Source organism: Bradyrhizobium sp. USDA 3262 (genome assembly GCF_054060035.1).
The window spans coordinates 5,299,411-5,400,811 of record NZ_JBSSCT010000001.1 but is presented as its reverse complement, the minus strand read 5'-3'; the positions used below and the strand labels follow the sequence as shown (position 1 = coordinate 5,400,811).

Below are 101,401 nucleotides of genomic sequence, written 5' to 3'. Positions count from 1 at the left end.
CTTGTATATGCGACCGAGCCGACAATCGGAAGCTCTCCTTCTATGACATGTGTTAGGATTCGGCGCCGAACGGCTAACGACTCTCCGTTATTGCCCACGTGATAACCAAGGGCGGCAAGCATTCCCTCGCTTGGACGAGCATCACCGCTCCAGGCCTGCGCGCGACGCAGCCACTCCTTCTCGATGGCGGCGACAACCAATTGCGCATTTTCGTTCTCGCCTTTCGCGAGGACGCGGACGCAATTACTGAAGATGGTAAGCAGGTCGGCGTCACTCCGGCTATCGAGATTTTGAAGCACGGCGGGCCGAGCGGTCATAGTTGGAGGTGATTTCTCCTGCATCGCGCTCCCCTTCAGAACAAGGCTAGATTGTAGTCCAGGAAACGGTATCTCTCCACGATGCACCGGTCATAACCGCTCATACATCCATCGACAGCCCAGAAGAGGAGTCGCCGCGGGTTGATTGCCGGCCACACTTCGGCCCGCAGCTTGCCGCCGGTATCTTCTACGTAGCTATTTTTGCTTAAGTTTTTGCCCTCCCCCGCGACCGATACGATCGCCGATACTAACCGTCTGTGAATAGCGAGCAATTCGTCTTTTGCACCCGCAACACCAAGTGTCGCATGCCATCATCGACGCATCGGCCGAATCGCATGTCCGCGTCGTGGCTCCGCACTTCGTTGCCAGCTTCGAGAGCGATGGCGTGGTGCGGCGCGCTGCGCCAATCATCAAATACCTGGTCGGCAAGAGTGACGACCAGGCGCGGCAATACATCAAATCAAAGGGCTGGAAGGCGAGCATTATTCCTTGCAGCAGTCAAAGCGCCATTTCGCGCGACGATTCGGCTGCCTAGCTCAGGCCGAGCCGCCAACTGTCAAGCGACAACTTGATCTTATACAACCTTGAAGTAGGATGTTGGCTATCCACACTTGAATATTTCGTCGATCCCCGCACCTAACTGTACTTCGGACTGCACGATTCATCTGTCGAGCCGGCGTCGGCTCATACGAGGGCTATGTGGCAAAGACTTCACCGCACGCATTGGAGCTTTCTTTCCAGCTGATCGAAGCTGTGAAGAGTAGGAGAGCAATTCCGTTTCTGGGAGCGGGCGCATCCAAGGAAGCTACCAACGCTGCCAAGGCCAGGCCACCGGACGCGAATCAGCTTCGAGACATTCTTGCTACGCGCTTCTTCAACAGAGACATGAGCCACCGTGACGTCATGGCAGTCGCAGAAATGGCCGTGGCCACTAGCGGAGGGCAAGCTCGAGTCTTCGAAGTCGTTCGGGAGGCCTTCGATAAGTTTGAACCTGGCGAGGCGCATCGGCTGCTTACCCATTTCAATTGGAACATGATTGCCACGACGAATTACGATCTCCTTCTAGAGCGCGCATATGAAGAACCGCAGCGGCGTCAAAACCTTGTCCGGTTCGTGAAGGATGACGAGCCGATCGAGGAGCGCCTGCAAGCGGTTTCAAATCCTGTCCAATATCTGAAGCTACACGGTTGCTTGGACCACCTCCACGATTCTGATGTGCCACTGGTTCTCTCGCGAGAACAGTACGCAGCGTACTCCGAGCATCGCACTCGACTGTTCAATCGACTGAAAGATCACGCTCGAGAGAACACGCTCATCTTTATCGGATACCGTCTCGACGATGCTCACGTCCGCGAGCTGATCTATAACTTACAGTCCAATCGGCGACCACGATGGTTCATCGTTACTCCCGACGCAGAGGACTACGACATTGACTTCTGGGCGACGAAAAATGTCGGAGTTCTGAAGTGTCGCTTCCTTGATTTGATGAAGGCACTCGACGCTTCGATTCCTCCACTGTTCAGAGCTTTTGCGCCGTCCGATGCTGTGGGCGAGTTTCCGGTCAGAAAGTTTTACGTCGTTCGATCTGAGGAAACGCAACAAGTTCGCGATGCTTTGGGTACGGATCTGACTTTCGTGCATGCTGGCATGCCCGTGGCGGAACAAAAACCGAAGCAGTTCTACGAAGGATATGATACCGGCTGGGGGGCGATAGCGGACCGGCTTGATGTTCGAAGAAAAGTTGAGGAGGACCTGCTTTTCAAAGCGCTGCTAGAAAATGAATCTCCGAAAGGTCCTTTGCTGCTGATGCTGCGAGGCTCTGCGGGGGCCGGAAAGACCATCGCACTTAAGCGCACGGCGTTCGAGGCTGCCACGGCCTCCAATGCACTGGTGCTTTGGCTGGAAGAGAGCGGGGCACTCAAGCCTGACGTATTCGTTGAGTTGCATAGCCTCACCCAAAGGCCCATCTACGTGTTCGTGGATCAGGTCGCGCTCCAAATGAACAAAGTATACGCGCTGCTCAAAGCGGCGAAGGCTCGGTCGGTGCCGATCGTAGTTGTCGGGGCAGAGAGAGATTCGGACTGGAATACCTATTGTGTGGCGCTTGAGGATGAGTTTACGCCGCACTTCCTACGCGTTGGCAATCTATCGCGCGATGAGGTCGAGGGCCTACTCGATCTGCTTGAGAGGCACGACTGTCTCGGCTTGCTTAAAGATCGAAGTCGAGAAGAGCAGGTTGATGCGTTCATGGAAAAGGAACGAGCTGATCGCCAGCTGCTGGTCGCTTTACATGAGCTGACCCAAGGGAAGCCGTTCGAAGAGATCATCATGAACGAGCACTCCCGGATTCACCCAGAGCGTGCTCGACAGCTCTATCTGGACATCGCAACGATGCACCAGTTCGGCGTGAAAGTACGGGCGGGTACGATCTCCAGAATCTCTGGGATTGAGCTTGAAGACTATAAGACAGAGTTTTTCGGGCCGCTCCAGGATATTGTGAAGGTCGAGCAAGACCGTTACACCGGCGATTACGCCTACAAGACGCGCCACGCGCGAGTGGCGACGATCATGTTTCGTCAGGTCTGTCCAGACGACGCTTCACGATCTAAGCAGTTCAGACGGCTAATCGATGGGCTAGATTTGGGTTACTCTTCGGACAGAAGAGCGCTCGAAGAAATCACGAAGGGGCGCACCTTGGCCGAGGCCTTTGCGGGGGCTACAGAGGTCCGCGAGATCTACGAGGCCGCGACATCAATTGCTCCGGACCAACCCTTTCTTTACCAGCAGTGGGCCATCTTCGAGTCAAACCACAAAGACGGCTCGCTTTTAGAAGCAGAGCGGCTAGCAGAGATCGCTCGCCAAGCGGATTCAAAGAACAAGCGACCAAATCGAAGCATTGCGCATACGCAAGCTGAAGTCGATCGGAAACGCGCAAATGCGGAAGACTCTCCTCTGATGAGAGAGTCTCTCCGCCGCAGAGCGCGATCGCGATTGGAAGGCCTTCCCACTAACGATCGCTTCGTTCTGTCCACGCGCTGTAAGATCCTTGTCGATGAATTGGTTGAGCTAAATGCCGAGCTGAGCGACGAGTCAAAGTCCCATGAATTATTGCATTTCGCAGAGAAGGTACGAGACGTCGAAGCGGCAATTTCACGAGCGCAACAGCTTCATCCTGATGATCCTGATCTGTTTCAGACCGAGTCTCGCTTTAGGCGAGAGATTGATCAAGAAGATAAGGCGCTGAGAGCTCTAGAGCATGCCTGGAAGGCTGGCCCTAGGGGATCAGGGGCAGCCCTGAGGCTGGCTCACATGTATGCAGCTCGGAAGCGACCCGACGACGCACTGAAAGTTCTACGCGAGGCTTTGGGTCGAAACGAAGACGACAAAGCCGTGCATCAGTCTCTCGCAATCCACTATCTGCGTCAGCCTGCATACGAGCGGTCTGTCGTGGAGGAGCATTTGCGGCGAAGCTTCGCACCAGAAGACCATAACTTCGAAGCGCGCTTCAACCTGGCGCAATTCCTGTTCTTCGCAGGTGACCTGCCAGGAGCGATATCTCTCTTCGAGGAGATCAATCGGCGCGCTCCCGAGGGATTTCGTCAACTAGCTCCGTCGAAGGAGAATGTCTTTACTGAAGAGGCCGGCCGTTACGTCGGTCGTATTGAGAGGAGGCGTGAACGTTTCCTTTTTGTGAAGAGCCCTCATTACCCACACGACATTTTCGGTCACCGTTCCGCTTCGGAAGCCGATGTCTTTGACGAATTGGAAATTGGTCAGGAAGTTAACTTTAGGATCCGCTTCAATAGGGAAGGGCCGACGGCAGTGGACATAAGGTTAGGCCGTCCTACTAACTGATTGGCGTAATCGGCTACACTACCTTGAAGTTGTCGTACAAATCTTGGCACCAGACGGCGAAGCGCTTGAGGTGGACGGCGAAGAACCGGCGGATCAGGTAGCTGCGGATGATCGAGATCACCATGAGGATCAGGGTGATTGCGCAGCTCTCAGCGAGCTTCACCTTGAACCCGAACAGCGGCAGCACGGCGTAATTGGCCCAGATAGAAACGACGAACCCGATCAGGCTCGACGTCACCACCTCAACCAGTGACATGACGCGGGACTGCTCCATTACAGCCCCGATGCGCTCGCGAGCGCGAGGCCCACAGCGGCGCCGGCGGCAGCCTTGGAGCCAGCGAACGAGGTTCGCTGCACCTTCTTGAAGTGCAGCGCCATGGCCTCATCCAGGTCCGCGTAGAGCTGCTCGACGCTGGCGTCGTTGTGGATGACGAAATCCGGCTTGATCCGGTCGATGCGCTCGCTGTCGTGAACGCCCCAGAGCAGGCCGAGCTTGTCGTAGAGGAACTCGCCAAGCTTGCCCCACTTGAGCTTGGCCGGCTTGGTGCCCGGACGCTTGATCATGATGACCACGCCACCGCGGCGACGGATCGCATCAGCCTCATTCGGGAAGCGGACGGAGTCGTTCATCACGGAATCGCCCTCGGCGATGCCGCGCTCCCAGGTGTTGGCCCAGAGATCCTGACCGATCAACTCCCGGCCCCACTCAGTGCCGATCGTGATCTGCGCGTAGCGCGAGGTGACGCCCAGGCACGGGATGACCTGCTCCTTGAGATCGCCCTCCAGGTAGCGCGTGATCTCGTCGGCCTTCATGCCGTTCGCCTGCAACAGCACGGCGAGCATCGCCCGCAGCGGCTCGGCGATGTGTTTGCGGCGGATGCCGTACTTCTTCTCCAGGTACAGCGCAGCCGTCGTCTTGCCCGACTGAGCGAAACCCGCGAGTCCAACTACCGTCATTTGTCTTCTCTCTCCTCGTTACAATTCAAGCAAATCAGCAGGCAAGCAGCTGCCGGGTCACATCGCAGGCTTCCCAGAGCGTCGGGACGCGGAAGCCGATGCAGTGCATGAGCATCGCGTGCTCGTGCGGATTGGCGTCGGGCTCGACCGCGGCGACGATCGGGATGCCCTTGGAGTCGGACCAGGCGATCTCCATCACGGTGCCGATCGACACGGTCTTGGCACCGTGCAGATTCACCAGCAGCACGTTGCAGCGCATCGCGTCCCAGCGGTCGCGGATCGTCAGCCCCTTGGGCATCGACATCGGCGACTCCAGCCTGGCGGTTTCGGCGGCTGCGTTCGTGAAGACGCCCACCTTCCGCAGGTGCTCCTGGCTGCGCAGCGGCGAGAGCGTCTTGATCCCGAACGGATGGAGCAGCTCCTTGGCGGTGTGACGCCAGTCGGTGGCTCCATCGAAGTCGAGCCCGGAGATCGGGCCCGCCAGGTACACGAGCGGCTTCATAGCTCCTACCTTTTGCATTCGCGCAAACACTCAGGCGGCGAAAGACGGCGCCGGCACGCGCACGACGCGCTTCCCAGGCCGCCATTTGCCCTTCTGCAAGGTCAGCAGCGAGCGCTTCCCGTCCGGATACTGGATGATCACCGTAACCGCCCAGCCCGACAGGCCCTTGTTGTAGCCGTGGCGCAGGTTCATCGCGCCAGCCACGTACACGCCCTCCATGATCTCGGGGCTGTGCTTGTCGCCGATCGACATCTTGCGCCCTGCCCGCGCGAAGCCGGCCACGGTGCCCTTGGCGCCGTTCGCGCCACGGAAGCCGTGGTTGCCGACCTCGATGCCGTCGATCAGATGGCTGTAGCCGTCATGGCACCAGACCACCTTGTCGCCGAGCTGCGGATATTTCATCCGGATGGCGTGTTCGAGCAGCGAGAAGCGAGGCACAGGCTGGTTGTTGTCGATGGCGATCGAGCGCCGTTCGACATAGTCCAGGTATGCGTCTTCGAGCTGCAGGCCGAAGCGGACGTTCTGGCCGTCGTTTCGGTACCGGCCTTCTCGGGCGTACTTCTCCAGCGCGATGTCGTGGTTGCCTTCCGCGACGATGAAGGTCCGGTCGCCGACCGTGACCATCGGCAGAGCGACCAGGCCGATCGCCGTCAGCAAGAACTGACCGCACTGCTCGACCTCCTCCTCCACGCTGTCGCGGCCCCGGAAGGCCATCTCGTAGCTATAGGCGTTGTCGTGGACGTGGTGGTGATTCCGCGCCTCGTTGTCGAAGATGTCATGACCGATGACGTTCTCGGGATCGAGGACGTCGACCATGCTCTCCCGGTACTGCGCCCGGCCACCACGCATGTCCCATCCGAAGATGGCCATGCAGTTGGCCTGGTCCATCTTGCGGACGTGGAGGTCCGGCATGGTGATCGCGCGAGCCCGATGGCCCGTGGTCACCTCAGCGTTCGCCACGTAGGCGTCGAGGTCGTAGAACGCCCCGGTATGGTCGTCCGCCGTGATCTGCCGGCAGAAGACGTCGCCGTCCTCGTCGAACTGCACCACGGTGGCGCCCACCACCTGGTGGAACAGCGACTTCACGCCCGCCTTGCGCGGGATGATCTTTGGCCGCGTGCAGGCGCCCGACGTCATGACCTGGTGGGCCTGGACGTTGGGGTCGTTGGACGGAACGCTCTTCAGCTGGCGCTTGGCGTGCGGGAACACTGCCCAGCGGCCCCGGCTGTACGTGACCAGATCGGAGATCGGCTGCGACGCGGTCGGCAGCGTGTTCATCTCGCCGCAGAACACGAAGTTGTCGCCGATCTTCATCTGGCCGAAGCACAGGTGCTCAGCCAGCTCGGGCGCGTACTCGCGCGCCTGCGGGTCGTTCTCCGCCCACCACTGGGTCTCGTAGGTCCATGGACCGACGATGATCTCAGCGTCGATGTAGGCGGCATAGGCCTTCAGGTTGACCCAGAACTCCTCGTGCAGGAGCGCATCGTTCTGCGCGCCGGTGAAGATGAAGTTCTTGCCGCGCGGGTCGCGGTACGGCGCGACGCGCAGGGTCTCGACCATCCAGGTCCGAGGCTTGCCTTCCTTCTCGACGTAGCGACGGTGCTTGGCGGACCAGCTCCGCAGCATCGGCGTGTCGACGATGACGGCTTCCGGGTTGATGACCGGGTATTTCGATTGGGTGATGAGTTGTGTAACCTCGGCCGAGAGCGTCTTCGCCCGGATCAACGGGTCGACTTCTTCGGCGGACAGTTCTTCGCCACCTGAGGTGACGGTAGCCTTGGGTGCAGACGGAACGTAGAGCGACCAGTCGATCGCATAGTTCTCTTTGCGCTTGCGCTTCAGCGCCTCTTCGGCGCGGACCCAGTTCGGATAGTTGATGTTCTCACGGCGCTCGGCCGTCTTCGTCGCGGATGCGATCCCGCCGCGCTGTCCCTGGGGGTGGTACCCCTGTCTCAGGAGGTCTTCGATGACCTGTTTCCTGCGGGCGCGTTCAGCGGATGGCGTTTGCGGCGGAGCCATGGTTTCCTTCGGAAGGCTGTGGAGATCTTCCTGAGGCACTACCATAGAATTTGCTTGAATGCAAATGCACGGAGGTGTAATGCAAACGGCTCCCTTTCGCCAGTTGCGAGACCAATGCATGATGACCAAGACCATTGCCGGCGTGATCGCCGTGCTGCTTTCCACCTCAGCAGCGGTGTCGGCCGAGGAATGCAACGTTCCTACCGTCCGAGAAATTGCCGAAATGCAGACTGACGTCCTTCGGGCGTTCTACAAGCTGGCGAAGCAGAGCGAGGCCGCCGTGATCGACATCGAGGTCAGGAAGGCTCGGTTCGGAAACAACAAGGTTGCCGACGCCTCCCCTTGCCTCAAGGCGTTTGGCGACTTGGTAGGCGCGTTCGAGCAGGAGCTGCGGAGCCGTTAGACTGCCGGGCTCTCACCGGCTGCCCCTGAGCGCTCAGGGTCTGCGTGTGCGGTTTGGTGTCGGTAGATGGCCGGGGCGTCCCGGCCCGCACAGGGCTTATGCTGATTTCAGATTGAGGAACTTTGTGATGCGGTCGACCACCGCGTCCGGCATGGCCATGACCTGGTTCGAGAGGCCGTCCATCCGTTCGGTCAGACGGGTCTCAATCGCGCGGACGGTATCCCAGGAGGCGTACTCCTCGACCACCTTCATCTTGAAGTTCGACAGTTCCTTCTCGACCGAGTGGATGGAGTCGGCGGCGTCCTTACGAACGCTCTCCACCTTCGTCTCCATGCGGTACCAGACGCCGGAGATGGCGCCGGCAACCGCGATCAGGGGACCGGCAAGGCTCAACACGTCGGCGAGAGTTACGTCGGCGAGAGCCATCAGAATTTACCGTCCTGTTCTGCCCGGTCGAGCAGGGCCAAGCAGGCCTTGGTGTCGTTGATGTTGGCGTTTGCCGCCACCAGGGCGGCCCGGTATCGCGCGATCACGACGCGGGCATCCATACCCGCCTTGATCGGGGGAAGCTCCACGGCGCTCGCCAGGCGCATGCAGGACTGGATGTCCATCCGCTCCTGCGGCGAGGCGTCACCGAATGTTTTGCAGGCTGCGAGCGTCAGCGGGAGACAGAGCAAAACCCCCAGCCTTCGCAGGCCGGCGAGCCAGCTGCTTTTCATAGTCCTTGACCTTCTTTTCGAGAGCGGCTTTCGCCGTTTCAGCCTGCTTGAGACGTTCGGCCGTGCCGGCGTCGGGCTCCTGTTCCGGGCAGACGGGCTGCTGGACGGCTGGAGCCGGCGTTGCTGATGCGTCGGCGAGCTGCTGCTTCAGCTGCTCCAGCTGCGCGGTGAACTTGGCGGCGGTCGATACGACTCCGCGGTGATGGGCGTAGGCGATGATCGCAGCCAGGATCAGCAAGGCCGCGAGGGCCTTGCCAAACTTGGTCGCGAAGATCGCCTTGGCCGCCTTGATGGCCTTATCCAAGGTGAACTCCTGCTTGATGGTCTGCGAGGCGGCGCTTGATCACGTCGCCGTAGAGCTGCCAGGTGATGAAGCCGACAGCGATCACGCCGACCCACCAGTACGGTGCGAGGCCGGCAGCGAGATCGTGGATCGAGTCGAGGACGGCCTTGGCGGTCTGGGCCTTGCTGACCATGTCCTGAGCCTGATCGAGGACGCCGGTCTGCTGCGCACCGCCCAAGGCGCCCGCTCCCACCAGGATCTTCGACACCAGCGAGCCCTTGTCGGCAGCTGCGATCGTCTGCGAGCCGGCGGTCCGGAGATCGTCGACGGTTGCGGTCTGGCGTTCCGGCGAAGGCTCGGCGGACTGATCGGGGCCGACGCTATCGAGGTGCGCGGTGGTCTCGTCGTTGGGATGGCCGGTGATCTTCAGGCCTTCCTTCCGCTGGAAGGCGGAGGTCGCGCCCGTCGTCAGATTGCCCCAGTCGCCGTCGACCTTGCCGACCGCGTAGCCCAGCTCCTTCAGCTTGCTCTGATAGACCAGCGTGACGGACTTGCTCGGCTTGGCCTCGAAGCCGTTGGCCAGGCGTCGAGCCCAGACAGCGTCCGCGTTGCGCATGCGCGTGTCGTAGTTGTTCTGCTTGTAGCCGGCGCCGTTGTAGCCCTTGGCGAACTTGGCGAAGTCCTTGGCGATGAGATGCTTGTCGAGCTTGCTCGACTTGATCTCACGGACCATGGCTTCGATCTGCTCGGCGACGCCCTTCGACAGCTCCTCGACCATGGCGGTCGCGTTGTCGTAGTGCAGGCGCTCGGCGTTGAAGCCCATGGTTTGGCCAAGGCCCCAGGACGCCGCTCTGTTGGCGACTTCCTCGTCGATCTGCCTCGCTTTTGCGATGACATTCAATCGACCGGCCGAGGTGCCCTGGTCCTTGTACTGGGTATTCCGGCTCCACTTCGGGATGGCGAGGCCCGCCTTGATGGCGTCCTTCAGCTTCATCGGCTTGTGGGACTGCAGCTCGGAATAAAACTTGTGCCGCTCGAAGAGTAGCGCGGGGGTGTGGTTGTCCTGCTCGAACGGCTTCCCCGAGGTCTCGCATTCGACAACGGCTAGCAGCGCGGACGCAGGCCAGCCGTTCGCGTTCGCTGCCGCCACGATGGCGTCAACGATTTCCTTACTGAACATGTTGGAGTCTTTCGTTAGAGGTCTTCGGGGAAGTTCCACTTCTCGGGCAGCACGGTGCCCATGACTTCGCCCGGGAGTGGACTCAGCATCAGGTCGTCGGCACGGTCGCTGAAGTCGGCGCCATTGCCGGGCCCACGACATTCGAGCGTTGAGCGGATGCCGGTGCTCTTGATGTACGTGTGGATCGCTCGCTGAACGACGTAAGAGCCGTTCACGCGGTCACGCATGCCCTGCACCGAGATGGTCTGGGTGTCCCGGATCCACGGGTCACCCTTCGCCAGATCGAACGTGGCCTCGACCTGAGCGCGGTTGAACGCTTCCATCTTGGAGTTGGCGGCGGCGGTCGCTTCCGCGGCCGATTTGAACCATTCGCCGAGAGGATATTCGCCGCCCGTGGCCTGCCCGATCGGAGCAGTCGACGACTTGACCCATTTACGGACCTTGTCGTGCTCGTCCCACCAGAACGCCTTGACGCCGCTGAACGCAGAGCGTTGCATGTAGCGGACCTGCCAGTCGCCGAAGTGCTCAGGCTTGAGCACCAACGTCGGCACGGGCTCGCCGCTGGCGTTCGTGACGGAGTCGCGCGGGACAAACATCAGCTTGCCGTCGACCACCTTTGCCACAGCACCGTAGCGGCGCTCCAGCTCGTTGATGACGTGAAAGTTGCTGGTGATTTGGTTCTTGGTCTCGACCTGCTGATCAGTCAGGCCAGTGGCGCCCGCGACGGCCATGCCGGTCTCGCCGGCAATGTCGCTGAGGATCTCGCCGACCGTCTTGCCGATGTATTCCTTGGTCGTCGGCGCCTTGTTCAGATCGCCGAATTTGGTGGACGTGCCGACCAGCTGCACACTGCGCGGCTTACCCTTGTAGACGACGTCGGTGAGATTGAAGGTTCCGAGGTAGGCAAGGCCCACCTCCTTGTAGCCGAGATAGACGCCGATCTGATCACCCGGATCGACTGCGGCGAGAGCCCAGTCTCGGTCATCGAGAGTGATGGTGCAGTTGTCGCCCTCGCCGCCGCCAGCGATCAGCTCGACTTTGATCTGCGTGGTTCGATCGTTGAAGTTCCCCGTGATATCGATACCGCCCTTCATGACGCGGTAGATCGGGGTGTAGCCGGTGGCCATTTACACTCCGCGCAAAAAGAAAGGCCGCCCCGAAGGACGGCCTCATACGCTCTCGCGTATATTTCGCGGTTATACGCGATCGCGTATGCCGCTGATCAGTTCCAGAGGAAGACCTGCTTGAGCACCGGGGGTGCATCCAGCTTCTTCGGTGCGTCTGGAAGGTTGATGGTGATGCCCAACGGGAGCACGATGCCGTAAAGCTCGATGCCGGGGTTCTGCTCGATCACCCACTCGACGATGCCGTTGGACGAGTTGCCGTACCTGGCGAAACAGACGCGATCGAGCCTGTCGAATATTTTGGTGACGTAAGTCGACATCAGATCCCCAGCTTCGAATTGTCTTCGGTTGCCGCCGGGATCACGACGCCGCCTGTGTAGACGTCATCTCCGTACTTGGTCAGCTCCACGGTGAAGTCGATTTTCTGAGCGATTCCGACAGCGCCGATCTTCTGCTCGACAGTGCGGACTCGCTTGATCGCGTAGGTCCCGACGAACTCGGCCGCGTATCCAGCCGGGTCCTTCAGCGGGTAGAACCGCATCATGTCCATCGGCCTACCCCGCCTGCCCGCTGCCTTCAGGCGCGAGATCGTGTCGAGGCCACCGAAGTGGTACGGGTAGAGCTTACCGTCGATCGAGATGTTCTCTTCGCCGGGGCCGACAAACTGCATCGCCGGATCACGAGAGAGTCGATCGTTCGACACCCAGGTGAACTGGTGGTCGCGCTGGATCGTCTCGAAGTTCGGCGTCTCATGGTTCGGCAGCGGAACGTAGAAGAGGATCGTGTCGCTGCCATCCTTGGGGGCCGTCTCTCCCTTCTCCAGGACGGGAGCCATGCCCAACAGCATGAATGCCATAGATACCTCTCGGATTGTTGGAGGAGAGCCCGGCCCCGTAGGGCCGAGCTATTCGCGTTAGGTGTATTCGGAGTCCGTATCGTGGGTCCGCCAGTTCATCTGCTCGTCGACGCGGCGCTGGACCAGCGTTGCGAGAGCTTCCGGATCGTGACTGTTGCCGTTGATGTGGATCGCGACGCTACCCCGACCGTTGCCGCCGAAGTCGCCCCTCATCGGGACGCCAGACTGCGGAGCAGCTGCAGGAACGTTCTTGATCGCATCAGCAGGCGACGGCACATCGTTGATGTGCTGCTCGATGAACCTGCGATAGTTGATCGCGCCTTGACGACCTTTACCGTAGGCTGAGCCAGGACCGACCCAGTCGGTGAACTCGTTGCCGTCCTTCTTGCCGGTGCGAGGATCTCGGAGAACGAGCCCCGGGATACCCGTGCGCTTCGATCCGTTTGGATCGGTCGGCAAGCCTTGGTCGGTGTAGCCACCGATGATGTGGCTGCCGCCGAGCGCGCGGTTCGTGAGCGCGTCGTACTGGGCGAACTCCTTCGGATTGCGCTTCAGCCGTGCGATCGTCGGCCCAAGCTCGCCTCGACGGATGGGTCCGTAGAAGCTCCTCGGGTTGATCTGACCATCGGCGCTGTAGCCGAGCATCTGACGCATGGTCTTACCCTGCATGTCAGCACGGTTCATGAGGCTCTCGATCGTTCCGCCTCTGCTCGCGCCCTCGGTTGCCTGCATTGCAGCTAGGTGCATCCTCAGAGTCGGATCGTCCTTCAGCTCCTGCGCGAAGCGGGCGCGTCGTGCCGCCAGGAAGGCGGAGCCGCCCAAGCCTGCGCCAACGCCGTCAGCAGGCCCGCTCACAGCTGCCGAAGCCGCCTCCTGCGAACCGCTGGTCGCCGCTCTTGCAGCGCTGTAGCCCATGTCGACCTTGCCGCCACGGCCGATGATGCCGCCCGTCCCGACACCGAAGTTCGGGAGCGAGCCGCCCGGCGTGACGTTCTTGATCAGGGCGTCGGGAGTGCCGACACCACTGAGCAAGCGCATGCCGCTGCCGCCTCCGCCACCAGCCAAAGAGGAGCCGGCACCTTCGTAGGCGTAGCCGAGACCGCCGCCTCGCCGCATTGCGCTGAAGTCGGTGCTCATGAGCGAAGCTCGTTCGATCTTACCGCCGAACTTGTCGAGCTTCTCACCCAGATAGTTCATCGGGTGGACGTCGGCCGGGTTGAAGCCCGAGCCGGACTGCTTCTGGACGCGAGCCGCTTTGTCTTCGGCGATCCGGTTTTGCCAGTGCTCGTAGGACTCGCCCTTTTCCCTGATCCTCGACTTCTTGACACCGGAGTTCTGGAGCGCCGTTGCAACGCCGGCAGCCAGTGCCGGAGTGCCGAAGATGGCCGCCAGCGCGCCAACCAGGGTCACGAACGAGGCCATGATCGAGATGACCGGGCCCAGGACGACGAGCGCGCCGACCAGCGCGATGATCTGGGCAGTGAACTTGCCCATCGACTCGGTATCGCCGCTGCCACCGAAGTAGGTGGCCAGCTTCGACATGACGCTGGAGATCATCTCACCGACTTCTCGCAGACCAGCTGCGAAGCCGCGGGCGAACTTGAACCAGGCGTCCGTCTTCCCGAGACTTCCGTCGCCGGGCTTGCCGAACATCGACTCGAGCAGGTCGCGGAACGTTCCGGGCTTGCCGAGGAAGCCCTCAGTCAGTCCGTTCAGCACGGCGGTGAGCTTCTCCTTCAGGCCGCCGGTCTTGACTGCGTTGTACCAGTCGGTGACGTATTGGCTGAGCTGATCGACGAGCGGCTTGAACGTGCCGCCCAGCTCGGTCTTGAGAACCTTCCAGGTGGCGCTGATGCGATCCATCAAGAACTCAAGGCTCTTGCTGTACTCGCTCCACGCTTCGCTGATGAAGTCGTTGCCTTCCTTCTGGCCAGCGGCCTCTTCGGCCAGCTGCTTGGTACGCTTGAGCATCTCGGGCGACGCGATCATGTTCGCCAGGAACCGACCGAAGTCAGCGCCGAACATTGCCGACATCGCCTTCTGACGATCGAGAGGCTGCTTGATCTTCTGGAACGAGCTGATCAGGTCGAAGACCCCCTTGTTGGGGTCCTTCTTGAGCTTCTGCTCGATCTCGCCGTACGAGCCGTAACCCAGCTGACCGGGAAGACTCATGAACAGCCGATCCTTTTCGGACCGGTGGTGCTTTTTGGTGATCGCGTTCGCTTCCATCGTCAGTTCAGCGAGCGTCTCGCCGAGGCTGCCGAGGAATCGAGCGGCTTGCTGACCCTGGGCACCAGCCTGGATGGCCGAAGCGCCGAACGCCAGCGTCGACTGCTGGTTCATGCCCAACAGCGCGCCGGAACCCATACCGGTGCGGAGGAACGAGAACATCTGGTCGGGGCGAGCGGCGGTCTTTGCCGACAGGAACGCGGCGATGTTGCCGAGACGACGGACACCACTCATGTCCTTCAATCGACCGGCACCAAATTCCTGCGCGATCGCGTAGCCCATGCCGTCCATGGCCTGGTCCACCTCGACGCCGAACGTCTTGGCGAGCATGGTGACCATCTCGCCGGTCTGCTCAGACATGTTTTCCGGGACGCCGGCCTTGGCCGCTTCGACCACGGTCTGCATGTACCGGGCCGGGTCCTGACCCAGCTGAACGGACTTCGGCAGGATGCGCTCACGCAGACCGGCAAAACCGCCGGGGATCTGTTTCTCATCCATGTTGATGCGGGCGTTGGCTTCCGCACGATCCATGTCGGTGGCCGACCGGATAGACGAGCTGACTGCACGGCCGGCGCCGTACGCCAATGCGCCGCCGATGAGTCCAGCCTGGAAGCCGCCGCTACGGACTGATCCCGCGACGGTGCGCATGGATGCGGCGAACGCGGCGCGAGATCGAAGCGCGGCTGCCCGCTGCTGTCGATCGATCCGTTCCTTCTGTCGCCACTTGGCGAGGTGCAGATCGGTCTCAGCTCGGTTCAGAGCCGCCGACATGCCCAGGTAGCGCTGGTTTTCCTTGTTGTAGATCGACCTGTAGGCCTGGTGATACTTGATCTTCTCCTTCAGCGACCTGGCGAGGCCTTCCTTCTCGTCGCCCGTCGCCTTCCTCCAAGCCCGCGCGTGCGCCTGGATGTCTCGCTGCATGCCCTTGTAGACACGCGCGTTCATCTGGCCCAGCTCGCGAGCTTCCTTGGCCATGTCGATGTATTTCTTGGTCAGGCCGTTGATGGCCTTGCCGGTCCCCTGCAGATCCTTCATCAGCTGGGGCGACACGATCGGCGTCGTTATGGCGTTCTTCGCGAAGCTCTTGTCGAGCTGCGCCTTGAGAGCCTTGATCTTCGCTTGGAGGGCTGCGATGGTCGCCGAGCCGCTGGAGCGAAACTCCAGCTCGGCAATCATCTTCATGTGTTCGTCGGCCATTGCAGCTCCCCTGGCTATGCACAAAAGAAAAAACCCAGGGCTCTATTTGCCCTGGGCAGCTTTGATTGCTTCGGCGTCTCGTTGATTGAGTGCTTGGACGCCGTCAGCGACGAGGATGAAATCGTCGAAGTCCATTCGATCCACGGTTTCGAGCGTCCAGTGGAAGCGCTCGAAGACCGGGAATGCGTCGGCGATGATGCGGCTTATTCGCTCGCCATGGGCTTCAAAAAATCTTCGAACCACTTCTTCATGGGAGCGAAGTCTTCGACGTCGATCTCGGCGATCACCTTCTCGTCGACCTCGCAGAGATCCGCGAGCACCTTCTCCATGGCAGCGATCGCGTCCTTCTCCATGTTCTTGATGAAGTTGCGGAGGTCGCGCACCTTCGGGCGGCGAGCCTTCATCTCGATGTACGTCGCGCCGCGGTACTCGAAGGGATGAGAGAGGCTGAAGGTTTCCTGCTTGATTTCGTTTGCCATTGGTTTGCACACCTATTGCTGGGGGAAAAAGAAAAAGGCCCCGCCGGGTGGCAGGGCCTTGAGTTGGGAGCCTGGCTGAACCTTAGGAGGTGAAGCCGAGGATCCGGCGCGCGTTCGCGCTCTTGTCGACGCCACCGATCATGGTGACCTTGTTGAAGACGTCGATTTCAGCGACGACATTGCCGTCGATGTTGTGCTGGTAGTAGTTGGCGCAGACGTTGATGGTCATTTCGACCTTCTTGCCGGCTTCCGCCTTGCCCGTCTTGATCGCCTTCACCAGGCACAGCGTGGTGATCACCACGCCCTTGTCGCCACCGCCCGGGGTGAGCAGGTAGCCGCGGAACGTGATCGGCACATCGAGCGAACCCGGGCCGTAGCCCAGCTTCGTCCAGATCTGCTCGTCCCACGTATGCAGCGTGAAATCGAACTCGATCTTTTCGATGCCGAACGGAATTTCGACGGTGCCGTCCATGCCGCCGCCGCGGAACTCTTCCACGGCGATGTTGATCTCGGGCGGCTGGAAGTTCGGCGCTTCGCCGATCTTGCCGACGCCGTCGATCCAGACGGTGAAGTCCTGGAGAATGTTGGAGTCGCGAAGATTGCTCGTGGTCATTTATCTCTCCGGCCACGCCGAAGCGCGCCCGATCCACGAGGGATCGAGCGGCTCGGTTGGCTCTTTTGGGTTGTTGGTGGAGTGCTACGGCTTAGCCGTTGGCGGCGATCGACCGATTGAACTCTTCGATGAAGTCGACGTAGTACTGCGGGTTGCGGCGAGCGCGGAACTGCAGGTGCTCCAGGAGCGCCGGCGGTTCGAGATCGAAGTCGACAGACAGCTCGCCCGCAGCGAAGGTCGCAGGGGTGTTGATGTTCGGGTCGATCCAGCACTTGCCGCCGATCAGCGCGCCGCGGGAGCGGAGCAGTCGGAGGTAGGAGTTGACGTCGAGCTGGATGTCGGCGAGCAGCTGCAGGCTGAACGGCTTATCCATTCGGCTGCGCTCGGCGCGCTCCAGGCTCTCGTACACCATGTCCGCGGTGCGGCGGACCGAGAGGTGCGCCCAGAGCGGGTCGGTGCCGGTGCCGCGAACGCCCCAGAAGCGGAAGCCATCGTCGTGGATGACGGTGGTGATCTGCTGGCTGTTCAGCATGTTCGCTTCGCAGTCGCGGTCGTTCGGCATGAAGTCGACCGGACGGGCCGGGCCGCCGATGTTCTGGATCAGCTCGTTCGAGAACGAGTACCAGAAGCCACGCTCCTCATCGACGCGGGCCTGGATGCCGGCCGCGTAGGCCGAAGCAGGCTTCTGCACGTAGACGGAGTTCTCGGTATCCCAGCTCAGCACGCCCGGATCGATGATCGAGATGCGCTGGCTGCCGTAGTCGCCGCGATACTCGACCGCGTCTTCATACGAGGTGCCGGGGCCGTCCAGGAACGCCACCGCACGGAGGCGGTCGACGATCGAGGCGAAGGAGACGCCGACCGGATTGGCGACGTGACCGAGGGTGGCGGTGATCGTTGCGCCCGCGCCTGCGCCCGTGACGGTCACGGTCGGGGGATCGGTGTAGCCGTAGCCCGGGTCGGTGATGATCGCGCCGGTCAGCTTGCCGCCGACCACCTGGGCCACCGCCGTCGCCTGACGACCGCCGGCCGGGGGAGCCTGCACGACGATGTTCGTGGTGGCGAGGATGTAGCCGGTGCCCTGATCGCCGATCACGAGGTTGCGGAGACCGTTGGTCGGGCGACCGCCGGTCAGACCCGGCGCGACGAGCAGCTTCGGCACGACCTGGAGCATCGGACGCGCCTTCAGCAGCGACCAGACGCCGGTCTTGCCAGTCGGCGAACCGACGGCATTCGACCAGCTCTCTTCCTGGCTCTCGCCCTCGGCGACACGGGTCACGACGATCACAGCCGACTTCTGGCTGTAGATGGCGTCGACCGCATCGAGCAGCGTGCCGGTGGACTTCAGCTGACCCGCCTTCAGTGCGTCGGCGAAGACAGCCACTGGAGTGTTGAGCGGGAAGATATCCGGGTCAGCGTCCGGCGCCGTGCCGACCAAGCCGATCACGTTCGACTTGACGGTCTCAACCGGACCGGAAGGGCTGTCGAGTTCGATCGTCTCGAGGCCGTGGAGGTATTGAACAGTCATGGGTTCTCCAAAAGAAAAGGCCGCCCTGTTCGGAGCGGCCTGAAGAGTGTTGGTGATGGTTGGTCGGCTTAGAGCGTCAGCGCCAAATCGAAGAGCGCCGTCTTGTCAGCTTCCGTCTTTCCAACGGCGGCGACGCAGGCGACGAGCAGCGGATTGTCCTCGACAAATTCAGTCGCGTAGCTCCAGTTGTCTTGGGTGTCCTGATCCTGGCTCTTGACCCAGTCCTCGACCTGCTGACGCAAGCCGATCTGGTTGAGCGCCAACCTGATCTGACGCGGAGTCACAGAGCGCGGGGGCTTCTGGAACTCCGAGATCGTGTTGGTCGCCGCGTCGTACCTCTTCTGACCGAAGTCGGCCTGCGGATTTGTGCCGGCGTAGCCGATGATCTCGATCAGTAGCTGACTATGCGGAAAGACGCGGGTCGCATCGACGCTCGCTGCCTGCAGGCGCCAAGAGCCATCAGCCTCTTTCGTCGCGGTGACCTTGACGCTGTCGGCTGCGCAGAGCGGCGTCTCACTATAGAGCGCGGCGTACCAATCCCGCCCGCTCAAGTCGTTCTTGGCGAACGATATGTTGGGCGGAAGGTTAGCCGGGTAAGGGTCTGGCACATAGCCAGACCACGTCCCGTGATTGATGATCTCCATGCCGGATGCCTTATGTCACTTCCGTGAAGTTGAACCAACCGCCACTGGCAAGCTGATACTGGTGATAGCGGTATCGCGAGGCACCCATGATCGCACAGGTGCAGACAGCAGAACCGCCGAACGGCTCGGTGATGGACGATCCGGTGTAATCTCCCGCGTACACCGCTCTCATGCTGATGACCGGGTTGATGTTTCCGGTGTGCCAGATGACGCCACCGCTGCCAAGGTAATAGCTGCCGCCGCCCTGGGCTTGGATGTATGCCGTTCCGCCCGAGTTGAGATAGCAGACGCCACCGTAGGACCAGACATAGCCGGTCGCGATGAGGCTGCCGGACGTTGAGACGTTGCCGGTGAAGGCGTCACCAGCCTTGTTAGCCGGCGTGTAGCCCAGGGTCGCCTGCGCGCCGATGTTCGCCCGTGCTTGCGCGGCGTTGTCGACGTCGGAGAGGTTGTTGACCCCCATCATGACCCGGCGCCACGGCGTCCATACGTCGGACGCGAAGACGCGGACGTACATGATGACCGCGGTATTCGTGTCGAGCTGGATCGCCCGTTGAACCGCATAGTGGGTCGGGCTGCTCCCGTAGGACTCGACGCTCAAATACCAATACCCCGACCCCGGCGCACCCGGGTTGTTCGGGAGGATGGTGTAGTACGTGCCTGGAGCGAGGATGGTGTTGAAGTTCGTCGCACCAGCGATCGGCTCCGTCTGATTGATGCCGATATTCCGACGCGCGAGCCCTTGCTGACCTGCGCTGAGTCCCTGAGCAACGCCGAAAGCAACGAAGGTCGCATCGACCGTCACCTTCGAATAGTAGAGCGAAGGATCCCAGGTCTGGGCCGCGGCTGCATACGACTGAGCAAGGTCTCGGGCCGCCAGCGTGTCGCCCTTCATCAGACCGACAGCCGTCCGATCCGCCGCGGTGGAAGTCGCGTCGGCAGCCGTGTCAGCCTTGTACTGGAGGGCCAGGTCTCGGGCCGCCTCGCACTGTGCGAGGGTATCGATGACTGCCTGCTGGATGGCGGTGCCGACGTAGATTTCCCAGTCGATGAACGGGCCGGGATTGCCGAAGATCGCCCTCGGAAGCAGCGTCAGCTGTCCGGCGTCCCGGTCCCACTCCACTAGCTCAGCAAAGGCATAGTCGGTCTGACTGCCCTTGCGAACGATGGTGACGAACGGCGACGGAGCGAACAGCTCGCGCTCCGCCAGGTCGGGGATCGCGAACACCTGGGTGGTGTTCACGTCCAGCGTCACCTCGGAATTGGAGTGAGCGAGCAAGAAGCCCTGCTCCGACACCAGAGCGATCTTGTCGAGTGCCGGCGCCAGAACCAGGTCCAGCCGATTGAGAGCCAGACCCTCGATGTAGGCGGTCAGGCCATCGATGGCATCGAGTTCGTCTTCGTTCGAAGAAACGCGGCGATCGATGTCATCGAAACGCCGGTTCCAATATTCGGGGTCGCCGAGGTTGTCCCTCGGCTTTACCCGGTAAATCTGATCAAACCGGCGAGCCACGTCTTAGACCTCTTCGTAGCTGGTGACCGCATCGCCGTAGTCGGCGATCAGCGAACCCTTGACGACCACGTCGCTTCCGGGGCGCGCCCAGATCTTGGGAGCGATTTCGACCGCCCGGCCGAGCGTCAGGCGATAGCTCTTGTCCGGGTCGATGCTCGGAGCCACCGGAGCGGCCCCGTTTTCGTTGTCTGCCATGAAGTGGATTCCTTACTTGGTGTAGAACGTCCGCTCGGCGACGTGGTACGTGACCTGCGGAGAGTTGGTCGTTCCGTTCTGGACGATGGTGAACTGCGTCGTGCCGGCCGGGAGACTGAACGTGTAAGTCTTCTGGTAGCGCTTCGCGGTCGCATCCTTCAGCTCGGTGACGGTCGCGTTCGGCGTGTAGTCCGTCGATCCAACCCGAACCGTCATGTTGTAGGTGTGCGGCGTCGGGTCGAACATTTCGAGCAGGTTCACGAACGTCAGGTTGTTCGCGCTGGCCGACATCGCTGGCACCGTCATCTTCGTCGAGACGTGCTTGAAGACCGTCTTCGGCCGAGAGACCGTGACGCGAGATCCGGTCAGATGCAGGATCGGCTGCATGTCCTGCGTGCCGATGAAGCGAGCCCGGAACTGAGCCAGCGGCGGAGCGACAGCGAGGATGCCGGCATTGTCGGCGATCAGCGGCTGCCACTGACCAGTACCGTTCGGCCGCATCTCGAAGACCAGCTGACACGAACCCGGAACCCACATTTCAGCCAGGATGTCGATATCCCGGAAACCGCCGTCGAGGTTGATCGGAGCGAACTCGATCGCGACCTGAGAGGACGGGAACGCGGCGCCGTAGACCTGGATCATCATGTCCTTGGTCAGGTCGCCCATGTAGTAGATGCCGTCCGTCGAGTAGAAGAACGTGCCATCCAAATAGGACTGACCCGAGGTCATGCCGACCTGGTGGTTCGCATTCGAGATGAACACGAGGGCGTAGCGCTTGCCCTTCCCGAGGAAGGTCGGCTGGATCGGGCAGACGTTCCAACCCGTTCCGATGCTGGAGTGCGGGTAGGTCGTCTTGAGACAGACCTTGGTGAGGTCAGGCATACCAGCCGTCACTTCGCAGAGCGCGAGGTGGATGTCTTCGTTCGCAGCCTTGGCCGTGATGTAGAAGCCGAGCTGGGTGGCGATGATGTCGTTCGAGACAAGGAAGGTCTGAGCAACCTGAGCGCCCGTGATCGCGAGATCAGTCGTGATCTCGTACATGAACGGCTCTTGCCAGGTGTCGAGCCAGTAGTAGTCCGTTCGCGTCCAGGCGTAGGGATGATCCCAGGACGCCGGGTTGCTCTGGACGGTCGTGAACTCGGCGGTGTTGAAGTCGTACAGGTTGGTGGTGTCGACCGCTTCACCGGGGGTGCTGAAGTTGTTGCCGTTGGTGCAGACCGTATAGCTGCCGCCGTAGCGGACGCGCGAGCGGGCCATGTAGCCAACCTGCATCGAATGCACCTGATAGCCGTACTGCGCGATGCCGAGCGACGAGGTGTAGGCACCCGTCTGGATCTTCAGCACGTTGACGTACTTTGGCATCAGGTAGCCGCCGGCCAGCGAGGCGTTCGGGTCGTTCGCCGAGAACAGCGAGATCTCGAACTGGTTCTTGTTGGCGTCGTTGAAGCGGATGCCCTCCTCGACCTTTGCGTCGTAGCCGAGCAACAGCGTGTTGTTGTAGTCCGACTTGTTCGGCATCAGGAAGAAGTCGGCGTCGAAGCCGGAAGCGTCGTCCGGATAACGCAGGCTTTCCTTCACGCGGGCCAGGTCCAGGTAGACCCGGGAGAGGTCGGACTGGTCAGCCAGGCCCTTCACGCGGTTCGCGAGGTCGGCCAAGTCGGACGCCAGCGAGGTGACTCGCGGCTCGATCATCGACCGGAAGGTTTCGAGCATGTCGGTTCTGATGTCCAGAGCGTCGGTCGAGACGACCTGGTTCTGGTCCTGCATGTCGATCGAGATGATCTGCGTGGTGTCCAACATGATGTTGGCGATCACGACGTGGGTCGCGGGCACCGCCGGAGGCACAGGGTCCGCAGCTTCAGCGCCGGCCGTGAAGACCAGCTGCGCGTCGCGGGACTCGGTCATGGACACGGCGCGGGGCTCGACCGTGCCGGTGTCGACGTCGGTCAGATAGTCGCGGGTCTCGATGTCCGTTTCCGTTTCCTGGCCATAGGCCGACACGGTGACGATGCGGCGGGCTGCGGCGGCCACGTAGGTGGCAACCGACTGCGTCAGGACCGCCCGGCGACCGAAGACGGCGCCCATGTCGTAAACGCGACCCTGGCCGACCGTGACTTCGACCTGGCCGGTCTTGGTGACCATCAGGCCCGAATACTTCCGGGTTGCGCTGACGGCGTCCGACACGATGTTGTCCATCGCCTGCTGCACATAGTCCTGCAGGTTGTTGTGGTCGGTCGCGACCTGTTCCTGATAGTCGCGGAATTTAACTTTGCGGTCCATTGCGGGCCTCTTGTTGACGCACGAAAAAGCCCACTGTCCTCGGGGACAATGGGCTCAGTGCATTGGTTGATTTGATCAGATGACGATCTCGTCGCCGGCCCAACGCGGCAGGCCGGCGATGAACCCCGGCTTGGTGTTGGTGTCGAGCAGGATCTGGTCAGACAGCCTCTTGGCGGCGATCACCGCATGCCGGTTCTGCGCCATTCTTGAGCCGTCATGCGGCGTCCAAAAGCGAGTGCGAGGCACGAAAGGCTCGTTGATGCGCGCCTTGAACCTGCTCCACTTCGTCGGCATGGAGATCTTCAGCTCGGCCGTCTTCGGCTTGACGCCATAGCGTCCCACGCCCATGAACTGGATCGAGCGGCGCTTCGCCGGATATTCGACCGAGGCGTCGTAGACCGGATAGCGCATGTAGAGACGATATCCGGCCCGAGACGGGACGTAGAACTTGTGAAAGTTCACCCGGTTCGAGAAGACGGCGTTTCCATTTTCATGACCGGCCTGAGTGACCAGGTCGGGTTGCGCTTGTACCGGCTCCAGCTGAGGACTGATTGAGCTGCGCCAAGGCGCTTTCATGATCGGCTCGATCGAGACGATCCGCTTGTAGGCGGTCGAGGGGATCGAAAATTTGCCCTTCCGAACGATCGTGTTGGAGAACAGCGAATAAGGCAGATGAGCCTTGATGAAGAGACGGAAGTAGCTTCCGTAGTTCTCGACCTTTGTGTCGGTCTCGGCTCCGTTGACGACCCACCGCGCGCGGCGAGCGGTTCGCTCTGCGGCACCGTTGGGGTACGGAAACTTGCCGTTGAGGAAGCAATGCGCCCGCGAACCACCCATGAACATGCGGTAGTCAGCGGTGGCGTTCTCCCATTCCTTCCAGGTTCGGACCTGCGGCAGCTTCTGCAGCCAGGACTCGCGCTGCTCCTTGGTCAGCGATGGACCGGAGAACAGCGTGCCCGGAGGCGTCTGCGCCTGCAGGAGCTTGCTGTCGATGAGATCGAGATAGGTCTCGATGCCCTTCAGCGTGCCCTTCAGACGGTGGTGCTTGATGGCGTTGGCGACGACGCTGCGGCGCTTGGTGATCGGCCAGCTCGAGTCCCAGAGGTCTACCGAGAGAGCCCACGCCAGGTAAGGCAGCAGGTTCTCCGGACACTCCCACGGGTTCCAGAGCAGCCGGATCGGGATGTCCAGATCAAGGAGGCGATCGACCTGGGAAGCCAGCGTCCGCTCGTACTCCGTCGCATTCGGCGCCAGGATGTGATCCATCAGGCGCGTCGGATACTTCGCCATGTTACTCCACCCTGAGCTGCTGCGGCGTGATCGCGGCGCTTTCGATGATGACGCACTGATCGGTGCCGGCGACGACGTTCTCGGCCGGCGAGATCAGATCTACCGACTGCACGCCTTCCTGGTTGAGGGCGGAAATGATCGCGGACCTGGTCAGGTCCCGGCCGATCAGCGAAACGTTGTCCCGGACCTTCTGCAGCGCCTTGCCGATATCGGCCATGACCAGCGATGCGTCGGGGCCCGGATAGAGCCAGATGTTCGCGACGATCTGGGTCGTGATCGGCCTGACGGGCACGACGCTGACCACGTCGGTGAGCGGCCGAATGCCCTTCGAATTGATGCGATCGCGGACCAGCAGGATGGTCGCTGTGGTCGGCATCGGATTGGATCCGCGCGCCATGACGGTGATCTTCACCCTGCCCCTGTCGTCCATCTTGACCGCGGTGGCGTCCCGGACATTGGTCGGGTCGGCGGAGAGCGCCTGGAAGATGTAGGCGCCTTCGGAGCCAGCGGTCGTGAACGCCTCGGGCGCGAGCTGGGCTCGGCGGCGCAGGCTGTCGTCGGTCTCGCCGGCAGCGCGCTCGACTCCGAAGAAGGCGGCCAGGTTGTCGAGGTCGCCTCCCCTGGAAAAGGCCAGCATGACGGCGCGAGCCGCCGAGTTGATGCGGGCTCGCACCAGCATCTCGCCATAGGCCTGCGGTTCCAGAATGACGTTGGTCGGCGACTGTTCGAGCTTGACGGCAGCGGCGAGAGCCGGGTTCTTGGCGACGACCTCGTCCTGGTACCGCTTGAGCAGCACCTCGAAGTCGATGGTCTCAACGACGTCGGGCGGCGGCAGCCGCGCGAAGTCGATGTAAAGCGCGGGTGACTCGTAGTTCGGCATCAGGCCCTCGCCTTAGATTGTTGTTTTTGTTCTCTTGAGCTGCGCGTCGATCAGGTCGACGCCCTCAACGGTGATGGTGATCTCGCCGGACGAGTCGAATGCGTCGATCGACACACGGGACACCTTGAACTCCGGTTCGTAGGTGTTGATGGCGGAGATCGCCGCCATCATGCCGGTCATGAGGGTTTCCTCGTTGCCCGGCTTGTCCTGCATGTCGGTGAATTTCGATCCCCACCACAGACGCATCAGCCGAACGCCGATGCGCGTGGAGAGGATGGTCTCGATGGACTGCTTAATGCGTGGCCAGCCCTGAACGTATTCGCCCGTCTTCCGGTCGATATCGATCAGATGCTCAGTTGCCAGCGCCATTCGCAGGAGCCTCCGTCACGACAGCGCCAGCGGCCTGAGCCGCGGCGGCCTTTGCCTTCTTGGCGATGGGAGCCGGCTTGTCCTCAACCTTCGTCAGGGCGTGGCCCAGATACTTGGCCTGGCCTTCCGTGAGGGTCACGACCTTGCCCACGGGCTGCTTGAGCCCACCGAGCCAGATTTCCTTGTCGACCGTGTATTGCGGCATCGTTCTTGTTCCTTGTTACGAGATCTTGGCCCAGACGACCTGCGACGGGCCGGCATCGGTCATGACGCGGTTCGTTGCCGCTTCCTTGGGGCCGGAGACGCCGAGGTTGACTCGGCCGTTGTTGATGTAGACCCAGCGCCCATCCACGCCGCAGGAGCACTCGGAGGCGCCCTTCACTTCGACGTAGCTTTCCTGGATGGTGACCTTGGTCTTGTCCTTGCCCTGGCTGAGCGCGATGGCTGAGCCGTCAAGCTTGATGTTCGCCTTGTCCTCTCCGAACGAGACGTTCAGGTCGTTCTCGGTCCACTTGATGACCGCCGTCTTGTCCTTGAACTGGATCTTGACCTGATCCTTGTCCATGACGACGTCGGCCTTGGAGCCATCTTCACCGTAGCGGAGATGGACCTTGTCCTCGTCCTGGCGATAGTACGACTTCTTGTCGCCGACCGTCTTGACGATCTTTTCCTGGTCCGTCAGTACCTGCGTGGTGTCGGAGTGACCTTGCTCCTCGATCTGCGGGATCTTGCGAGAGGCCTGCTGCTTCTGGCCGGCGCCCTGCCCGTCAGCGCCAGCGGCCCCTCCCGGAGCCTGAAGGTTGCCGCCGTTGAGCACTGTCTGGACGGTCTGGACGATGTTGCCAACCGAGGTCAGGTTCGTCAGGCCCTGCAGCTGCGCGAGCTGGCCGAGGTTGGCGAAGCCCGACATGTTGCTGATGTTGATCAGGCTGCTGATCTGGCTGAAGTCGCCGATGTTGGCGAGGTTCAGGTTGGCGAGGCCGCCCGTGTTGCCGAGGTTGCCGATCGCGCTGGTGAAGTTGGACATGTCCAGCCCGTTCAGGCCAGCCATTCCAGCGAGACCGCCGAGATCACCCATGGCGTCCATGTTGGCGCCCTTCTTCTGGATGATCAGGTGGTGCAGGTTCTTCGCGACCCGCTGCCAGGTGCTGTACTTGTCGTTGCCGCCCTGCTGGCCGCCGCCCTCGGTGGACGCGCCGCTGGCACCTCCGGATGAGCCGCCCTGCTGGTTGCTGTTCTTCTGGTCCTCTTCGTCCTCGACCAGATGGACGACTTCGTCAGGCTTGTCGTGGGGCGACGGGGTCTCGGGCCCGTAGTGATAGGGCTCAGCGGTCGCCAGCTCCATCATGCCGTTGACGCCGCGGAGCAGCGCGTACTGGCCCTTCTTCGGCGGGACCGACGACTTGATGGTGCCGTGGGAGAAGCTCTTCCACGGCTGCCAGTCGCTCTTCACGGTGTCGCCGCGCTTTCCGCCCGAGCCGCTTGGGGTGTCGTCCTGCCCGTCGTTGAGCTTGACGTACCAGCGCTGCTTCTCGAACTTGACGTCGACGATTTTACCGAGCCGCTCCTTGCCTTGGATCTTGCGTTCAAGATCCTGCATGCGCCGCTCCATCGCGTGTAGAGCGCGCATGGCGGGTTAGTCCTCTGGGGTGATGTCCAGCGTTTCTTCGGCGTGGGCGCCGCTTGCCAGGTTGATCTGGCCGAGCGCCGTGACGTGGCTGCGGGGCACCTTGTTGATCCGTTCACCGTTGAGGAAGAAGTACGAGCGCTCGACTGACCGGTTCCGTCCGATCATCAAGTCGCTGGTCCACTCAACGATGCCGACGGCGATGCCTTCTCGTCGCAGCTCTGGCTGGCTGATGCGTTTGAAAATGACCTTCGTGGCGGGTGCCGCGTTGGGGTCGCCGAAGGTATTCAGGTTCGCCATGATGGCGATCTTCTCGACCAAGTCCCAGGCGTTCGCGTCCCCGTCCAGCTGGACGTAGCGGTTCTCGTCGATGATGACGACAACCACGCGAAGGCAGGCGTTCAGTTCGCCCGTCGAGTGGTGCTCGGTCGGGACATTCATGACTGCGACGCGAGCGCAAGGCGTCTTCAGCGTCCAGTCTGCAATGTCTTTCTCATCAAAGAGGCCATCGTACCAGTCGACGTTCTGCATCTCAGGCGCCGCGGCCTTGATGGCCTCGATGATGTTATTTCGGAAGTTGACGATCGCGCTCATTAGGTTGCCTTCAGGTGATCGCGGATCATCTTGCTGATGCGCCGCGCGTTCTCAGCGGAGAAGCCCATGAACGGGCGAGCTGGTGAGTGCGGCGTCGTCTTCTTCTTGTACTTGCCGCGGCTGTTCTTCACGCCGTCCTGCACGTACGAGCTATAGGGAGCGTCGGAGACGACCTGGAAGCCGTGGTTATCGATCTCGCCAGTGTGGATGCCGCCGACGAGCTTGCCGGTCGCATACAGTGGCCAGTCAGTGCCCTTCAGCTTGATCGTGAGCGCCGCGAGGCCCGCCCACCTCTCTCCGGACGGGCTGGTCTGGGTCTTGTTGATGCGGTTCTGCGTCGAGCGGACCATGTACTCGGCAGCTTGCTGCCAGACCGGCTCCATGTGCTCCGCGTCCTGGAGGAGCTTGGTGATTCGCTTGTTCAGCTGAGCTAGAGACTCAGCATTCATCCTGACGCTGAAGGAAGGCATTACGCCCTACCGCAGTCGAACGACCCTCCGGAACGCTTGACGTTCGGGTTCGTCGTGGTGCTGGTGCCGTCGCCATTGTCGACGGTTTCCGGCGGCAGCCCGAGGCCGACCTTGCCGGTCGAGATCTTCTCAAGCAGCGCCAGCGCGTCCTCGTAGCGGACCCGCATTTCGTCCGTACGCCCGCCGCGCCCGAGCGCGATCTTGTAGACCGCGATGTCGATCGCGCAGTTCTTCACCACGCCGGGCGTGGGAACTACCGGGATCGTGTACTGGGCGGACAGGTAGGCGTCGCAAATCTCGTCGGCAGCCAGAAGCCCCTTGTCAACAACGAGAGGGTCTGGCGTGCCGTCACGGTCGTAGTCAGCGATCTTGACGAGGAGATCGGTGCCGTAAAGCTCGTCGATGTCTTCCTTCGTCGCGTATCCCATGACCACTCCTGCCGATTACTCGGACTTCTTCTTGGCGGTCTTGCCGCCCTTCTTCTTCGGCGTTGCGGGCTTACCCTCCGTGTCGGGGGTCTCTTCGCTGTCGCCCTCGCCTTCGTCGCCGGCTTCATCGCCGGTTCCGTCGCCGGTTTCGTCAGCGGAATTGTCTTCGGTATTCGTCTCCGCGCCCTGCTCCTCGACGGCCTCGGGGGCGGTCTCGGTCGCAGCCGGCTCGACGGGCTCGACAGGAGCGACCGGCTCCCGGGATGCCTCGGCATTGCCGTGCAGGTTGGCGAAGCGTGCGGCACGGACCTCGTCCGTCACGAGCTTACGGATGCGACGCTTGTAGTTCGCGGTCGCTTCACGGGTTCGAAAGCCTTTTGCTCCGAGCATTCTTGATCTCCAGACTCACAAAGAACCCTCCCCAGCTGCGAGAGCCAGGGAGGGTTTTGTGTTTCAGCTGTTAACCGTCAGAGGGCTGACGATTAGGCGGCCAGCTTGTGCTTGAACGCCACGATGCGGACGATCTTCGCGTCGTAGACGCGCTTCCAGTTCGCGACGTCGGCCAGCTCGGTGTTCGACGGGGTCACGCCGACCTGGTTCGCGCCGAGCCACTTGACGCCACGCGGATGCATGACCCACTGGCGGCGGTTCACGATGTACTCCTGGCCCATGCCCTTCAGAGCCTGGCGCTCGACTTCCACCGGCACCTTCGGCGACTTCTCGCCGAAACCGATCGCGCCGGGGCCGAAGATGTAGGTGGTGAACACGCGGTTCGCACCAGCGCCGGTCACCGGCATGCCATCGTCGACGATGACGGTCTTGCCGAGGTAGGTCGGGACCGTCAGCTTGCCCTGGGAGTCGGGCACGAAGTCGATCAGGTCGGCCTTCACCATCGCCTTCAGGGTCAGCGAGTGGACGGCCACGGCGTTCAGACCGCCCTGCTCGTCGCCGAGCAAGAAGGCCGCGTCGATGAACGAGTCGGCGTCGAAGTTCTCGGCACCGCCGGTCAGCGCGGAGATGTCGTTGACGTTGGCCGCCATGTCGGTCGAGCCCATGGCGCCGGCCAGGGTCGCGAGCAGAGCGGTCTGCATGCGCTTGTTCCACCAGTCGGCGAAACGGTTGGCGATCGCGTCGATCGGGTCCGCGCCGGACAGGTCGGCCGCGAGGTCGGTCGAGCCGAACGCCTTACCGCGCAGCAGCTTCACGGCCACGTCTTGGCCGGTCGTCATCTTGCTGACGGTCAGGTCGGTCGTGTCGTCGAGGATCTGCTCGGCGTCCGACGCATCGAGGTCGTTGAAGTACGGCATGTTGACCGTCTTGCCTTCGATCTCGGAGTCGATGACGCTCGACAGGTCGGTGATGATGCCCGACTGGAACAGCTCGGACTTCTGCGTCGACAGAACCTGGACGTACTTGTTGAACTTGGTCGGGACGATCATGTCCGCGAGACGGGTCTCAGTCATTTCTCACTCTTGAGTTTGACTGGCCTTTGCCCTCTTTGGGTGCAGCTTTTTGCATTCATGCAAACGCCGGGGCGCGAACGTCCCGGCGGTTGCGAAGAATGAGCGTGTTGGGGTGTTAGTCCGTGACGCCGGCTGCAGCCTTGAGCTGCTTGGCCAGTTCGGGTTTGGTGTTTTCCAGCACCATCTGCTGGGTGATGTTGCGCGTTTCCTTGGCCCAGGGGTTCACGACCCCGCCGGCCGGCGGATTGCTGGGGGTGTTGGGGTTGGTCCCCAGGCCTCGCTTCTCGTCAGGCTTGAAGAGAGCGGCGCGGCTCTCGCGGATCTCAGCGACGAGATCAGCGACGGTGAACGCGGTGCCCGCGTGGTCCTTGATGCGCGGGTTGCCGTTGGCGTCGATGACATCGACGACGACATTCCCGTCCTTCATGGACGTGCGGACGAACTTGCTCACCAGGAGTTCGACGGCATCCCGCGCGTCGTCCAGTGGGTTGGCTTTTGCTACCTCGGACTTGATCTGGCTGTCGCCCATCAAAGTCTTCAGTTGCCCCGTCAGGCTTTCGTTCGCCGACTTCAGGCCCTTGACCTCGGTGGTCAGCTCGGTCTCACGCACAGTCCACTGTGCCTGGAGCTGACCCTTCAGGGTCTCGACCTTGGTGTTGGCGATCTGCTCAGCCTCTTTCGTGGGATCGAGTGCAGACAGTCGTGCCGCCGTTTCGACCGCGGTCTTCGCGGCTTCCGGCGTGATGTCTCCGAAGGCGGTGACACGCTCGATCGCGGTGCGAGCCGCGGCGGCGTCGAGGCCTTCGTAGGGCTTCAGCTGCGCCTGGAGCACGGAAACGTTGTTGCGTTCCGCACCGAGCGCCGTCTTCAGGCCCTGGGTGTTGTCGAGTTGGAAACCGTCGATCGGCGTGACGTTCAGGAAGAACTTCCCGTCCTTCTGCACGTAGTAGCCGCGGAGGCCCTCGTCGAGTTCATTGAGATCAGTAACGACTGCTTTGAGCATATCCATCCCGGAAATGCGGGGCATCCCGCCCCTCGTGATAAAAGGACCCCATGGCATCCCGCCGTGTGGTCCGGTGAATCCCCCAGGAGCGGGGGAATCGGAGTTGCCAGCAGCGATCGGTCGAGGTCCCATCCCGGGAGGCTCGGTTGATCGGTGCTGGCGAATTGGGTGAGCCGCTGAGCGGCCCAAGAGTTCTGTCCGCCCTTGGCGGATGAACGAAGACTGGCTGGCACGGCAGGTCTCGAACCTGCGACACCCTCGTTAACAGCGAGGTGCTCTACCGGCTGAGCTACATGCCAAGAAGTTGTTCAGCGGCGGCGCGGGCGTGCGGCGCGCTCTTTGGTATCTCTGCCCGTCTTGTGCAGGATGCGAGCTGAGACCGCTGAAATCGCGCTCTACCGGAGGAACCCAGGAGCGCGCGAACCCACGACGCAAAAAGACCCGCCAGGCGATTGATCCTGGCGGGCTAGAAGTCGGAGTGAGATTGGTGTTGAGCGGGCACCCATACGGTGTGCCTATGATCTCGCAGGCAGAGCCTAATCGAGCGCTCAGGCAGCCAGAGAAATTTCCTCCACGGGAGTGAAGTCCCGCTCGAAGGCCTCGGGCTTCTCGAACCCGATCGAATTGTCAGCGTAGAAGACGACGATGTCGCCTGCGGCGCAGGACTGCACGCCGAACGGTGTGCTGTAGGTCAGACCGCCCAGGCTGTTCATCTCCAGCTCACCCGATTGGATCCGGGTCACCAGCCATTGCGGCGGCGTCTCGTCAGCGGCTTGGCCCCAGAGTGGCAGGCGGAAGGCTTGGACGAGGTTTTTGCTGAGGAAGAGCTGCACGGTCACTCCATTTGCATTCAAGCAAATCTATACGCATGATATGGGGTTTCTGTCAAGCCCCACCCCCAAGAAAAATGCAAATCAGTGCTTGCCGAAGAAAAGCCAGATCAGCCACAGCGCAAACAGGGCTGGAACCGCCTTCCCGAACAGGAAGGCCAGCCCGACGTTGCGAGCCATCCTGACATCTCCTGCTATCTGCTGGACGTGTTTGTCGCCGGTAGGAGCACCCAATACCTCCGGCCGCGGAAGGCTGCCGGAGGGCATCGGAGGATCGTCGTCAGGTGACAAGTACGGGGCCGGTAGGCCTTTCGCCCGCGCTTCCAGGTTCAGAATGTGCTGCCACTTTGGGATCTTTCGCGCCATGCTTGACCTTCTTCTTGCCCTTGACCGTGAACTTGGGCTCGAAGCAGATCGGGCAGCAGTAGTACTCGTCCCCGACCAGCTTATCGAACAGAACCACGGACTTCGGGATCATCCGCACAAGCTCGCGCACCAGCGTGCCCTGCTTCAATGAGCAGGGCTCGCAGAAATATTGCTCGGCTTTCAGTTCCAGTACGATCTCAGCCATGGGACGCGCCACCTACCATGTGCATTTGCACCCGTCAATCAGATTTGCTTTTTGGGCCGATCCTGATTGTTGGGGAAATCAAACGTCTTCGGGGTACCCCCGGTTCCGTTTGCAGGCGTGTTGCTGTTGGCCGCGGCCGGGTCCGTCGTCTTCGACGGGTCGGCGGCTGGGTCGGTGGCGCTGGCGTTCGGATCGGTGCCGGCCGTGAGGGCTTGGTCGATCGCTGCCAGGGCGGTCAGCTCGTTCTGGATGTTGAAATCGTCGCCGAGCAGGTTCCGCTTGTAGACTTCGCGCAACAGGGTCTCTCGCGAGATGCCGCGCTTCTCGTACATGGCGACGAGCTGCTTCACCTCCTCGATCCGATCCTTGGTGTTCGAGAACTCGGTGTTCAGGATCACCTGGACCTGGCTGTAGTCCTTGCCGGTCCACTGCCCCATGAACTTGATCGCCTTCTCCAGCGCGTCCTGGCAATTGATCGCCATGTCGTGGACGACGGAGTGGACTCGCGTCTCCTGGATGTCGCGCTCGTTCTGCGGAACGTACTGACGGTGCGTGCCCGTGACCGGGTTCAGCGCCATCATGTCCATCTGCATTTCGAGCTTGTCGAGATCCTTGGCGCCGCTCTCGATCGCCGTGCCGCGGGGCTCGACGTAGTACCAGCGGCCATTGGCCTCCGGAGCGTAGAGCACCTTGTAGGGACCGATCGCGAACTGCTTCTCGTCTTCCGGGTCGATCTGGACGCCGGAGCACGCCAGCATCGGGAAGCGCGCTGCCGACAGGATCGACCGCTGGTCCGAGCTGGAGATCCAGTGCTCGATCTGCTTGTAGGCGAGATCGATGAAGATCGGCCGGGCCAGGTAGTCGGCTTCCTTTTCGCCGGCATACATGGTCACGAACGGAACTTCGGCCATGTTCTGCAGCGGGGTCTCTTCGACGAACTCCCAGTTCGATCCGCCCGAGGCCGCTTTCTGCTCCCAAAGCTGGACGATGCCCGAGGTCTTGGTCGGGTCGATCTCGATGACACGGATCTGGTTGTAGAGCACCTCCTTGAAGCCGTCGCGCTCGGCGCGCTGGCTGCGGATGCGGACGTGGACGGTCTTGGTGTCGCCGCCGACATACATGTCGTAGGCGGCTGCCACGTCGTCGACCTTATACATCTTCATGAAGGGGCGAGCGCCCGAGGCCTTCTGGTCGGCGAGGCTCTTCATGTTGTAGGTGTCGGGATGATCCACCATCAGGTGGCACATGCCGTCGAGCATCGAGTTGTTGAAATATTGGTGCCCGAAGATGTGCAGGTGGTTGCCCTGCAAATCGATGTCCTGGGTCCACAGATCGAGGTCAGGATCGCCGTTCTGGACCTTGAGCAGCGTCCGGAAGGGTTTGGCGGAAGCCGCATCCACGGCCTCCCTGAGCTTGTTGAGAGCGAACGTGGATGCCAGTCGCGCCTGGTACCGGGTGTCGGACTCCTTCTCGTATTGCGGGAGGAACTCGGCACCCTTGGCACGCATGGTTTCCGTGCCGCCATAGACGGCGCGGAGCATCGCGGTGCGGGTCTGCATCGTGTCCGCGGCAGACGAGAGCTGCCCGGGGTTACCCGTCTTGGGGGACGGGGTGTATTTGATCTGAGTGTCGGCCATTTCTGGGGACGTCCTGACTTTACCAGTCAAGGATCGCGGCCTTGCGGGGCCCGAGGAGTTCGTTGAAGGCGTCGGACGCTGCGTCCACCTGGTCGTCATGGGTGCCAAGCGGGAACATTTCCAACTCATCGGTGAAGCACTCATTCCAGTGAGCCTTCACCATCTTCACGTTGCGACCTTCGCACTGCGCAGCGAACGCTGCGGCGCGGGTCTCCTTCGAGCCTGTGGGGCGGATTGCCTTGATGCGATAGCCGGCGAGCCGGCGGATGAAGTTCTGGGCCTGGCTCTTGCCGGCCTGGCCCGGGTCTTGCGGGATGACGATCTGGACCGAGTGTCCGTCACTGCGCGCGGTGTCGAAGATCTTCTTCTCGACTTCGAGCGACGACCCGCGGAAGCGGATGACGTTCTCGATGTAGAAGACGCCGCTCATGTCCTTCGACATCAGGACGCCGACCGTGTAGTCGCCGTCAGCTGTCGCGGCCAAGTCCCACGCGCGCACGCGGACGCGGCGGGCCGGCATCTCGCCGGGAGCCTCGAACCAGGCGGCGCTGAACATGCCGCCATCGTCGGCCATCGGCTGCTGCTGGTAGAGCGCAGCGAAGGACCGTTCGCCGAGAACGTCCATGCGGTCGGTTAGGGCCGCGTAGGAGAACCGGTTCGGCGCCAGCGGTTCGTTCGGCTTGCGCCCGAGAGCGTCGCCGGGGACCGTGCCGTCGTCGTTGAGGATCAGCTCCTCGGTGCCGTCCTCGCGCTTGACCTTCTTGGTGTAGGGCAGCGCCGGCAGGTACAGGATGTCCCACGGCAGACCCTTTCCTGACTGCGCCAGGTCGACGAGCCGGCCGGCGATGTCGTCATAGTGCCACCGCGTCAGCGTGAGGACGATTGCGGCGTCCTCTTCGAGACGGGTGTAGACGACGTCGCGGTACCAGTCCCACTGGTCCTGACGGAATGATGCGGAGTTGGCGTCCTTGCGGTCCTTGATCGGATCGTCGATCAGAAACAGGTTGGCGCCCTTACCGGTGGTGCCGGTGCCGACGCCGACCGCGAAGTATTTGCCGCCCTTCTCCAGCTCCCATTCGTCGGCAGCTCGGTTATCGGTGCGGATCTTGGCGTCCGGGAAGAGGGTCTTGAACTCCTTGCCCTGGACGATGTTGCGGACGTCGCGGCCGAAGGTCGTTGCGAAGTCGCCGTTGTACGATGCCGAGATGACGTTCTTCTCGGGGTTCCTCGCCATGTACCAGGCGGGAAAGCGGCGCGTGGACAGCTCCGACTTGCCGTGTCGCGGCGGAGCGAACAGCATCAGTCGCTTGATCTCGCCGCGCTCGACCGCTTCCAGCTTCTGGGCAACCAGGTGGTGGAACGGGTCGGCGTAGTATTTGTGGAGCGTGTACTCAGTGAAGTCGATGAGGTGCTCGCGGCCCCTCCGACGACGCAGGAGTTCGGCCGCCGCCTCCTCCGGGGAGACGTCGATCAGGTTGTTCATTTTGTTCTTGTTGTTGAGATGGAGCGGCGCGGCGGAATCGAACCGCCGTCTTGGCGAGCGGCGCAGGAAGGTTGATCAGACCCACCGCTGCCGCCGTTGCGAACCGGTCACCGCGAAAGGAGGACCCCACGCCCTCTGGCCAAGAGGATCGTCCTGTTGATTCAGGACTTCGTATTGCGGCCGACCGTCACCGGGTAACTTGCGTTTCCGGCTGCCACGATCGGTCCCGTCAGGGGTCTTGTTTGCTGGATTAGAACTTGAAGCCCGGCGCCTGGATCTCCAGGTCGGCCTTGTTGGCGGAGCGGACGGCGACTTCCACGAAGGCGGTCGGAGCGCCGTTCACGGTCGGGTCGCCGTAGAACTTGACGATGCGGAGCCACTTCCCGTCCGTGTCCTGCACGAGGTCGGACACGGTGACGAGACGGGCATCTTCCACCTGCAGTTTCTGGTGGACGATCGAGATCGAAGACATGAGCTGCTCCTTAGACGATGTGCAGCTTGGCTGCGTCGTATTGGGCGAACACGCCCTTCTCCCAGAACCCGACCTTACCGCGCATGGTGAAGGAATCGCCGGTCTTGGCGTAGTTGGCGAACGACGTCGCGGCTGCCTCGACATACTCGGTGGCGCGCTCGTCGAGCTTCGGGATGTCGATCAGCGCGGTGCCGATCTTCAGGGCGTCGGTCGACACGTTGAGGCCGGCGAAGAACGCGGCGTCGTTGGTGTGGTTCTTGACGATGAAGTGGCGGGAGCCGGTGATGATCTTGGCGGCGCCTTCGATCTCGCTCAGCGACTGGACGGTGCTGCCGACGACATGCATGACGGTCACGTTCATCTTGCCGTCTTCGACCATGGCGAGCAGGCCGATCTCGCTGAGCAGGGTCAGCGTGGGGGTCAGCAAGCCAGCCTGGATGTCGATCACGGTGACCGGGCTGCTGGGCAGTGCGTCGAACACCTTGATCTGGCCGTCCGAGCTGGACAGGTCGATCACTTCCGTCACATCGGGATGGAAGCGCTTGAGATTGCCCTCGGGCATCTGCGTGTCGATCGCTCGGGCTTCGACGCCCTGAGCCTTGAAGTAGTCGAGCACGGTTCGTGCCACGACGGTCTTGCCGACACCGCCTTTATCGGCGCCGACGATTACCAGGTGGGGGAGTCCCATCTTGAGTTCCTCTTTGGGAGTTTGGATTTGGATCGGCGGAGGGTCCGGCTGGATCTCTCGCTTCACTTCGGAGAAGTTTCGCGCCTGCTGCTGGCTCATCTCCAAAAGTTCACGCCGTTGCTGGCGGATGCTTTCGGAGACCCCCATGGCGCCTCGCCTGTCGACAGCCATCGGTCACTCGCTAGTTCGGGGTGCCGTAGGTGTCGTACAGCTCCGGCAGCAGCCCCATGTTCGAGAGCACCTGAAGGACGGTCTTGGCCGCGGTCTCGTCGCCCCGGATCGGGATCAAGGACTCGCGGGCAAACACGTCGTCGAACAGGCGCTGGTCGATCGCCCTCGCCTCCTCCTCGGTCTGCTTGCGACCGTACGGCTGGTACGGCTTCACGCGCTCGATGATGAAGTTGAGGTTGTTGTAGCTGTTGAACAGGCTGCGAGCTGACTGCTCCACTGCGTGGCGCTCGCGCTCGTCGGAAACATAGGCGACGCCGAGCAGCAGCGGAGAGTCGGTCACGATGAAGTCGACCTTGCCGACCAGGCGCCGCTGCCGGCGTTCCTGCTCAGCCGTGACGTAGAGCTGGCGCTTCAGATCGCTCCAGTTCTCGTCATAGGTCAGCTCCTTGGCGAACTCCGTCACCAGCTCGCAGCGGACGTTGAGGAGCTTCAGGAGGAAGAACACACCTGCAGCTGTGGTGCTCTTGCCGGCTCCGGGGCCGCCGATGAGATTGATGACGAAGCTCATGTTGCCTCAGTGAACGGTGTCTGACTTCTTGGCCGGCGGCTGCCGCGGCGATGCGGCCTGCCCCGCGATCTCGAGGAGCTGGTCCTCGGTCATCTCGTTGGCCGGCTTGGTGACGTTGAGGTTGGTGGTGTTCTCGTCCTTCTGGCCGAGGTAGTTCTTGCCGAGGAAGATCGCGGCGGGCGCGTTCTTGTCGGCGAGTGCCAGCTGCTTGCGGCGGAGCGAAACCTTCGCGTGCATCAGGCCGTCGTCCCAGACCTCGCGGGCTTCGGGATATTCGCCGAGGAACGTCGAGAAGGTCTTCTTGCAGACGCCCAGCACGGCGGCGGCTTCTTCCTGGGTGCAGAACAGCTTGCCCAGTTCGCCGAGCGTTCGGAGGGTCACCTCATCCGGCTGGAGCTTTGTGTTGCGGCGCTTGATCGGTTCCCCGAGCACCTCGTCGAGGAAAGCAGTCTCCTCGCCTTCCTTCTTGGCGGCAGCCTCTGCAGCGGCCTTGCGCGCAGCAGCCTCCTCCTTCGTCGGGCGACCCCGACGACGTGGCGTGTCAGTCATGTGCTTTTCTTCTTGCTATTGGAGCGTCGTGACGATGTCGTCCTCATCAAGGTCACGAAGGTCGAGGGTGACGTACATCCCGTCCGGGGGCAGGACCATGCCGATGACAACGGCCTCCTCCGGATCGTCGGTGTACTCGCCGAACTTGTCGTAGAAGTCCGTGATCGGGATGATGAAGCCGTGGTCGTGAACGGCGACCCGGTTTTCCAGATCGAACCGGTAGCCCATCAGTCTCGCAGGCCGGGGAAAGCCAGGTCGACCCACTTCAGGATCTCCTGCTTCGGCGCAGCTCCCGTCTTCATGGAAGTGACGATGCCATCCTTGACGGCTACGAGCGCTGGCACCTGGCCGACTTTGAAGCGCTGGGTGGCGGCGACGCAGTGCTCGACATCGGCCTTGACGAAGGTGACCTTGCCGGCCAGCTCCTTCTCGATCGCTTCCAGCGTCGGCGTCATCGCCTTGCACGGCTGGCACCAGCGTGCCTCGAACTTGATGACGACCGGCCCCTGGGCCTGGAGAACATCGGCGGGGAATGAGCTGTCGGTAACGGATTTCATCGGGAGAAGATCTTCTTGAGTGAGGAGATGCCCGCCACACCGCAGATCGTCAGGACGATTTGTTCCTGCATGGTGTTGTAGGGCGCTGGGAGCGCGGCAATCCTCCAGCTGCCGACCTCATGGCCGAGCAGCGGGATCGAGTCGAAGACGACTGCCGCGACGTGAAAGAACAGGACGGCGAAGGCGACCGGCACCATCCAGGCGGTGAACCAGTGCTCGCGATCGTCCTTGCGCATGTCGGCCGCCATGCGGGCGATCTCGACCTTGTAGCGCAGCTCGGCGACATTCAGCTGGACGTCGCCGCCGACCGCGGTCTTGAATTTCTCAAGGTCTGCGTCGGTCTTCTTGTTCAGCCAGTCCAGGAACGAGGTCCCGAACTTTGGCAAGAGGCCCATGATGATTGAGAACAGCATTGCGGTCCTTGAAACGAAAAAGGCCGCCCCGAAGGACGGCCTGGTTGGTGTGCGTTGTGCGGTCTCAGACGATGGACGCGGCCAGGATGAAGAGCTGGTCCAGCTCCTCATCGGTTTTTCCGAGAGCGGACTTGCAGGCCAGGATGAGCGGATTGGTCCGCTCGATCTGGGTGGCATAGTTCCAACTGTCCTGAACGGTGATGTCCTGGCTGTTGACGTAGTCTTCGACCTGTTGGCGCAATCCGAATTGGTAGAGCGCCAGCCGGATCTGCCGAGGCGTCACCAACTGCGGCACGACTGGGGACGCGAGGTAGGCGTCCACCTCCGCCTGCGTCGGCACGTCCTGCTCTGTGTCGAGCCAATCAAGGTCGCCGAGGGTATCGCCGCGGAGCACCCATTGGGCTCCGGGGCGAAGCTCAGACAAAGCTGTTGCAAGGGACGTCATCGGCGCACCGTCATGATGGAGTTAGATTTGTAGGCGTAGGAGCCCGTACCGGACCCAACCTGACCCCACATCGAGAAGATCACCGCCTGATCGGTGGCGTTCTGAATCGTCGCGGAGTTGCTGATGGACCTCGCATACGTCGCCGTGTCCTGGTGCATGTACTGCTGCAGACCATAGTAGCTGCCAAAGCTGTTGCCCCAGCCAGGGATCAAATATGTCAGCGCCCCGGCCGTGTTGTTGAAGCACGAGCACGAGATGGTCTGATGGAACTGCTCGTTGGCCCACAGCAGCGCAAAGCATCGGACTGCTGAGTCAAGCTCGATCGGCGTACCTGATGTCGTCGCCACCGTCGTCGACGAGACCCTTGTCAAAATGACGCCGGTCTCGTTGAACCAGGACCTGACCCATCTCGTGTCGGGCTGGTCGAAGAACTGGCTCGATGCGCCAGTGAAAACCATGCCGACGAGCGTGTACACTTCGCCGCCAGCGGTATTCATCACCTCGACGCCGACGCTGCCGGCCGAAGAACTGGTGATGTGACCAGTCAGGCTCTGCTGCAGCGTCAGGGTGCTGCCCACGATCTTGATGTAGATGTAGTACAGCGTGTTCGCCGCAAATCCCGCGTTGGTCAGTGTGACGCCGGCCGCAGGGATCTGGTACAGCTGACCATTGATCTTGATCTGGTTGCCGTTGAACGGGATCAGCTTGAGCGTGGTCGAGCTGACCATGGTCAGCTTGCACTGTCCGATGGCGCCAGGCAGCAGAAAGTCGACCCACACGGCGCCGTTCCAGTACCGCATGGTCAGCGACGTGGTGTTGAAATAGAAATCACCAGATCCCTTCGCCGCGCCAAGAGGATCGGTCGCAGGATCGGTCGCCTGAGCGCCGTAGTAGGTGCCCCTGAGGTTGTTGTAGGCGTTCAGCGCATTCGTGTAGCTTGCCTGCGCGTTGTCTGCAGAGGTGGATGCATTCGAAGCGGACGTAGCCGCCGCCGTCTTGCTGGTCGCTGCATTGGTTTCTGACAGCGCTGCAGCCGTGGCAGAATTGGATGCGGCGGTCGCACTGTTTGCGGCATTGGTCTCCGACGTGCCGGCATTGGCGGCATGAGTGGCAGCGGACTGCTCGCTCGTTGCCGCGGCAGCCGCTTTGTTGGTCGCGGTCGTCGCGCTGGCAGCAGCATTGGTCTCGCTGGTCGCCGCGTTCGTCTTGGACGTCGCCGCCGCAGCAGCCGAATCCGATGCGCTTGCCACCACGGTGGTGGCGGTCGACGCCGCCTGCTCGGCCGCGATCTTGCTCGTGAGCGCGGATGCTTCGCTTGCGGCAGCAGAGGTGGCGCTATCGCTGGCGCCCTGCTCGTGAGCAGCAGCCGCATTCTCCGATGCGAGCGCCCGGTCTGCGGCATCGGAAGCCGTGGCCGCAGAGGCCGTCGAGCTTGCCGCGTTGGCTGCGGTCAGCTGAGCGAGCGAAGGGTCGCCGGGGTCTCCGGGAGGCCCCTGCTCGCCTGCCGGCCCCTGCGGACCAGCCTCACCCTTCGGGCCTGCCGGACCTGCCTTGCCTTCCGGACCTCGGAACGGGCCGATGTCAATCCAGGCACCATTCGTCCAGGCCCAGCCGTGCCCGGTGTCCTGGGCGAGGTAGACGTCATTGCCTTCGGCGGCGGCCGGCGGAAGGTCGAACACGGTAGCGACGATGCCTGCCAGCCTGATGCCGCGGCCGACGTCGCCCTGCGGTCCTCGCGCGCCCTGCGCTCCAGCAGGCCCACGAAGGCCCTGCTCGCCAGGATCACCCTTGAAGCTCGGGAACATGTCCCGCAGCTGGGTGAGCGAAACCGTCTTGCCGATATTGTTGATGTAGATCTCGATCTTGACGTCGTCTTCGCTCGGACCGCCCGGAACGCCGACCGGCGGCTGGCTGTCGGCCAGCGCGATCTGCTTGTTCAGGAGGAAGTACTTCGCGCCTCCGGGCGTGAGCGTGACGATCGAGTTCACATCGTAGAAGTCCGTGCCGATGGTGATCCCGCTGAGGGAGATAACGCGATAGCGCGACGTGCTCATCGTTTCTTCTTTTTGTTGATTGGCACCGGTGGCTGGAGTCGAACCAGCGGACTTCGGTTTTGGAGACCGTGCCACCACCACTGGCTCACCGATGCAGAATGGAGCCCCAGCCCGATTTCTTCTCGCGACGGATTACCCAGTCGTCGGGACGCCTATGTTGGGGATGGCGTGCGCCTTGCGGCTTGATGGAGCTGCCAGGGGGCTTCGAACCCTCTCGTTTGCGCAGTGAAAGTGCGTTGTCCTGGTCCACTAGACGATGGCAGCGATTGGTCCGGTCGGCGGGTTGCCCATGTGCCCGCATCTCTTCCGATTGCTCGTACTTTGCCGCCTTCCCTACGTGCTTCTCAGGATCAGCGGCGTGGCGGGAGGCCGTTCCGCCCTCGACCGAATTGACGGGGCTGTGGGGGACGTGGAGTGTATCCCTCACCTTCTGCTGCAGCAGAACGTCGGCGGGTCTTTCGACGAACCCGCAGCCCGATTAAAGAGGATGACCTTCGCCAGGCCTTGCCTGCTGCTCCTCGACAGCGCCCACCCTCCCGCGAAATCACGAGACCATCTGTGATCCGGGTGGCCCAGGGGAGCGTCACACGCGCGCATGGTCAGTGCGGGCGCTTGGCGTGAGCAACGATCCTGGGGCTCCATTGGTGCCCGCCACAACAGACGGTGGCGGGCTGTGCTCGCAACAGCGAGCGCTCGGCTTGGCACATGGCCCCATTTAACCAGCCACCCCTATGTCGTTTTATTTGACGTTTCGGCTGGCACCGAGAAATTTAGGCCGTGAACCCATAAATCTGCCGGGCGAACGGTTTGCTAGAGTCCGCTATGCCCCCATAGCGAAGAATCCGCTACGCAGCGAAATGACGCGATGGGCCACAAGCGGATATAGATCGATTAAGGAGAAAAGCGCCGTTGCTCTATTGGGCGATGCCCTCAACAGCAAAGATCCGCAACTTGCCGTATTGGTCACCGATCTTACGCGCCTCCAGATAGGCCGGTGAACTATAGGCCGCTCTGGCTTTTTCTAAGTTTTCAAACATTGATACGACGATGCGGGATGCTGGCGACGCGCCAGAAAGTGAAATCGTCTTGCCGCCTGACACGAGGCGCTTTTGACCACTATCCGCGAGCGCCTTGTTCGCAAGCGGCACGTACTCCTTTGCGTAGGCGTCCGGATTGGTCACTTCAATCTCTGAAATAACGTAAGCGGGCGGCGATGCCTGAGCATGTAACCCTTCTACAATTCCCGCACCAAGTCCAAAACTCGCAAGCATTCCAAGACCAACCTTGTAAGCTTTCATAGTGCCTCTCCCAGTACAGCTCCAATTTGCGCGCTTCAAATTGGAAGCGCAGAAGGCTCAGGGAGTCAATCAAGACAAGCCTCCGGCTGATAGGTGTGGTCTTATTGTCGAACTTAGCAGTCGGGCCGGTGCTGACCGAATGCCCCTTCAGGGCCACGAGCGTCGCCCTCTGCGATAGATGGCGGCTCGTCGACTTCCGCTGTGCCCGCGGCAGCGTAATGCGACGCGAAGGACCCCAATTGCGCACCGCGCGGGACGCGCGTCAATTGAAATGAAAGAGGCCGCCAACAGGGCGGCCTAGGGATGGTCGCAGTCGCTATTGTTTCACTCCATCGACGGCAACGACATTGTACTTGGCGAAGCCTTCGCCGACCTTCCTGATGGCCTCATACTCGGGTGAATGACGCCACCCATTCAGCGCTTCTATGCTTTCCCAACGCAAGATAACAACGCGCCCCTTTGGGAAAGAGCCATCAATTTGCGTTCCTGGTCCAGCTGCGACGTATACGCCGCCATGGTCCTTGATCGTTTTCTGCGCCGTGGGTAGGTACTGCTTCGTATATCCTTCCTGATTCGTGATCTCGTTGATCGCAACCATATAGACGGGCGGCTTGGCTTGCGCGTGGAGAGCCTGGATCGCAGACGCGCCAATTACGGCGCCTGCCAGTATCGACAACGCTACGGCATAACGGATTTTCATCATCGTCCTCCCTGGTCGTCGCCCCCTTAATAAGGGTTGAGAGGGTTGTAGCTGACCTGGTCCGCCACAGAAAGGCGCCAGCGCACACCAAATGTCGCAGTTGGGTCATTCGCGACCGGGTCGAGCCAGCAGCAAGTCCGGCCATGCCCGCTATTCCGCCGAAAGCGGAAGCCAATTCAGTGCATTAGCGGTCCCACTATGGGCCGTGCGCCACGAACTCAGCGGGCAGCGAGCGCCTCGTCTACCGTCCACTTGTAGACGTAGAGCCGGCGCTTCACTCTGGCTTCTGGAAGTCCCGACAATTCGATCGCCTCAGCGAGCGACATCGTCCTGCCCATGAACTCGACCCAGCGCGTGGACCGCCTATTGCGGTTCTGCTCTTTGACGGTCGACCATTTGCAGTTATCGGGATCGTAGTTCAGTTCGTTCTCAATCCTGTCGATCGAATGCTCCAGCGACGGACGCTCTCCTACATCGGCCAGGAAGCATTCGAAGCCGGACTTTCCATCGGTGCCAAAGCGCCAGCGGTCGCACACAGTGACACCACGAGCGCCGTATCGATCGTATGAAGTGGCATCTTCATCGTAGCACCTCTGGATCATTGCGACCCACGACCTGTACGTTGGGCTTTCGCCGCTGTCTCGTGAATGTCCGTGTTTCAGCATACTGGCAACCTTGGTCCGAGAAAAGATAGCAAGAGCGGCGCACCTCGTGTCGGATTACAGAGCTCGTGGGGCACCATCGCCATCGCGCAGTTCCTGCGCTGGACGCATGTCGCGTCACCGCTCTTGGGGGTATGATAGCTGGCTCGTGACCGTCGTTCCCCCGCAGGGCAACGACTCGGATCCTTTCGACCTCGACCTGCATCACGCTGGCCTCAAACGGTCGTCGGCGACTTACCATGGACCTCTTCGCCGATAGGCTGTGCGTATAACGCCGCCGCGTGTCATCACGAGCCAAACAGGTGGGGCGCGTCCAATCCAGAAGTCGACGAGCCTATGCCTCAACTGCATCGCGTTGACGGGGATCAGCCGTTCCTCCTCAGAGGCCGCTTTGAAGAATTACGAGGACTACGGGGCTACTGGCTTACCCGTTAGAGCCGACACCGTTGCCGGTGCGGTACGCCACCTGTTCGTGGAACGTCTCATGTCCGGAAAAGTGTTTCCAAAAACGGGCAACTTTTTTCCGCAAGAGAACGTAAAGAGAAAGTGCCCGATGTTTTGCAGCTGAGCTGATTTGTCATCGGGCGCGGCGGGGTAAAGGAGGAGAACCCCCCGCCGCAGGCCGGGCCGAGCAGTCGGTCAGGGCTCATTGTCCCTGCTCCCTGTTCTGTGCTCCGGGGATGGTGATTACAGCGTCGGAACGTAGGCGTTGGCGTTGACGCCGGTCTCGACCTGGATGTCGGTCAGCAGCCGCGTGTTCGCGACAGCGCCGAGGTAGCTCTGCGCGCGAGCCGAGTTGCCGGCCGTGCAACCGTAGATGCCGACAGCAGCCGCAGCGGTCGCCGTTGCCGGCGCCGTGATGATCAGCCGATACCAGCCGTTGCCGGCGGGGACGGCCCTGGCAGTGACACCTGCGCCAACGGTCTGTACGGTTCCGTTCTGGAGGTCGAAGTTTGCGTACGCGGTGCTGCCGAATGCCGTGCTGCCGAACAGCAGCTGAACGAACTGCGCCGTCTCGTACTTTCCGTAGACCGAGAACGTGTAGGTCGTTCCCGAGACGAAGCTGATGTTCGCCGACGCCACGCTGTGGATGTTGGTCGAGGCCTGCTCGACGATCCGATCGGCCGTCATCGTGTTGTTGACGGGATCGAGCGTGACGTTCGGCGACTGCGTCGTCGCATTCAGCGTCCAGCTACCCAGCGCGTCAGACTTCGAAACCAGGTTGGTCGGCAGGACCGATGCCGGCGTCGACAGGACCGGGGTCGATCCTTGAGCGTTCGTCGCGGTTACCCGACAGACGATGTCGGTTCGTCCGACATCAGCGGCCTGGATCGTATATCCAACCGAGTTCGCCCCCGGGATATCGACCCCGCCCCTCACCCACTGAACGGGGTATTTCATCGGAAGGTCGCCGACCCACGATCCGAGCGCGACCTGAAGGGTGTTGCCCACCGTCCCCGTCGATCCGGAGATCGTCGGCACCGAGATGTTAGACGGCTTCACGCTGGCGACCGAGTAGGCTCGCGACGCGGCATTGACGCGCGTCGTGTAGCCGATGTTGGTCGTCGCGGGGTTCGTGTTGAAGTCGTACATGTGGTAGTCGCCCTTCAACCACAGTACGGAGTACTTGCTGCCGCGTCCGACAGGCACAACCGGGCGCACGTTTTCCTGCGTGAGATCGCTTACCCGCTGGCGGGTCCACGAGGCGCCGCCATTGATGGTGCGATACCTGAAGAGCTGCGAGTTGGCGGAGTTGCCGACCGAGATGTAAAGAACCCCTTCCTCGACGGTGTCGAAGAAAGAACCCGGACTGTAGTAGCCTTCAGTGAGGCCCTGGCCGTCCGTTATTTGCCCGCCGCGGGAGTCCGGAACTCCCATTCCTTGGCCGGCATCCACTTCCACCTTCGACCAGGCGGTGCCATTCCAGCGTGCGTAGTAACAACGGTGGTCGCTCGTCGAGACGAACCTCCAGAAGACGGCTTCGATGATGCCGTTCTGCCGACGCTGAATGTGGGAGCACCACATATCGCCGAGATTGTCCGGAGCGCCTGACGTTGCGACAGGCGTGAAGTTCGTGAAGCCGATCATGGTCGAACCGTCGCCGAGCGCCGTTCCGCTCGAAGAGCGCCACTGGCCACCCTGATAGTAGGCATGGCGGACATCGGTCTTCGTGCCTGCTTGCGGGCCGACCGCGTCGGTCATCAGGAGATCGATGCGATCGACGTTGTTCGAGGTGACCTTGTGGTAGATGCCCTGGGTGCCGGTACTCTGCGCCAGGCGCCTTTCAGCGGCCCACGTCGGCGCAGCTCCAATCGGACCTCCATCCACGGTCGGAGGCGCGACTGTAGCAATGTCGGATGAGGTCACCAGCGACAACGGACCAGAACTCGCGCCGTTGCGGTAGAACAGATAGAGCTTGTTGCTCTCGCCAGACAGGATCACCGGCGACGGATACGTCGCTTGCGCGGACGTATTGCCGAGATTGTATTCCTGCGACCAGCCCTGCGCCATCGTGCCGACGCCAACCGAGATGCGGAAATAAATCGGCGCGGCCACGCGGTGCGGGACATAGAACACGATCAGTCGTCCGTCGGGACGCACAACGATCGTCGGATAGTCGTGGTCGTCGGCCCACCAGGCCGCGATCGTACTGGTCTGCATGACCTTGCTGATGACGGAGCCGCTCGCTTCGTCGACCTCGTAAAGCGTGGTGCGACCGGTGAGGACCGAGTTGTCGTCCGAACCGTTCGTGCCGAAGAACGTCTTTCCGTTCACGGACAGAGCACGAGGCTCGTGGAACCAGCACCAGGCGTCGGCGGCGCCGGCCGCTGCCTTTGAGAGGGCAACAAGCCCCATGAAGGGAAGAGGACTGACGCCACCGAGAAGCTCGGCACGTCGCTTTTGATTGTGCTCATGGAGCCGCATCGCGGCCCAGAGCGGGCGCGATATCCGTCGCGTCATTTTTTTCTTTCTTGTTTTTAGCTGACGTGTTCCTGCGGGATGCGCCAGTTCAGCGGCACCGTCGTGCAGGTCATGCAGATGTATGGAACGAGCTTCTCCAGCACCCAGTCGGTGTGAGCCTGTTCGACGCCTTCGCTCGGGCGCACGAGGCGCACGTTGGCGAACATCTTGTGGATCGGATCGCCATAGGCGATCGGCTCCCACTCCTCAGGCTTGAGGCCGAGCCAACGGATCATGGCTGCGGCATGCGTCTTCGATGACGCGACCATGGCGTTGAGCATGGCTATTCTTTCTGGGCGATCGCCCGGTCGATCCAGGCGTAGATTTCTGGATTGTCCCGGCGAGCCATGATTATGATCGGCGTCAGCCGATTCACGACCGTCTCTTCTGCGGCTCGGCTCTTCAGCGAAGCAGCGTGCCAGCAGGCGTGATTGATCTCGTGCTCCAGCACTTCGGCGAAGCTCGAGTCCGGAAGGTCGTCACGCACGTAGATGATGAAGTTCAGTCGATTGCAGAGGCCCAGGCATTCCTGCTCCTCAGCCTCGGCCGCGTCCCAATGCACCAGCGTGTAAACGAAGATGCCGATCATGATCTTGGACGGCAGTTTGCGCCGATCGGGTAGCCGGCGCCGCGTCATGACAGGTCCGCCGCGGTGCAAGGCCGGATCATCTTCCGGAGCTGCCTTCCCTTCACCCAGATGATGTCCGGGTGCGCGTTCGCGCCGCTCCAGCCGCGAGCGGCAAGGAACGCCCGCACCTTCGCGGGATAGGTGTTGAACACCAGCAGCGACATTTCGGAGCCGTGCTCGACGATGTCGGGCTTGCCCTCTTCCCTCGTGATGACGGACGCCGAGTGGAAGCCGAGGACGGCATCCGGCGTTGCGCACACCAGCTCCGGCCGCAGCAGGCCGAGCATCAGGGTGCAGGCCGAGACGCACTCACCGGACAGGATGACCTTGGTCCTGGCGTCGCGCATGTCGGAGTATTTCTTGACGAACTCGACGATGACCCCGCCGGGATCATCCGTGATGAACGTGACGTTGTGGCCCGACTCGAACTGGACCGGCACGTCCTTGGCCGACGCTGGCGACAAGGCGCACAGCATCAGCACGCCCGCGAGGGCGAGTTGCAGCAGTTTCATTGGCGTGGCTTTTGGTGCGCGCCGGCTCAGCCGATGGCGAAGCGCGTGGCGAAATAAACGAGCCAGATCACCAGCGTGGCGATGATGCCGACAACGGCGTGGAGCAGATAGTCGAAGGCCTGGCTGAAGCCGAAGCCGCCGTTGTTCTCGGAGACCGGCCAGAGCTGGACGGCGAGCCAGAGCAGCGCGGTCAAGAAGACCGGGATGGCCCAGGAATTGAGGGTGATCGTCACGGGCGCAGCTCGACCGGGTTGAACGTGAAGGCGCGCTCGATCGAGGCCTGCCAGATCACGTAGCTGAACAGGAAGATGGACAGCGGGAACGGCATCACTTGCCCTCCTCGTCGTCTTCGTCGTCCTGGAAGAACGCCATCTGGTTGAGCGAGGCCTGCTCGATGCCGACCGCGACATTGTCGATGGCGTCGCCGATCGAGGAGAGGCCGGCGTAGAGAGCGACGCCGAGGATGATGGCTTCGATGATCATGTGCTTTCCGTGAAAATGATCTTGGTGCCGAAGCCGCCGCTTGCCGGCCGCCAGCCCAGGTAAAACTCGAGAGAGCCGTTCCAGTAGTTGACGAACGGCAAGAGACCGGCCGCCTTGAACAGCGAGATTGGGAGGACCACGGCGAACGCCGGATGGATGAACCATGCGAGCGCGGCGGCGATCAGCGTGACCGCGATGGCGCCGAACGAGACGCCCGGGTCGAGCACCGCCCAGCGGAAGCCGAAGGCCTGCGGGGTGCAGTCGCGGCCGGTGGTGCGCAGCACCTGGTCCGAGCCGTAGACCCAGTAGTTCTTGTCCTCGACGCCGAGCACGTAGCCGACGAAGTTCATCAGCGGGTTGCGGCAGATGAACCAGTAGAAGCGCCGCAGCCAGATGTTGGTCACCTCCGGCAGGTACGGCGCGCCGTTGTTGACGTCCGGCACGTTCCAGCCGTCATCGCCGACGAGCCACCATAGCGGGTTGAGTTTGTTCCAGATCGAAACTGGCTTGTGGTCGGTGACTTCGGCGGCGTCCATGATGTCCTCAGATGACTTTCAGTTTGCCGTTCGGCGACAGGCGGGTCAGCCACATCGGCAGGACGTTCCTTTCGAAGTGGGCGACCTCGGCGGGCGCCATGCGCCAGTGCGGCCGGATCAGCACGATGTGCTCGTACTGGGCGCCGAGCGCCGTGTCGTGCTGGCGCGCATCCCAGATCTCGGACGAGAGCTTGAAGGCGTCCATGTACTGCCTAGCGATCGTCTCGCTCGCCGCAACTACGGCGCACCACGGGGTGATCGTCTGCAAGCTCATCTTGTGCCTCGCGCCACTCGATTTGATGGTTGATGGTTTCGCGACAGTCGATGCTGTCGCAGCAGCCGCAAGCGAGCGGTCGATACCGCTTCGCCGGCTTCCGGGTTTTGGTCTTCATCACAACGGCGTCTGGAAGACGCCCTTCTCTGCTGCGACCGCGCGCACGGCGCGCTTGACGTCGTCGAGCCGGCCTTGCTTGATCGCGGTCACCGGGGTGATGCCGCCGAGCATTTCGTTGCTGCGGTTCATGAAGAAGGTCGCCTCGGCCACACCGACGAGCGGATCCAGAACCTTGATCAGCTCGTAGGCTTGCAACGCGAACGGGCTGGTCGAGATCGGATCAGGCCTTGGCTCGGCCGGAGACTTCGGCACCGATTTCTTTTCCGGTGATGGAGCCGGCGCATCCTCCGCAGAGGTTTCCGGGATCAGGCTTATCTTTTTTAAGCCGTACCTTTCGAAAGGCTGCTGCGAACCAGGCGACGCCTTCTTCCGTTTTGCCGCAGGCATCGCAGGTATCGCTGGCCATCAGCGATAGAGGTAGCGCGCGGTGAAGCGCTTCGAGAACGCCTTGCCCTCGAACTCCAGGAAGTCGGCCTGCTTGCGCATCCACTCGGCGACCTGGCGCCGGCCGCGCTTGGTCATCTCGGGCGCGTCCTTGACCGTGATGACGGCTGCGGACTTCTCGGCGGTCTTCTTCTTGGCGGGCATGGTTCTCTCTGAAGGGTGGACCCGTGCTGCTCGGAGCAGATCACGGGCTCTTGGAAACTGGTTTGCGGAGCTGCCTCGCCTTGCGGCGCTGCTCGACGCGCTCCTGCAACTCGCGACCGCGGCGATCGGAGATGTCCTGCTTGCGGTTCATCTTGTGCTGGTGAGCGCGAAGCGCCTTGCCCTGGCCGACGCTCACGCGACGGGCTCGATCAGCTGGCAGCCGTAGTTCTGGCCGCGCTTGACGAAGATGAATGTGCCGGTGACGGCGCCCCCGCTCAGGTGCGGGACGAGCTTGTCGAAGTCCTTCATGAAGAAGGTGACCGACTTGCCGTTCTCGTCGGTGAAGTCGAGGTAGGCCGCCGACCGGCCGCGGTTGAAGCCGGTGTAGGTCAGCTTGGCCTGGAACGGCACGTTGTCGCGCCAGACGACGTCGCCGCGCTTGCCGTTCACGAAGGTCCAGACCTCCGGGTAATGGAGCTGGTTACCGGCCTCGTCGAACGGGATCTGGTAATTGCCAGTCCGCGCCATCAGTGGATGTTCCGGGCGATGACGTCGATCGCGGCGATCACCAGGAAGGCGATCAGCATGGTCTGCGTCAGGCCGTCCCGCATCTCGGCGTGGATCTGATCGCGGATGATCTGCAGCTGGCGACGACGGCTCATGACGGCTTCCTCAGGATGATCGAAACGGCGAGCGGCGTGTACCGCCGCCACATGAACTCGGGGGCGCCTGCCCGGACGGCGAGCTGCCGGGCCAGGCGCTCGTGCGCCGGCATCGTCAGCAGCTCGGCGTCGGCTTCGCTCCAGCCATGGACGCGAGGCTTCGACCGCCGCCAGTTGTTGGCGATCAGGGCCGCGATCGTGAGGCCGAGCCCGAGGCCCAGCAGGATGTCACCGAGCTGCTTCATGCTTCCAGCTCGCGGATCTTCTTGATCGCCGCCTCCATGCCGCGATAGCGGAGGAAGAACGGAACCTCGTTTTTCTGAAGATCGATGTGCTCGATGGTCTGCATCGCCTGAGCGTCGACCTCGGCAGGACCGATTGGTCCAGCAATGCGGCTGAGCGGCCAGCGCGTCAGCGTGACCATGTCGCCGGAATACGGCCTCTCCCGCTGCTGCCAGCATCGGATCTCATCCTCCAACGCCTCGACGGCGGCATGAACGAGATCTTCTTCCTGGCGTCGGCGTCTGCGAGGCATGGTCGCTCCGGAAAGGGTGCCCCGGTCTGCCGTGGGCGAGACCGGGCTCTGGGTAACTTGGTGTCAGCGTTTGCAGACGGCGGTGATCACAAACGCCATCGAGGTGATGGCGAGCGCCCCGAAGGTCAGGACGAGCAATTTCATGGTGAGCACGCCGAGTGCCGCCACGAATTGCAGGTCCGTGAGGGTCATTGGGTTCCTCTGCCCGCGCCGGCCAGTCCGGCGGGAACCGGCTGGCTGGGTTGGGGGCTTGATGATGGCCGTTTGCACGAATGCTAACGTAGCGCAGTAGATACCCCCATACGCAGTTTCCGTCAAGCCCTCTGCAAATGGAATGCAAACGCTGGAACCCGCCGAGCGCGAAGGTCGGCAAACCCTCTTTGGGTTCAATGTTGGTTCAGTGTTGTTTCTTGATAGGTTAGTAGGCACCTGGTGCCGGTGGTACCGGCAGGAGATTCCGGTGGTACCGGCACCAGATGCCGGTGGTACCGGCACGAGATGCCGCGGCACCAGATGCCGGTGGTCCCTTACAAATCCCGGTAAGGCCAGCCGCCCTGTTACGGTATGGACTGAGCGCGAAGCGCTCCACCCCGCACCGAGTGTCAGAAACCACAGGTTCGTCCCAATTGACCCAGCTTACCCGACGCCGGGACAACGACGAGCACCGACCAGGTGAATGGTTCGTCTATTGGGGTGACGTGGGTGTCATTCTGCAATTCTGCCCCCCTAAGCCGGGGGATCGGCGTCCAAAATTTGCAAGCCGATTCAGCAATAGGCGTCTTAAGATCAATACTGAATTGTAAGGCACCAAAAGTGGTTGCGTTTCGATTTTTGCCTCGCGCGTGCGGACGGCTTTGCTCTACCGAGCTACACCATCAGTTGGGACACGACCGCGCATCCTGTCAAGATGTTGGCTGGAGCCGCGAAAGCTGGCCGTACGCCTCACCGATGAGAAGCAGTATTTTGTCTCTGAATCTTCGGTATCTTCGGTCTCTCGGCTGTTGACGGCGAAGCGCGCAGGCACATGCACCATGCTGTCTTGGCGCGGCAATTGTCGTCATCAGGTTCTCGACAGCTTCCCCATTTAACAAAACATACAGGGCTGGTCGCCTTGCAAAAACATCGGCTGCCGATGCTCACGGTGCGCGCCTGTCGAGGGCCGTAAAGGGTGGTTTGTTGCTGATTCCCAGCATGTCAGATCGAAGCCCATGTTCATATTTTGAAGGTGAGAACGGATGGATTTCCCCTCGACCAAGTCGGTGCATGAACAATCGGACAGCACGGGCCCGCAAGAGAGCTCACCCGCGGCTCCGTCCGCAGCCGCGGCGACCTTTGAGCGGCAATTGAGCGAGATCGCCAACTCAGATGGAGGTGGTGGAGCAATGCCGGCCGCCTCGGCGCTGCAGTCGGCTCAGTCAACTTGGGTTTTGATAGGACGGCAGGGCAAGCATCTCCTTTATTCCGAGGACGCTCGCCTTATTTCGGGGCTTGAGAAGGCCCTTATCGGCAACCCCACCCACCGCAACGCTGGGGACTATCTAACTTCACTTCGCAGCTTTGGCGGCTGGCTCTTCGCAAATAACAAAACGAGCATTGTTGCTCGGCTCAACGACCCGTCGCTGACCCATGATGCACGCGAGTTCGAAAAGAGGCGTCCCTCGAATATCCTTGCGGCATTGAACCATCTCCGGACCTTCCAGTCGACGGGCGGAGTGACGGTCACAGCCCGCACTGAGCTAAATCCTCACCCTCAGGACGCGGATCTCATCAACGAGTACAAAAAAGAAACAGCGACAAGTACCGGCAGGATGTATGCAACTGCTCTTCGCAGTTTCGGTCACTACCTGCGTGAAAACAACAAGAAGGGCATTGCTACTCGGCTTTCCGGCGGGGCGTTGGATGAAGATGTCAATAGCTATAAGAAGGGCGCCGGTGCTGATTCGAGGATCGGTGCCGCTCTGGCTCAACTCCGAAAATCGCAGGCCGGCGCTAAGGCGATGGAGCCCGAGCGCCATATTGATCCCAAAGACGCGGCCCTGATGGATTCGATGCAGGTCGGCGACGCCGCTGCGCAGCACAGTGCGTCGCAGCAAGCTGGCAGTTGGTCAGAGGAATTGAACCATCTCCGGACCTTCCAGTCGACGGGCGGAGTGACGGTCACAGCCCGCACTGAGCTAAATCCTCACCCTCAGGACGCGGATCTCATCAACGAGTACAAAAAAGAAACAGCGACAAGTACCGGCCGGATGTATGCAACTGCTCTTCGCAGTTTCGGTCACTACCTGCGTGAAAATAACAAGAAGGGCATTGCTACTCGGCTTTCCGGCGGGGCGTTGGATGAAGATATCAATAGCTATAAGAAGGGCGCCGGTGCTGATTCGAGGATCGGTGCCGCTCTGGCTCAACTCCGAAAATCGCAGGCCGGCGCTAACGCGATGGAGCTCGAGCGGCATATTGATCCCAAAGACGCGGCCCTGATGGAGTCGATGCAGGTCGGCGACGCCGCTGCGCAGCACAGTGCGTCGCAGCAAGCTGGCAGTTGGCCAGAGGAATTTCTTCCTGCGGAAGGCCACGATCAGGATTTGGGCCGGATGGACGAACCCGGCCCGTCGTCGTCGGCGCCGCAGCCGGCTCAGTCAACTGGGATTTTGAGAGGGCGGAGGAAGCCTCTTTATTCCGAGGATGCTCCCCTTATTTCGGGGCTTGAGGAGGCCCTCCGCAGTGGCAACGCCGCCGAACGCACCGCCAAAGACCTTGTAGGCCCGCTTCGCGCCTTTGGCCGCTGGCTCTTGGCAAATAACAAAACGAGCATTGTTGATCGGCTCGAAAAAGAGTCGCTGACCGATGATGCGCGTGAGTTCATCGAAAAGGGTAAGGGCAGTCGCCTCCTTATTAGGTCAATAGGTCTTCTCCGGACCTTTCAGTCGACGGGCGGAGTGACGGTCACAGCCACCACTGAGCTAAATCCTTACCTCCAGGACGCGGCTCTCATCATAGAGTACCAAAACGAAGCAGCGACAAGTACCGGCGGTGTGTATGCGACTGCTCTTCGCAGTTTCGGTCACCACCTGCGTGAAAATAACAAGAAGGGCATTGCTACTCGGCTTTCCGGCGGGGCGTTGGATGAAGATGTCGAGGCCTATAAAAAGGACTTCGGTGGCATCCGGACGATCGATGCCGCATTAGGTCAACTCCGAAAATCACAGGCGGGCGCTAAAGCGATGGAGCGCGAGCGCTATATTTCCCCCGGTCCTGATCCCGAAGGCGCGGCACTGATGGAGCCGAGGCGGGCCGGCGACGCCGCAGCGCAGCACAGCTCGCAGGAAGTTGGCAGTTGGCCAGAGAAACTGCTTCCTGCGGAACGCCACGAGCAGGATTTGGTTTTGGGGCTGATGGACGAACCCGGCCCGTCGTCATCTCTCGAGCCAGTCGCGCGGCACGACCAGGCATCGGATCCCGGAGATTCCATTCGTCCCCTGAACTGGCGCCGGGACGGCCAGCAGTTCTCGGAAGAGCCGATGGCTGCACTTGCCAGGAGCAACCTCCCGCCAAGCGAGGAGATCCTCATCAACGATGAACAGGATGCAGCTGAGTTAAGGCCAGCGAAGAGGCCGAGGACCCTAGACAATCCGCAAGGCCTTGCTATTGAGCGGCTGCTGAGCGAGATCGCCGCGACCCCGGCCCCCACCCATCAACAGGGTGCATCGCCATGGCATGCGCAGCCGATGATGCAGGCGAGCGTGCACGAAGATGCAACGGCGCCGCATGCGGCCGCGACGTACGTCGCGGGCGCCGCCGCGCAGCACAGCGCGCCGCAGGGAGCTGTCAGTCGGCCATTGGTCCTCCCGGAAGGTTACGATCGGGATCTGCGTTTGATGGGGAAAGACGGCCCATCGTGGCCCGAGGTTCCCCCTGGGCAGGCGCAGGACATAGTCCAAGCTGGACGGCAGCAACCTGCGTGGTCCGCCTCAACCTGGTCGCCGCAGATGCCGCTCGACTTTGATTGGAGTATGTGGCCGACGCTGGAAGCAGCGCCGGCGCCGGCTGCCAGGGCTCGCTCAGGCACCTACGGCGGTCTTGAGTCATTGGTGCATCTGGATGCGCCCACGCCGTCCGAATTACGCGACGATGCTCACTTTGCGCCGGCGCCCGCTGCCAGGGCTCGCTCAGACACCTACGGCGGTCTTGAGTCATTGGTGCATCTGGATGCGCCCACGCCGTCCGAATTGCGCGACGATGCTCACTTTGCGCCGGCGCCCGCTGCCAGGGCTCGCTCAGACACCTACGGCGGTCTTGAGTCATTGGTGCATCTGGATGCGCCCACGCCGTCCGAATTACGCGACGATGCTCACTTTGCGCCGGCGCCCGCTGCCAGGGCTCGCTCAGACACCTACGGCGGTCTTGAGTCATTGGTGCATCTGGATGCGCCCACGCCGTCCGAGTTGCGCGACGATGCTCACTTTGCGGCGGCGCCTTTTGCCAGGGCTCGCTCAGACGCCTACCGCGGTTTTCCATTGGTCGATCTGACTGCGCCCACGCCGTCCGAATCACGTGACGATGCTAATTCTGTACGCCCGTTTCCGAGCACCTCCGCTAATGCTCAGATCGGGGCTTTAGATCCGACAGTCTCGTCTCACGGCCACGGGCTGGTGCTCGATGACACAGAATGGCTGGGCGACCAGCATATCGACAGGGATTACGGGCTCCAGGAGCAGGATTTGCAGAGGAACGATCCGGATCTCGCCGCCCGGACGCGGTTCGTGAATCCCCTCATCGCCCTAAATTATCTGCGCTCTAACGACGATGGCGTCGTGCTAACCGAGTTCCAGCGCATCGTCTATGACGATAATGGTAATGATACAGCCGACTTCCTGTTCCTGCCCGTGATTAATGGCAATCCTGAAGATCCTAATAGCCGCGGCAACCATTGGTCGCTGCTGTTCGTAGATCGCAGCGACCGGTGGCGGCCGGTCGCCTATCACTACGATTCCTACGGCGGACTCAACAACAGAGATGCAGCACATCTCGCAAGAAGGCTGAACCTCCCCCTGGAGCTAGCCGACATGGCCCAGCAGCAGAACACTTATGATTGCGGCGTCTTTGTCGTGGACGGCACGCGGGAGCTGGTTAGGCAATTGGCGCAAGGATGGGAGCCAGACCAGCTGAACCTTAGCAACGTCGTTGCCAATCGGCAGGCGCTGCAGAACCGACTCAGGGGTTGATGTCGCCGTGGGCGGATAGCTCAGGCTGGAGCGGCTCACGCCGACGGCCTGGGCCTCGGGCACGAAGGACCGGAATCAGGCCGCAGCCCAGCAACACAGCCCGGCGCAGCCATCCGACGAGCGCTGTCTGGGGAAGCGCGGCGACTACAACGAAGAACGCTCCCATGGGGCAATCGGACTCCTTCCATACTTCACTTGATCTGCTTTCCGGTTTCCTCGGCCACTTTGAGCGACAGGTCGGCGATCCGACGACTACCCTCCAGAGCAATTTCCACAGACTCCCGCACAATATCACTTTGTGCGGCTACAAATTCCTGAGGGGTCCGCGAGGTCCACAGCTCGCTGATGTAGTCCATGTTCTTCCCGACTTGATGCCGAACCATCTGGCTGTACTCTTCAGAAATTCCATTCATCACTTTGGCAGCAGCATTACTGGTGGAAAGGATCTTTTGCGCATTGCGCGCCGACCGTTCCGTTGCCTTTTTTGCCTGTTGCACCCCTTCTCCTGAGACGCCGAGCGTGCGTCCAAGTTGCTCGGTAGAGCGTCCCACGGCTAAGGTCGTCGCTTCCAGGCCGATCCGCCATGCGTTCTGCACCGTCTCGAGGTTCTGCTTAAGAAAGTCGGAAGTTGATCGGGCCGTTTCTTCTCCGGCTTGAGCGGCACCTTGTCCAACATGCGCGGTCTGATCAGCTGCAGCTTGTCCGGTACGGCTGGTCTGCTCGGCAGCCCGCTCGCCGGCACGGCGAGCTGCATCATCTGCTCCTGGTGTAGACTTGTCGTCCTGGCGTAAGTTTGCCATGCTTGTTCTCCATTTTCTGCGAGTTCCTGACTTGCTTAGCACCGTCAATTGCACTTTTCAGGTCCTTCTGGCCTTATGTTCAGGACAGGTTTCTTCCAAAACGGCTCTACTTGCTTAGCTGGGAACTGAGAACAGCGAACCTACTAGTTCTAGCAGTACAGTGATTATGGCTTTGGAAGTGGTCGGTTAGACGCGGCCCTAACCCGGTCGCGGCCACCACCACAAGATCGTCGCCGGGATGCACCCCGTCGATTTCGACCACCAGAAGGTCGAGCGCGGACAGATCCGCAGCCATGAAGTCGGCCAGCCGCGCCGATGCGCGTTGGCAATGTCGTCCATCTGTTCGGCAGCCAGCCGAGATTTCGGTAGCGCGAAGTGCTCGCCGGCCGCGGTCCGCCGCGCCCAGGCTTCGTGGCCCAGGTGAGGAGAGCCCACCGCACGAAGGGGGGCCGCTCAAGCCAACGGATCGTGAAGAGCATCTTCACGTGTAATAGGCCGCCGCTTTGTCGTGGTCGATCAGCGTGGCGATCGTCGTGGTCATTCCCACCCGTAGGCCGCGGCTCAAGAATGACCCCATGCTCATTGACGAGCGGCCTGAATGAGCGTTCGATGAAGACCTCAGCTCCTCCAAGGCTGAGAACCCCAACCACCCCACGACGGCGAGATCTCACCCCATGGCCCCCAGCCCGAGGTCTCGCTGCCGCGCGCCGGCCGCGGCGGTGACTGGTCTGTTATTCCAGGGCGAAGCCCTCGCTACCCATGCGGCAATTCAGGTCGGCTGCCCCACGTCCCAGGACACGGGACAAATCCCCTTTTGCCAGTGCGGCGGTGGCCGTGGGGCCCCAAAACAGGGGGGTCTTTTGGAAGGGCATACCGCTTTTCGCGGCCTCGGATTTGTGGCAATGCAAACGCCCCCCCCCAAAACCCAGGGAAGGCCCAGGAAGGGCCGCCCGTTTCACCCCTCGGAACCTACATAGGCGGGCCGCAGAGCCTCCCACGGCCCTGGATTTCAAAGCTCAGGCCCAAGTTTCATATCATCGCCCAGTCGATTGGGGGAAATGGCCTTTTAGCGGTGCGGAGTTGATGGGTATTGGCCAACCCAGTCCCCATGTCCAATAAAAAATTAGACTTTGGTAGGGGTATCGATTCGAGTGCTGGGAAACCCTTGTCAATCATACCATAGCTGAACGTTTGTTCTCGTTTCGATCTCAATCTTTCCATTGTCTAGATCTATCATTTTTCTGAATTGGAATCATCGTTTGCATACATGCTAACGAATTGATTTGCTTACATTTTCTTTGCTCGATTTTGTTTCGGGGGAATACAAAACCCCGATTTTTGCCTTGCAAACAATTGATTTTACTACTGTTTTTTCGTGCTTCTAAACTCAAGTCTCGTTTCGTATGGTGATTTTGTGCCCGCATATAGCGGGAGAGGCAAGCGGGCTTTCCCGCGCGTTTTTCCACCTCGCGAATGACCTTCGCAGAGAACGGGAGAGCCATGCCAAAACCTCGGATTTTTCCGGATGGTCTGGAAAAGACGGGGGCGAAACGAGAAAGGCGAAACGAAAATGGCTACCGCTACCGATACCCGCGCCGCTACCGCGCAAGAGATGGCAGAAACCAACGTGTTGCAGTCCGCAACGGAAAAGTATGCCGATACGATCCAGACTCGTGCGGCGGACCTTGCGATTAAGTCGCTTGGCGCGGCCGAGTCGTCGACCTACAACGCCGTGACCATGCTGGCGCTGAACCTTTGCGGCGAACAAATCCGCGCCGTTCTGACGGATAACAACTATGATCCGCAGAAAGACGCGTGGATTTTTACCCGCGACATTTTGGTTCCGGTCGCCAAGGCTGGCAAGATGATTTGGCGCGGTACCGAGTCCCATGCGGCGGCGATCATGTCCGCTACCGCCAGCTTTGACCGGCTTTCGGGCGATGCACTCAAGGCGGCCGAAAGCGAGCGGAACAAGCTCGCAAGCGAATACGTGAAACTGAAGCATACCGGCGCAACTGGCGCGAACGGTAAGCCGGTCAACGTCAAGCTTATCGACTCCCTGCAAACGCTCCGGACCTACGGAACGCGCCTTGCCTCTTTCATGCGCCTGAACCACACGCCGGTCATTCTGGAATGTGCCCGCGCCGCTTCCGTCGAGTCGGCGGAAACGATGTGGAACGCCAAGGTCGGCGAGTTGCTTTCCGGGCAGTGGGGTATCATGCAATCCCGCTTGGCCGAATGGCACGAAATGGCCAAGGCGGACAAGGCGGACAAGGGCGGCGCGGAAGGCGCGGAAGCCAAGGCGGAAGCGAAAGCCCCCGAGTCGGCGGAAGCGGAAGCCCCCGCGCCTTTGACCGAAAGCGAGAAACTGGCGGCGATCATGGCTGCAGTGGATACGCTTTCGATCGATGCACTGATGACGCTGCAGGCGCACATCAATGCCAAGGTCGGCGCGTCGGTTTCGGCGGAAGCCCCCACGGCGGAAAACGTCATCCTGCTTTTGCCCCCGCCCGCTCCGGCGGAAGAGGGCAAGGCGGAAGAGACGGCGGAAGCCCCCTTGGCGGAAGCCCCCGCAAAGAAGTCCCGGAAGCGCAAGGCGGCCTAAGCCCCCGCCACTCGCCCCCGCAAATCGCAAGGTTCCCGGCCTCACCGCCGGGGGCCTTTTTTTGTGCCCTCCACGGAGTGTGAGCATGCCCCGGAAAAATCGTGCATTCGCCAATGCGAAAACGACCCCCCGCCCCCAGTCTGACGCGGACTGGCTGGCTTCAAATTTTCCGGGTGGTCGGGAAATGCTCATCACGCCCAAGAGCGGCGAAGAGAGCCGGACCACACTGGCTGAGACCCGCCTCATGATCCCGGAAGCGGAAGTCAGCCCCGAGACGCTCGCAGGCCAGCACAGGATCGAGCTCGCCCGCCGTACATGGGCCGATACCCACTTCGAGGCCAAAGAGCCCCACCTGCGTTACACGCCATTCACTGGCCCCCGCTTCCAGCCTCCGACGCCCGGCTATGCCCGTCGCAAGGCCCGCTTCGCTCAGCGCTGAACGCGCTTCCACCCGCCACTCACCGGAGACCACGCCATGCTGACCGCTCGTCAGACCGGATACCTGCGCTCGCTCGTGACTGCGACCATCCAGAAAGCGGACGCGACCGCTCCTCGAGTTTTTCCTGACCCTCGGGAAAAACCCGCGGCCCGCCCCACGGTCACACAGGCCAAGCCCCGTACCGAGGTGCCCCGCTTCATCGTTCAAACGTTCCGGTCAGGCCGGTCCGAGTGCGAACCCTTCGGCGATCTGCACTTCGCCCAACGCCACGCCTCGCTGAACGCCCCCGCAACCGTCTGGTCCGCCGATCGCGTGACCATCAAGGACGGCACCGTCCACCACCCCGTGAGCGAGAAGCCCCTCGCCAGGTACGCCTGAAGGATCCGCCATGATGAAGCTGCTCAACACCCGCGTGGATCTCGCAACCGGCGCCCTGATCCTGATGGCGTTCGCCTTCGCTGGCATCCTGATGGGGTCGCTGCACCCCTGAATATTCAACATCTAGTGGGTGGACCCCTGAAAATGGGCTCTCCACCCCTGATTTGCGGACTGAGGTACCGATTTTGGCATGTACGGCACTAGATTTAGTGTCCGATAGGGCTGGAAATCGCGAAAATGCAAATGTGCTTTTATGTGCAGGGTAAGGTCGACGCGGCCGATCTCTGCGGTTTGCAGGCCGTTTGCATCCGAAAGTCGAGAATCTGCGTCTGACCGGTGAGGTCGATGAGGCCAGGTACAGTGCCTCTCCCTCCCTCTCTGTCCCCTGCATCTCTCCCTGCCTGTAGGTCACTGGCTTGGGATTGAGTTGCGCCGGCGGCCCTCGATGGGCGGCCCCGATTTCGTTCGTCGTCGTCTTGGGAAGTGCCTGTCTCGCAGGGCTTTCCGCCCCGTCTCACATCACCGGAGGAACCGATGCGTGCTCGTCTCGATGCGCTGTACCGTGCCTACTCGGGCAGGTCCGGCATCACCCCCGTCCAGTCGGCAATACTGGCTGAGGCGGCCTGTGTCCTCTCTCAAAGAGGAGCCTCTGTCCCCGTGCTCATGGGCACGATCGAGGAGCTGGAGGCGGCCTTCGAAAATACCCCGGGCCGTCCGGTTATTGTCGCTCGGCCCATTTTCTCGGGAATTATTCTCGAATTTCCGGGGCGGTGAATCTGCCCTCGGAACCCCCTCCTTATCTCATACGAATTTGCTCGAATTAGGGCGCATTTGCACTTGCATTTGCGTTTGCATTCGTGCATTGACCGCGCACCAACGGAGCCACCCCATGCGCATGTTCTCCTGCAAGCTTCTCGGTTTCACTGACTGCATCGGCGCGCCGATCGAGCGGATACCACTGTCCGGCGTCATCAAGGCCCGCGTCGAGATGGGCGAGGACCACGACGAGCGCGGCGGCGCCAAGGGGGAAGTGACCATCACCTCCGCCCTCCGCTCGATCGACTTCGAGCGCCGGCTGATCGTCACCCAGAACAACGTCTACCAGTTCTGAGGACGGGCGATGCGCGGTCAATCCTACGCCCGATACAACGCTCTCAGCTGGGCCACCGGCAAGAGCGCGGCCGAGATCGGCGCCGAGATCGAGGCGGCCGAGCACAAGGCCCTGACCCACACGTTCCAATGGAACGAGGTCGGCAATGCGTCGGACTGCTGGACCCGCGCCGACGCCCTCCGCGAGCTGCTGTCGTCCCCCACGAGCACCTGACAGGACATCCCATGCCCCACGTTTTCACCAACACACCCACTGCTCAGGAAGTGTTCGACACTGCCTGTGCGTTCTTCGCCACGTCCCCCGGCCCGTCGACCGGCCTTGACGACATGTGCATGTACCGCGACCCGACCGGTCGCTGCTGCATCGCCGGCAACTTCATCCCGGACGACAGGTACGATCCGCGGATGGACGACATGTCCGAGATGCCGTTCTACAAGCCCAACTCCGGCGGCAACGCGGTCAACAATCTGATCGAGCATTTCGGTCAGGTCGTGCCACCGTGGTTCAAGGAGCATCAGCGGCTGCTCACCCGCCTCCAGAGCGTTCACGACGAGCGCGACAACTGGTTTCACCGTGGCTGGGATTACGACCGGCTCGCCGATCACCTGAAGGGCGTCGCCAGCCTCTTCAAGCTGGACGTGTCGGCTGTCGATCAGGTCGCGGCGCGCGGCCGGATACCGGCTGGCTGGCAATCGGTGGAGGCGTGAATGTCAGCGCCAGCACCGGGCGACCGCGTCGCCTACGCCGCAGCCTTCCTGAAGAACACCGGCCAGTTCACCGGGTCCGGCCCGCAGCGGCGCGGCACGTTCGTGAAGGTCTGGGAGAGCAACCCGGACTTCGGCCGCGTCAAATGGGATGACTTCGAGGCGAACGCCCCGGCCCTCGCCCTGCATTGGGGCGAGGACTACGTCGCCGACGCCCGCGAGCACGGCCAGCTCGTCCACATCAAGAACATCGCGAAGGTCGGGTCCGCCCGCTTCGCTCTGACCTGTGCGGGAGCGTGACATGCAGACCCGGTTCTTCGAAGCGACCGTCCGCGCGACCACCGCCGGTCACGGCAAATCCACGGTCGACCTCAACTTCAGGACGGCCCCGACCATCACCCGGGACGATCTGCACGTCCTGATCTCCGATCTCCTGCTGCTGGCTCACAACATGGCCAGGGATGAGGTGCGCCAATGTCAGTGATCCGCCGCGTCCCTCGTCCCGTCCCCACGCTGTTCGTCATCCGCCGCGATGGCGTCATCGAGTCGGTCGGCATGCGGTCCATGCGGATCGCCCGCGCCGCCGCTCGCAGTTTCAACGATGCCCGCGCCTGCCGTGCGGCATTTGCCAAATGGGTCTGAGATGAAGTGCCTGAAACACATCCTTTCGGATGAGGTGGTCCGCGTCACGGACAAGGAGGCGCAAGCCCTGCGTGACGCGGACCCGCTGGAGCCGAAGTGCTGGCAGTACTGCCCGAAGCACGAGTGGAAAGCCACGGGAGCAAGCGGATGAAGTTCCCCGAAGGCTTCCGGCCGGCGTCCCAGGCAACGATCGACCGCGTCAACAATCCCGACACGTTCGTCGTCGTGTGGTGGAACGGCATCCCGGCCGACAACAGCGGCAAGCGCGAGGTGCTGTACCTGACCGATCGGTTCAACCCGATGGGCACGGCCAACACCTGGGACATCTGGCGCAGCAACGCCAAGCAGTACGCCACCGAGCGCGAGGCCGAGCTGGCCCGCGTCGAGATCATCATCCCGCACATTCGGGATCAGGCCCGAGTGTACCCCAACTGCGAAGCGCACGTCCGAACGGGCGGCATTCCCGGCAAGGAGCTGACATGAAGCGCACCAAGAAGCAGCAGGCGCTCGACGACGCCCGCATCCAACGTGCCGTCACCGGCATGGTCATCCCGATGATGTCGATCCCGGCGCTCCACAGGCACGCCGAAGGTCTGATCGCCAAGGGCGTCGACGACGCCGCGCTGGCGGCCGGCGTCCGCAAGTTCATGGGAGCGAGCTGTGACTGACACCGCGAACGGCGCCGTCCGCAAATCGGCCAAGGTCACGCACGTCTCGATGACCGAGGCCTACACCGACACTTACGCATTCGAGGCGGACGCCCGTAAGGCGTTCGAGGAGTGCAGGAAGTCTGACGTCATCGTCTTCGCCTCCCTGCACATCAGGGACGGCCGGGTCTATCGGCTGATCGCCACATACGAGAACACCGACAGCCTCGATCTGGAAATGGGAAGGTTCGGCGGAGCATGAAGTTCGAGAAGGATGATTGGGTACGCTCTGCCCGCGTCGGCGCGAAAGGGTCGTTCGTCGGGCAGGTCAAGGAAGTCCTCGACGGCGACGAGTACGTGGTCCGCGATGACGACCGCAAGCGCTGGCTGCGCAAGGGCAGTGAGCTGACCCGGGCCAATCCGAAGGCCGACAACGACAATGAGCGTGCGGACCAGCGTGCCCGCATGCAGCACTGGAGGCTGTGATGCGGCTGATCTGCGAACCGACCGGCCAGGAACTGAAGCCCGGTGACAAGGTCCCGACCTTCCGCAAGGAGATGGTCACCGTCCAGTCGTTCAACGAGCGCCGCGTCTACTGCAAAGACGATCGGGGCAACGTGACCGAGTGGTTTCACAGCGTCATCCATAGCCGTGTGGTGGACCCATGACCGAGAAGCAACGCAAGCGCCGCCGCATGGCGCTGATCCGCATCCTGTCGGACATGTCCCGCAACGGCTGGGCCAATGCCCGCTTCGAGGACTACCACCCGCTCGAAACCGAGCTGGCGCAGCTGGAGGCAAGCCATGGACGATCGTGAAGAGCTGAAGTTCAGAGATTTTCAGGCTCGCATCCGTGCAGCCGAGCGCCGTCACTGCGAAGCCGATCTCTACTGGCGGACCAACCGCTGGGCGATCGACGGACGCGGCATCAATCCTCGCTGGGCGAACACCAGCGAGTCCTGAGGTCCCTGTGTGTGGTTGAAGTGGGTCTGCACACAAAGGCAAGGGAAAATCCCGCAGGACGAGGCGAGTAGCGGTTTCATCCCGTCTCGCATTTTCAAACGGCCTAGCTTCGGTGTTTCGTCCGCGCCTGGCGATGATGGCCACCCATGACCATGATGAGAAGTTTGCGGCCCGGAGAAATGGGTACCCGCTCATAGGTTGCTGCGACCCAAACGCAGTGGCGAGGCCGGCGCAATCCGGCCATTCAATTTCACCGGAGTTCGAGACATGAAGAAGCGAAAGACGCAGAGCCGACGCTCGCCGATCGCTCGTGATCTGCGGACGCCGAAGTACAAGGCCCGCGTTGTGCCCAACAAGAAGCGCAAGGCGAAGGTCCCGAGTTACAGCAACGACGACGGAGCACGGCCATGAAGTAAGCGACCCCCACTGTGACCCCGAACGACTGAGCTTTTTGGACCGGTGAAGCCGCGAGCGACCGGACGCACAGCCCGACCAGCGGCGGGCAAACCAATCCGCTGGTGCAATTCGATGCCCTCGCAGTGTAGCGCCTGCCTTGCGTGATACGGCACGCCGCACATGCGGACACTGTGAGGCCTGCTGCTCCCCGAAGGATGCAGCGTGGTTGGAGGGAAACCTGCTCCGTCGATGCCGTGTCCCCCCGCGGCTATAGGGCGGAGTGGTGGAGAGAGCACTCGCGAACCACACCAATTCGAAGCCGAGTTTTTCCTGACACTCAGGAAAAGCGGAGCCGTGTCCGACCGATTGTTTGAATGCAAAGGAGACGAAATGGCGACGACAAGACAACAGACGAACACCGCGTTCGTCCGATCGCTGATGGAGCACAGCAAGTACGGCGCCCTCGCCCACCTGTTCGTGCTCGATGCGCTCGACAAGTGGTCGGAGCTGGTCGCGAAGGCCGAGCCGGCTGCGGTCAATACGCCGCTGATCAACGGCCACGCATGGGTCGGCGTCGCGACGGAGATCCATGAAAAGCTGAAAGCGAGGATGGGCTGATGGCTGACCTCGAAGGCGACACCTACTCCGCCGAGATCGCGTTCATGGGCCCACCCGACCAGCTGGTCTGCTGTTGCAGCAGCTGTGACTGGTCCGGCACCGCGATCGAGTGCGCCGAGATCGACGACTGCAGCCTGACACCGGGCGATGCATCGCCGTGCGGACGCTGCCCCGAATGCGACTCGCTGGCCTACCTCGACGGTCCGCTCGATCGAGCGAAGGACCGGGTCGATCGGCTGCTCAAGATCGTTCGCGCTTTCGTCAATCCCGTCGAGGTGATGCACGGCATCCCCGTGCGCCTCGACCTCAATGCCCTCAAGGGCGACGCAGTCAAGCTGCTGGAGGAGATCGACAATGGCTAGGAAGAAGAAAGAGCCCGAGACCTACACCGCCTTGCAGGTGGAGGCGGCCCTCTGCGTGTGGGAATGCCTCAACGAGTGGACGCTCGGCACCGAGGCGCAGGTCGCGAAGCTCGAAAAGGCAGCCAAGAAGGACCCGCATTCCATGGCCGCGATCCGCGTGGAATGGATCGAGATGCGGGAGCAGTGCGGCTCGGCCGAGATGCGCTCGCAGTCGATCGTTCTCGGCCTGTGGTGTCTCGAGATTTACGACATCCTCACCGCGAACGACGAGGAGTTCTTCAGCTACTGGTCATACGACTGGGAGGTGATCCCGGCGATGCTGAAGCACGCTGTCTGCAAGGACGGCAAGGCTTCGATGTATCGCGGCGACTACATCTACACCGGCGGCGGGCTGATCGACGCTCACAGCGCGGCCCAGCTGGTGGCGCAGGAGTTCGCCTGGCTGCGGTACGAGGATGACTGCAAGAGCCAGGCCCGCCAGCAGTGGGCTTACGAGGAGCTGGTCACCGACGACCGCAAGAGCCGCGACGATCCCAGCGATAGCCGGATGCTCTCCGCCTTCGAGCAAGGCGAGGCGCCGCCGGCATTCGTGAAGTGGCTCGGCGAGAAGTACGACCTGACTCCAGCTGGTCCGGGCTTCCGATGAGCCCGTTCGATTACTACGACGCCGGACTCCAAGCCGGCCTCGAAGGGAACGATGCATGCCCGCATCTTCCCTTCACCTTTCAGTGGCTGTGGTGGCAGACCGGACAATTCGTCGGCCATCACACGCTCTGCACGCAGCTTGAGGCGATCGTCGCCCACTTCCCGCAGGACTGATCATGCAACCGCTGTTCACCCATGACATCCGACATGTGATCCAGTCGATGCACGGCATCCGTCGCAGTCAGGTCGTCGCCGCACTCAAGTGCCTCGACCTGATCGAGAAAGCCCACCGCATCCATCAAGTGGCGATCGATGCCGGCTGGTCGCTCGACGATGACGAGTGGTGGTGGCGACCGCTGCGGAAGGGCGACAAGCACTTCGACGAATGCCACTTCGGCTTCACCACCGAGCACGACGAAAGCGACTCGGACGACGAACCATCGAACTGCGTGTTCGTCCGCTGTCCGACCTACGCCCTCGCCTACGACCGTGGCGAGATCACCCCCTATGCGAAGAGCCATCTCGCTTTCCGCAAGATCAAATTCGAGGACTGAGATGACCCAGTATGAGCGCTGCGAATGCCCCAAGTCGTCGCCGTGGGGCGCCATCCAGGACAAGCGCGAGCTGGCGCCTGGCATCTGGTCCGTCTCGACCGCAGGTCACGGCGGCATCAAGCTGTCCCGCGAGCGCAATGCGGCGGTCCCGAAGTACATGCGAGCCGAGGCCGGCTGGTACGAGGAGGACTGTCAGTGGTCGATCGCCGCAATGATCCACCCGATCGCCTTCCAGCGCATCATCAAGATCGAGGGCAAGCCTGACCGGAGCGAGTACGACATCGCTGTCGAGACGTTCCGCCACTGGCACCCCGACCAGTACGAGCAGTTCTTCGGCGTCAAGCTGGAGAAAGGCCAGTCCCTCATCCGCGACGAGAAGCTGTTCTGGATCGAGAACCGCGACAAGTTCGTCCTCAACGCGGCGTGGGGCGATTGGGCGCACTGGGTGCCGAAGGGCAAGGTCGGCGTCGTCGCCAAATGCCAGCACGTCGAGAAATGGTTCCTCGTCGATCACGACAGGTACCAGAAGCGCGGGCGCCACGGACACGTCATCGACGCCACCATCGACACCGAAATCGCCAAACCCGAGAGGCCATAATGAACGATCATCAGGCAATGCTTGCCATCCAGGAGCAGATGGATGGCGTGGAGTGGGACAGCGACACACTGTCCGCCATCGGCGACATCATGATCAACGCCGGCTATCGCATCCGCGATATGAACGACGTCGATCTCGAAGCCCGCACCATCCTCGAGTCGCTGCCGAAGGCGCAGCTCGACAGGGCGTGGATGCTGGCGATCGGCAGTGCGGACGAGCTGGGTGATCTGATCACCTGGATCGACGAGCACCCGTCCGACGAGGAGCTGGACGAGGAAGGCATCCCGGTTACCAACCGCGCCCGCCTCGACACCTGGCTGCAAGGCATCGCCGAGCACCAGGAGCAGGACGCCTACCCCTGCTACGTGCCGGTCCCGCTCGAACTGGTCGGCATCCTCAACATGCTGATCGACGACTGGTCCGAGGTTGAGAACTCTCACGGCGAGACGTTCACCACCATGCTGACGTCGTCGGAGGGCTGAGATGGCACGCGAATACGTTTCGCCGAGCGGATCGGCCATCATCGGCACGCTGGAGCGACTGACCGGCCGCTGCGGGATCAGCGGCATTGAGGATGACGGAACGCCCGTCCACGACAGCGACGGCACGGTGATCTTCTATGACGATCAGGTCACCGCCACCAAGGACGGCAAGACCGTCTTCCTCGACGACAACGGCGCCGAGTGGACGTTCGACCAGCTCACCCCCGTCGACGACGAGGAAGACGAGGATGACGACGATGCGTGAGTTCATCAGCGGCTTCACCAGCGGCGGGTCATTCGACCGCGATCCGAACGACCGCGTCATCGTCTACCTGATCGGTCCGAAGGGCGGCACGCGCTGCTGCGAGGTTCTGGACACCGTCCAGGCCCGCAAGCTTCGGGATGATCTCGACCTGGCGCTGCTGAAGATCCGCGATGCCGAGGTGCGACGGGAGGAAGCCAATGGGCGTTAAGGTCAAGATCACCTACCGCGACCCGTCCGGCGGCGAGCATGAGCGCATCTTCCAGGGCGACGAGATGGGCGATGGCGGCTGCTATGCGGCCATCCAGTTCCTGGAAGACCTCACCGTGAGCGGCCCGGTCCAACTGGTCGACGTGCTCACGATCGATAGCGGCGAGCACTTCGACGACCCGGAGGGCGAGTGATGGTCACAACAGCGAAATGCACCCTGTGCGCCAAGGTGGAGTCGCCCGGCTTCTACACCGGCTGCATGGTCAAGGACGGCCATGTCACCGACTGGAACTGCGACGGCAACGGCAACCTGACATGGAAGCTGGACGCCCCAGAGGAGGACAACAGCATGAACGAGTATCCCGAGCCGGTGTACGAGGCGGAGGATGTCGGCTGCGACTGCACTGACGCCGGCATCGAGTCTGAGTGGGAATGGACACCCGACCAGAACGCCTATGTCTGCAACGGTTGCGGAGAAGTCCAATGACCCGCCTCGCTATCAGGGTGAGTCATCACCCTAACGGGACGTCGACCGTGTCCGGCATCCCGACCAGAAACGTTCGAGACCTCTTCAATCTCGCCTCCAACCAGCTCTATGGGCTGGAGAAGGCGCACAAGAAGAGCCCGACCAACCCCGACCTCAACGATCCCTGGCTCAAGGTGATGCGCGTCGTCATCGACCAGGGCTCCCACATTCCGCGTTACCGCCATGGCTATGAAGACATGCCGGTGATGCAGCTGGACAAGATCGGCCGCGCTTTGCGCTTTCGGGCTGTCCGTGAACTGCGAGAGTCCCGCCTCCGAGTCGCTGAGGTGATGGACATGATCCTCGCTTCCTACAAGCAGCGACGACAACCATAACCGACAAGGAACTACGACGATGAAACTGCGCGCAATTGCGGCGCTGGCGGTAACGCTGGCGCTTGCCTTCTCTTCTCCCGCCAAGGCCGAAAACGTCGACGCGGATTTCGTCGCCCTGGCAACGATCTCCTACGCTGTCCTGCAGAAGTGCTCGTCGAGCTACGAGTTCATCGACGGAGGCGCACGGCGCGCCGCTGATCGGATGGGCGCCGACTTCGAAACCTACGCTCCGGCCACCATGAACGCGATCTTCGTCATCATGGACATGGAGTACGACCGCACGAAGCTGATCCCGTCCGTAACGCAGCGGGTCCGCTCACACCTCGAAGAGCTGCTGGTCGAGATCAAAAAGGGCGACCGCTTCTTCTGCAAAAAGTACGGCGCCGTGATGGTCAACATCGGCTTCATGAGGAAGATCAATTGAGACTCCAGGCTGACCCGCGCGAGTTCCTCAGCGTTCGAAACCTGGGGCTCGCGCTCCTTCTGGCCGCAGCGTTTGCTGTCGTTCTGGGTGGACTCGCGAAATAGCACTTGCTTGAATGCAAACGACATGCAATCCTGATGCAAACGAAGGGAACTGCAAATGGCCTACCAACTGAGGCTCGGAGAGATGATCGAGGCGATGTACCGCGCCAAGATGCCGGACGAGGTCAAAGCCTACACCGATCAGCTCGAAAAGATCGGAACCGAGATGTCGAAGGCGCTGGCCGCCAAGATCGGCGTCAATGGCGGCGAGGTGACCTACGGCGCCGGCATGTTCGCGGCACCGTTCTGGCCCGCGACCGATGGCCAGCCGCTCCCCGAGGCGCTGGAAGACCTCGACTGCGAAGACTGCTGGGGAGAAGACTGATGTTCGCGATCGGTCTGCCTCCGGGCAAGCGCCTGCCGTTCGGCACCGTCGTCGTCCACACCGTCACCTTCAACCATACGCATCGGGACCGTGCCGGCTTCACCTGGGTGGAGCCGATCACTCTCGACATTCACATGCTTGGCCTGCTCCCGATCGTGAGCCGGCCCTGCAACGACAATGAGGAAGCCGCCTGATGGGCCTACCCGAACTAGCGCTTACGGACCACGATGCCGCTGTTCAGGCGCTTCTCCCGGATGGCTCTGACCCTGTCCAGCATGGCGTCATGCGAGATGAAGCTGATGTTGGCCTTCTCGGCCGCGATCCGGAATGCCTGGATGGCGAAGTCCGGCGTCACGTCGAACCAGTCCCCAACCAGGCGGCGGTTTGCCTTGTCGAACATGGCGGCGGCATCGTTGAAGATCCTGACGGCGAAGGCCTCGTTCGAGGTCCAGATCGCATGATGGATCTTCAGCGGCTCCCAGCTGCCGGGCTGCAGGCACTCGATCCGCTTCTTGAGGTTGGTCGAGGCGCCGAGCCGTAGCGGCCGACCCCCGAGGGGGCCGGCTGCATAGACGCAGGCGAACTGAAGTTCATCGAAGATAGCGCGTTCCGGCTTCGTCTGGAGCCAAGGTAACCCATAGACCAATTCAGTTTTCTGCATGCCTCCCTATACCTGAACGTTTGCTTAAATGCAAATCTACACTTGCAAAGAATGCAAACGACGGTCTATAGGCGCGCAGCGAAACACCCCGTCAATCCAAGCGCGGGCCGCCGTCACTGACGGGGTGACCTCAACCAGTCGGCCGCAATCACCAAAGGAGAACTGCAAATGGACCCCACCATGGGCCAAACGTCCACCTACGGTCTCGTCCTCGCGAACGAGCAGCAGCCGACCAACCTGTTGCCCGCTCCAACCGAGACGGCATCCGTCGTCAGCATGTCCGGCTACCTCAACCGAGCCGACTTGCAGGCTGACCAGGCTGCCGGCACGGAAGCCTCGGGCCTGACCACCGAGATCGACAACGGCGCCCTGCTCGCCGCCGCTATCGGTTCGCCGATCGCCGAGACCTCGGAAGTCTTCGCTGCTGACACCTCGACCGAGGAAGTCTTCGCCGCCATCACGACCGAAGAGCCGGTTGTCGAAGCGCTGCCGGCGCCGGAAGCCCCGCCCTCGCCGCCGAAGTATCCGGTCGGCAAGGTCGACTTCAACAAGCCGTTCGAGATCTTCCGGACCGACGACAATCAGGACTTCCTCACGGAGGTCGTGATCCTCTCGGTGCTGGCGGATGCCACGCATCCGGTCGTGATCGCCGGCTACCACGACAGCGAGGGTGAGCGCGTCGTCCTCCAGTTCGACCTGGACGGCGATGACATCCGCGGCGACTGGGTCTTCGAGAACATCTCGACCGAACCGCAGACGAAGTTCGTTCGCCTGTTCATCGACGAGGATCGGGCCCTCTCTGTCGACGAGACGCTCTACGACACCCAGTTCGCAGCCGATCGAGCGAGCAACCACGCCTACGATGACGTGTTCGGCGTGTTCCCGATCACCATCCCGCCGCGCGTCTCGGCCAGCGCCGTCGTCGAGTCGACAGTCGTCGAGGGCGACGGCTCGGACTTCAACGAGGAAGAAGAGCACGACGAGGGTGGTGACGAGTCCGGCGACGAGGTCGTGGCCGAGGTCGTCGAGACTGCCCCGCCGCATCCGGATGCGAAGTGGGTGAGCGGTCGTCTGATCGCCCCGGGCCAGATCGTGTCGGCCTATCGCCAGCGCTTCGGCACCCGCCAGGTCGAGGTCATCAAGACCCGCGACCACGCCTACCAGACGCTGTTCGTCAAGCCGCAGGACGGGACCAACCCGTACTGGGCGCTGAACAAGAACATCCGCTGATCCCAACAACTGCCCGTCCTCCTCGGAGGGCGGGCACCATTCCCCCTTGGAGATCGACATGCCGGACAGAGTTTCCTTCGACAACAACATCGCCTTCGACCAGGGCTGGGGCATCTTCGACTGCGACGGCAGCGAGAACGGCCCTTGGCAATTGCAGAAGCTCGATGAGTGCGACCGCCTCCGGGATGACCTGGAAGCGTGGCGCCTCGTCGTCGACTACGCCAACGCCGGCAGCGAGTACCACCAGAAAGCGCTGCAGTTCCTGGCTGATCACAATCCCCTGGAACATCGCTGCATCATCGACACCATCGACAAGAAAGCCGTGGCATGACCATCCGCATCGTCTCCGAAGCTGAGTTTGCTCAGCGCATCAGAACCGTCCTCTTCAACCAGCGGGTTGAGCATGTCGGCTGCGTCACCGGCCCCGGCCGATCAGGCGCTGTCGCCGCGGTCTATGCCTCCCACATCCTCGGCATCCCGTTCATCCCGTTCGGCGCCAATGTCCCGGACAAGTTCGAGCTGCTGCTGATCGACACTGCCCGCGAGAGTGGCCGGACGCTCCGCAAATCGGCCAGCTGGTACACCAAGAAGACGGGCCGGGCGCCGACCGTAATCGCGGTCTACGAAGAGCCGCCGCGCATCGCCTTCTGGTACGAGGCGCGGAAGCCTCAGCGTTATCGCCACGAGCTGGGGTTCGCCGCATGAAGCGAGCCATCATCTTTATCGCCGCGTTGCTGCTCGCCGGCTGCGACGAAGGCAACAGCAATCTCCCCTTGCCTCGCCTCGTCTGCACACAGGTGACCAGCACTTACAGCTGCGGTCGCGGTGGGACGTGCGAGCAGTGCGGCAACTGGGAGATCGGCTGCCCAAAACCGCTGGAGCTGCGCGAGATGACCGGCAGCACTGGCCCCTATCTCGCCTGTCGACTGCAGAGGGAGCGCTCCAATGCTTCAACAGTACCGCCGAATGCGTCACCCGTGCTGCAAGGGAGATCCTGAGCAGCGCGCCATCGGCGCCGCCTTCCGCTTCCTGCTCGAAACCAGCACCTGGAAGCGACACCACGAGCCGTTCTCGAAATCAGAACGAGGACGGCAGCGCCGGCAAGAGCGGCGTTTCGTCGACATCAACAAGCGGTTTGCCCGCACATGAGTGACCTCCGTGATAGCTGCTCAGAACATGTCCTCGGGTACATCAGAACCCACTTCGATTGTCCCTTTTGCGACTACGACTTCCACGAAGAAGGCGACAAATCCAGCGAAGTCATCGAATGCCCGTCGTGCCTCGAAAAGTTCTGGTGCCGAGAGGTCCGGTGACGGCTTCTTCGTTAGATGCGGCAAGCAGTACACCAATGCCGAGATCGACATCATCAGGCGCAATCGGCATTTGAGATTGCACGATCTGCACGCGCTGCTGCCGGGCCGGTCGAGGCAATCGGTCTCGGGTAAGCGCAGCTCTACCGGCTTCACCTACCGCCGGCCGCCATTCACCCGCGGCGAGGACGAGGAGATCAGGCGTGCTGCTGCGACCAAGGGTGCCACCGGCATCTCCCACATTCTGCCGCACCGCACGAAGTGGGACATCACTAAACGCGCCCAGGAGCTGGGCGTCACCCTGTTCAATTCTCACGAGCTGCCGCTGAAGATCCTCGGCGAGCCGCTGGCAGACGCCATCCGCAAGCGAGCCAGGGAGGACGGCATTTCGGTTCGCGCTCTCGATGCCGAGCTGGGCACAGGGCTTTACTTCACCAGCTGCGCCGCGCTCCGAGCACAGCGCGGCAGCAAGCCGAACATGACTGCAATCCGGAAGGCGATCGAGTTCTTCGACGCTGCGCTCATACCAGGTCCGGAGGGGACCTTCACCATCGACTGGAAGGACGAATAACATGGGACTTTCAACCAAGGGACCGATCACCCGGTATCGTGGATCGTGGGCTGACCTGGAGCGTCGGCGCCGCGAGGCAACGCTTGCGATGATCGAGGACGACCGTGTGGACGCCGCGATCACAATCGCCGGCCTCCGCGAGCAGGCCCGCGCGTTCGAGGGGGTCGATCGTGTCCGAGGTCTCTGACGAACAAGCCGGCAAGCCTGTGCTCTACGCCAGGCTGAACGGCAACACGCTTCGCGCCAAATGGCCCGGCAAACGCTGGCACGGCGCATACCTCAGCATCCATGAGGCATGCGACGCGGCACACAAGGATGGACTCGAGTCATTCCTCATCGACTACGTCGTCGAGGAAAACTGATCGGGTCTAACTGGGGATGCTTGATGAGGTCCCCACCAACCGCCGATGTTCGAAGTGCTCGGTTGGGCTTCGACGTCACTTCTACGAACTAGCATTACTTGTAGGCAGGGAACTTGACTAACAGACGACTCACACCGAGAGCGCGTCAAACCAAAAAGAGGAGCACAAATGCTCACCATAAACTTCTGCGGGACCATCAGGAGGTTCCGCCTGTTCAACTCTCGGGACAGACCAACCCTGCATCTTCTCATCCCCCCCACTCCATGAGACGGAGACGTGCGAATGCGAAAGATCCGGTATTACTACGCAAGGGACAGACCATCCCTCAGCTTCCACCTCAATCTTCAACACCAATGAGATGGAGCCATGGTCAACAAGCCGATGAAGGCCGGGCCCGTGCGGCGGGTTCGCTTCTACAATCCACGAGATAGACCGCGTTAGAAGGCGGTTGTTTGTAAATAACTCTTGCGCTTCCGTGCGCATGAATGCAAATTAACGCCAAGAACGGCAGCCGGGCGAACCTCATATTTTAAAGGTTTTCCCTGCTCCACCAAGGGGATACGTGCGTCTGCGCGATAGCTTGAATGCAAATCAAAGCAAATGGAGGACTGCAATGTCGTTCTACCTGGTCCGGTTAGAACCGGACGGGGCCGGTGCCATGAAAGATGTGCCGATCCCGGACTATGGCCCCTATGACAAGGGCAGCGAGGCAGCGAAGGCCGCGAAGACCCTTACCGAGGAGCGCGGCTACAAGGTGCAGCCGCGGCGCATGGCCCAGGCTCCGGACTGGCGTGGCCGGCAGCAGGAGCGGCTCGCGAGCGGCGCTGTGAAGGCGCTGCCTGAGGCGTGGGACCTTGAGCCGATCAAGGATCACTTCGCTCACCTCTGCCCGCGCGATCCGTCGAAGATCGCGTTCACCGAGAGCGACGAGCACGGCACGATCGACCGCACGACCTCGCTCAACCCGGGCCGGTACATCACCCGGTTCTATGAGACCGAAGACAAGATCCCCGACGCTCACCGCCGGAAGCTGATCGCTGCCATCGATCCCAACGGCGAGATCTTCTTTGCGTTCAGCCCGGAAGAGATCGTCCGCATCTACAAGGAAGGTCCCGGCTCGTGCATGGACGGCAAGCACACGTTCGAAGGGATGGACCCGCACTGGCCGACCGAGCCCTACGGGGCTGGCGACCTGGCTGTGGCCTACACCAAGAACGCTGAGGGCCGCATCCAGTCGCGCTGCCTGTGCTGGCCCGAGAAGAAGATCTTCGGTCGCTGCTATGGCGACATCCAGCGCATGATCGCTGCGATGAAGGCCGAGGGCTACACCTACTACCACGGCGACAACATCCGCTTCCCGGACGGCGCGAAGCTCCTCAAGATCGAGCACCCCGAACGGCGCTGGGAATACGTGATGCCGTACTTCGACGACATCGAGATGGTCATCATGAACGGCGACTATTTCGAGACCTACAACGGCACGCTGGCAAGCCTGCCGCTCGGCACGAAGTACATCAGCTGTGGCGGCAGCGCCGGTCGCTCCCTGCTCTACCAGTATTGCCCGAAGATGCGCAGCGGACAGCCGGCGCACACCTTCAAGCACATCCACGGTGTCGAGCAGGAATGGTCCAGCCAGGCGTACCAGTCCTACGCCTTCACCTGCCGTGGCTCCGGCAAGCTCTACGCCAACGAGTTCAAGGTCTCCATGGCCACTCCAGGCGTTTACTGGGGCCACGACTACTTCGCCGAGCACGGCGAGCACTGCGCCGTCACCAAGAAGAACCATCCCAAGACCGAGATGGTTCAGAAGGGCGACCGTCGTGTCCACAACAGCGTGGAGTGGCGCTTCGATGCTGACGGCAAGGAGCTGCCAGCGAAGAAGATCAAGGCGATCGAGGAGGAGCGCTGGGGCACCGTCACCATCGGTGATCTCATCGGCGAAAAGCCGTGGCACCGCGACATGCGGTACCTGAGCAAGAGCCGCTTTGAGCGTGAGTATAACGCCGTCACCAACACGGTCGAAACTCGCGTCACCGGTCGGCGTGCTGACCAGGTGATCATCGACGACCCGTTCGTGGCTGCGCCCCAGCTCGACCCACGCCAGCAACAAGAGATGGCCCGCTACATGGGCGATCTCGTCGACCGACAACTGCGCGACCAGATGCTCCGGGGCCTCCCTGAGCCGGCCGCTCGGTATGACTACGATCCAACCCGCTAATCCAACAGGAACTGAAATGTCCAACGACCTTGAGATGCTCAAGGCGATGCTGTCGCATCGTCGTCCCTATGGCTCGAAGACCGAGCTTGCCTACATCGATCGGTTCATCACCCCGCTCGGGGTGCAGACCGACAAGTTCGGCAACCGGTTCATGATCATCGGCGAGGAAAAGCCGACGATCCTCTGGTCATCCCACACGGACAGCGTCCACCGGGATGAAGGCTTCCAGCAGATCGAAATGACCGGCACCAAGATCCATCTGCCGAAGAAGTCCAAGTCGAACTGTCTCGGCGCCGACGACGCGGCCGGCAACTTCATCATGATCAAGATGATCGAGACGAAGGTGCCCGGCCTGTACGTCTTCCACTTCGGGGAGGAAGTCGGCTGCAAGGGATCGGGCGGCATCGCCAACGAGACGCCCGAGTTCCTGGCGGGCATCCAGGCTGCCATCGCCTTCGACCGCCGCGGCTTCACGTCTGTCATCACCCATCAGCGGGGACGGACGGCGTCGGATGCCTTCGGCGACTCACTGGCAGCTCAGCTGCCGAGCCGGTTCAAGAACGATCCGACCGGTGTGCTGACCGATACCAAGATCTACATGGGCATCGTCCCGGAGTGCTCGAACGTCTCGGTCGGATACGAGCACGAGCACACCGATCGGGAGACGCAGTGCGTGCAGCACCTGTTCGAGCTGCGCGATCACATGGTCAAGATCGACGCTTCGAAGTTCGTCATCGAGCGCAATCCCAAGGCAACGGAGCCGGAAGCGAAGCGATCCTCCTGGTCGGGATCGTCCAGCTTCGGCGGCGGCACCATGCGAACCATGCGGATGCTGAAGCAGCTGCGGCAGCGTGAACTCGAGGATCTGGTCTTCAAGTACCCGCGACAGGTCGCTCGGTATCTGGCTGACAGCAACGTCAGCCCCGACGAACTGGATGACGCCATCTACCTCATCAACCGGCCGCACCGCCAGTCCTCGTTCCTCGATCTCTTCGACGACGAAGGCCTGCTCAGCGCCTGATCGCCACACACGACAACACGAAACACAAGGACACCGAACAATGAAACTCGGATTGCAAGAGCATGTCGACGTCGCCTCTGGAGTGCAGGATGAAGTCGCTATCTCGTTCGAAGCCAACGCTGTTGCGTTCTACGCCCAGATCTCCGGTCTGGCGAAGGACAAGATCGGCTACCCGATCCGCGAGCTGACGACGAACATGTGGGATGGCTCGCGCCTGAAGTACGGCGACGACATCCCGGAGGACAAGATCCCGCAGATCCGGCTGCCGACGCCGCTCTCGCCGACGATCTCGTTCCGCGACTTTGGTCCCGGCATGTCGCCCGACGACATGAAGAACGTCTATGCCCGCCTCTACGCTTCGACGAAGCGCGGCAGCAACGACCAGGTCGGCGGCTGGGGTCTGGGTTCGAAGAGCCCCTACGCCTACCTGATCTCGGACTCGGGCTCCGGCTCCTACACCGTCACGTCGTACCACGGCGGCATGATGCGGACCTACGTGCTCTCGCTCTCCCAGAGCGGTGCGCCGACCATGCGCCTGCTGATCGAGGCGCCGTCAGACGAGCCGACCGGCCTGGAGGTGTCTTTCCCGGTTCGCCGCGAAGACATCCGCGAGTTCCACGATCGGGCTCGCAGCATCCTCTGGTCCTTCACCCCGCGGCCGAAGATCACCCCGGCGATCGACTGGAAGGACCCGGTCGTCATGAGCCAGGGCGACAACTACACCCGTTACAAGAACGGGACGGTGCCGTTCAACGGTCCGCACGTCCGCATGGGTTGCGTGATGTACCCCTTCGACATGCGGCAGATCAAGACGACGGGCTTCCTCGACTACAGCGACGCCGTCCTGTTCGATGCGCCGATCGGCTCGCTCAAGGTGACGCTGTCCCGCGAAGAGCTGGCCTATGACGACAATACCAAGGCGACCCTGGCTCGCTTGACCGAGGAGTATGAGCAGAACTTCATCCGAAACTGTCAGACCGCCGTCGACACGGCTGAAGACCTGATCGGTGCCGTCGAGCTGTTCGAGGAAGCAACCCAGTCTCTCGGCGTCTCTCGCACCGAGAAGCTGCGGGAGGTCGTGAAGTGGCGCGGCAAGACGCTCTCGTCGACCGTTCCGAAGATCAACTGCAAGACCGGGATGCTGGCCGATGGCTGGGTCCACTTCGACAAGTTCGAAGACACCACGGTCCGGATGAGCTGGTGCCGGGACGCCAAAATCGTCATCGAGCACAACCCCAGCTACTCCTACTCGCGCTTCCAGATGGCGCAGTTGGTCGGCCAGAAGGTGCTCTGGATCCGCTGCAAGCGGGCCTTCCGCGAGGAAGTGCTCAATGCCCTCGGCAATCCCGAGGTCGTCGAGCTGGACACCTTCAAGGTGCCGGCGAGCAAGCGGACCCGTGGCAAGACCGTCCGTCGCCGCAGGGTGATGGTGGTCACCGAGGGCGGTGGCGTCCTCGTGTCGCAGGAGGATGTCGACCTGGCCGAGGGCGGCTTCTACCTGCAGCGCGTCAGCAACGGCCTCTACAGCCGGCGTCGCGGTAACGAGTACGTCAAGGTCTCGACCGAACAGAACAGCGTCTCGCTCAGCGTGATGAAGGAAGTCATCTCGGCCTCCTTCGAGCTGGGTCTGGTCGAGGAAGGCACCACGATCCTGATCCAGAGCGAGGATCACGCTGCGCTCGGTGACAACTGGACGCTGTTCGGAGATGACCTGATCCCCGATCTACAGGCCAAGATCGACGTCTCGACGTTCACCGGTCTGCACCAGAAGTCCTTCAACGATCTCGACTCGGCTCTGCGGGGCATCGTCGGCATGACGCCGGCGACGTTCGCCAATGCGCCGGGCGACCTGCTGCTGTTCAAGACCGAGCTGACGGCGCTCGGCACCGCTCTCCGGGGCAACTCGACCGTCGATACCCCGACCGACAAGGCGCACTCCGCCCTGTCCCGGCTCGGTATCGAAATCGACAAGCCGGAGGTGCAGTGCCCGATCACGGCGATGGAACGGCGCTACCGCGAGCTGTGCTCGAAGTACGCGCTGCTCAAGCTGATCATCGAGCCGAACCCGTACTACTCGTACTCGAACCGCACCGACGCTGCCCAAACCCAGCGCCAGCTCAAGCACTACTGTGACCTCCTCAATGCAGAGCAACAGCTCCTGCAGCGGCAGGCGGACATCGCGAGGGCTGCGCTGGCGCTGAACGACAACAACCAGAACGCCGAGCCGGTCGAGGACGAGATCGACCCGCTGGCAGAAGCAGCCTGAGACGGAGCGATCCAATGATCCCGAGCGTCATCACCGACACCTCAATCACGTTCATTGCCAGGGGCCGTCCATGGACCCTGGCAGCGGACCACACGCACTTCGGAAAGGTCAAGGAATTGTTGACCTCCGGCTCTGACGACTCCGACGAGATCGTCCGGCTGGCCGACGTGCGAGTGGCGGTTGAGGAGCACTCCGGCGGCGCAGCCACCCTCACCGAGGATGGTCTGTACATGGCCGGAGAGCAACTGCCGCAGGCCTGGCTCTACAAGGCCTGTGCCGAGCCCGACGCCGCGAAGGTGTTGGCGGTGACGCCGGGAGATCGGGTCCGCGTCGAAGGAGACGAGGATGCGCCTGACGGCATCTACACCGTCGGCGAGGTCGACAACACCGACGTGGACAAGCGCGTCTACGTCGAGCCGGTCGACAACGACGAGGACTACTTTGGCTTCGTCGCCAACACGTCGATCGTCGAGATCATCCGGGACGCGGCCGATGCCGCGTGACCCGAGGGTGGACCCGCTCATCCGGGAAGCGAAGTGGCACTGCAAAGGTGCCGCGAGTCCTGGCGCCTGGACGGGTGGATGCACCGCAAACCCATGAAGATCGAATGCACCGCGAAGGTCATCCGCCAGAAGCTGCGGGACATCGCCAAGGAATTGAGGAGTAACGAACTTGCCCGACTTGCAACAAGCAATCCAGACCTTCTTCGAAGGCTGCAAGCGCATCGCCGACGCTCACCGGCAGGCGAACTACCCGCGCAACCCCGCGCCGGAGTGGAAGCTGCAGGAGCTGCAGAAGCGATTTCGGATCGTGAATGGGAGCGGCGTTCACTGCTTCATTGATAAGGCGACCGGCGACGTGCTGATGGCCGAGTCCCGGGCCCGGCCGGCGAAACACGCCCGCGGCAACGTCTTCGACGAGCACAACGGTCTCGCGAAGATGGGTCCGTACGGCCCTGCTTACCTGAGGTGACCCATGGGCAAGAAGATCAACGAGAAGCCGATCGATCCGAAGCAGGTCGCACTGGCGGCTATTCCCGGTCTGGAGATCGGCGACGTGCTCCAGTTCTTCTACGACCGCGCGTCGGAGCGTGACAAGAAAATCGCGGACATGGCCGACGTCGGCGACGACGGAGAGTTTGAGATCGATGGCGCGATCATCTCCGAGGGCGATGACAACGGCGCCTACGTCCTGGGCTGGAGCTGGGCGAGCTTCGCCGGCACCGCGCTGACCAAGATCTGCGAGTGCTGCGAGGCCGACACCGACAAGGCGATCGAGGTCAAGACGACCCTCGGCGAGAGCGAGTTTTACTGCGCCGAGTGCGCGAAGGAGATGACCGATGCCTAAGACTCTGACGAAACTGCAGGAGCAGATCGTCGCCAAGGTGCTGACGCTCCATGCCACCAACTACGTCTGGCTCCGCGAGGGCGAGGTCAACTCGCTCAACAGCCTGAAGGCCAAGAACCTGATCGACCAGCACGCCTACGGCTCGATCCAGCCGCGCCACCTGACCGCAGAGGTCAAGGCCGTGTTCTGGCGGGAAAATCCGCGGACGTTCAAGATGGCGAATTTCCACGGTGAAGGTTGGCTGATCTTCGACGACAAGCGATACATCTGCAAGGTCTACAACGAGGTGGACGCGACGCGCGTCGTCGAAGGGCTGAAGGAGCTGCGGATCTCCGAAGTCGACGCCAGCAAGGAGGCTGCGTGATGGCTCTCCACCCGATGATCACCACCTACCTCGACGGCCTGGACGCATCGATCTATGGCCGCGGCTACGACGCCAAGCACGATCGGGCTCGCAAGTTCGTCGAAGGCGCCTGCGAGATCATCTCCCAGCTCTCCAGGATGGACACGCCGACCGACAAGGCGCGGAACGCCGAGCACGCCGAAGACATCATGGCCGATCTCGACGACGAGCGCCTGTGCAGCGATGCGTCGGCTCTCTACGCCCTAATCCGAAAGGCCCGGGAACTGTCCCGCACGAGGAAGCCCCGCAAGAAACGGTGATTTGCATTTTTTGCAAATATCGTTTGCTTGAATGCAAATGCACTGATAACCCTGACCAGACCCAATTCCGAAAGGTGAACCATGTACGTCCCCTCCCCGCAGCAAGCGGCTGTCCAGCAAGAAGCCTGGAACGGCACTGGCTCCATCATCGTGATCGCCGTGGCCGGCGCCGGCAAATCGACCACCATCGTCCGCACGGTCGGCGAGATGCGCGGCAGCAGCATCATCCTGTCATTCGGCGCCAAGATCTCCAAGGAGATGAAGGGCAAGCTGGAGCAACTCGGCATCGACTGGAAGAAGGCTGAGTCCTCGACCTGTCACGCCATCGCCCTGCGCAACTACCGCAAGACGTTCCCGAAGGTCCGTATCGACGACGAGAAGGTCGGACGCATCAGTGCTGACTGGGTAGACAACGCCAAGATCGAGCCTTCGCTCGTTCCCCACGTCTCGGTCGCCTGTCAGCTCGTCGGCCTCGCCAAGCAGAGCGGCCTCGGCATCGAGGGCCAGGGCCACATCGACGATACCTCGATCTGGGAGGATATCGCCGAGCACTTCGACCTGTTCGACGAGGAGCCGCTGCAGAAGAAGGCATCGGACATCATCGACCTGGCGATCCTGCTGCTCAAGGAGTCGAACAAGAACCCGGACGTCATCGACTTCAACGACATGATCTACCTGCCCCTGCTCTACAAGATCAAGTTCTGGCAGTTCGAGAATGTCTGGATCGACGAGGCGCAGGACACCAACACGGTGCGCCGACTGCTGGTGAAGGCGCTGATGAAGCCCGGTACCGGCCGCGTCATCGCTGTCGGGGATCCTCACCAGGCCATCTTCGGCTTCACGGGCGCCGACAACGACAGCCTCGACATCATCCAGCAGGAGTTCGGCGCCAAGGTGATGCCACTCACGGTCACCTACCGCTGCCCGAAGAACGTAGTGAAGTTCGCCCAGACCTGGGTCAACCACATCGAGGCTCACCCCTCGGCGCCCGAGGGCAAGATCAGCTCCGAGACGTTCGAGAAGATGATCACCGTCCGCGATCGGCTGAACGGCGATGCGGCGATCATCTGCCGCAACACCCGTCCGCTGGTGACTGCCGCGTTCGCCCTGATCCGCGAGAAGATCCCGTGCCGCATCGAAGGCCGGGACATCGGCAACTCGCTCAAGAAGCTGGCCACCCGCTGGAAGTCGATCAGCACCATCCCGGAGCTGGAGGACAAGCTGGAGGACTGGCTGGGGCGGAGGACAAGGTTGAGACCCTCAAGGTCGTCATGGATGCATGCCGCGACGACAAGCAGGACTCGATTGCCGCGGTCACCGCCTACATCGACAACATCTTCGCCGACGACGTGAAGGGAATCCTCACCCTCTGCACCATCCACCGGTCGAAAGGCCGGGAATGGAAGCGCGTCTACTGGCTCGATCGGCTGAACACCTGCCCATCGAAGTACGCCAGCATGCCCTGGGAGAAGGAGCAGGAGGTCAATCTGCAGTACGTGGCAGCCACCCGCGCCATGGAAGAGCTGATCGATCTCTACCCGCCGTTGCCGAAGGTGAAGGTGCCGCCGGCCAACGACAACAAGCAAACCGTAGCAGCGACAAAGGCGGCCTAAGGGCCGCCACTTCGCCCCTTTCCATCAAGGAAGCATCATGATCACTGAACAGATTTTCAAGCGTGGCTCGGACGGCAAGATCCGTAGCTGGCAGGTCGAGATCAACGGCGCGGACTATCGCGTCATCGCCGGCATCCACGGCGGCAAGATGGTCGAGAGCAAGTGGAAGACAGCCAAGCCGAAGAACGCCGGCAAGGCCAACGCCACGACACCGGAGCAGCAGGCAGCGCTGGAGGCCTCGGCTGAAGAAGCCAAGAAGCTGAAGCGCGAGTATCGCCGCACGATCCCGGAACTCGAGTTCGTGCCGAACGGCCCGATGCTCGCCGAGACCTGGGACGACTTCAAGAAGGATGTCCCCTACGCTGACGGCGTCTGGTCGCAGCCGAAGCTCGATGGCATCCGGGCCATGATGACCCGGAAATGGGGCGCGACCTCCCGCGAGTATCAGCCGCATTTCAACTGCGGTCACCTGATGGCAGCGCTGGAGCCGCTGTTCAGCGCGCACGACGGCATCGAGTTCGACGGCGAGCTGTACAACCACGATTTCAAGGCCGACTTCAACGGCCTGGGATCGATCATCCGGAAGCAGAAGGCCACGCCCGAGCAGTCCGCTCGCGCCGTCGAGCTGATCCAGTATCACATCTACGACCTTCCGAGCCCGGCGCCGTTCGCCGAGCGCACGGAGAAGCTGAAGGAGCTGCTCGCCAAGATCGGCCATCCGCAGCTGATCTACGTCCCGACCACCAAGGTGGGCAACCTGGAGGAGCTGGACGCCGCCGAGGTCGAGGCCGTGGAGCTGGGCTACGAAGGCCAGATGGTTCGCTTCAACGAGCCGTACCAGTACGACGGCAGGCCCTGGTCGCTCATGAAGCGGAAGCGCTTCGTGACCGAGGAGTTCCCGATCCTCCGCGTCGAGGAAGGCGAAGGCAACTGGTCCGGCGTCGCCAAGCGGGTCGTCCTGCAGATGCCGGACGGCCAGGAGTGCGGCTCCGGCATGCGAGGCTCCCAGGAGTTCGCGGCCGAGCTGCTGGCTCAGTGTCGCGCCGGCAAGACGCCGAAAGAAGGAACGGTGCGTCACTTCGGCTTCACGCCGGATGGGATGCTTCGCTTCCCGGTCGTGACCGACTTCCACCAGGACGGTCGCGTCGACTGACCATGAAGCTGCACCATCCGCACGGCCCAGTGCCAGAGGGCCTAGACGTTCTCTGGCGCTGCGAAGCGAAGAGCTACTCCTACGTGATCGACGCCGATCGCGAGGAGTACGGCGTCACCGCTCCCCGCCTGGAGATGCGGTGGTACCACGTCGATCGCCGGACGCCGAAGGGCGCCTATTGCTGCGGTGAGTTCGTCCGGCTCACTGCGTACAAGAAGAGGTTTGCGGAGACCGAGGCTGATGCCCTCCGCGACTTCAAGGCTCGCAAGAACAAGCAAATCCAAATCCTCAGCCGGCAACTGGTGAGGGCTGAGCGCGAGCTGGCCCTGACCAAGCCCAACCATGACCTGTTAGTTGCATGAATGCAAAGGAGAGACCCGTGAACGGCATCGTTCTGTACCGCGGCCCGTCCGTGATCGACGGCCAGCAGATTATTTGCATTGCCACCGGACTCGAGGACGGTGGCTCCAATTCAAAGACTGGACCGATGGTTCAGATCTACATCCTGCGCGACGGCATCAACCCGATGAAGGCCGTGCAGACCGGTGACGACATCTCGATCTGCGGCACCTGCCCTCACCGCGGCAAGGTCGTCAGGGACCACAAGACGGGTCTGCTGACCAACGTCGGCCGCTCCTGCTACGTCACCCTGATGCGCGGTCCTCGCGTGGTCTGGGACGCCTACTCGCGCGGCAAATATCCCGATGTGCCGCTCGCCAAGGCCCGAAAGCTGCTGGCTCGCAAGGTCGTCCGCGTCGGCGCCTACGGTGATCCAGGAGCTGTGCCGGTCAAGGTCTGGAAGACGGCGCTGAGCCAGGTCGCCGACCTCACCGGATACACGCACATGTGGCGCGAGATCCCCGAGCTGGCGGACTTCTGCATGGCGTCCTGCGACACCGAAGTCGATCGCGTGCTCGCCAAGGCTCTCGGCTTCCGCACCTATCGCGTCCGCGGCAAGGCCGATCCGAAGCTCCCCGGCGAGGGTCACTGCCCTGCATCGGCGGAGATGGGCAAGGCCGTCCAGTGCGCCGCCTGCATGCTGTGCGGCGGCAACCGGACCAAGGCCAATGCCGACATCACCATCGCCATCCACGGCGCCGGCAAGAACAACTTCAACCGGAGTCTGGAGGTTGCCTGATGTTCAGCATCATCGCCCTTCTCGACCGCGATTACGACGACGACGACATCGAGATCGTAATCCGGACCAACCGCCAGGACCATCGGGTGCAGAAGACCGCACGGGAGTATCGGCGGGTCGATCGCAACCAGGACGGATACGGAGATCAGGACCAACCATGAAGCAATACAGCGTTGTCGGCTGCGTCACAGCCAGCAAGTACATGGGCCGCTTCTGGGCCAACTCGAAGGAGGAGGCCATCGAAATGGCTCAGAAGAGCGACAACAACTTCGTCTCGCTTTGCCACCAGTGCAGCGACGAGTGCGAGGATCCTGAGATCCACGAGATGGTCGCTGAAGAAGTGACCAATTGATGCCGATCTCCATCGTGCATGACGGCACCAGTTTTCCCGAGCCAGCGGAGAACTGCTGCTTCTGCTTCGGCCTGACCAGGCACTGGCACAGAAGATCCGACGTTGCGGTCTGCGAGCAGTGCGCTCCGGTCCGCAAGGTCAAGGAGATCCCCACCAAGAAGGACTGGTGCGCAGCTGTGCGCGCCAGGATGCCCCGACGCTTCGGGGAAATCGACATGGCTTACATCAAGAGGATTGCATCATGACTGCGACCACCATCGAGGCGCCCGCCCTTACGGCGCAACAGCTCGCCGACCAGATCGTCACCGCACTGGAAGGCGGCTCGAACCACTGGCTCGAACGCTTCCACTCGAAGAAGGGCAAAGAGCGGGCGACCGAGGGCCCGTGGTATTCCGACCCGAAGGTCTGGGACGGCGACTTCGAGATCGAGGTGCTGGCCGACGAGGACAGCGTGACGCACATCTTCACGCCGGACAAGGTGAAGGATGGCCTGGCGTGGCTGATGAAGAACCACCCCCATCGCGTCGCCGAGATCATCGAAGAGACCGGTGATGCCGAGACGGCGGACGTCTTCCTTCAGGCCTGCGTGCTCGGCGAGATCGTCTATGGCTGAGCGACTGGCACAGTGGCGCGGCCTGACGCGGGGCCAGAAGATCAAAACGCTCGTCGAAACGAAGGGAGCAGACCACGATGACATCGAGCACACCATGCCGCCCGGCACGGATGGCGTCGTCGACCAGATCGAACGGTACACTAGTGAACAAGGTGTCGTCGTAACGATCGTGATCTGGGTCGATGACAAGCGCGACCGTTCGATCGTCAACGCCTTCGACGAGCTGGACGGCCCGATTGAGAAATTCGTGGAGGCGATATAGAAGAGGAGACATGAAACAGCGGAATCAAGCGAAGGCCGAACCGTTGGTGGTTGTCGTGGCGTTTATGCGCACCGAAAAGCCGCCGAAGTGGAAGGTCGTGTGTGAGCCGACAGCGCGAGCGTCTGCCCTGCTGGTGGTTCGAGAGCAATGGAAGCTGGGCCATCCAGCGCGGATCATTGCTGCGCCGATCTCAAATGCGGCGTGATTAAGATCGGCAGGTCTGCCTTGCCGAATTGACGCCGCATTAATATTTGCACTTCCTGGGAAAAGGTGCCACCAGCACCTCGTCACGACTGCGCAAATGCAGTTCGTTTTTGTGTGCATTGGGAAACAAAACCATGCCAACAGGAAGGCGAGCTGCATCCGAGAAATTCCTTTCGGGCACCGAAATCCGGGCCTGGAGGCTTTCTAGGAACTTGACCCATGCGAAGCTGGGCGCGTGGCTCGGTCTGACGCCTCAGGCAATAAGCAAATACGAATTGCGCGGCGCCACCAAGGCGATCGCCCTGGCCTTGGCTGCGCTCGATCGCGGTCTGAAGCCATGGCGGGCGACCAAAGAGGATCTCAAGGCGATCGAAACGAACGTTCGCATGAAAGCCTTGAAGAAAGGTGCGTCAGCAAATGGCGAAAAAGCAAACTAGGACTGTCGAGCCGGCTGTGCGACCGCAGCCTATCAACGCTCGATTCCAGAGCCGCCTCCACGGAATGTTGGAGGAGATATGTCAGCAGATGCTGATCATTGAACCGGCGATGGACAAGGTCGCGATCCCGATCAAGGAGTTCATCGACTTCCTGGACTTCGAGATCGAGAAGGTGACGCTCTCCATCAACCAGGAAAAGTGGGAGAGCATCGTCAACGTCCAGAAGGTCGCTAACGACGAGGCCTGGCTCAAGCGACTGACGGAACTTCGTAACGGCCTCGACATCTACGACCTGACGGCATCAGTGCCACGCATTGATGCTCTGGTCGCAGGTATCGAGAGGACATTCGATGTCGAGGGCGGGGGCTGAGGCCCCTGCCCTTAGATCGTCTTGATCAAGCCGACGAGGATGGCGATATCCTTGATATCGTCGAACCCAAGCCGCTCTTCCTCTTCGCTGCCGAACTGCTTCAGCATGCGAAGGCCGTCCTCATCGATGCCGAGGAGCAGGCGCAGTTTGGTGCGCTCGTTCTTGTCGGTCACCACCAAAACATCGTTCCGCACAGGATCCCTGCGCTTGGTAGCGTACATCAGGGTGCCAGACTTCACCCACGGCTCGAAGCTGTCGTCCGGCATGTAGAACGCGAACGCAGTCTCGTCGTCCGCCAGCTGGGCCGGCGCAGGAACATACGTTCCCTCCCGCCGAGCTGACGTCGTGGCAGCCTGCAGCGAAGCCGGCAGCGACGACACATGGCGAAGCTCGACCTGGAACGTCCGCAGACGAGCCCGGCGAGACTCACTACTCCCGCTACTGGATTCCTCTTCGCCGTTCTCCGGTGCTTCCATTTTCGGAGCGCCGAGAGCTTCAGTCACCTTGCGAGGGATCGGATATCCGGAGGCTTCCGCGATCTTCTGCAGGGTCTTCAGGGTTGGAATAAATGGATGTTCGGGATCGTTGAGTAGGCGCAATATGGTGGAAGGCGCGAGTTTTGCTTCACGCGCGAGACGTGTTCCGTCCCATTTCTTCCGGTCGAGGATGTGATCGATCCACTCGATCACGATCTTCTTCGGGGTTTTCATTTCTAATACCGCTTCAGACACTTGGCGGTCCTCCAATAACATGCTTTCCGCAGCGCAACCGTTAAGATGATCAGCAAACGCTGACAAATCAGCGCGGCTAATCAGGTCTAGAAAGATTCAAAATGCAAAACATACCTGGTTCCCTCCGTTTGCACGGATGCTAACGCAAACCTGTAAGGCCGGTTTCGCTCAATTGCAAACGGTTTTTTGTTCCCGGTCTGGACCCACCAAGGGAACTATATGGAAACATTCAGGAAAGTAACGATTTGTTAGCTTCCTGCAAATCCTACCGCTTTCCACAGCGCCATCAATTGCTTGAATTGGTCTGTTTTGATTCCTGCGTGGCAGGCGGCGGTAGCATCCGCAGCGTGCTCGTTGTCTTCGTGCAAATCGCCTGCGCTCCTCGTGCGCTTTCCTCGGTACATCACGTTTTCGTGATATCGCTTCCAGTCGATGTCCGGATAGCGCTCCGCGGCCCAAGCGATGATCGCCGGCTTCTCGGCCTTGGGATCTCCGACGCTGGCCATCTTGGTCTCGACTGGCATCACCTGGATGATCGGGATCGGGCACGACGCAAGCACGCCGAGCGCTACGCCAAAGCCTAAGGCGGCGCGCTGCCCCTGGGTTCCTGTCGGGATCTCGCCGAACGCTACCTTGCAGCCGGCGATGGCCTCGTGGAAGCCGTCGTGCAGCTCTTTGGCGCGGCGCAGATCGTCGCTGTTCTTCCGGACCACCTTCCGTGCTGCCTTCTCGATCGCTCGCGTGCTGAGCGTCCTGACGGCCTCCAGCGACAGCTCCAGGCTGTCGAGGTCGAGACGCATTCTCGCGATGCCGAAATTGGCGAAGGCCGGGTCAAGACCGGCGACGAGGATAGAACCCATTCTGGTGTGTGACTCGAGTTGAGCAGGCACGAAATGTCGTGGCTTGCATTTTCATTTGCATTTCTGCAAATACACGATCCCGCTGAGCGGGTCAAATCCAAGGGAACTAACGAATGAGCTTCGACGCGCAATCCTGGGCGAGAAAGATCAAGACTGGCAGCACGCTCCGCAAGGCAGTGCTGATGTCGATCGCCAACAGAGCGAACGATGCCGATGGTGCGTGCTGGCCATCGCAGCAGCGGATCGCCGACGAGGTTGAGGCGTGTGTGCGCGCAGTCCGCAACGCCATGACCGACCTCGAAGACATGAACCTGATCCGCCGCGTCAAGCGCCGCGATACCACGGACATGATCTACCTGAACATGACTGAGCCCGCTGCCGGCTCGTCGGAAGAACCACCGGCATCTCGTTCCGGTGGTAGCTCCAGGAAAACTGCAGCAAACGACAACGATAAGGACCGGAACGACGTGCCGCGGCAGGAAATGCCGGAGGCAGAGGCATCAGATTCCGGTGGGGACCGGAACGACGTGCCGGTGGGTGCGGAATCTGGTGCCGGTGACCACCGGCATGAGGTGCCGCCTAACCTATCAGTTGAACCCACACTGAACCGATCAGATGAACCCAAAGCTAACCGGAAGAAGCCGCGCAAGACAGCGCTGTGGCCGGAGGACTATCGGGATCAGTTCTGGAAGCTCTACCCGAAGAAGCGAGGCGACAGCAAAAAGGAAGCGCTCCGCAAGCTCGACAAGATCCATGACGAGGACGAGGTCGAGTTCGTGGACCTGATGGCTGGTCTCCGGCACTACGCCGATCGGATGAACGCCGACGTCCGGGAAGATCCGACCCGCGAGAAGTTCATCGCAGCCGCTGTGGTCTGGCTCAACCAGGCTCGATGGGAAACCGAGCGCGCACCAGCTCGGCCGCGAGGTCGCCCAGGGATGGCGATCTGATGGCAGGGGTCGATGTCGAGAAGGCACTTCAGGAGAACGGCATCAAGGTCCGTTCCCTGAAGATAGGCACTCAGTACGCCATCTGCCCGAACTGCTCCCACAGGCGGAAGGGGGCTCACAAGAAACTCAAATGCCTGAGCGTCAAGATCGATGCCTCAGGCGTGGTTTGGAATTGTCATCACTGCACATGGAGCAGCTACGAGAATGCTAAGCGAGAAGCACGCCAGGGGGATCGAGGACAGAGGCCTCACCAGCGAAATGGCGGTGGATATGGGGACCTTCAGCGGGCGTCTCTCGCGAGATTCGCAGGACAACCTCGTCGTTCTGCCGGATGAACGCGGCAACGTCCTCTGCTTCCCCTACTACGAGCACGGCGTCGAGGTGAACTGCAAGTACCGGTGGGCGCAGGATGGCGAGCGCCGGTTCATGCAGAAGAAGGGCGCCGTAAAGACGCTCTACAACGCCGACGTCCTCCTCAACGAGGACACGATGGCACGCCTGGAAGCCGGCACGGACTCGCTGATCTGGGTCGAGGGTGAGTTCGACGCTCAGGCCGGCAAGGAGTCCGGCTACGAGACGATCGTGTCCGTCCCCGATGGCGCACCCCCTGCCCGCGACAAGAACGGCAACCTGATCGATGTTCCGGACGACGCCAGCGATGTCGATCCCGAGGACGACGACAAGTTCTCGTTCATGGTCCGTCACATGCAGCGGATCATGGCGGTGAAGTATCACATCATCGCAACCGACGCCGACGAGCCCGGCCGCCGGCTGGCGAAGGAGCTGGTCAGGCGCATCGGCCCCGCCAAATGCTTCTGGGTCCAGTTCCCGGATGACGAGGTGGTGCCCGACAAGAAGACCGGCGAGCTGCGAGCGTGCAAGGATCTGAACGAGGTCAAGAAGTACCTCGGCGCGGAGAAGGTGCGCGAGCTGATCGAGAACGCCAAGGAGTGGCCCGTCAAGGGTCTCTTCAAGCTGTCCGACTATCCGGAGATCGCGATCCCGGAGATGGTCGAGGCCGGCATCTCGAAGGAGCTGGACGAGAAGATGAAGTTCTACCAGGGACAGTTCATCGTCTGCACCGGCATCCCCAACGTCGGCAAGTCGACCTTCATGAACCAGGTCGCGGTGCGACTGGCCATGAGACACAAGTGGCCGATCGCGATGTTCTCCGGCGAAAAGTCGGTGAAGCCGTTCCTGGCCAACGAACTGATGACCGCGTTCCTCGAAAAGGAACGGGCTGCGTGGTCGAATGAAGAGCGGAAAAGAGCCGAGGCATTCGTCGAGCGCTACTTCTACTTCATCGACTACGACGAGAATGACGACACCGAGGTCGATCTGGACTTCGTGCTCGACAAGGCCGCGGCAGCCGTCTTCCGCTACGGCGTGAAGATGCTGATGATCGACCCTTGGAACGAGCTGGAGCACAATCGACCCAACTCGCTGTCGCTGACCGAGTACGTCGGCAAGGCGATCAAGAAGATGAAGCGGTTCGGCAATCGGTTCGGTTGCGCGACCTGCGTTGTAGCGCACCCGACCAAGCTGGAGGGCAAGATGGTCCCCGGGCTCTACAACATCTCGGACTCGGCGCACTGGGCGAACAAGCCGGACCTCGGCATCGTGGTCCACGCTATGCGTCCAGACGAGGCGCCGAACGAACGAACCATCTTCATCCCGAAGGTGCGTCTCAAGCGCATCGCCGGCAACACAGGCTCGGTCGACGTCGGCTTCAACGAGAAGACCGGCCTCTTCACGAAGCTAGATTTTTGATTCCTCACTTGCACGAATGCAAATGGAATGGTAATGCAAACGCAGAAAAGGAGACGACGACATGTCAGTTAACAAGGTGACCCTGCTGGGACGTCTCGGGAAGGACCCCGAGATCCGCCGCATGCAGAACGGCAACGAGGTCGCGAACCTCAGCGTCGCGACGTCGGAGCGCTGGAAGGACAAGCGCGACGGCGAGATGAAGGAGAAGACGGAGTGGCACAACGTCGTCGTCTTCAACGAGCACACCATCAAGTTCATCGACAAGAACTTGGCGAAGGGTGATCAGGTCTATCTGGAAGGCAAGATCCAGACCCGCAAGTGGCAGGACCAGAGCGGCGCCGACCGCTACTCGACCGAGATCGTGGTCCCGCAGTTCGCTCAGTCCGACGCATTCCAGAAGATCTGGGAGCGCGATGGCAACGGCGGCGGTGGCAACCGTGACAACGACGACCGCGGCAATGACCGAGACGGCGGTGGCCGCTCGTCGAGCCGTGATGATCGCGGACGCGATGATCGTGGTCGGGACGATCGTGGCTCGTCGAGCCGCAACCGTGACGATGATCGCGGTGGCCGCAACGACGACCGTGGCGGCAGCCGCGGTGGCAACAGCAGCCGCTCCTCCGCTCCGGCGCGCGGCAACGACAACATGGATGATGACATCCCGTTCTAAGAGCTGAGCTTCCCCGTTGAGCGGGGAAAATCGAGGGGCGCCCTGTTTTGGTTCGTGCGTGCCAGGGCGCCCCTTTTCGCGTCATTCCAATTGCTTGAATGCAAACTGAGGTCATATGAGAGATCCGTTCTTCACCACCGTGCTCCCCTTCCTCGCTGACGACCTGGCCGCCCGCGGCGGCATCCAGATCGCCGACTGCAACTGCCCGCCCGATGGTCCGTGCCTCGGCCTCGAAGACATGCCTGAGGTCGTCGTGATCGTCCAAGCGATGAACGATGACGACTTCGACGATGGCTCCGGCGCGGCCGAGCCGCCGTACGACCCGTTCGACGACAACTTCGACGATGACGATGACTTCGAAGACGACGACGTGATCAGCGAAGAGGAGTTGGCCGCGATCGAGCGCGAAGAGAACCGTCAGGCGGTCGACCATCTCGGCGGTGTCATCGACAACATGGTCTACATCGTCGGCATGTACACGTCCCTCGTCCAGAACAAGGTGGGGGCGTGATGTCCGACACCGAAACCACAGTTCTCGACATCTCGCCGGGCGCGCTGTCCGACTATTACGACTGGCTGAAGCAGGCCGCTGCCGGCGACATCCTCGTCTACTGGACCGGCCACCTGCAGATCGACCGCCAGGTTGAGATCCCGGAGACCGATGTCCTGCGCACCGTCGAGCGCATGAACATCGCGCAGCTGAACGTCATCGCTGACCGCATCCTCAAGGATGCCCGCGAGGGGCAGATCCTGCTCTCGCAGAAGCGGGTCCACTACGGCTGCTACGAGTACCGGGCAACGCGACGCCGTCAGATGTACGGCAACGCTGCGGTGGCGAATGACCAACTCGTCCCCGCTTGAGGCGCGCATCCAAGCGCTCAGCTGGCTCGCCCATGGTGGCGAGCTGGCGTGGGCCCTGAAGGGCGAGAAAACGCGGCACAGCGATGTCATCTGGCAGCTGCTCGTCGAGGCCGTCGAGGTCATCGACAAGACGCCTGACCAGGAGCGTCGCTGGCTGACATCGGGCCAGCGCTCCGGCGGCTGGAACATGATCGGCATGTCCCGCGCCGAGCTGGTCGAGATCGAACGCATTCGTCTCTTCAGCTCGATGAAGCCCTTCGATGGCGCGGCGAAGTACTCGCCTCAGCGAAACGACACCGACCGTGCCCTCGGTGTCCTCGACTGGATGCGCTGGTGCAACGCAGCTCGTCTGTCCGATCGGCTCACCAAAGCCGCCATCGCACTCGCTCGCGGAGGCGACTCCGAGCTGGTTCACAAACTCTACTGCCCGACGAGGAAATCCCACGACCGGCAGACTGTCTACGAAATCCGAACCCGCACGACCGGCTTCATCATGGCCGGCCTGAAGAGAGATCTCTGCATCGTCCCATCGGACGGCATCAGCTTCAAGGAAATCACCTCGTGAGACCTGCCTGGGATAACGTTAAGCGGATCGACGACGCCGCACAGAACGTCGCCAAGTTCGTGTTCGACAACGGCACCGCTGTCGCGGAGTCGGTGCTCTACAAGTACCCGGACTACGCCACCCGCACCGTGATCTGCTGCTCCACGCAGTCGGGCTGCCCGGTTGGCTGCCGCTTCTGCGGGGCCGGCGACAACTTCGTGCGGTCGCTGACCGCCGACGAAATCATCGCTCAGGTCGAGCACTCGATCGAGCAGACCGGCATCCAGGCGTCCGAGATTAAGCGCCTGCAGATCATGTTCATGTCGATGGGCGAGCCGCTGCTCAATCCGAAGGGCCTGGTCCCGGCGCTCCGTCAACTGTACCGGCTGTATCCGAACGCTGCGCTACTGATCTCGACCTCGGCGCCGATGATCAACTATGAGTGGGTTCGCGAGATCTCGATGGAGATCCCGACCATCGGCCTGCAGTTCTCGGTCCACGAGTCGACCGACGCTGCCCGTGACGCGCTGGTCCCCTTCAAGAAGAAGCTGAACCTGTTCCAGATCGCCACCGAAGGCATGATCTGGCACGAGGTCACCGGCCGCAACCCGTTCTTCAACTACTGCGCTCACGACGGCAACTCCTCGATCGAGGACGCCGAGCGCCTCTGGGGCCTGTTCGATCCACTGATCTGGAACGCAACCGTCAGCGTGGTCTGCGAGCGGTCTGAAGGCATGCCGGCGACCAATGAGCACCAGCGTTCGCTGGCCTCTGACTTCAGCCTCAAGCTGGTCGAGCGCGGCTACGACGTCCGAGTGTTCGATCCGGCCGGTCAGGACACGATCGGCGGCGGCTGCGGTCAGCTCTGGTTCGTTCAGAAATGGATGCAGGACCACCCCGATCTCGCTCGCCCGAGCATCGGACGTGGCCTGCCAGTCGTCCACGCGCCCACCAATGCCGCGTAGCCCGGAGGTCACCGACGCCTTCGGCGAGACGTGTCCACGAGGCATGTCTCTGCCGGCTGGAGGCGTCGTTCATCGTCGGCTCCCGCGAGCAGGTGGAGCTGTCGATCTCAGCCCTCCTGGACTCGTCGCAGACGCTCGCCGATCGGCTGCGAGACCAGGTGTTCGCCCAACTTCGTGACGACGGGATCGACCCGATCACCCGGAGATCGTTTTGAGAGAGATCATCATCGACACCGAAACCACGGGCATCGAGCGCAAGGTCGACCGCATCGTGGAAATCGGTTGCGTCGAGATCAACAACTGGCTGCCGACGGGGAAGACGTTCCACAAGTACGTCAACCCCACGCATCCGGTTCACAGGGAGGCGTTCGCTGTCCACGGGCTCAGCAATGAGTTCCTGAAGACGAAGCCGACGTTCAAGCGGGTCGTCAACCAGTTCCTCACCTTCATCGGTGATGCGCGGCTGGTGGCGCACAACGCTCCCTTCGATCTCGGGATGATCAACGACGAGCTGGACCGGCTCGATATGCCGCCGCTCCAGAACGAAATCGTCGACACCCTGGAGCTGGCGAAGGCGAAGCGTCCGCGTGGCCGTCACACCCTCGACGGTCTCTGCTCGGCCTTCAACATCGATACCAGCAGGAGAAAGCTGCACGGCGCCCTGCTCGACGCCGAGCTGCTGAGCGAAGTCTACGTCGAGCTGCGCGGTGGCCGCCAATACGGCCTCTCGCTGCTCGGCGAGAAGGAAGAAGTCACCATCGACAACCTACCCGCTGCGCGCCAGCGGCCCGTTCCTCTGCCGTCCAGGCTGACCGACGAGGAGCGGCGGCTGCACGCGGCCTTCGTCGAGACCCTCGGCGAGAAAGCCATCTGGCGGGAATACCGCTGAACAGGAGAAGTGAGATGCAGTTTCTACGTCGTACCCGCCACCTCGGCATGAGCGATGAGGCCCGCGCTGCCCGCATGACGTCCCTCGGTGGATCGGATGCGCGCATCATTATGTCTGGCGACCTGATGGCGATCGAGCGTCTGTGGCGCGAGAAGCGCGGCGAGCAGGAGCAGGAGGACATGTCCGAGATCCTGCTAGTCCAGATGGGTAACACGACCGAGCAGCTGAATGCTGACTGGTTCGAGTTCCAGATGAACCTGGCCGTGACCAACGAGCAGGACAAGGTCTTCTACAAGGACTGGGACAAGGCTCACGCGACCCTCGACGGACTCGTTCGCAAGGCGGACGACGCTCCCGTCATCGCGATGGTCGAGTTCAAGTTCATGATGCCCTTCGGCTTCGACAAGCAGAAGGCCTACGACAAGTACTACGCGCAGTGCCAGCACAACATGATGGTGATGGACCTGCCGCTCTCGTACCTGTCGATCATCACCGGCGCCGCCCAGCACGTCGTCATGGAGGTCGAGGCCGACATCTTCTACCAGGCCAAGATGCTCCAGGCCGAGCAGGACTTCTGGGATTGCGTCCAGACCGGCCGCACGCCTGGCACGCCGACGATCTCGGTCCCGCTGCTCGAGAAAGTTCGCATCGCCGACATGAGCGGCGACAACGAGTGGTGCGACCTGGCTCAGAAGATGGTGGAGACCAAGACCTCCGTCGACGAGCACGAGAAGGCGAAGAAGGACATCAAGAAGAAGATGCCGCAGGACGCCAAGATCGCGTCCGGCAAGGGCGTGACGATCTCCTATTCGAGCGACGGCAAGATGCTCGTGAAGATCGACAAGGAGGCGGTCAAGCAGGCCGACAAGGACTCCGGCCGTCCCCTGCCCGAGACCAAACCGAAGGCGACCCGCTCCCGCAAGGCCGCCAACAGCAACGACAAACCCACCCCCGCGGCAGACGCCGCATAGTCACAGGAGAAAACCATGGCGCGAAAGAACCCGAAGCTCGACAAGATCTACGACGTCTTCGACAAGCATAAGGTCGATATCGATCGCGACTCGATCTGGGAAGTCCAGGGAACGCCCGTCGTCAAGCACAAGGACGTCGAGCGCCTCGGTGCCGCCATCGGCATCAAGTGGACGAAGCCTGAGATCCTGCGTGCCGAGCGCGACGAGGCCGTCATCCTCGTCATGGGCGAGGCAAACGGCAAGACCGAGTGGTCGATCGGCGAGGCCCTGATCTCGAAGGAGAACGAGGTCGGCGGCAACTACAAGGTCAAGGGCAAGATGGCGGCGTATCCGTACGCCATGGCGGAGAAGCGGGCGAAGGATCGCGTGATCTTGAAGCTGGCCGACCTGCACGGCGACGCCTACTCGTCCGAGGAAGCCGACGACTTCAATCAGGACCCCGGCAACAACCGGTCGAGCGACCGTCGCGACGATCAGCGTGACGAGCGCCGGCCGGCGGCCAACGACGATAAGGCTCCGGCTCGCGAGGCCTCCGTCACCGCGGAGGAAGGCAAGAAGATCGTGACGTTCTGGGTCGAAAAGATCGCCGGCATCGAGCGCACGAAGCAGGCGATGGAAATCGCTGCCGACAAGGGCTTCATCGAAGACATGAAGAAGCTCTCGTCGAACGGCGAGGCCTACGTCATGGGCAAGCTCAGCGACAAGTCGCAGGAGCTGAAGCGTGCGGCCCATGCCGGATAAGGCTGCGGCCTACATGCAGCTGGCCCTCTGGGGGATCTCACTCTCAGAGGGCCCGCCCTCCTCCCTTCGTCAGTGGTGGGCCGACGAACGGGCCCACCGCGAGGACTACGGCCTGAACGAAGAGCAAATCGAAACGCTCATCGAGGCATGCCGGGTGAAGGTCGAGCAGCTGCAGCGGGACGACAGGCCGAGACCCCAACCCAAACCGAGATCCACAAGCCAGCGGTCCCGGCAGGGATCACTGATCTGAGGTGACATGAAGAGAACCAACGCATGAGCGCGAGCAACAAGTCCAAGAGCAAGTGGATCCTCGTCCGCAAGGTCGACGGCCACCTGATCCCGCACGCCGCGTACGACGTGGAAATGTTCCAGTCGATCCCGGAGAACGTGCCGGTTCGGACCCAATTCGCTCAGCCCCGGAGCGGTCCCAGGCATCGCCTGTACCGGGTGATCCTGCGCATCGTGACCAACAACACCGATCTGTTCGCCAGCGAGGAGTCGCTGCACGACACGCTGCTGCTCGCCAACGGCGTCGTTCGTCCCGTCATGACCACGGCCGGCGAGATCATCATGATCCCCTCCTCCACGGCGTTCGACGCGATGGGCGAGGAAGACTTCAAGGCCTACTTCGACGCAGCTCTCGAAACCATCCAGAGCCACATCATCCCGGGCATCGATCTGGACGAGCTGCTCAAGGAAGCCAGGGCGCAATCGAATTACAAGGCCGCGAACGACAACGAAGAGCGGCGCAACGAGGAGGCCGCGTAAATGGCAAACCTGCTGAACAAGCTGTCCAATCTGGTCCGTGGCATCGGCAAGGGCGAGAAGCCGCAGGCCGTGGACTGGTTCGGATCGTATCTCGACGAAGACGGCATCGTCGCCGACGTGATCAAGCGCGTCCGCGAGGACGAGGTCGCGCTGAAGCGCTGGCTCGATCCGTGGAGCTGGAAGTTCCCGTTCACGCTCAGTCCGGTGCTGTTCAACCCTCCGCCGCCGGATCATGCCGGCTGCTTGGTGTTCGCGCACCGGGGCATCCGAAACTTCTACGGCCTCTGGCACGCTGACAATCCGCACACGGAGGCTCAGGACGTCGAGATCGAGGACGGCATCATCACCGATCCGCGGCACCCGGACAACTTCTCTGGCCGCATCGTCGATCGCGTCAAGGCGGAGCTGGCGATGCTCTATCCCCAGGCGGTGGCGGCGTGAAGTTCTATCGGCCGATCATCTGCGGCGAGACCGGGTTCTGGGGCGGCGCGTTCTGCTGCGTCGCCCCTTCGCTGAAGGCTGCCTTCAAGATGCTGGAGAGGCGTATCGCAGCCGGCAAGATCACCAAGGTGCCTTATGCACGCTGACGACATCGCCAGACAGTGCGTGGAGAACATCAACTTCTACACGCTCAACAAGATGCCCGCCGAGGAGGCTGGCATTCTGCTCACCACGCCGAAGGGATGGAAGGCTCCGCCCCGCTTTCCACGAGGCAGGCTCAACGTGGTCAAGCCTGACGGCACCAGGGTCTGGCACTTCAAGGCCATGAGAGTCCTCGCCTACCTGATCGGCAACAACCTCACCACCCTCAAGATCGAGATGAAGAGCCTGAAATGAGCGAGACAGAATCCCGCCCGTCCCACGCGGCGATCCACATGGCTGTCCGAAACATCCTGTTCAACGAGCTGGGCCTCAGCCGCGACGGCATCGAGACCTTGGTCCGCCAGGAGGTGACCGGCGTAACCGCCCAGCGCTTCCGCAACACGGACGAAGTGGAGAACTTCGTGATCCGCGCCATCAGCCATGTGGTCTGGGGCCACTGGAACCGGAAGAAACTTGAGAAGATGATCGAGGACCAGGTTAACGCTCGCGTCAAAGCGCACGTCAAAGAGCAGGTCGACGCCATCCTCAATAACAAGCTCAAGATCGAGATCAGCGCATGAACCCGAGATACCTTCCCATCACAGTCGACGGCAAGGTCGCCAGAGTCGTTGAGGAGTCCGGCGAGGTCGTCGAGGTAATCGGCCGCTGCCTCCGGATCTTCGGCAAGATCGGACGCTTTGGTCTCGACAGCACCGATCCAGCCGGCGGACCGACCAATGCTGCCATGTACCTCTCCGAGCTGGCCGACCTGCGTCACGCCATCTCGCAGGTCGAAAACTCGCTGACGGATTTCGCCAGGATCAAGGTCGGTAACACCGAACTGGTCTGGACGGACACGCTGATCCCCACGCAGGAGCTGCGTGAGCTGATCGGCGATGAGGACCACGCGAACGACAACGAGTTCAACTCCGCCAACAAGGTCATCCCGGTGTGCGCCGGACAATGGCATCGCGAAGGCCTGGAGTGGCGCTTCTACGTCGATCCGGAGTTGGACTGATGCCCAGACCTCGGTTGTCGAAAGCCCAGTTCCGGTTCATGGAGCAGTGGGTGCCCACCCAAAAGCACTGGCGTGAGACCGCCGGCTTCACGATTGGTGCCGTTGCCGCGACGAAGCGCGAGCAGGTCAGCTTGAACGCGCTGATCCGCAAAGGCTTCGCTGCTGTCGATGGCCAGTTCACTGAAGCCGGACTGTCGTTCTATCGGAGGAAAATAAAGCGTCTGGCCGCTTGACTGTTTGCATAAATGCAAATACGAAAAGCGCATGGACGCCACCCTCCCTCTCCCACCGCCGCCTGGCTTCAGAAAAGCGATCCCAGTCACGGTGAAGCTCAAGGTGGTGATCCGGCAGGACAGCAAATGCCCGTCCTGCGGTGAACGCCTGGGCAAGCTCGACGACACCGAGTTCGATCATGTCCCAGCACTGCAGCTGCGGTGCTGGGATCCAGTGGCGGAAGACACTGTGCCTCCAGCCAACGACGAGGAGCACATCTTCGCCAAGCACGTCGACTGCCACGCAGCCAAGACC

Annotated in this window: 150 protein-coding genes and 3 tRNA genes (2 of these 153 running past the window's edge); 83 read left to right on the top strand and 70 right to left on the bottom strand. The window is 61.8% G+C overall.

All coding sequences use genetic code 11. The annotated features are described in order from the left end of the window. Positions 1-341, bottom strand: partial view of a hypothetical protein gene (locus ACVWYP_RS25200; protein WP_456684209.1) — the 5' portion only. Its footprint begins 169 nt before the window's first position; 341 of the gene's 510 nt are visible here — the first part of the coding sequence; the start codon lies at positions 339-341; its stop codon lies beyond the left edge, outside the window. A gap of 274 nt (positions 342-615) precedes the next feature. Here ACVWYP_RS25200 and ACVWYP_RS25195 point away from each other — a divergent pair, with 274 nt between their 5' ends. Both ACVWYP_RS25195 and ACVWYP_RS25190 read left to right on the top strand, forming a co-directional pair. Further along, positions 616-852, top strand: coding sequence for a hypothetical protein (locus ACVWYP_RS25195; RefSeq protein WP_456684208.1), 237 nt, complete (start codon positions 616-618; stop codon positions 850-852). A gap of 164 nt (positions 853-1,016) precedes the next feature. Further along, the gene (locus tag ACVWYP_RS25190; RefSeq protein ID WP_456684207.1) at positions 1,017-4,172 is read left to right on the top strand and encodes a P-loop NTPase; all 3,156 of its coding nucleotides are present in this window, start codon (positions 1,017-1,019) and stop codon (positions 4,170-4,172) included. A gap of 13 nt (positions 4,173-4,185) precedes the next feature. Here the strand turns inward: ACVWYP_RS25190 and ACVWYP_RS25185 are convergent, their stop codons facing one another. The 4 genes from ACVWYP_RS25185 to ACVWYP_RS25170 are packed head-to-tail and all read right to left on the bottom strand — an operon-like array spanning position 4,186 to position 7,650. Continuing rightward, the gene (locus ACVWYP_RS25185) at positions 4,186-4,446 is read right to left on the bottom strand and encodes a DUF7220 family protein (RefSeq protein WP_456684206.1); all 261 of its coding nucleotides are present in this window, start codon (positions 4,444-4,446) and stop codon (positions 4,186-4,188) included. Further along, positions 4,446-5,129, bottom strand: a complete 684-nt coding sequence (locus tag ACVWYP_RS25180; protein ID WP_456684205.1) for a hypothetical protein — start codon at positions 5,127-5,129, stop codon at positions 4,446-4,448. The genes ACVWYP_RS25185 and ACVWYP_RS25180 overlap by 1 nt, the downstream gene beginning before the upstream one ends. A gap of 34 nt (positions 5,130-5,163) precedes the next feature. Further along, positions 5,164-5,631 carry a hypothetical protein gene (locus ACVWYP_RS25175; protein WP_456684204.1) on the bottom strand — a complete coding sequence of 156 codons (468 nt, stop codon included), beginning with the start codon at positions 5,629-5,631 and terminating at the stop codon, positions 5,164-5,166. Positions 5,632-5,661: 30 nt separating this feature from the next. After that, entirely contained in the window at positions 5,662-7,650 is a 1,989-nt protein-coding gene (locus ACVWYP_RS25170) for a hypothetical protein (RefSeq protein WP_456684203.1), read from the bottom strand. A 118-nt stretch (positions 7,651-7,768) separates the two neighbouring features. Here ACVWYP_RS25170 and ACVWYP_RS25165 point away from each other — a divergent pair, with 118 nt between their 5' ends. Continuing rightward, positions 7,769-8,053, top strand: coding sequence for a hypothetical protein (locus ACVWYP_RS25165; RefSeq protein WP_456684202.1), 285 nt, complete (start codon positions 7,769-7,771; stop codon positions 8,051-8,053). 96 nt (positions 8,054-8,149) lie between these two features. Here the strand turns inward: ACVWYP_RS25165 and ACVWYP_RS25160 are convergent, their stop codons facing one another. The 61 genes from ACVWYP_RS25160 to ACVWYP_RS24860 all read right to left on the bottom strand — a co-directional run bounded on the left by ACVWYP_RS25160 (position 8,150) and on the right by ACVWYP_RS24860 (position 51,606). After that, the gene (locus tag ACVWYP_RS25160; RefSeq protein WP_456684201.1) at positions 8,150-8,479 is read right to left on the bottom strand and encodes a hypothetical protein; all 330 of its coding nucleotides are present in this window, start codon (positions 8,477-8,479) and stop codon (positions 8,150-8,152) included. Beyond that, entirely contained in the window at positions 8,479-8,664 is a 186-nt protein-coding gene (locus ACVWYP_RS25155) for a hypothetical protein (protein WP_456684200.1), read from the bottom strand. Before ACVWYP_RS25155 ends, ACVWYP_RS25160 begins: the two co-directional genes overlap by 1 nt. 19 nt (positions 8,665-8,683) lie before the next feature. Further along, a complete protein-coding gene (locus tag ACVWYP_RS25150; protein WP_456684199.1) occupies positions 8,684-9,076 on the bottom strand; it encodes a hypothetical protein in 393 nt (130 codons plus the stop codon). Further along, positions 9,069-10,235, bottom strand: a complete 1,167-nt coding sequence (locus ACVWYP_RS25145) for an N-acetylmuramidase domain-containing protein (protein ID WP_456684198.1) — start codon at positions 10,233-10,235, stop codon at positions 9,069-9,071. The genes ACVWYP_RS25150 and ACVWYP_RS25145 overlap by 8 nt, the downstream gene beginning before the upstream one ends. 14 nt (positions 10,236-10,249) lie before the next feature. Then, entirely contained in the window at positions 10,250-11,362 is a 1,113-nt protein-coding gene (locus ACVWYP_RS25140) for a phage late control D family protein (protein WP_456684197.1), read from the bottom strand. A 95-nt stretch (positions 11,363-11,457) separates the two neighbouring features. Further along, positions 11,458-11,679 carry a tail protein X gene (locus tag ACVWYP_RS25135; RefSeq protein WP_456684196.1) on the bottom strand — a complete coding sequence of 74 codons (222 nt, stop codon included), beginning with the start codon at positions 11,677-11,679 and terminating at the stop codon, positions 11,458-11,460. Continuing rightward, on the bottom strand, positions 11,679-12,215 hold the full coding sequence (locus tag ACVWYP_RS25130) for a phage tail protein (protein WP_456684195.1): 537 nt from the start codon (positions 12,213-12,215) through the stop codon (positions 11,679-11,681). The genes ACVWYP_RS25135 and ACVWYP_RS25130 overlap by 1 nt, the downstream gene beginning before the upstream one ends. A gap of 57 nt (positions 12,216-12,272) precedes the next feature. Next, positions 12,273-15,641, bottom strand: coding sequence for a phage tail tape measure protein (locus ACVWYP_RS25125; protein ID WP_456684194.1), 3,369 nt, complete (start codon positions 15,639-15,641; stop codon positions 12,273-12,275). A gap of 203 nt (positions 15,642-15,844) precedes the next feature. Continuing rightward, positions 15,845-16,120 carry a phage tail assembly protein gene (locus ACVWYP_RS25120; RefSeq protein ID WP_456684193.1) on the bottom strand — a complete coding sequence of 92 codons (276 nt, stop codon included), beginning with the start codon at positions 16,118-16,120 and terminating at the stop codon, positions 15,845-15,847. 82 nt (positions 16,121-16,202) lie between these two features. Then, positions 16,203-16,733 (bottom strand): phage major tail tube protein, encoded by a 531-nt coding sequence (locus ACVWYP_RS25115; RefSeq protein ID WP_028340241.1) that lies wholly within the window; start codon positions 16,731-16,733, stop codon positions 16,203-16,205. A 91-nt stretch (positions 16,734-16,824) separates the two neighbouring features. Continuing rightward, a complete protein-coding gene (locus ACVWYP_RS25110; RefSeq protein ID WP_456684192.1) occupies positions 16,825-18,261 on the bottom strand; it encodes a phage tail sheath subtilisin-like domain-containing protein in 1,437 nt (478 codons plus the stop codon). Positions 18,262-18,329: 68 nt separating this feature from the next. Beyond that, a complete protein-coding gene (locus ACVWYP_RS25105) occupies positions 18,330-18,905 on the bottom strand; it encodes a hypothetical protein (RefSeq protein WP_456684191.1) in 576 nt (191 codons plus the stop codon). Between the two features lie 10 nt (positions 18,906-18,915). After that, positions 18,916-20,418, bottom strand: coding sequence for a pyocin knob domain-containing protein (locus tag ACVWYP_RS25100; RefSeq protein ID WP_456684190.1), 1,503 nt, complete (start codon positions 20,416-20,418; stop codon positions 18,916-18,918). Positions 20,419-20,421: 3 nt separating this feature from the next. Continuing rightward, on the bottom strand, positions 20,422-20,613 hold the full coding sequence (locus ACVWYP_RS25095; RefSeq protein WP_456684189.1) for a hypothetical protein: 192 nt from the start codon (positions 20,611-20,613) through the stop codon (positions 20,422-20,424). Between the two features lie 12 nt (positions 20,614-20,625). After that, positions 20,626-22,893, bottom strand: coding sequence for a hypothetical protein (locus ACVWYP_RS25090; protein ID WP_259242998.1), 2,268 nt, complete (start codon positions 22,891-22,893; stop codon positions 20,626-20,628). A 75-nt stretch (positions 22,894-22,968) separates the two neighbouring features. Next, positions 22,969-24,183, bottom strand: coding sequence for a phage tail protein I (locus ACVWYP_RS25085; protein ID WP_259242995.1), 1,215 nt, complete (start codon positions 24,181-24,183; stop codon positions 22,969-22,971). Between the two features lies 1 nt (position 24,184). Further along, entirely contained in the window at positions 24,185-25,063 is an 879-nt protein-coding gene (locus ACVWYP_RS25080; RefSeq protein WP_259242992.1) for a baseplate assembly protein, read from the bottom strand. Between the two features lie 12 nt (positions 25,064-25,075). Then, a complete protein-coding gene (locus tag ACVWYP_RS25075) occupies positions 25,076-25,432 on the bottom strand; it encodes a GPW/gp25 family protein (RefSeq protein ID WP_259242991.1) in 357 nt (118 codons plus the stop codon). Further along, entirely contained in the window at positions 25,416-25,637 is a 222-nt protein-coding gene (locus ACVWYP_RS25070) for a hypothetical protein (protein ID WP_259242989.1), read from the bottom strand. The genes ACVWYP_RS25075 and ACVWYP_RS25070 overlap by 17 nt, the downstream gene beginning before the upstream one ends. 15 nt (positions 25,638-25,652) lie before the next feature. Next, the gene (locus ACVWYP_RS25065; protein ID WP_456684188.1) at positions 25,653-27,032 is read right to left on the bottom strand and encodes a hypothetical protein; all 1,380 of its coding nucleotides are present in this window, start codon (positions 27,030-27,032) and stop codon (positions 25,653-25,655) included. A 36-nt stretch (positions 27,033-27,068) separates the two neighbouring features. Continuing rightward, positions 27,069-27,653 carry a hypothetical protein gene (locus tag ACVWYP_RS25060; protein ID WP_304495266.1) on the bottom strand — a complete coding sequence of 195 codons (585 nt, stop codon included), beginning with the start codon at positions 27,651-27,653 and terminating at the stop codon, positions 27,069-27,071. Further along, the gene (locus ACVWYP_RS25055) at positions 27,653-28,102 is read right to left on the bottom strand and encodes a phage virion morphogenesis protein (RefSeq protein WP_259245196.1); all 450 of its coding nucleotides are present in this window, start codon (positions 28,100-28,102) and stop codon (positions 27,653-27,655) included. Before ACVWYP_RS25055 ends, ACVWYP_RS25060 begins: the two co-directional genes overlap by 1 nt. A gap of 20 nt (positions 28,103-28,122) precedes the next feature. Continuing rightward, positions 28,123-28,551 carry a gp436 family protein gene (locus ACVWYP_RS25050; protein ID WP_259242985.1) on the bottom strand — a complete coding sequence of 143 codons (429 nt, stop codon included), beginning with the start codon at positions 28,549-28,551 and terminating at the stop codon, positions 28,123-28,125. 15 nt (positions 28,552-28,566) lie between these two features. Then, complete coding sequence (locus tag ACVWYP_RS25045) at positions 28,567-28,941, bottom strand: hypothetical protein (RefSeq protein ID WP_259242983.1); 375 nt, start codon at positions 28,939-28,941, stop codon at positions 28,567-28,569. A 92-nt stretch (positions 28,942-29,033) separates the two neighbouring features. Beyond that, on the bottom strand, positions 29,034-30,014 hold the full coding sequence (locus ACVWYP_RS25040) for a major capsid protein (protein WP_259242981.1): 981 nt from the start codon (positions 30,012-30,014) through the stop codon (positions 29,034-29,036). A 115-nt stretch (positions 30,015-30,129) separates the two neighbouring features. Next, positions 30,130-31,041, bottom strand: coding sequence for a hypothetical protein (locus ACVWYP_RS25035; protein WP_456684187.1), 912 nt, complete (start codon positions 31,039-31,041; stop codon positions 30,130-30,132). Between the two features lie 199 nt (positions 31,042-31,240). After that, positions 31,241-31,316, bottom strand: a tRNA-Asn gene (locus ACVWYP_RS25030). Between the two features lie 249 nt (positions 31,317-31,565). Continuing rightward, positions 31,566-31,850, bottom strand: a complete 285-nt coding sequence (locus ACVWYP_RS25025) for a hypothetical protein (protein ID WP_155258440.1) — start codon at positions 31,848-31,850, stop codon at positions 31,566-31,568. Positions 31,851-32,127: 277 nt separating this feature from the next. Further along, on the bottom strand, positions 32,128-32,418 hold the full coding sequence (locus ACVWYP_RS25020) for a hypothetical protein (protein WP_456684186.1): 291 nt from the start codon (positions 32,416-32,418) through the stop codon (positions 32,128-32,130). Between the two features lie 38 nt (positions 32,419-32,456). Next, positions 32,457-34,055 carry a DUF4055 domain-containing protein gene (locus ACVWYP_RS25015; RefSeq protein ID WP_456684185.1) on the bottom strand — a complete coding sequence of 533 codons (1,599 nt, stop codon included), beginning with the start codon at positions 34,053-34,055 and terminating at the stop codon, positions 32,457-32,459. Positions 34,056-34,074: 19 nt separating this feature from the next. Then, entirely contained in the window at positions 34,075-35,538 is a 1,464-nt protein-coding gene (gene terL / locus ACVWYP_RS25010; protein WP_456684184.1) for a phage terminase large subunit, read from the bottom strand. Between the two features lie 250 nt (positions 35,539-35,788). Continuing rightward, on the bottom strand, positions 35,789-36,010 hold the full coding sequence (locus tag ACVWYP_RS25005) for a hypothetical protein (RefSeq protein WP_456684183.1): 222 nt from the start codon (positions 36,008-36,010) through the stop codon (positions 35,789-35,791). Between the two features lie 10 nt (positions 36,011-36,020). Then, a complete protein-coding gene (locus ACVWYP_RS25000; protein WP_456684182.1) occupies positions 36,021-36,869 on the bottom strand; it encodes a hypothetical protein in 849 nt (282 codons plus the stop codon). Between the two features lie 10 nt (positions 36,870-36,879). Beyond that, complete coding sequence (locus ACVWYP_RS24995; protein WP_456684181.1) at positions 36,880-37,437, bottom strand: AAA family ATPase; 558 nt, start codon at positions 37,435-37,437, stop codon at positions 36,880-36,882. Between the two features lie 6 nt (positions 37,438-37,443). Next, the gene (locus ACVWYP_RS24990; protein WP_456684180.1) at positions 37,444-37,986 is read right to left on the bottom strand and encodes a hypothetical protein; all 543 of its coding nucleotides are present in this window, start codon (positions 37,984-37,986) and stop codon (positions 37,444-37,446) included. Between the two features lie 15 nt (positions 37,987-38,001). Beyond that, positions 38,002-38,214 (bottom strand): hypothetical protein, encoded by a 213-nt coding sequence (locus ACVWYP_RS24985; RefSeq protein ID WP_456684179.1) that lies wholly within the window; start codon positions 38,212-38,214, stop codon positions 38,002-38,004. Next, positions 38,214-38,543 (bottom strand): thioredoxin family protein, encoded by a 330-nt coding sequence (locus ACVWYP_RS24980; protein WP_456684178.1) that lies wholly within the window; start codon positions 38,541-38,543, stop codon positions 38,214-38,216. The genes ACVWYP_RS24985 and ACVWYP_RS24980 overlap by 1 nt, the downstream gene beginning before the upstream one ends. Then, positions 38,540-38,956, bottom strand: a complete 417-nt coding sequence (locus ACVWYP_RS24975) for a hypothetical protein (protein WP_456684177.1) — start codon at positions 38,954-38,956, stop codon at positions 38,540-38,542. The genes ACVWYP_RS24980 and ACVWYP_RS24975 overlap by 4 nt, the downstream gene beginning before the upstream one ends. 64 nt (positions 38,957-39,020) lie before the next feature. Next, complete coding sequence (locus ACVWYP_RS24970) at positions 39,021-39,401, bottom strand: hypothetical protein (protein WP_456684176.1); 381 nt, start codon at positions 39,399-39,401, stop codon at positions 39,021-39,023. Next, positions 39,398-41,455, bottom strand: coding sequence for a hypothetical protein (locus ACVWYP_RS24965; protein WP_456684175.1), 2,058 nt, complete (start codon positions 41,453-41,455; stop codon positions 39,398-39,400). The genes ACVWYP_RS24970 and ACVWYP_RS24965 overlap by 4 nt, the downstream gene beginning before the upstream one ends. A 20-nt stretch (positions 41,456-41,475) precedes the next feature. Continuing rightward, positions 41,476-41,548 (bottom strand) — tRNA-Trp (locus ACVWYP_RS24960). Between the two features lie 93 nt (positions 41,549-41,641). Beyond that, positions 41,642-41,719: transfer RNA gene (locus ACVWYP_RS24955), tRNA-Glu, on the bottom strand. 650 nt (positions 41,720-42,369) lie between these two features. Continuing rightward, on the bottom strand, positions 42,370-42,753 hold the full coding sequence (locus tag ACVWYP_RS24950; RefSeq protein ID WP_456684174.1) for a DUF1330 domain-containing protein: 384 nt from the start codon (positions 42,751-42,753) through the stop codon (positions 42,370-42,372). Positions 42,754-43,069: 316 nt separating this feature from the next. Further along, on the bottom strand, positions 43,070-43,456 hold the full coding sequence (locus tag ACVWYP_RS24945; RefSeq protein ID WP_456684173.1) for a DUF1330 domain-containing protein: 387 nt from the start codon (positions 43,454-43,456) through the stop codon (positions 43,070-43,072). A 215-nt stretch (positions 43,457-43,671) separates the two neighbouring features. Further along, complete coding sequence (locus tag ACVWYP_RS24940; RefSeq protein WP_456684172.1) at positions 43,672-43,989, bottom strand: hypothetical protein; 318 nt, start codon at positions 43,987-43,989, stop codon at positions 43,672-43,674. Between the two features lie 813 nt (positions 43,990-44,802). Continuing rightward, on the bottom strand, positions 44,803-47,076 hold the full coding sequence (locus ACVWYP_RS24935; protein WP_259242953.1) for a BNR repeat-containing protein: 2,274 nt from the start codon (positions 47,074-47,076) through the stop codon (positions 44,803-44,805). 17 nt (positions 47,077-47,093) lie between these two features. Continuing rightward, positions 47,094-47,357: a hypothetical protein gene (locus ACVWYP_RS24930; RefSeq protein ID WP_259242952.1), complete on the bottom strand. Its 264-nt coding sequence runs from the start codon at positions 47,355-47,357 to the stop codon at positions 47,094-47,096. A gap of 2 nt (positions 47,358-47,359) precedes the next feature. Next, positions 47,360-47,713, bottom strand: a complete 354-nt coding sequence (locus ACVWYP_RS24925) for a hypothetical protein (protein WP_259242951.1) — start codon at positions 47,711-47,713, stop codon at positions 47,360-47,362. Continuing rightward, positions 47,710-48,216: a hypothetical protein gene (locus ACVWYP_RS24920; RefSeq protein WP_259242949.1), complete on the bottom strand. Its 507-nt coding sequence runs from the start codon at positions 48,214-48,216 to the stop codon at positions 47,710-47,712. The genes ACVWYP_RS24925 and ACVWYP_RS24920 overlap by 4 nt, the downstream gene beginning before the upstream one ends. Positions 48,217-48,242: 26 nt before the next feature. After that, positions 48,243-48,449, bottom strand: a complete 207-nt coding sequence (locus ACVWYP_RS24915; protein ID WP_028340266.1) for a hypothetical protein — start codon at positions 48,447-48,449, stop codon at positions 48,243-48,245. Positions 48,450-48,543: 94 nt separating this feature from the next. Further along, on the bottom strand, positions 48,544-48,699 hold the full coding sequence (locus ACVWYP_RS24910; protein ID WP_155258441.1) for a hypothetical protein: 156 nt from the start codon (positions 48,697-48,699) through the stop codon (positions 48,544-48,546). Further along, a complete protein-coding gene (locus tag ACVWYP_RS24905; protein WP_028340267.1) occupies positions 48,696-49,235 on the bottom strand; it encodes a hypothetical protein in 540 nt (179 codons plus the stop codon). Before ACVWYP_RS24905 ends, ACVWYP_RS24910 begins: the two co-directional genes overlap by 4 nt. A 7-nt stretch (positions 49,236-49,242) precedes the next feature. Beyond that, the gene (locus tag ACVWYP_RS24900) at positions 49,243-49,509 is read right to left on the bottom strand and encodes a hypothetical protein (RefSeq protein ID WP_155258442.1); all 267 of its coding nucleotides are present in this window, start codon (positions 49,507-49,509) and stop codon (positions 49,243-49,245) included. Positions 49,510-49,626: 117 nt separating this feature from the next. Beyond that, positions 49,627-50,016, bottom strand: coding sequence for a hypothetical protein (locus ACVWYP_RS24895; protein WP_028340269.1), 390 nt, complete (start codon positions 50,014-50,016; stop codon positions 49,627-49,629). Positions 50,017-50,034: 18 nt separating this feature from the next. Continuing rightward, positions 50,035-50,217, bottom strand: coding sequence for a hypothetical protein (locus ACVWYP_RS24890; protein ID WP_028340270.1), 183 nt, complete (start codon positions 50,215-50,217; stop codon positions 50,035-50,037). 40 nt (positions 50,218-50,257) lie between these two features. Next, the gene (locus ACVWYP_RS24885) at positions 50,258-50,413 is read right to left on the bottom strand and encodes a hypothetical protein (RefSeq protein ID WP_155258443.1); all 156 of its coding nucleotides are present in this window, start codon (positions 50,411-50,413) and stop codon (positions 50,258-50,260) included. After that, on the bottom strand, positions 50,410-50,745 hold the full coding sequence (locus tag ACVWYP_RS24880; protein WP_028340271.1) for a hypothetical protein: 336 nt from the start codon (positions 50,743-50,745) through the stop codon (positions 50,410-50,412). Before ACVWYP_RS24880 ends, ACVWYP_RS24885 begins: the two co-directional genes overlap by 4 nt. After that, complete coding sequence (locus ACVWYP_RS24875) at positions 50,745-50,879, bottom strand: hypothetical protein (RefSeq protein WP_256438752.1); 135 nt, start codon at positions 50,877-50,879, stop codon at positions 50,745-50,747. The genes ACVWYP_RS24880 and ACVWYP_RS24875 overlap by 1 nt, the downstream gene beginning before the upstream one ends. After that, a complete protein-coding gene (locus ACVWYP_RS24870) occupies positions 50,876-51,124 on the bottom strand; it encodes a hypothetical protein (protein ID WP_028340272.1) in 249 nt (82 codons plus the stop codon). Before ACVWYP_RS24870 ends, ACVWYP_RS24875 begins: the two co-directional genes overlap by 4 nt. Continuing rightward, the gene (locus tag ACVWYP_RS24865) at positions 51,121-51,357 is read right to left on the bottom strand and encodes a hypothetical protein (RefSeq protein ID WP_456684171.1); all 237 of its coding nucleotides are present in this window, start codon (positions 51,355-51,357) and stop codon (positions 51,121-51,123) included. Before ACVWYP_RS24865 ends, ACVWYP_RS24870 begins: the two co-directional genes overlap by 4 nt. A gap of 120 nt (positions 51,358-51,477) precedes the next feature. After that, positions 51,478-51,606 (bottom strand): hypothetical protein, encoded by a 129-nt coding sequence (locus tag ACVWYP_RS24860; RefSeq protein WP_256438753.1) that lies wholly within the window; start codon positions 51,604-51,606, stop codon positions 51,478-51,480. Between the two features lie 1,043 nt (positions 51,607-52,649). Between ACVWYP_RS24860 and ACVWYP_RS24855 the strand changes: the two genes are divergently transcribed. Then, positions 52,650-56,636 (top strand): C48 family peptidase, encoded by a 3,987-nt coding sequence (locus ACVWYP_RS24855; RefSeq protein ID WP_259242935.1) that lies wholly within the window; start codon positions 52,650-52,652, stop codon positions 56,634-56,636. 191 nt (positions 56,637-56,827) lie between these two features. Here ACVWYP_RS24855 and ACVWYP_RS24850 read toward each other — a convergent pair whose 3' ends face one another. After that, positions 56,828-57,436, bottom strand: a complete 609-nt coding sequence (locus tag ACVWYP_RS24850; protein ID WP_028344174.1) for a phasin family protein — start codon at positions 57,434-57,436, stop codon at positions 56,828-56,830. Between the two features lie 1,570 nt (positions 57,437-59,006). Here ACVWYP_RS24850 and ACVWYP_RS24845 point away from each other — a divergent pair. The 33 genes from ACVWYP_RS24845 to ACVWYP_RS24685 all read left to right on the top strand — a co-directional run bounded on the left by ACVWYP_RS24845 (position 59,007) and on the right by ACVWYP_RS24685 (position 70,956). Next, positions 59,007-60,041, top strand: coding sequence for a hypothetical protein (locus tag ACVWYP_RS24845; protein ID WP_259242933.1), 1,035 nt, complete (start codon positions 59,007-59,009; stop codon positions 60,039-60,041). 184 nt (positions 60,042-60,225) lie between these two features. Further along, the gene (locus ACVWYP_RS24840; RefSeq protein WP_172647895.1) at positions 60,226-60,480 is read left to right on the top strand and encodes a hypothetical protein; all 255 of its coding nucleotides are present in this window, start codon (positions 60,226-60,228) and stop codon (positions 60,478-60,480) included. A gap of 36 nt (positions 60,481-60,516) precedes the next feature. Next, positions 60,517-60,858 carry a hypothetical protein gene (locus ACVWYP_RS24835; RefSeq protein ID WP_259242932.1) on the top strand — a complete coding sequence of 114 codons (342 nt, stop codon included), beginning with the start codon at positions 60,517-60,519 and terminating at the stop codon, positions 60,856-60,858. 534 nt (positions 60,859-61,392) lie between these two features. After that, entirely contained in the window at positions 61,393-61,632 is a 240-nt protein-coding gene (locus ACVWYP_RS24830) for a hypothetical protein (RefSeq protein ID WP_028344179.1), read from the top strand. Positions 61,633-61,747: 115 nt separating this feature from the next. Next, positions 61,748-61,969 (top strand): hypothetical protein, encoded by a 222-nt coding sequence (locus tag ACVWYP_RS24825; RefSeq protein ID WP_259242930.1) that lies wholly within the window; start codon positions 61,748-61,750, stop codon positions 61,967-61,969. Positions 61,970-61,978: 9 nt separating this feature from the next. Continuing rightward, positions 61,979-62,182, top strand: a complete 204-nt coding sequence (locus ACVWYP_RS24820) for a hypothetical protein (protein ID WP_028344181.1) — start codon at positions 61,979-61,981, stop codon at positions 62,180-62,182. 11 nt (positions 62,183-62,193) lie between these two features. Continuing rightward, positions 62,194-62,676 carry an RNA-binding protein gene (locus ACVWYP_RS24815; RefSeq protein ID WP_172647892.1) on the top strand — a complete coding sequence of 161 codons (483 nt, stop codon included), beginning with the start codon at positions 62,194-62,196 and terminating at the stop codon, positions 62,674-62,676. Beyond that, a complete protein-coding gene (locus ACVWYP_RS24810) occupies positions 62,677-62,973 on the top strand; it encodes a hypothetical protein (RefSeq protein WP_194483165.1) in 297 nt (98 codons plus the stop codon). It abuts the gene before it with no gap. 1 nt (position 62,974) lies between these two features. Beyond that, the gene (locus ACVWYP_RS24805) at positions 62,975-63,157 is read left to right on the top strand and encodes a hypothetical protein (protein ID WP_028344184.1); all 183 of its coding nucleotides are present in this window, start codon (positions 62,975-62,977) and stop codon (positions 63,155-63,157) included. Beyond that, entirely contained in the window at positions 63,148-63,315 is a 168-nt protein-coding gene (locus ACVWYP_RS24800) for a hypothetical protein (RefSeq protein ID WP_194483166.1), read from the top strand. The genes ACVWYP_RS24805 and ACVWYP_RS24800 overlap by 10 nt, the downstream gene beginning before the upstream one ends. 147 nt (positions 63,316-63,462) lie before the next feature. Next, positions 63,463-63,798: a hypothetical protein gene (locus ACVWYP_RS24795; RefSeq protein ID WP_194483167.1), complete on the top strand. Its 336-nt coding sequence runs from the start codon at positions 63,463-63,465 to the stop codon at positions 63,796-63,798. Continuing rightward, the gene (locus ACVWYP_RS24790) at positions 63,795-63,983 is read left to right on the top strand and encodes a hypothetical protein (RefSeq protein WP_028344186.1); all 189 of its coding nucleotides are present in this window, start codon (positions 63,795-63,797) and stop codon (positions 63,981-63,983) included. The genes ACVWYP_RS24795 and ACVWYP_RS24790 overlap by 4 nt, the downstream gene beginning before the upstream one ends. Then, a complete protein-coding gene (locus ACVWYP_RS24785; RefSeq protein WP_194483168.1) occupies positions 63,976-64,224 on the top strand; it encodes a hypothetical protein in 249 nt (82 codons plus the stop codon). Before ACVWYP_RS24790 ends, ACVWYP_RS24785 begins: the two co-directional genes overlap by 8 nt. Further along, positions 64,221-64,448 (top strand): hypothetical protein, encoded by a 228-nt coding sequence (locus tag ACVWYP_RS24780; protein ID WP_028344188.1) that lies wholly within the window; start codon positions 64,221-64,223, stop codon positions 64,446-64,448. Before ACVWYP_RS24785 ends, ACVWYP_RS24780 begins: the two co-directional genes overlap by 4 nt. Continuing rightward, positions 64,448-64,630, top strand: a complete 183-nt coding sequence (locus ACVWYP_RS24775; protein ID WP_259242916.1) for a hypothetical protein — start codon at positions 64,448-64,450, stop codon at positions 64,628-64,630. The genes ACVWYP_RS24780 and ACVWYP_RS24775 overlap by 1 nt, the downstream gene beginning before the upstream one ends. Continuing rightward, positions 64,627-64,779 carry a hypothetical protein gene (locus ACVWYP_RS24770; RefSeq protein ID WP_194483171.1) on the top strand — a complete coding sequence of 51 codons (153 nt, stop codon included), beginning with the start codon at positions 64,627-64,629 and terminating at the stop codon, positions 64,777-64,779. Before ACVWYP_RS24775 ends, ACVWYP_RS24770 begins: the two co-directional genes overlap by 4 nt. Beyond that, on the top strand, positions 64,766-64,924 hold the full coding sequence (locus ACVWYP_RS24765; RefSeq protein WP_194483172.1) for a hypothetical protein: 159 nt from the start codon (positions 64,766-64,768) through the stop codon (positions 64,922-64,924). Before ACVWYP_RS24770 ends, ACVWYP_RS24765 begins: the two co-directional genes overlap by 14 nt. A gap of 267 nt (positions 64,925-65,191) precedes the next feature. Next, positions 65,192-65,335 (top strand): hypothetical protein, encoded by a 144-nt coding sequence (locus ACVWYP_RS24760; RefSeq protein ID WP_194483173.1) that lies wholly within the window; start codon positions 65,192-65,194, stop codon positions 65,333-65,335. A gap of 339 nt (positions 65,336-65,674) precedes the next feature. Then, positions 65,675-65,938, top strand: coding sequence for a hypothetical protein (locus tag ACVWYP_RS24755; RefSeq protein WP_259242910.1), 264 nt, complete (start codon positions 65,675-65,677; stop codon positions 65,936-65,938). Continuing rightward, the gene (locus ACVWYP_RS24750; RefSeq protein WP_259242908.1) at positions 65,938-66,300 is read left to right on the top strand and encodes a hypothetical protein; all 363 of its coding nucleotides are present in this window, start codon (positions 65,938-65,940) and stop codon (positions 66,298-66,300) included. Before ACVWYP_RS24755 ends, ACVWYP_RS24750 begins: the two co-directional genes overlap by 1 nt. After that, complete coding sequence (locus ACVWYP_RS24745) at positions 66,293-66,946, top strand: hypothetical protein (protein ID WP_259242906.1); 654 nt, start codon at positions 66,293-66,295, stop codon at positions 66,944-66,946. Before ACVWYP_RS24750 ends, ACVWYP_RS24745 begins: the two co-directional genes overlap by 8 nt. Next, positions 66,943-67,119 (top strand): hypothetical protein, encoded by a 177-nt coding sequence (locus tag ACVWYP_RS24740; RefSeq protein WP_259242905.1) that lies wholly within the window; start codon positions 66,943-66,945, stop codon positions 67,117-67,119. Before ACVWYP_RS24745 ends, ACVWYP_RS24740 begins: the two co-directional genes overlap by 4 nt. A gap of 2 nt (positions 67,120-67,121) precedes the next feature. Next, a complete protein-coding gene (locus ACVWYP_RS24735; protein ID WP_259242903.1) occupies positions 67,122-67,499 on the top strand; it encodes a hypothetical protein in 378 nt (125 codons plus the stop codon). Position 67,500: 1 nt separating this feature from the next. After that, positions 67,501-68,097, top strand: coding sequence for a DUF7007 domain-containing protein (locus ACVWYP_RS24730; RefSeq protein ID WP_456684170.1), 597 nt, complete (start codon positions 67,501-67,503; stop codon positions 68,095-68,097). Continuing rightward, a complete protein-coding gene (locus ACVWYP_RS24725; RefSeq protein ID WP_259265699.1) occupies positions 68,097-68,579 on the top strand; it encodes a hypothetical protein in 483 nt (160 codons plus the stop codon). The genes ACVWYP_RS24730 and ACVWYP_RS24725 overlap by 1 nt, the downstream gene beginning before the upstream one ends. 1 nt (position 68,580) lies before the next feature. Beyond that, complete coding sequence (locus tag ACVWYP_RS24720; RefSeq protein ID WP_028344196.1) at positions 68,581-68,844, top strand: hypothetical protein; 264 nt, start codon at positions 68,581-68,583, stop codon at positions 68,842-68,844. Continuing rightward, positions 68,828-69,052 (top strand): hypothetical protein, encoded by a 225-nt coding sequence (locus ACVWYP_RS24715; RefSeq protein ID WP_259242896.1) that lies wholly within the window; start codon positions 68,828-68,830, stop codon positions 69,050-69,052. The genes ACVWYP_RS24720 and ACVWYP_RS24715 overlap by 17 nt, the downstream gene beginning before the upstream one ends. Then, positions 69,042-69,245, top strand: a complete 204-nt coding sequence (locus tag ACVWYP_RS24710) for a hypothetical protein (RefSeq protein WP_172647884.1) — start codon at positions 69,042-69,044, stop codon at positions 69,243-69,245. The genes ACVWYP_RS24715 and ACVWYP_RS24710 overlap by 11 nt, the downstream gene beginning before the upstream one ends. Then, entirely contained in the window at positions 69,242-69,538 is a 297-nt protein-coding gene (locus ACVWYP_RS24705) for a hypothetical protein (RefSeq protein WP_456684169.1), read from the top strand. The genes ACVWYP_RS24710 and ACVWYP_RS24705 overlap by 4 nt, the downstream gene beginning before the upstream one ends. Continuing rightward, positions 69,535-69,912, top strand: a complete 378-nt coding sequence (locus ACVWYP_RS24700; RefSeq protein WP_456684168.1) for a hypothetical protein — start codon at positions 69,535-69,537, stop codon at positions 69,910-69,912. Before ACVWYP_RS24705 ends, ACVWYP_RS24700 begins: the two co-directional genes overlap by 4 nt. Before the next feature lie 19 nt (positions 69,913-69,931). Beyond that, a complete protein-coding gene (locus ACVWYP_RS24695) occupies positions 69,932-70,336 on the top strand; it encodes a hypothetical protein (protein ID WP_259265700.1) in 405 nt (134 codons plus the stop codon). Between the two features lie 159 nt (positions 70,337-70,495). Then, positions 70,496-70,762, top strand: a complete 267-nt coding sequence (locus tag ACVWYP_RS24690) for a hypothetical protein (RefSeq protein ID WP_172647880.1) — start codon at positions 70,496-70,498, stop codon at positions 70,760-70,762. Further along, positions 70,762-70,956 (top strand): hypothetical protein, encoded by a 195-nt coding sequence (locus tag ACVWYP_RS24685; protein ID WP_304486780.1) that lies wholly within the window; start codon positions 70,762-70,764, stop codon positions 70,954-70,956. The genes ACVWYP_RS24690 and ACVWYP_RS24685 overlap by 1 nt, the downstream gene beginning before the upstream one ends. A gap of 14 nt (positions 70,957-70,970) precedes the next feature. Here ACVWYP_RS24685 and ACVWYP_RS24680 read toward each other — a convergent pair whose 3' ends face one another. Next, entirely contained in the window at positions 70,971-71,423 is a 453-nt protein-coding gene (locus tag ACVWYP_RS24680; RefSeq protein ID WP_172647878.1) for a hypothetical protein, read from the bottom strand. Positions 71,424-71,591: 168 nt separating this feature from the next. Between ACVWYP_RS24680 and ACVWYP_RS24675 the strand changes: the two genes are divergently transcribed. The 28 genes from ACVWYP_RS24675 to ACVWYP_RS24540 all read left to right on the top strand — a co-directional run bounded on the left by ACVWYP_RS24675 (position 71,592) and on the right by ACVWYP_RS24540 (position 88,553). Further along, positions 71,592-72,653, top strand: a complete 1,062-nt coding sequence (locus ACVWYP_RS24675; RefSeq protein WP_456684167.1) for a hypothetical protein — start codon at positions 71,592-71,594, stop codon at positions 72,651-72,653. Positions 72,654-72,699: 46 nt separating this feature from the next. Next, complete coding sequence (locus ACVWYP_RS24670; RefSeq protein ID WP_028344206.1) at positions 72,700-72,984, top strand: hypothetical protein; 285 nt, start codon at positions 72,700-72,702, stop codon at positions 72,982-72,984. After that, complete coding sequence (locus ACVWYP_RS24665) at positions 72,981-73,358, top strand: hypothetical protein (RefSeq protein WP_028344207.1); 378 nt, start codon at positions 72,981-72,983, stop codon at positions 73,356-73,358. The genes ACVWYP_RS24670 and ACVWYP_RS24665 overlap by 4 nt, the downstream gene beginning before the upstream one ends. A gap of 240 nt (positions 73,359-73,598) precedes the next feature. Then, positions 73,599-73,802 carry a hypothetical protein gene (locus tag ACVWYP_RS24660; RefSeq protein WP_456684166.1) on the top strand — a complete coding sequence of 68 codons (204 nt, stop codon included), beginning with the start codon at positions 73,599-73,601 and terminating at the stop codon, positions 73,800-73,802. 27 nt (positions 73,803-73,829) lie between these two features. Then, positions 73,830-74,534: a hypothetical protein gene (locus ACVWYP_RS24655; RefSeq protein WP_456684165.1), complete on the top strand. Its 705-nt coding sequence runs from the start codon at positions 73,830-73,832 to the stop codon at positions 74,532-74,534. Position 74,535: 1 nt separating this feature from the next. Beyond that, positions 74,536-74,721 (top strand): hypothetical protein, encoded by a 186-nt coding sequence (locus ACVWYP_RS24650; RefSeq protein ID WP_259265705.1) that lies wholly within the window; start codon positions 74,536-74,538, stop codon positions 74,719-74,721. After that, positions 74,705-74,896 carry a hypothetical protein gene (locus tag ACVWYP_RS24645; protein WP_259265706.1) on the top strand — a complete coding sequence of 64 codons (192 nt, stop codon included), beginning with the start codon at positions 74,705-74,707 and terminating at the stop codon, positions 74,894-74,896. The genes ACVWYP_RS24650 and ACVWYP_RS24645 overlap by 17 nt, the downstream gene beginning before the upstream one ends. A gap of 613 nt (positions 74,897-75,509) precedes the next feature. Continuing rightward, a complete protein-coding gene (locus tag ACVWYP_RS24640; protein ID WP_456684164.1) occupies positions 75,510-77,114 on the top strand; it encodes a hypothetical protein in 1,605 nt (534 codons plus the stop codon). 16 nt (positions 77,115-77,130) lie between these two features. Continuing rightward, complete coding sequence (locus ACVWYP_RS24635) at positions 77,131-78,135, top strand: hypothetical protein (RefSeq protein WP_456684163.1); 1,005 nt, start codon at positions 77,131-77,133, stop codon at positions 78,133-78,135. A 40-nt stretch (positions 78,136-78,175) separates the two neighbouring features. Continuing rightward, a complete protein-coding gene (locus ACVWYP_RS24630; RefSeq protein ID WP_456684162.1) occupies positions 78,176-80,401 on the top strand; it encodes a hypothetical protein in 2,226 nt (741 codons plus the stop codon). Between the two features lie 14 nt (positions 80,402-80,415). Further along, on the top strand, positions 80,416-80,904 hold the full coding sequence (locus ACVWYP_RS24625) for a hypothetical protein (protein ID WP_456684161.1): 489 nt from the start codon (positions 80,416-80,418) through the stop codon (positions 80,902-80,904). A gap of 169 nt (positions 80,905-81,073) precedes the next feature. Further along, positions 81,074-81,373 (top strand): DUF7717 family protein, encoded by a 300-nt coding sequence (locus ACVWYP_RS24620; RefSeq protein WP_456684160.1) that lies wholly within the window; start codon positions 81,074-81,076, stop codon positions 81,371-81,373. A gap of 3 nt (positions 81,374-81,376) precedes the next feature. Continuing rightward, positions 81,377-81,748 carry a hypothetical protein gene (locus tag ACVWYP_RS24615; RefSeq protein ID WP_456684159.1) on the top strand — a complete coding sequence of 124 codons (372 nt, stop codon included), beginning with the start codon at positions 81,377-81,379 and terminating at the stop codon, positions 81,746-81,748. Then, positions 81,741-82,112, top strand: a complete 372-nt coding sequence (locus ACVWYP_RS24610) for a hypothetical protein (RefSeq protein ID WP_172647868.1) — start codon at positions 81,741-81,743, stop codon at positions 82,110-82,112. The genes ACVWYP_RS24615 and ACVWYP_RS24610 overlap by 8 nt, the downstream gene beginning before the upstream one ends. Before the next feature lie 14 nt (positions 82,113-82,126). After that, entirely contained in the window at positions 82,127-82,411 is a 285-nt protein-coding gene (locus ACVWYP_RS24605; protein ID WP_456684158.1) for a hypothetical protein, read from the top strand. An 81-nt stretch (positions 82,412-82,492) separates the two neighbouring features. After that, positions 82,493-83,764 (top strand): UvrD-helicase domain-containing protein, encoded by a 1,272-nt coding sequence (locus ACVWYP_RS24600; protein ID WP_456684157.1) that lies wholly within the window; start codon positions 82,493-82,495, stop codon positions 83,762-83,764. Beyond that, positions 83,683-84,024, top strand: a complete 342-nt coding sequence (locus ACVWYP_RS24595; protein WP_456684156.1) for a 3'-5' exonuclease — start codon at positions 83,683-83,685, stop codon at positions 84,022-84,024. The genes ACVWYP_RS24600 and ACVWYP_RS24595 overlap by 82 nt, the downstream gene beginning before the upstream one ends. 37 nt (positions 84,025-84,061) lie before the next feature. After that, a complete protein-coding gene (locus tag ACVWYP_RS24590) occupies positions 84,062-85,177 on the top strand; it encodes an ATP-dependent DNA ligase (RefSeq protein ID WP_456684155.1) in 1,116 nt (371 codons plus the stop codon). Between the two features lie 2 nt (positions 85,178-85,179). Further along, entirely contained in the window at positions 85,180-85,539 is a 360-nt protein-coding gene (locus tag ACVWYP_RS24585) for a hypothetical protein (RefSeq protein ID WP_370143596.1), read from the top strand. 17 nt (positions 85,540-85,556) lie between these two features. Further along, positions 85,557-86,315: a hypothetical protein gene (locus ACVWYP_RS24580; protein ID WP_051447876.1), complete on the top strand. Its 759-nt coding sequence runs from the start codon at positions 85,557-85,559 to the stop codon at positions 86,313-86,315. After that, positions 86,315-86,476, top strand: coding sequence for a hypothetical protein (locus ACVWYP_RS24575; protein ID WP_155258508.1), 162 nt, complete (start codon positions 86,315-86,317; stop codon positions 86,474-86,476). Before ACVWYP_RS24580 ends, ACVWYP_RS24575 begins: the two co-directional genes overlap by 1 nt. After that, positions 86,473-86,667: a hypothetical protein gene (locus ACVWYP_RS24570; RefSeq protein ID WP_259265716.1), complete on the top strand. Its 195-nt coding sequence runs from the start codon at positions 86,473-86,475 to the stop codon at positions 86,665-86,667. The genes ACVWYP_RS24575 and ACVWYP_RS24570 overlap by 4 nt, the downstream gene beginning before the upstream one ends. Beyond that, entirely contained in the window at positions 86,667-86,912 is a 246-nt protein-coding gene (locus tag ACVWYP_RS24565) for a hypothetical protein (protein WP_172647862.1), read from the top strand. Before ACVWYP_RS24570 ends, ACVWYP_RS24565 begins: the two co-directional genes overlap by 1 nt. Beyond that, positions 86,909-87,280, top strand: a complete 372-nt coding sequence (locus ACVWYP_RS24560; protein ID WP_028340907.1) for a hypothetical protein — start codon at positions 86,909-86,911, stop codon at positions 87,278-87,280. The genes ACVWYP_RS24565 and ACVWYP_RS24560 overlap by 4 nt, the downstream gene beginning before the upstream one ends. Beyond that, on the top strand, positions 87,273-87,542 hold the full coding sequence (locus tag ACVWYP_RS24555) for a hypothetical protein (RefSeq protein ID WP_370143597.1): 270 nt from the start codon (positions 87,273-87,275) through the stop codon (positions 87,540-87,542). Before ACVWYP_RS24560 ends, ACVWYP_RS24555 begins: the two co-directional genes overlap by 8 nt. A gap of 10 nt (positions 87,543-87,552) precedes the next feature. After that, positions 87,553-87,747: a hypothetical protein gene (locus ACVWYP_RS24550; protein ID WP_028340909.1), complete on the top strand. Its 195-nt coding sequence runs from the start codon at positions 87,553-87,555 to the stop codon at positions 87,745-87,747. A 211-nt stretch (positions 87,748-87,958) separates the two neighbouring features. Continuing rightward, a complete protein-coding gene (locus ACVWYP_RS24545) occupies positions 87,959-88,183 on the top strand; it encodes a hypothetical protein (RefSeq protein ID WP_370143598.1) in 225 nt (74 codons plus the stop codon). 88 nt (positions 88,184-88,271) lie between these two features. Continuing rightward, entirely contained in the window at positions 88,272-88,553 is a 282-nt protein-coding gene (locus tag ACVWYP_RS24540) for a hypothetical protein (protein ID WP_172647857.1), read from the top strand. Positions 88,554-88,564: 11 nt separating this feature from the next. On the opposite strand, the gene ACVWYP_RS24535 is transcribed toward ACVWYP_RS24540, so the two are convergent. Further along, positions 88,565-89,284: a helix-turn-helix domain-containing protein gene (locus tag ACVWYP_RS24535; RefSeq protein ID WP_155258510.1), complete on the bottom strand. Its 720-nt coding sequence runs from the start codon at positions 89,282-89,284 to the stop codon at positions 88,565-88,567. Positions 89,285-89,532: 248 nt separating this feature from the next. After that, complete coding sequence (locus ACVWYP_RS24530; protein WP_456684154.1) at positions 89,533-90,144, bottom strand: hypothetical protein; 612 nt, start codon at positions 90,142-90,144, stop codon at positions 89,533-89,535. 113 nt (positions 90,145-90,257) lie between these two features. Between ACVWYP_RS24530 and ACVWYP_RS24525 the strand changes: the two genes are divergently transcribed. The 18 genes from ACVWYP_RS24525 to ACVWYP_RS24440 form a co-directional block, all read left to right on the top strand. Continuing rightward, a complete protein-coding gene (locus ACVWYP_RS24525) occupies positions 90,258-91,094 on the top strand; it encodes a helix-turn-helix domain-containing protein (protein WP_028340914.1) in 837 nt (278 codons plus the stop codon). A 204-nt stretch (positions 91,095-91,298) separates the two neighbouring features. Beyond that, a complete protein-coding gene (locus ACVWYP_RS24520; protein WP_370143599.1) occupies positions 91,299-92,864 on the top strand; it encodes an AAA family ATPase in 1,566 nt (521 codons plus the stop codon). A gap of 61 nt (positions 92,865-92,925) precedes the next feature. After that, a complete protein-coding gene (gene ssb / locus ACVWYP_RS24515) occupies positions 92,926-93,534 on the top strand; it encodes a single-stranded DNA-binding protein (protein WP_028340915.1) in 609 nt (202 codons plus the stop codon). A gap of 115 nt (positions 93,535-93,649) precedes the next feature. After that, the gene (locus ACVWYP_RS24510) at positions 93,650-94,045 is read left to right on the top strand and encodes a hypothetical protein (RefSeq protein WP_028340916.1); all 396 of its coding nucleotides are present in this window, start codon (positions 93,650-93,652) and stop codon (positions 94,043-94,045) included. Continuing rightward, on the top strand, positions 94,045-94,395 hold the full coding sequence (locus tag ACVWYP_RS24505; RefSeq protein WP_028340917.1) for a hypothetical protein: 351 nt from the start codon (positions 94,045-94,047) through the stop codon (positions 94,393-94,395). The genes ACVWYP_RS24510 and ACVWYP_RS24505 overlap by 1 nt, the downstream gene beginning before the upstream one ends. Further along, positions 94,373-94,960, top strand: coding sequence for a hypothetical protein (locus ACVWYP_RS24500; RefSeq protein WP_172647852.1), 588 nt, complete (start codon positions 94,373-94,375; stop codon positions 94,958-94,960). Before ACVWYP_RS24505 ends, ACVWYP_RS24500 begins: the two co-directional genes overlap by 23 nt. After that, positions 94,957-95,904, top strand: a complete 948-nt coding sequence (locus ACVWYP_RS24495) for a radical SAM protein (protein ID WP_456684153.1) — start codon at positions 94,957-94,959, stop codon at positions 95,902-95,904. The genes ACVWYP_RS24500 and ACVWYP_RS24495 overlap by 4 nt, the downstream gene beginning before the upstream one ends. A gap of 211 nt (positions 95,905-96,115) precedes the next feature. Continuing rightward, a complete protein-coding gene (dnaQ, locus tag ACVWYP_RS24490) occupies positions 96,116-96,793 on the top strand; it encodes a DNA polymerase III subunit epsilon (RefSeq protein WP_370143602.1) in 678 nt (225 codons plus the stop codon). Between the two features lie 14 nt (positions 96,794-96,807). After that, positions 96,808-97,764 (top strand): YqaJ viral recombinase family protein, encoded by a 957-nt coding sequence (locus tag ACVWYP_RS24485; protein WP_456684152.1) that lies wholly within the window; start codon positions 96,808-96,810, stop codon positions 97,762-97,764. Between the two features lie 15 nt (positions 97,765-97,779). Then, positions 97,780-98,505 (top strand): trna delta -isopentenylpyrophosphate transferase, encoded by a 726-nt coding sequence (locus ACVWYP_RS24480; protein WP_304495119.1) that lies wholly within the window; start codon positions 97,780-97,782, stop codon positions 98,503-98,505. A 273-nt stretch (positions 98,506-98,778) separates the two neighbouring features. After that, positions 98,779-99,273: a hypothetical protein gene (locus ACVWYP_RS24475; protein WP_370143604.1), complete on the top strand. Its 495-nt coding sequence runs from the start codon at positions 98,779-98,781 to the stop codon at positions 99,271-99,273. Further along, positions 99,274-99,714, top strand: coding sequence for a hypothetical protein (locus ACVWYP_RS24470; protein WP_370143605.1), 441 nt, complete (start codon positions 99,274-99,276; stop codon positions 99,712-99,714). Next, complete coding sequence (locus ACVWYP_RS24465) at positions 99,711-99,860, top strand: hypothetical protein (protein WP_194483221.1); 150 nt, start codon at positions 99,711-99,713, stop codon at positions 99,858-99,860. Before ACVWYP_RS24470 ends, ACVWYP_RS24465 begins: the two co-directional genes overlap by 4 nt. Further along, a complete protein-coding gene (locus tag ACVWYP_RS24460; RefSeq protein WP_370143606.1) occupies positions 99,850-100,110 on the top strand; it encodes a hypothetical protein in 261 nt (86 codons plus the stop codon). The genes ACVWYP_RS24465 and ACVWYP_RS24460 overlap by 11 nt, the downstream gene beginning before the upstream one ends. Continuing rightward, the gene (locus tag ACVWYP_RS24455; protein ID WP_370143607.1) at positions 100,107-100,436 is read left to right on the top strand and encodes a hypothetical protein; all 330 of its coding nucleotides are present in this window, start codon (positions 100,107-100,109) and stop codon (positions 100,434-100,436) included. The genes ACVWYP_RS24460 and ACVWYP_RS24455 overlap by 4 nt, the downstream gene beginning before the upstream one ends. Beyond that, positions 100,433-100,873, top strand: a complete 441-nt coding sequence (locus tag ACVWYP_RS24450; RefSeq protein ID WP_370143608.1) for a hypothetical protein — start codon at positions 100,433-100,435, stop codon at positions 100,871-100,873. The genes ACVWYP_RS24455 and ACVWYP_RS24450 overlap by 4 nt, the downstream gene beginning before the upstream one ends. Next, positions 100,873-101,106, top strand: a complete 234-nt coding sequence (locus tag ACVWYP_RS24445) for a hypothetical protein (protein WP_456684151.1) — start codon at positions 100,873-100,875, stop codon at positions 101,104-101,106. The genes ACVWYP_RS24450 and ACVWYP_RS24445 overlap by 1 nt, the downstream gene beginning before the upstream one ends. A 31-nt stretch (positions 101,107-101,137) precedes the next feature. After that, positions 101,138-101,401 carry the 5' portion of a hypothetical protein gene (locus ACVWYP_RS24440; protein WP_370143610.1) on the top strand. Its footprint extends 240 nt past the window's final position, so only the first 264 of its 504 coding nucleotides appear in the window; the start codon lies at positions 101,138-101,140; its stop codon lies off the right edge, out of view.

What these genes read in the sequence shown, in the direction of transcription:
- ACVWYP_RS24595 (WP_456684156.1), top strand. Translation starts at nt 83,683, where the DNA reads ATGGATGCATGCCGCGACGACAAGCAGGACTCGATTGCCGCGGTCACC.
- ACVWYP_RS24890 (WP_028340270.1), bottom strand. Translation starts at nt 50,217, where the DNA reads ATGCCCGCCAAGAAGAAGACCGCCGAGAAGTCCGCAGCCGTCATCACG.
- ACVWYP_RS25080 (WP_259242992.1), bottom strand. Translation starts at nt 25,063, where the DNA reads ATGCCGAACTACGAGTCACCCGCGCTTTACATCGACTTCGCGCGGCTG.
- ACVWYP_RS25185 (WP_456684206.1), bottom strand. Translation starts at nt 4,446, where the DNA reads ATGGAGCAGTCCCGCGTCATGTCACTGGTTGAGGTGGTGACGTCGAGC.
- ACVWYP_RS24510 (WP_028340916.1), top strand. Translation starts at nt 93,650, where the DNA reads ATGAGAGATCCGTTCTTCACCACCGTGCTCCCCTTCCTCGCTGACGAC.
- ACVWYP_RS24525 (WP_028340914.1), top strand. Translation starts at nt 90,258, where the DNA reads ATGAGCTTCGACGCGCAATCCTGGGCGAGAAAGATCAAGACTGGCAGC.
- ACVWYP_RS24540 (WP_172647857.1), top strand. Translation starts at nt 88,272, where the DNA reads ATGCTGATCATTGAACCGGCGATGGACAAGGTCGCGATCCCGATCAAG.
- ACVWYP_RS24715 (WP_259242896.1), top strand. Translation starts at nt 68,828, where the DNA reads ATGACGACGATGCGTGAGTTCATCAGCGGCTTCACCAGCGGCGGGTCA.
- ACVWYP_RS24565 (WP_172647862.1), top strand. Translation starts at nt 86,667, where the DNA reads ATGCCGATCTCCATCGTGCATGACGGCACCAGTTTTCCCGAGCCAGCG.
- ACVWYP_RS25110 (WP_456684192.1), bottom strand. Translation starts at nt 18,261, where the DNA reads ATGACTGTTCAATACCTCCACGGCCTCGAGACGATCGAACTCGACAGC.
- ACVWYP_RS25165 (WP_456684202.1), top strand. Translation starts at nt 7,769, where the DNA reads ATGATGACCAAGACCATTGCCGGCGTGATCGCCGTGCTGCTTTCCACC.
- ACVWYP_RS24585 (WP_370143596.1), top strand. Translation starts at nt 85,180, where the DNA reads ATGAAGCTGCACCATCCGCACGGCCCAGTGCCAGAGGGCCTAGACGTT.
- ACVWYP_RS24700 (WP_456684168.1), top strand. Translation starts at nt 69,535, where the DNA reads ATGACCCGCCTCGCTATCAGGGTGAGTCATCACCCTAACGGGACGTCG.
- ACVWYP_RS25140 (WP_456684197.1), bottom strand. Translation starts at nt 11,362, where the DNA reads ATGGCCACCGGCTACACCCCGATCTACCGCGTCATGAAGGGCGGTATC.
- ACVWYP_RS24530 (WP_456684154.1), bottom strand. Translation starts at nt 90,144, where the DNA reads ATGGGTTCTATCCTCGTCGCCGGTCTTGACCCGGCCTTCGCCAATTTC.
- ACVWYP_RS24820 (WP_028344181.1), top strand. Translation starts at nt 61,979, where the DNA reads ATGCGCGGTCAATCCTACGCCCGATACAACGCTCTCAGCTGGGCCACC.
- ACVWYP_RS25085 (WP_259242995.1), bottom strand. Translation starts at nt 24,183, where the DNA reads ATGGCGAAGTATCCGACGCGCCTGATGGATCACATCCTGGCGCCGAAT.
- ACVWYP_RS25160 (WP_456684201.1), bottom strand. Translation starts at nt 8,479, where the DNA reads ATGGCTCTCGCCGACGTAACTCTCGCCGACGTGTTGAGCCTTGCCGGT.
- ACVWYP_RS24860 (WP_256438753.1), bottom strand. Translation starts at nt 51,606, where the DNA reads ATGACCCTCACGGACCTGCAATTCGTGGCGGCACTCGGCGTGCTCACC.
- ACVWYP_RS24730 (WP_456684170.1), top strand. Translation starts at nt 67,501, where the DNA reads ATGACCCAGTATGAGCGCTGCGAATGCCCCAAGTCGTCGCCGTGGGGC.
- ACVWYP_RS24850 (WP_028344174.1), bottom strand. Translation starts at nt 57,436, where the DNA reads ATGGCAAACTTACGCCAGGACGACAAGTCTACACCAGGAGCAGATGAT.
- ACVWYP_RS25050 (WP_259242985.1), bottom strand. Translation starts at nt 28,551, where the DNA reads ATGGGATACGCGACGAAGGAAGACATCGACGAGCTTTACGGCACCGAT.
- ACVWYP_RS24480 (WP_304495119.1), top strand. Translation starts at nt 97,780, where the DNA reads ATGGCGCGAAAGAACCCGAAGCTCGACAAGATCTACGACGTCTTCGAC.
- ACVWYP_RS24975 (WP_456684177.1), bottom strand. Translation starts at nt 38,956, where the DNA reads ATGCTGTTCTCAATCATCATGGGCCTCTTGCCAAAGTTCGGGACCTCG.
- ACVWYP_RS25170 (WP_456684203.1), bottom strand. Translation starts at nt 7,650, where the DNA reads ATGGCTCCGCCGCAAACGCCATCCGCTGAACGCGCCCGCAGGAAACAG.
- ACVWYP_RS24520 (WP_370143599.1), top strand. Translation starts at nt 91,299, where the DNA reads ATGCTAAGCGAGAAGCACGCCAGGGGGATCGAGGACAGAGGCCTCACC.
- ACVWYP_RS25130 (WP_456684195.1), bottom strand. Translation starts at nt 12,215, where the DNA reads ATGGCATTCATGCTGTTGGGCATGGCTCCCGTCCTGGAGAAGGGAGAG.
- ACVWYP_RS25115 (WP_028340241.1), bottom strand. Translation starts at nt 16,733, where the DNA reads ATGACCACGAGCAATCTTCGCGACTCCAACATTCTCCAGGACTTCACC.
- ACVWYP_RS24970 (WP_456684176.1), bottom strand. Translation starts at nt 39,401, where the DNA reads ATGACGTCCCTTGCAACAGCTTTGTCTGAGCTTCGCCCCGGAGCCCAA.
- ACVWYP_RS24830 (WP_028344179.1), top strand. Translation starts at nt 61,393, where the DNA reads ATGCGTGCTCGTCTCGATGCGCTGTACCGTGCCTACTCGGGCAGGTCC.
- ACVWYP_RS24945 (WP_456684173.1), bottom strand. Translation starts at nt 43,456, where the DNA reads ATGATGAAAATCCGTTATGCCGTAGCGTTGTCGATACTGGCAGGCGCC.
- ACVWYP_RS24485 (WP_456684152.1), top strand. Translation starts at nt 96,808, where the DNA reads ATGCAGTTTCTACGTCGTACCCGCCACCTCGGCATGAGCGATGAGGCC.
- ACVWYP_RS24675 (WP_456684167.1), top strand. Translation starts at nt 71,592, where the DNA reads ATGGACCCCACCATGGGCCAAACGTCCACCTACGGTCTCGTCCTCGCG.
- ACVWYP_RS24695 (WP_259265700.1), top strand. Translation starts at nt 69,932, where the DNA reads ATGAAACTGCGCGCAATTGCGGCGCTGGCGGTAACGCTGGCGCTTGCC.
- ACVWYP_RS25005 (WP_456684183.1), bottom strand. Translation starts at nt 36,010, where the DNA reads ATGTCTTCGATCTCGATCGTCCACCAGAAACTGCAGGTGGAAGATGCC.
- ACVWYP_RS24815 (WP_172647892.1), top strand. Translation starts at nt 62,194, where the DNA reads ATGCCCCACGTTTTCACCAACACACCCACTGCTCAGGAAGTGTTCGAC.
- ACVWYP_RS24845 (WP_259242933.1), top strand. Translation starts at nt 59,007, where the DNA reads ATGGCTACCGCTACCGATACCCGCGCCGCTACCGCGCAAGAGATGGCA.
- ACVWYP_RS24855 (WP_259242935.1), top strand. Translation starts at nt 52,650, where the DNA reads ATGGATTTCCCCTCGACCAAGTCGGTGCATGAACAATCGGACAGCACG.
- ACVWYP_RS24980 (WP_456684178.1), bottom strand. Translation starts at nt 38,543, where the DNA reads ATGAAATCCGTTACCGACAGCTCATTCCCCGCCGATGTTCTCCAGGCC.
- ACVWYP_RS24470 (WP_370143605.1), top strand. Translation starts at nt 99,274, where the DNA reads ATGGCAAACCTGCTGAACAAGCTGTCCAATCTGGTCCGTGGCATCGGC.
- ACVWYP_RS24445 (WP_456684151.1), top strand. Translation starts at nt 100,873, where the DNA reads ATGCCCAGACCTCGGTTGTCGAAAGCCCAGTTCCGGTTCATGGAGCAG.
- ACVWYP_RS24900 (WP_155258442.1), bottom strand. Translation starts at nt 49,509, where the DNA reads ATGAGCTTGCAGACGATCACCCCGTGGTGCGCCGTAGTTGCGGCGAGC.
- ACVWYP_RS24875 (WP_256438752.1), bottom strand. Translation starts at nt 50,879, where the DNA reads ATGAGCCGTCGTCGCCAGCTGCAGATCATCCGCGATCAGATCCACGCC.
- ACVWYP_RS24770 (WP_194483171.1), top strand. Translation starts at nt 64,627, where the DNA reads ATGACCGAGAAGCAACGCAAGCGCCGCCGCATGGCGCTGATCCGCATC.
- ACVWYP_RS24880 (WP_028340271.1), bottom strand. Translation starts at nt 50,745, where the DNA reads ATGGCGCGGACTGGCAATTACCAGATCCCGTTCGACGAGGCCGGTAAC.
- ACVWYP_RS24650 (WP_259265705.1), top strand. Translation starts at nt 74,536, where the DNA reads ATGGGACTTTCAACCAAGGGACCGATCACCCGGTATCGTGGATCGTGG.
- ACVWYP_RS24605 (WP_456684158.1), top strand. Translation starts at nt 82,127, where the DNA reads ATGATCACCACCTACCTCGACGGCCTGGACGCATCGATCTATGGCCGC.
- ACVWYP_RS24665 (WP_028344207.1), top strand. Translation starts at nt 72,981, where the DNA reads ATGACCATCCGCATCGTCTCCGAAGCTGAGTTTGCTCAGCGCATCAGA.
- ACVWYP_RS24895 (WP_028340269.1), bottom strand. Translation starts at nt 50,016, where the DNA reads ATGCCTGCGGCAAAACGGAAGAAGGCGTCGCCTGGTTCGCAGCAGCCT.
- ACVWYP_RS25175 (WP_456684204.1), bottom strand. Translation starts at nt 5,631, where the DNA reads ATGAAGCCGCTCGTGTACCTGGCGGGCCCGATCTCCGGGCTCGACTTC.
- ACVWYP_RS24925 (WP_259242951.1), bottom strand. Translation starts at nt 47,713, where the DNA reads ATGACGCGGCGCCGGCTACCCGATCGGCGCAAACTGCCGTCCAAGATC.
- ACVWYP_RS24720 (WP_028344196.1), top strand. Translation starts at nt 68,581, where the DNA reads ATGGCACGCGAATACGTTTCGCCGAGCGGATCGGCCATCATCGGCACG.
- ACVWYP_RS25035 (WP_456684187.1), bottom strand. Translation starts at nt 31,041, where the DNA reads ATGCCCCGCATTTCCGGGATGGATATGCTCAAAGCAGTCGTTACTGAT.
- ACVWYP_RS24610 (WP_172647868.1), top strand. Translation starts at nt 81,741, where the DNA reads ATGCCTAAGACTCTGACGAAACTGCAGGAGCAGATCGTCGCCAAGGTG.
- ACVWYP_RS24905 (WP_028340267.1), bottom strand. Translation starts at nt 49,235, where the DNA reads ATGGACGCCGCCGAAGTCACCGACCACAAGCCAGTTTCGATCTGGAAC.
- ACVWYP_RS24870 (WP_028340272.1), bottom strand. Translation starts at nt 51,124, where the DNA reads ATGAAGCAGCTCGGTGACATCCTGCTGGGCCTCGGGCTCGGCCTCACG.
- ACVWYP_RS24590 (WP_456684155.1), top strand. Translation starts at nt 84,062, where the DNA reads ATGATCACTGAACAGATTTTCAAGCGTGGCTCGGACGGCAAGATCCGT.
- ACVWYP_RS24765 (WP_194483172.1), top strand. Translation starts at nt 64,766, where the DNA reads ATGGACGATCGTGAAGAGCTGAAGTTCAGAGATTTTCAGGCTCGCATC.
- ACVWYP_RS24795 (WP_194483167.1), top strand. Translation starts at nt 63,463, where the DNA reads ATGAAGTTCCCCGAAGGCTTCCGGCCGGCGTCCCAGGCAACGATCGAC.
- ACVWYP_RS24625 (WP_456684161.1), top strand. Translation starts at nt 80,416, where the DNA reads ATGATCCCGAGCGTCATCACCGACACCTCAATCACGTTCATTGCCAGG.
- ACVWYP_RS24840 (WP_172647895.1), top strand. Translation starts at nt 60,226, where the DNA reads ATGCTCATCACGCCCAAGAGCGGCGAAGAGAGCCGGACCACACTGGCT.
- ssb (WP_028340915.1), top strand. Translation starts at nt 92,926, where the DNA reads ATGTCAGTTAACAAGGTGACCCTGCTGGGACGTCTCGGGAAGGACCCC.
- terL (WP_456684184.1), bottom strand. Translation starts at nt 35,538, where the DNA reads ATGAACAACCTGATCGACGTCTCCCCGGAGGAGGCGGCGGCCGAACTC.
- ACVWYP_RS24560 (WP_028340907.1), top strand. Translation starts at nt 86,909, where the DNA reads ATGACTGCGACCACCATCGAGGCGCCCGCCCTTACGGCGCAACAGCTC.
- ACVWYP_RS24505 (WP_028340917.1), top strand. Translation starts at nt 94,045, where the DNA reads ATGTCCGACACCGAAACCACAGTTCTCGACATCTCGCCGGGCGCGCTG.
- ACVWYP_RS24555 (WP_370143597.1), top strand. Translation starts at nt 87,273, where the DNA reads ATGGCTGAGCGACTGGCACAGTGGCGCGGCCTGACGCGGGGCCAGAAG.
- ACVWYP_RS24950 (WP_456684174.1), bottom strand. Translation starts at nt 42,753, where the DNA reads ATGAAAGCTTACAAGGTTGGTCTTGGAATGCTTGCGAGTTTTGGACTT.
- ACVWYP_RS24690 (WP_172647880.1), top strand. Translation starts at nt 70,496, where the DNA reads ATGGCCTACCAACTGAGGCTCGGAGAGATGATCGAGGCGATGTACCGC.
- ACVWYP_RS24450 (WP_370143608.1), top strand. Translation starts at nt 100,433, where the DNA reads ATGAACCCGAGATACCTTCCCATCACAGTCGACGGCAAGGTCGCCAGA.
- ACVWYP_RS24685 (WP_304486780.1), top strand. Translation starts at nt 70,762, where the DNA reads ATGTTCGCGATCGGTCTGCCTCCGGGCAAGCGCCTGCCGTTCGGCACC.
- ACVWYP_RS25020 (WP_456684186.1), bottom strand. Translation starts at nt 32,418, where the DNA reads ATGGCTGAGATCGTACTGGAACTGAAAGCCGAGCAATATTTCTGCGAG.
- ACVWYP_RS24990 (WP_456684180.1), bottom strand. Translation starts at nt 37,986, where the DNA reads ATGACTGACACGCCACGTCGTCGGGGTCGCCCGACGAAGGAGGAGGCT.
- ACVWYP_RS25045 (WP_259242983.1), bottom strand. Translation starts at nt 28,941, where the DNA reads ATGCTCGGAGCAAAAGGCTTTCGAACCCGTGAAGCGACCGCGAACTAC.
- ACVWYP_RS24965 (WP_456684175.1), bottom strand. Translation starts at nt 41,455, where the DNA reads ATGAGCACGTCGCGCTATCGCGTTATCTCCCTCAGCGGGATCACCATC.
- ACVWYP_RS24460 (WP_370143606.1), top strand. Translation starts at nt 99,850, where the DNA reads ATGCACGCTGACGACATCGCCAGACAGTGCGTGGAGAACATCAACTTC.
- ACVWYP_RS25095 (WP_456684189.1), bottom strand. Translation starts at nt 20,613, where the DNA reads ATGGCAGACAACGAAAACGGGGCCGCTCCGGTGGCTCCGAGCATCGAC.
- ACVWYP_RS24825 (WP_259242930.1), top strand. Translation starts at nt 61,748, where the DNA reads ATGCGCATGTTCTCCTGCAAGCTTCTCGGTTTCACTGACTGCATCGGC.
- ACVWYP_RS24930 (WP_259242952.1), bottom strand. Translation starts at nt 47,357, where the DNA reads ATGCTCAACGCCATGGTCGCGTCATCGAAGACGCATGCCGCAGCCATG.
- ACVWYP_RS24775 (WP_259242916.1), top strand. Translation starts at nt 64,448, where the DNA reads ATGCGGCTGATCTGCGAACCGACCGGCCAGGAACTGAAGCCCGGTGAC.
- ACVWYP_RS24600 (WP_456684157.1), top strand. Translation starts at nt 82,493, where the DNA reads ATGTACGTCCCCTCCCCGCAGCAAGCGGCTGTCCAGCAAGAAGCCTGG.
- ACVWYP_RS24995 (WP_456684181.1), bottom strand. Translation starts at nt 37,437, where the DNA reads ATGAGCTTCGTCATCAATCTCATCGGCGGCCCCGGAGCCGGCAAGAGC.
- ACVWYP_RS24910 (WP_155258441.1), bottom strand. Translation starts at nt 48,699, where the DNA reads ATGATCATCGAAGCCATCATCCTCGGCGTCGCTCTCTACGCCGGCCTC.
- ACVWYP_RS24935 (WP_259242953.1), bottom strand. Translation starts at nt 47,076, where the DNA reads ATGACGCGACGGATATCGCGCCCGCTCTGGGCCGCGATGCGGCTCCAT.
- ACVWYP_RS25120 (WP_456684193.1), bottom strand. Translation starts at nt 16,120, where the DNA reads ATGGCAAACGAAATCAAGCAGGAAACCTTCAGCCTCTCTCATCCCTTC.
- ACVWYP_RS24710 (WP_172647884.1), top strand. Translation starts at nt 69,042, where the DNA reads ATGGGCGTTAAGGTCAAGATCACCTACCGCGACCCGTCCGGCGGCGAG.
- ACVWYP_RS24660 (WP_456684166.1), top strand. Translation starts at nt 73,599, where the DNA reads ATGCTTCAACAGTACCGCCGAATGCGTCACCCGTGCTGCAAGGGAGAT.
- ACVWYP_RS25040 (WP_259242981.1), bottom strand. Translation starts at nt 30,014, where the DNA reads ATGACTGAGACCCGTCTCGCGGACATGATCGTCCCGACCAAGTTCAAC.
- ACVWYP_RS25180 (WP_456684205.1), bottom strand. Translation starts at nt 5,129, where the DNA reads ATGACGGTAGTTGGACTCGCGGGTTTCGCTCAGTCGGGCAAGACGACG.
- ACVWYP_RS24615 (WP_456684159.1), top strand. Translation starts at nt 81,377, where the DNA reads ATGGGCAAGAAGATCAACGAGAAGCCGATCGATCCGAAGCAGGTCGCA.
- ACVWYP_RS25155 (WP_456684200.1), bottom strand. Translation starts at nt 8,664, where the DNA reads ATGGACATCCAGTCCTGCATGCGCCTGGCGAGCGCCGTGGAGCTTCCC.
- ACVWYP_RS24745 (WP_259242906.1), top strand. Translation starts at nt 66,293, where the DNA reads ATGGCTAGGAAGAAGAAAGAGCCCGAGACCTACACCGCCTTGCAGGTG.
- ACVWYP_RS24570 (WP_259265716.1), top strand. Translation starts at nt 86,473, where the DNA reads ATGAAGCAATACAGCGTTGTCGGCTGCGTCACAGCCAGCAAGTACATG.
- ACVWYP_RS24835 (WP_259242932.1), top strand. Translation starts at nt 60,517, where the DNA reads ATGCTGACCGCTCGTCAGACCGGATACCTGCGCTCGCTCGTGACTGCG.
- ACVWYP_RS24655 (WP_456684165.1), top strand. Translation starts at nt 73,830, where the DNA reads ATGTCCTCGGGTACATCAGAACCCACTTCGATTGTCCCTTTTGCGACT.
- ACVWYP_RS24475 (WP_370143604.1), top strand. Translation starts at nt 98,779, where the DNA reads ATGAGCGCGAGCAACAAGTCCAAGAGCAAGTGGATCCTCGTCCGCAAG.
- ACVWYP_RS24750 (WP_259242908.1), top strand. Translation starts at nt 65,938, where the DNA reads ATGGCTGACCTCGAAGGCGACACCTACTCCGCCGAGATCGCGTTCATG.
- ACVWYP_RS25145 (WP_456684198.1), bottom strand. Translation starts at nt 10,235, where the DNA reads ATGTTCAGTAAGGAAATCGTTGACGCCATCGTGGCGGCAGCGAACGCG.
- ACVWYP_RS24985 (WP_456684179.1), bottom strand. Translation starts at nt 38,214, where the DNA reads ATGGGCTACCGGTTCGATCTGGAAAACCGGGTCGCCGTTCACGACCAC.
- ACVWYP_RS25125 (WP_456684194.1), bottom strand. Translation starts at nt 15,641, where the DNA reads ATGGCCGACGAACACATGAAGATGATTGCCGAGCTGGAGTTTCGCTCC.
- ACVWYP_RS24740 (WP_259242905.1), top strand. Translation starts at nt 66,943, where the DNA reads ATGAGCCCGTTCGATTACTACGACGCCGGACTCCAAGCCGGCCTCGAA.
- ACVWYP_RS25105 (WP_456684191.1), bottom strand. Translation starts at nt 18,905, where the DNA reads ATGGAGATCATCAATCACGGGACGTGGTCTGGCTATGTGCCAGACCCT.
- ACVWYP_RS24680 (WP_172647878.1), bottom strand. Translation starts at nt 71,423, where the DNA reads ATGCAGAAAACTGAATTGGTCTATGGGTTACCTTGGCTCCAGACGAAG.
- ACVWYP_RS24575 (WP_155258508.1), top strand. Translation starts at nt 86,315, where the DNA reads ATGTTCAGCATCATCGCCCTTCTCGACCGCGATTACGACGACGACGAC.
- ACVWYP_RS24635 (WP_456684163.1), top strand. Translation starts at nt 77,131, where the DNA reads ATGTCCAACGACCTTGAGATGCTCAAGGCGATGCTGTCGCATCGTCGT.
- ACVWYP_RS25075 (WP_259242991.1), bottom strand. Translation starts at nt 25,432, where the DNA reads ATGGCGCTGGCAACTGAGCATCTGATCGATATCGACCGGAAGACGGGC.
- ACVWYP_RS24640 (WP_456684164.1), top strand. Translation starts at nt 75,510, where the DNA reads ATGTCGTTCTACCTGGTCCGGTTAGAACCGGACGGGGCCGGTGCCATG.
- ACVWYP_RS24920 (WP_259242949.1), bottom strand. Translation starts at nt 48,216, where the DNA reads ATGAAACTGCTGCAACTCGCCCTCGCGGGCGTGCTGATGCTGTGCGCC.
- ACVWYP_RS24725 (WP_259265699.1), top strand. Translation starts at nt 68,097, where the DNA reads ATGAACGATCATCAGGCAATGCTTGCCATCCAGGAGCAGATGGATGGC.
- ACVWYP_RS25065 (WP_456684188.1), bottom strand. Translation starts at nt 27,032, where the DNA reads ATGCAGGATCTTGAACGCAAGATCCAAGGCAAGGAGCGGCTCGGTAAA.
- ACVWYP_RS25055 (WP_259245196.1), bottom strand. Translation starts at nt 28,102, where the DNA reads ATGAATGCTGAGTCTCTAGCTCAGCTGAACAAGCGAATCACCAAGCTC.
- ACVWYP_RS24735 (WP_259242903.1), top strand. Translation starts at nt 67,122, where the DNA reads ATGCAACCGCTGTTCACCCATGACATCCGACATGTGATCCAGTCGATG.
- ACVWYP_RS24455 (WP_370143607.1), top strand. Translation starts at nt 100,107, where the DNA reads ATGAGCGAGACAGAATCCCGCCCGTCCCACGCGGCGATCCACATGGCT.
- ACVWYP_RS25070 (WP_259242989.1), bottom strand. Translation starts at nt 25,637, where the DNA reads ATGCCGCAATACACGGTCGACAAGGAAATCTGGCTCGGTGGGCTCAAG.
- ACVWYP_RS24800 (WP_194483166.1), top strand. Translation starts at nt 63,148, where the DNA reads ATGTCAGTGATCCGCCGCGTCCCTCGTCCCGTCCCCACGCTGTTCGTC.
- ACVWYP_RS24630 (WP_456684162.1), top strand. Translation starts at nt 78,176, where the DNA reads ATGAAACTCGGATTGCAAGAGCATGTCGACGTCGCCTCTGGAGTGCAG.
- ACVWYP_RS25015 (WP_456684185.1), bottom strand. Translation starts at nt 34,055, where the DNA reads ATGGCCGACACTCAGATCAAATACACCCCGTCCCCCAAGACGGGTAAC.
- ACVWYP_RS25090 (WP_259242998.1), bottom strand. Translation starts at nt 22,893, where the DNA reads ATGGACCGCAAAGTTAAATTCCGCGACTATCAGGAACAGGTCGCGACC.
- ACVWYP_RS25000 (WP_456684182.1), bottom strand. Translation starts at nt 36,869, where the DNA reads ATGGCTGTCGACAGGCGAGGCGCCATGGGGGTCTCCGAAAGCATCCGC.
- ACVWYP_RS24810 (WP_194483165.1), top strand. Translation starts at nt 62,677, where the DNA reads ATGTCAGCGCCAGCACCGGGCGACCGCGTCGCCTACGCCGCAGCCTTC.
- ACVWYP_RS24500 (WP_172647852.1), top strand. Translation starts at nt 94,373, where the DNA reads ATGACCAACTCGTCCCCGCTTGAGGCGCGCATCCAAGCGCTCAGCTGG.
- ACVWYP_RS25060 (WP_304495266.1), bottom strand. Translation starts at nt 27,653, where the DNA reads ATGAGCGCGATCGTCAACTTCCGAAATAACATCATCGAGGCCATCAAG.
- ACVWYP_RS24805 (WP_028344184.1), top strand. Translation starts at nt 62,975, where the DNA reads ATGCAGACCCGGTTCTTCGAAGCGACCGTCCGCGCGACCACCGCCGGT.
- ACVWYP_RS24760 (WP_194483173.1), top strand. Translation starts at nt 65,192, where the DNA reads ATGAAGAAGCGAAAGACGCAGAGCCGACGCTCGCCGATCGCTCGTGAT.
- ACVWYP_RS24550 (WP_028340909.1), top strand. Translation starts at nt 87,553, where the DNA reads ATGAAACAGCGGAATCAAGCGAAGGCCGAACCGTTGGTGGTTGTCGTG.
- ACVWYP_RS24790 (WP_028344186.1), top strand. Translation starts at nt 63,795, where the DNA reads ATGAAGCGCACCAAGAAGCAGCAGGCGCTCGACGACGCCCGCATCCAA.
- ACVWYP_RS24780 (WP_028344188.1), top strand. Translation starts at nt 64,221, where the DNA reads ATGAAGTTCGAGAAGGATGATTGGGTACGCTCTGCCCGCGTCGGCGCG.
- ACVWYP_RS25135 (WP_456684196.1), bottom strand. Translation starts at nt 11,679, where the DNA reads ATGTCGACTTACGTCACCAAAATATTCGACAGGCTCGATCGCGTCTGT.